Source organism: Cutibacterium sp., from assembly GCF_030525615.1.
In the GTDB taxonomy this organism is placed as follows: domain Bacteria; phylum Actinomycetota; class Actinomycetes; order Propionibacteriales; family Propionibacteriaceae; genus Cutibacterium.
Genome location: NZ_JAUNEJ010000005.1, coordinates 15359 through 129972 on the forward strand (window position 1 = coordinate 15359; position 114614 = coordinate 129972).

115 protein-coding genes, 2 tRNA genes and 3 pseudogenes (1 of these 120 cut by a window edge) are annotated in these 114614 nt (G+C 59.7%); 57 read left to right on the plus strand and 63 right to left on the minus strand.

Annotated features, from left to right (window positions below; all coding sequences use genetic code 11):
• Positions 1-24: 24 nt before the first annotated feature.
• The 5 genes from Q4B98_RS08040 to dxr form a co-directional block, all read right to left on the minus strand.
• Entirely contained in the window at positions 25-864 is an 840-nt protein-coding gene (locus tag Q4B98_RS08040; RefSeq protein ID WP_303196632.1) for a GNAT family N-acetyltransferase, read from the minus strand.
• Position 865: 1 nt separating this feature from the next.
• The gene (gene ispG, locus Q4B98_RS08045; RefSeq protein ID WP_303196774.1) at positions 866-2047 is read right to left on the minus strand and encodes a flavodoxin-dependent (E)-4-hydroxy-3-methylbut-2-enyl-diphosphate synthase; all 1182 of its coding nucleotides are present in this window, start codon (positions 2045-2047) and stop codon (positions 866-868) included.
• 78 nt (positions 2048-2125) lie between these two features.
• The gene (locus Q4B98_RS08050) at positions 2126-4744 is read right to left on the minus strand and encodes an ExeM/NucH family extracellular endonuclease (RefSeq protein WP_303196633.1); all 2619 of its coding nucleotides are present in this window, start codon (positions 4742-4744) and stop codon (positions 2126-2128) included.
• Positions 4745-4899: 155 nt separating this feature from the next.
• Complete coding sequence (locus Q4B98_RS08055; protein ID WP_303196634.1) at positions 4900-6180, minus strand: RIP metalloprotease; 1281 nt, start codon at positions 6178-6180, stop codon at positions 4900-4902.
• Positions 6177-7400 (minus strand): 1-deoxy-D-xylulose-5-phosphate reductoisomerase, encoded by a 1224-nt coding sequence (dxr, locus tag Q4B98_RS08060; protein ID WP_303196635.1) that lies wholly within the window; start codon positions 7398-7400, stop codon positions 6177-6179. The genes Q4B98_RS08055 and dxr overlap by 4 nt, the downstream gene beginning before the upstream one ends.
• A gap of 84 nt (positions 7401-7484) precedes the next feature.
• Between dxr and Q4B98_RS08065 the strand changes: the two genes are divergently transcribed.
• Together Q4B98_RS08065 and Q4B98_RS08070 are read left to right on the plus strand one after the other, a co-directional pair.
• On the plus strand, positions 7485-8849 hold the full coding sequence (locus Q4B98_RS08065; RefSeq protein WP_303196637.1) for a serine hydrolase: 1365 nt from the start codon (positions 7485-7487) through the stop codon (positions 8847-8849).
• Positions 8846-9943, plus strand: a complete 1098-nt coding sequence (locus tag Q4B98_RS08070) for an LOG family protein (RefSeq protein ID WP_303196638.1) — start codon at positions 8846-8848, stop codon at positions 9941-9943. Before Q4B98_RS08065 ends, Q4B98_RS08070 begins: the two co-directional genes overlap by 4 nt.
• Here Q4B98_RS08070 and gdhA read toward each other — a convergent pair.
• The 8 genes from gdhA to Q4B98_RS08110 all read right to left on the minus strand — a co-directional run bounded on the left by gdhA (position 9921) and on the right by Q4B98_RS08110 (position 20377).
• Positions 9921-11258, minus strand: a complete 1338-nt coding sequence (gene gdhA, locus Q4B98_RS08075; RefSeq protein WP_303196639.1) for an NADP-specific glutamate dehydrogenase — start codon at positions 11256-11258, stop codon at positions 9921-9923. The genes Q4B98_RS08070 and gdhA overlap by 23 nt on opposite strands.
• 100 nt (positions 11259-11358) lie before the next feature.
• On the minus strand, positions 11359-12609 hold the full coding sequence (gene rlmN / locus Q4B98_RS08080; RefSeq protein ID WP_303196641.1) for a 23S rRNA (adenine(2503)-C(2))-methyltransferase RlmN: 1251 nt from the start codon (positions 12607-12609) through the stop codon (positions 11359-11361).
• A 38-nt stretch (positions 12610-12647) separates the two neighbouring features.
• Positions 12648-13502: a phosphatidate cytidylyltransferase gene (locus Q4B98_RS08085; RefSeq protein ID WP_303196642.1), complete on the minus strand. Its 855-nt coding sequence runs from the start codon at positions 13500-13502 to the stop codon at positions 12648-12650.
• Positions 13503-13513: 11 nt separating this feature from the next.
• Positions 13514-14068, minus strand: a complete 555-nt coding sequence (gene frr / locus Q4B98_RS08090) for a ribosome recycling factor (protein WP_303196643.1) — start codon at positions 14066-14068, stop codon at positions 13514-13516.
• 33 nt (positions 14069-14101) lie between these two features.
• Positions 14102-14818 carry a UMP kinase gene (gene pyrH / locus Q4B98_RS08095; RefSeq protein ID WP_303196644.1) on the minus strand — a complete coding sequence of 239 codons (717 nt, stop codon included), beginning with the start codon at positions 14816-14818 and terminating at the stop codon, positions 14102-14104.
• A gap of 231 nt (positions 14819-15049) precedes the next feature.
• Entirely contained in the window at positions 15050-15862 is an 813-nt protein-coding gene (tsf, locus tag Q4B98_RS08100; protein WP_303196646.1) for a translation elongation factor Ts, read from the minus strand.
• 35 nt (positions 15863-15897) lie between these two features.
• The gene (gene rpsB, locus Q4B98_RS08105) at positions 15898-16773 is read right to left on the minus strand and encodes a 30S ribosomal protein S2 (RefSeq protein WP_303196775.1); all 876 of its coding nucleotides are present in this window, start codon (positions 16771-16773) and stop codon (positions 15898-15900) included.
• Positions 16774-17089: 316 nt separating this feature from the next.
• Positions 17090-20377, minus strand: coding sequence for an endo-beta-N-acetylglucosaminidase (locus tag Q4B98_RS08110; RefSeq protein WP_303196647.1), 3288 nt, complete (start codon positions 20375-20377; stop codon positions 17090-17092).
• 185 nt (positions 20378-20562) lie between these two features.
• Between Q4B98_RS08110 and Q4B98_RS08115 the strand changes: the two genes are divergently transcribed.
• A complete protein-coding gene (locus tag Q4B98_RS08115; protein WP_303196776.1) occupies positions 20563-21495 on the plus strand; it encodes a tyrosine recombinase XerC in 933 nt (310 codons plus the stop codon).
• Here the strand turns inward: Q4B98_RS08115 and Q4B98_RS08120 are convergent.
• The gene (locus Q4B98_RS08120; protein ID WP_303196648.1) at positions 21480-22205 is read right to left on the minus strand and encodes a M23 family metallopeptidase; all 726 of its coding nucleotides are present in this window, start codon (positions 22203-22205) and stop codon (positions 21480-21482) included. The genes Q4B98_RS08115 and Q4B98_RS08120 overlap by 16 nt on opposite strands.
• A 148-nt stretch (positions 22206-22353) precedes the next feature.
• Between Q4B98_RS08120 and Q4B98_RS08125 the strand changes: the two genes are divergently transcribed.
• Together Q4B98_RS08125 and def are read left to right on the plus strand one after the other, a co-directional pair.
• Positions 22354-23466: a beta-propeller fold lactonase family protein gene (locus tag Q4B98_RS08125; protein ID WP_303196649.1), complete on the plus strand. Its 1113-nt coding sequence runs from the start codon at positions 22354-22356 to the stop codon at positions 23464-23466.
• 54 nt (positions 23467-23520) lie between these two features.
• Positions 23521-24123 (plus strand): peptide deformylase, encoded by a 603-nt coding sequence (gene def / locus Q4B98_RS08130; RefSeq protein WP_303196650.1) that lies wholly within the window; start codon positions 23521-23523, stop codon positions 24121-24123.
• On the opposite strand, the gene Q4B98_RS08135 is transcribed toward def, so the two are convergent.
• Positions 24107-24946 (minus strand): RNA methyltransferase, encoded by an 840-nt coding sequence (locus tag Q4B98_RS08135; RefSeq protein ID WP_303196651.1) that lies wholly within the window; start codon positions 24944-24946, stop codon positions 24107-24109. The two genes, def and Q4B98_RS08135, sit on opposite strands and share 17 nt — an antisense overlap.
• 32 nt (positions 24947-24978) lie before the next feature.
• Here Q4B98_RS08135 and Q4B98_RS08140 point away from each other — a divergent pair, with 32 nt between their 5' ends.
• Positions 24979-25971, plus strand: a complete 993-nt coding sequence (locus Q4B98_RS08140; RefSeq protein ID WP_303196652.1) for a bile acid:sodium symporter family protein — start codon at positions 24979-24981, stop codon at positions 25969-25971.
• 111 nt (positions 25972-26082) lie between these two features.
• Here the strand turns inward: Q4B98_RS08140 and Q4B98_RS08145 are convergent, their stop codons facing one another.
• The 3 genes from Q4B98_RS08145 to Q4B98_RS08155 form a co-directional block, all read right to left on the minus strand.
• Positions 26083-27315 carry an SPFH domain-containing protein gene (locus tag Q4B98_RS08145; protein ID WP_303196653.1) on the minus strand — a complete coding sequence of 411 codons (1233 nt, stop codon included), beginning with the start codon at positions 27313-27315 and terminating at the stop codon, positions 26083-26085.
• 84 nt (positions 27316-27399) lie between these two features.
• A complete protein-coding gene (locus Q4B98_RS08150; RefSeq protein ID WP_303196654.1) occupies positions 27400-27867 on the minus strand; it encodes an NfeD family protein in 468 nt (155 codons plus the stop codon).
• Between the two features lie 30 nt (positions 27868-27897).
• Positions 27898-28683: an ABC transporter ATP-binding protein gene (locus tag Q4B98_RS08155; RefSeq protein ID WP_303196655.1), complete on the minus strand. Its 786-nt coding sequence runs from the start codon at positions 28681-28683 to the stop codon at positions 27898-27900.
• 114 nt (positions 28684-28797) lie between these two features.
• On the opposite strand from Q4B98_RS08155, the gene Q4B98_RS08160 reads away from it, so the two are divergent.
• Complete coding sequence (locus Q4B98_RS08160) at positions 28798-29538, plus strand: hypothetical protein (RefSeq protein WP_303196656.1); 741 nt, start codon at positions 28798-28800, stop codon at positions 29536-29538.
• An 18-nt stretch (positions 29539-29556) separates the two neighbouring features.
• On the opposite strand, the gene fabI is transcribed toward Q4B98_RS08160, so the two are convergent.
• On the minus strand, positions 29557-30330 hold the full coding sequence (gene fabI, locus Q4B98_RS08165) for an enoyl-ACP reductase FabI (RefSeq protein ID WP_303196657.1): 774 nt from the start codon (positions 30328-30330) through the stop codon (positions 29557-29559).
• A gap of 41 nt (positions 30331-30371) precedes the next feature.
• A complete protein-coding gene (locus Q4B98_RS08170; protein WP_303196658.1) occupies positions 30372-31091 on the minus strand; it encodes a beta-ketoacyl-ACP reductase in 720 nt (239 codons plus the stop codon).
• Positions 31092-31227: 136 nt separating this feature from the next.
• Here Q4B98_RS08170 and Q4B98_RS08175 point away from each other — a divergent pair, with 136 nt between their 5' ends.
• From Q4B98_RS08175 to Q4B98_RS08185, 3 genes are all read left to right on the plus strand, one after another.
• Complete coding sequence (locus Q4B98_RS08175; protein WP_368492335.1) at positions 31228-31515, plus strand: DUF3099 domain-containing protein; 288 nt, start codon at positions 31228-31230, stop codon at positions 31513-31515.
• Between the two features lie 62 nt (positions 31516-31577).
• Positions 31578-32408: an SURF1 family protein gene (locus tag Q4B98_RS08180; protein ID WP_303196660.1), complete on the plus strand. Its 831-nt coding sequence runs from the start codon at positions 31578-31580 to the stop codon at positions 32406-32408.
• Positions 32409-32416: 8 nt separating this feature from the next.
• Complete coding sequence (locus Q4B98_RS08185; protein WP_368492330.1) at positions 32417-33244, plus strand: methyltransferase domain-containing protein; 828 nt, start codon at positions 32417-32419, stop codon at positions 33242-33244.
• Between the two features lie 29 nt (positions 33245-33273).
• Here the strand turns inward: Q4B98_RS08185 and Q4B98_RS08190 are convergent, their stop codons facing one another.
• The 3 genes from Q4B98_RS08190 to Q4B98_RS08200 all read right to left on the minus strand — a co-directional run bounded on the left by Q4B98_RS08190 (position 33274) and on the right by Q4B98_RS08200 (position 36020).
• On the minus strand, positions 33274-33798 hold the full coding sequence (locus Q4B98_RS08190; protein ID WP_303196661.1) for a helix-turn-helix domain-containing protein: 525 nt from the start codon (positions 33796-33798) through the stop codon (positions 33274-33276).
• A gap of 68 nt (positions 33799-33866) precedes the next feature.
• Positions 33867-35465 (minus strand): ribosomal protection-like ABC-F family protein, encoded by a 1599-nt coding sequence (abc-f, locus tag Q4B98_RS08195; RefSeq protein WP_303196662.1) that lies wholly within the window; start codon positions 35463-35465, stop codon positions 33867-33869.
• Between the two features lie 54 nt (positions 35466-35519).
• Positions 35520-36020, minus strand: coding sequence for a GNAT family N-acetyltransferase (locus tag Q4B98_RS08200; protein ID WP_303196663.1), 501 nt, complete (start codon positions 36018-36020; stop codon positions 35520-35522).
• A gap of 27 nt (positions 36021-36047) precedes the next feature.
• Between Q4B98_RS08200 and Q4B98_RS08205 the strand changes: the two genes are divergently transcribed.
• Complete coding sequence (locus tag Q4B98_RS08205; protein WP_303196664.1) at positions 36048-36398, plus strand: hypothetical protein; 351 nt, start codon at positions 36048-36050, stop codon at positions 36396-36398.
• 206 nt (positions 36399-36604) lie between these two features.
• On the opposite strand, the gene Q4B98_RS08210 is transcribed toward Q4B98_RS08205, so the two are convergent.
• The 13 genes and pseudogenes from Q4B98_RS08210 to Q4B98_RS08270 form a co-directional block, all read right to left on the minus strand.
• Positions 36605-36961, minus strand: a complete 357-nt coding sequence (locus Q4B98_RS08210) for a metal-sulfur cluster assembly factor (RefSeq protein WP_303196665.1) — start codon at positions 36959-36961, stop codon at positions 36605-36607.
• Complete coding sequence (sufU, locus tag Q4B98_RS08215) at positions 36961-37464, minus strand: Fe-S cluster assembly sulfur transfer protein SufU (RefSeq protein ID WP_303196668.1); 504 nt, start codon at positions 37462-37464, stop codon at positions 36961-36963. The genes Q4B98_RS08210 and sufU overlap by 1 nt, the downstream gene beginning before the upstream one ends.
• Positions 37461-38702 (minus strand): aminotransferase class V-fold PLP-dependent enzyme, encoded by a 1242-nt coding sequence (locus Q4B98_RS08220; protein ID WP_303196670.1) that lies wholly within the window; start codon positions 38700-38702, stop codon positions 37461-37463. The genes sufU and Q4B98_RS08220 overlap by 4 nt, the downstream gene beginning before the upstream one ends.
• 2 nt (positions 38703-38704) lie before the next feature.
• Positions 38705-39466: a Fe-S cluster assembly ATPase SufC gene (gene sufC, locus Q4B98_RS08225; RefSeq protein ID WP_303196672.1), complete on the minus strand. Its 762-nt coding sequence runs from the start codon at positions 39464-39466 to the stop codon at positions 38705-38707.
• 6 nt (positions 39467-39472) lie between these two features.
• Entirely contained in the window at positions 39473-39796 is a 324-nt protein-coding gene (locus Q4B98_RS08230) for a non-heme iron oxygenase ferredoxin subunit (RefSeq protein WP_303196675.1), read from the minus strand.
• Positions 39796-40893 (minus strand): Fe-S cluster assembly protein SufD, encoded by a 1098-nt coding sequence (gene sufD, locus Q4B98_RS08235; RefSeq protein WP_303196779.1) that lies wholly within the window; start codon positions 40891-40893, stop codon positions 39796-39798. Before sufD ends, Q4B98_RS08230 begins: the two co-directional genes overlap by 1 nt.
• 160 nt (positions 40894-41053) lie before the next feature.
• Entirely contained in the window at positions 41054-42502 is a 1449-nt protein-coding gene (gene sufB, locus Q4B98_RS08240) for a Fe-S cluster assembly protein SufB (RefSeq protein WP_303196676.1), read from the minus strand.
• Complete coding sequence (locus tag Q4B98_RS08245; RefSeq protein WP_303196677.1) at positions 42499-43263, minus strand: metalloregulator ArsR/SmtB family transcription factor; 765 nt, start codon at positions 43261-43263, stop codon at positions 42499-42501. Before Q4B98_RS08245 ends, sufB begins: the two co-directional genes overlap by 4 nt.
• Positions 43264-43384: 121 nt before the next feature.
• Complete coding sequence (locus Q4B98_RS08250) at positions 43385-43810, minus strand: hypothetical protein (protein WP_303196678.1); 426 nt, start codon at positions 43808-43810, stop codon at positions 43385-43387.
• 124 nt (positions 43811-43934) lie between these two features.
• Positions 43935-45074 carry a hypothetical protein gene (locus Q4B98_RS08255; RefSeq protein ID WP_303196679.1) on the minus strand — a complete coding sequence of 380 codons (1140 nt, stop codon included), beginning with the start codon at positions 45072-45074 and terminating at the stop codon, positions 43935-43937.
• A 339-nt stretch (positions 45075-45413) separates the two neighbouring features.
• Positions 45414-45524 (minus strand): annotated as a pseudogene (locus Q4B98_RS08260) (transcriptional regulator); the annotation flags it as partial.
• Between the two features lie 149 nt (positions 45525-45673).
• On the minus strand, positions 45674-46114 hold the full coding sequence (locus Q4B98_RS08265; RefSeq protein ID WP_303196680.1) for a hypothetical protein: 441 nt from the start codon (positions 46112-46114) through the stop codon (positions 45674-45676).
• Complete coding sequence (locus tag Q4B98_RS08270) at positions 46108-47394, minus strand: hypothetical protein (RefSeq protein ID WP_303196681.1); 1287 nt, start codon at positions 47392-47394, stop codon at positions 46108-46110. The genes Q4B98_RS08265 and Q4B98_RS08270 overlap by 7 nt, the downstream gene beginning before the upstream one ends.
• A 528-nt stretch (positions 47395-47922) precedes the next feature.
• On the opposite strand from Q4B98_RS08270, the gene Q4B98_RS08275 reads away from it, so the two are divergent.
• From Q4B98_RS08275 to Q4B98_RS08310, 8 genes are all read left to right on the plus strand, one after another.
• On the plus strand, positions 47923-49176 hold the full coding sequence (locus tag Q4B98_RS08275; RefSeq protein WP_303196683.1) for a maltose ABC transporter substrate-binding protein: 1254 nt from the start codon (positions 47923-47925) through the stop codon (positions 49174-49176).
• Positions 49177-49274: 98 nt separating this feature from the next.
• Positions 49275-50879, plus strand: a complete 1605-nt coding sequence (locus tag Q4B98_RS08280; protein WP_303196684.1) for an ABC transporter permease subunit — start codon at positions 49275-49277, stop codon at positions 50877-50879.
• Entirely contained in the window at positions 50879-51784 is a 906-nt protein-coding gene (locus Q4B98_RS08285) for a sugar ABC transporter permease (RefSeq protein ID WP_303196685.1), read from the plus strand. Before Q4B98_RS08280 ends, Q4B98_RS08285 begins: the two co-directional genes overlap by 1 nt.
• A 25-nt stretch (positions 51785-51809) precedes the next feature.
• Positions 51810-52826, plus strand: a complete 1017-nt coding sequence (locus tag Q4B98_RS08290) for a LacI family DNA-binding transcriptional regulator (RefSeq protein ID WP_303196686.1) — start codon at positions 51810-51812, stop codon at positions 52824-52826.
• Positions 52827-53138: 312 nt separating this feature from the next.
• On the plus strand, positions 53139-55622 hold the full coding sequence (locus Q4B98_RS08295) for a sodium-translocating pyrophosphatase (protein WP_303196687.1): 2484 nt from the start codon (positions 53139-53141) through the stop codon (positions 55620-55622).
• A 28-nt stretch (positions 55623-55650) separates the two neighbouring features.
• On the plus strand, positions 55651-56406 hold the full coding sequence (locus Q4B98_RS08300) for an ABC transporter ATP-binding protein (protein ID WP_303196688.1): 756 nt from the start codon (positions 55651-55653) through the stop codon (positions 56404-56406).
• Positions 56381-57172: an ABC transporter permease gene (locus tag Q4B98_RS08305; RefSeq protein ID WP_303196689.1), complete on the plus strand. Its 792-nt coding sequence runs from the start codon at positions 56381-56383 to the stop codon at positions 57170-57172. The genes Q4B98_RS08300 and Q4B98_RS08305 overlap by 26 nt, the downstream gene beginning before the upstream one ends.
• Positions 57169-58050 (plus strand): heme A synthase, encoded by an 882-nt coding sequence (locus Q4B98_RS08310; RefSeq protein ID WP_303196690.1) that lies wholly within the window; start codon positions 57169-57171, stop codon positions 58048-58050. The genes Q4B98_RS08305 and Q4B98_RS08310 overlap by 4 nt, the downstream gene beginning before the upstream one ends.
• Before the next feature lie 131 nt (positions 58051-58181).
• Here the strand turns inward: Q4B98_RS08310 and Q4B98_RS08315 are convergent, their stop codons facing one another.
• Together Q4B98_RS08315 and Q4B98_RS08320 are read right to left on the minus strand one after the other, a co-directional pair.
• Complete coding sequence (locus Q4B98_RS08315) at positions 58182-59477, minus strand: cytochrome P450 (protein ID WP_303196691.1); 1296 nt, start codon at positions 59475-59477, stop codon at positions 58182-58184.
• A 527-nt stretch (positions 59478-60004) separates the two neighbouring features.
• Complete coding sequence (locus tag Q4B98_RS08320) at positions 60005-60991, minus strand: heme o synthase (RefSeq protein ID WP_303196692.1); 987 nt, start codon at positions 60989-60991, stop codon at positions 60005-60007.
• A gap of 392 nt (positions 60992-61383) precedes the next feature.
• Here Q4B98_RS08320 and pgl point away from each other — a divergent pair, with 392 nt between their 5' ends.
• The 4 genes from pgl (at position 61384) to valS (ending at position 66309) form a co-directional block, all read left to right on the plus strand.
• A complete protein-coding gene (gene pgl, locus Q4B98_RS08325) occupies positions 61384-62118 on the plus strand; it encodes a 6-phosphogluconolactonase (protein WP_303196693.1) in 735 nt (244 codons plus the stop codon).
• A gap of 91 nt (positions 62119-62209) precedes the next feature.
• Positions 62210-62713, plus strand: a complete 504-nt coding sequence (locus Q4B98_RS08330) for a DoxX family protein (RefSeq protein WP_303196694.1) — start codon at positions 62210-62212, stop codon at positions 62711-62713.
• A gap of 84 nt (positions 62714-62797) precedes the next feature.
• On the plus strand, positions 62798-63592 hold the full coding sequence (locus Q4B98_RS08335) for a thioredoxin domain-containing protein (protein ID WP_303196781.1): 795 nt from the start codon (positions 62798-62800) through the stop codon (positions 63590-63592).
• Between the two features lie 104 nt (positions 63593-63696).
• Positions 63697-66309, plus strand: a complete 2613-nt coding sequence (gene valS / locus Q4B98_RS08340) for a valine--tRNA ligase (RefSeq protein ID WP_303196695.1) — start codon at positions 63697-63699, stop codon at positions 66307-66309.
• A 74-nt stretch (positions 66310-66383) separates the two neighbouring features.
• Here valS and Q4B98_RS08345 read toward each other — a convergent pair whose 3' ends face one another.
• Complete coding sequence (locus Q4B98_RS08345) at positions 66384-69641, minus strand: S41 family peptidase (RefSeq protein ID WP_303196696.1); 3258 nt, start codon at positions 69639-69641, stop codon at positions 66384-66386.
• Positions 69642-69689: 48 nt separating this feature from the next.
• Between Q4B98_RS08345 and Q4B98_RS08350 the strand changes: the two genes are divergently transcribed.
• On the plus strand, positions 69690-70073 hold the full coding sequence (locus tag Q4B98_RS08350) for a hypothetical protein (RefSeq protein ID WP_303196797.1): 384 nt from the start codon (positions 69690-69692) through the stop codon (positions 70071-70073).
• A 2-nt stretch (positions 70074-70075) separates the two neighbouring features.
• Here Q4B98_RS08350 and clpX read toward each other — a convergent pair whose 3' ends face one another.
• The 5 genes from clpX to tig all read right to left on the minus strand — a co-directional run bounded on the left by clpX (position 70076) and on the right by tig (position 75985).
• A complete protein-coding gene (gene clpX / locus Q4B98_RS08355; protein WP_303196697.1) occupies positions 70076-71368 on the minus strand; it encodes an ATP-dependent Clp protease ATP-binding subunit ClpX in 1293 nt (430 codons plus the stop codon).
• A 206-nt stretch (positions 71369-71574) separates the two neighbouring features.
• Positions 71575-72264 (minus strand): ATP-dependent Clp protease proteolytic subunit, encoded by a 690-nt coding sequence (locus tag Q4B98_RS08360; RefSeq protein WP_303196784.1) that lies wholly within the window; start codon positions 72262-72264, stop codon positions 71575-71577.
• Positions 72265-72271: 7 nt separating this feature from the next.
• A complete protein-coding gene (locus Q4B98_RS08365; protein ID WP_002516946.1) occupies positions 72272-72877 on the minus strand; it encodes a ClpP family protease in 606 nt (201 codons plus the stop codon).
• Positions 72878-72958: 81 nt separating this feature from the next.
• The gene (locus Q4B98_RS08370; protein ID WP_303196787.1) at positions 72959-74212 is read right to left on the minus strand and encodes an AI-2E family transporter; all 1254 of its coding nucleotides are present in this window, start codon (positions 74210-74212) and stop codon (positions 72959-72961) included.
• Between the two features lie 186 nt (positions 74213-74398).
• Positions 74399-75985 (minus strand): trigger factor, encoded by a 1587-nt coding sequence (gene tig, locus Q4B98_RS08375; RefSeq protein ID WP_303196698.1) that lies wholly within the window; start codon positions 75983-75985, stop codon positions 74399-74401.
• Positions 75986-76266: 281 nt separating this feature from the next.
• Here tig and pepT point away from each other — a divergent pair, with 281 nt between their 5' ends.
• Complete coding sequence (gene pepT, locus Q4B98_RS08380; protein ID WP_303196699.1) at positions 76267-77514, plus strand: peptidase T; 1248 nt, start codon at positions 76267-76269, stop codon at positions 77512-77514.
• Positions 77515-77575: 61 nt separating this feature from the next.
• Here the strand turns inward: pepT and Q4B98_RS08385 are convergent.
• A tRNA-Gly gene (locus Q4B98_RS08385) sits at positions 77576-77646 on the minus strand.
• 159 nt (positions 77647-77805) lie between these two features.
• Between Q4B98_RS08385 and Q4B98_RS08390 the strand changes: the two genes are divergently transcribed.
• The 4 genes and pseudogenes from Q4B98_RS08390 to Q4B98_RS08400 form a co-directional block, all read left to right on the plus strand.
• Positions 77806-78267: a DUF2871 domain-containing protein gene (locus Q4B98_RS08390; RefSeq protein ID WP_303196700.1), complete on the plus strand. Its 462-nt coding sequence runs from the start codon at positions 77806-77808 to the stop codon at positions 78265-78267.
• A gap of 252 nt (positions 78268-78519) precedes the next feature.
• On the plus strand, positions 78520-78807 hold the full coding sequence (locus Q4B98_RS10600; protein ID WP_368492331.1) for a hypothetical protein: 288 nt from the start codon (positions 78520-78522) through the stop codon (positions 78805-78807).
• 136 nt (positions 78808-78943) lie between these two features.
• Positions 78944-79417, plus strand: a complete 474-nt coding sequence (locus Q4B98_RS10605) for an SNF2-related protein (RefSeq protein ID WP_368492332.1) — start codon at positions 78944-78946, stop codon at positions 79415-79417.
• 8 nt (positions 79418-79425) lie between these two features.
• A pseudogene (locus Q4B98_RS08400) lies at positions 79426-80338 on the plus strand (helicase-related protein); the annotation flags it as partial.
• A 20-nt stretch (positions 80339-80358) separates the two neighbouring features.
• Here Q4B98_RS08400 and Q4B98_RS08405 read toward each other — a convergent pair.
• Positions 80359-81336 (minus strand): annotated as a pseudogene (locus tag Q4B98_RS08405) (IS481 family transposase).
• 130 nt (positions 81337-81466) lie between these two features.
• On the opposite strand from Q4B98_RS08405, the gene Q4B98_RS08410 reads away from it, so the two are divergent.
• From Q4B98_RS08410 to Q4B98_RS08435, 6 genes are all read left to right on the plus strand, one after another.
• Positions 81467-82687 (plus strand): phage portal protein, encoded by a 1221-nt coding sequence (locus tag Q4B98_RS08410; RefSeq protein WP_303196701.1) that lies wholly within the window; start codon positions 81467-81469, stop codon positions 82685-82687.
• The gene (locus tag Q4B98_RS08415; protein WP_303196702.1) at positions 82687-84051 is read left to right on the plus strand and encodes a hypothetical protein; all 1365 of its coding nucleotides are present in this window, start codon (positions 82687-82689) and stop codon (positions 84049-84051) included. Before Q4B98_RS08410 ends, Q4B98_RS08415 begins: the two co-directional genes overlap by 1 nt.
• Before the next feature lie 9 nt (positions 84052-84060).
• Positions 84061-84330: a hypothetical protein gene (locus tag Q4B98_RS08420; RefSeq protein WP_303196704.1), complete on the plus strand. Its 270-nt coding sequence runs from the start codon at positions 84061-84063 to the stop codon at positions 84328-84330.
• A gap of 77 nt (positions 84331-84407) precedes the next feature.
• Positions 84408-84884, plus strand: a complete 477-nt coding sequence (locus Q4B98_RS08425) for a hypothetical protein (protein ID WP_303196705.1) — start codon at positions 84408-84410, stop codon at positions 84882-84884.
• 28 nt (positions 84885-84912) lie between these two features.
• Complete coding sequence (locus Q4B98_RS08430) at positions 84913-85860, plus strand: phage major capsid protein (RefSeq protein WP_303196706.1); 948 nt, start codon at positions 84913-84915, stop codon at positions 85858-85860.
• A 629-nt stretch (positions 85861-86489) separates the two neighbouring features.
• Positions 86490-87413 carry a phage antirepressor KilAC domain-containing protein gene (locus tag Q4B98_RS08435; RefSeq protein WP_303196707.1) on the plus strand — a complete coding sequence of 308 codons (924 nt, stop codon included), beginning with the start codon at positions 86490-86492 and terminating at the stop codon, positions 87411-87413.
• Here Q4B98_RS08435 and Q4B98_RS08440 read toward each other — a convergent pair.
• The 3 genes from Q4B98_RS08440 to Q4B98_RS08450 form a co-directional block, all read right to left on the minus strand.
• Complete coding sequence (locus tag Q4B98_RS08440) at positions 87319-87639, minus strand: ribbon-helix-helix domain-containing protein (protein WP_303196708.1); 321 nt, start codon at positions 87637-87639, stop codon at positions 87319-87321. The two genes, Q4B98_RS08435 and Q4B98_RS08440, sit on opposite strands and share 95 nt — an antisense overlap.
• On the minus strand, positions 87636-87875 hold the full coding sequence (locus tag Q4B98_RS08445) for a ribbon-helix-helix protein, CopG family (RefSeq protein ID WP_303196788.1): 240 nt from the start codon (positions 87873-87875) through the stop codon (positions 87636-87638). The genes Q4B98_RS08440 and Q4B98_RS08445 overlap by 4 nt, the downstream gene beginning before the upstream one ends.
• A 70-nt stretch (positions 87876-87945) precedes the next feature.
• Entirely contained in the window at positions 87946-88170 is a 225-nt protein-coding gene (locus tag Q4B98_RS08450) for a hypothetical protein (protein WP_303196709.1), read from the minus strand.
• A 179-nt stretch (positions 88171-88349) separates the two neighbouring features.
• On the opposite strand from Q4B98_RS08450, the gene Q4B98_RS08455 reads away from it, so the two are divergent.
• A complete protein-coding gene (locus Q4B98_RS08455) occupies positions 88350-88727 on the plus strand; it encodes a hypothetical protein (protein WP_303196710.1) in 378 nt (125 codons plus the stop codon).
• A gap of 104 nt (positions 88728-88831) precedes the next feature.
• Here the strand turns inward: Q4B98_RS08455 and Q4B98_RS08460 are convergent, their stop codons facing one another.
• Both Q4B98_RS08460 and Q4B98_RS08465 read right to left on the minus strand, forming a co-directional pair.
• Positions 88832-89203, minus strand: coding sequence for a hypothetical protein (locus Q4B98_RS08460; RefSeq protein ID WP_303196712.1), 372 nt, complete (start codon positions 89201-89203; stop codon positions 88832-88834).
• Complete coding sequence (locus Q4B98_RS08465; protein WP_303196714.1) at positions 89200-89409, minus strand: ribonuclease PH; 210 nt, start codon at positions 89407-89409, stop codon at positions 89200-89202. The genes Q4B98_RS08460 and Q4B98_RS08465 overlap by 4 nt, the downstream gene beginning before the upstream one ends.
• A gap of 210 nt (positions 89410-89619) precedes the next feature.
• Here Q4B98_RS08465 and Q4B98_RS08470 point away from each other — a divergent pair, with 210 nt between their 5' ends.
• A complete protein-coding gene (locus Q4B98_RS08470) occupies positions 89620-89811 on the plus strand; it encodes a hypothetical protein (protein ID WP_303196715.1) in 192 nt (63 codons plus the stop codon).
• A 57-nt stretch (positions 89812-89868) separates the two neighbouring features.
• Here the strand turns inward: Q4B98_RS08470 and Q4B98_RS08475 are convergent, their stop codons facing one another.
• Positions 89869-90057 (minus strand): hypothetical protein, encoded by a 189-nt coding sequence (locus tag Q4B98_RS08475; protein WP_303196716.1) that lies wholly within the window; start codon positions 90055-90057, stop codon positions 89869-89871.
• Complete coding sequence (locus Q4B98_RS08480) at positions 90054-90203, minus strand: hypothetical protein (protein WP_303196717.1); 150 nt, start codon at positions 90201-90203, stop codon at positions 90054-90056. Before Q4B98_RS08480 ends, Q4B98_RS08475 begins: the two co-directional genes overlap by 4 nt.
• Before the next feature lie 367 nt (positions 90204-90570).
• Between Q4B98_RS08480 and Q4B98_RS10610 the strand changes: the two genes are divergently transcribed.
• The 14 genes from Q4B98_RS10610 to Q4B98_RS08540 all read left to right on the plus strand — a co-directional run bounded on the left by Q4B98_RS10610 (position 90571) and on the right by Q4B98_RS08540 (position 98784).
• Positions 90571-90876, plus strand: coding sequence for an HNH endonuclease (locus Q4B98_RS10610; RefSeq protein ID WP_368492333.1), 306 nt, complete (start codon positions 90571-90573; stop codon positions 90874-90876).
• A gap of 154 nt (positions 90877-91030) precedes the next feature.
• The gene (locus Q4B98_RS08485; protein ID WP_303196718.1) at positions 91031-91336 is read left to right on the plus strand and encodes a hypothetical protein; all 306 of its coding nucleotides are present in this window, start codon (positions 91031-91033) and stop codon (positions 91334-91336) included.
• The gene (locus Q4B98_RS08490) at positions 91329-92765 is read left to right on the plus strand and encodes a hypothetical protein (protein ID WP_303196720.1); all 1437 of its coding nucleotides are present in this window, start codon (positions 91329-91331) and stop codon (positions 92763-92765) included. The genes Q4B98_RS08485 and Q4B98_RS08490 overlap by 8 nt, the downstream gene beginning before the upstream one ends.
• The gene (locus tag Q4B98_RS08495) at positions 92762-94204 is read left to right on the plus strand and encodes a phage portal protein (RefSeq protein ID WP_303196721.1); all 1443 of its coding nucleotides are present in this window, start codon (positions 92762-92764) and stop codon (positions 94202-94204) included. The genes Q4B98_RS08490 and Q4B98_RS08495 overlap by 4 nt, the downstream gene beginning before the upstream one ends.
• Entirely contained in the window at positions 94201-95139 is a 939-nt protein-coding gene (locus Q4B98_RS08500) for a hypothetical protein (RefSeq protein WP_303196722.1), read from the plus strand. Before Q4B98_RS08495 ends, Q4B98_RS08500 begins: the two co-directional genes overlap by 4 nt.
• A gap of 6 nt (positions 95140-95145) precedes the next feature.
• The gene (locus Q4B98_RS10615; RefSeq protein ID WP_368492336.1) at positions 95146-95505 is read left to right on the plus strand and encodes a hypothetical protein; all 360 of its coding nucleotides are present in this window, start codon (positions 95146-95148) and stop codon (positions 95503-95505) included.
• 2 nt (positions 95506-95507) lie between these two features.
• Complete coding sequence (locus tag Q4B98_RS08505) at positions 95508-95795, plus strand: hypothetical protein (protein ID WP_303196723.1); 288 nt, start codon at positions 95508-95510, stop codon at positions 95793-95795.
• Positions 95796-95841: 46 nt separating this feature from the next.
• Positions 95842-96045 (plus strand): EndoU domain-containing protein, encoded by a 204-nt coding sequence (locus Q4B98_RS08510; RefSeq protein ID WP_303196724.1) that lies wholly within the window; start codon positions 95842-95844, stop codon positions 96043-96045.
• Between the two features lie 8 nt (positions 96046-96053).
• Positions 96054-96362 carry a hypothetical protein gene (locus Q4B98_RS08515; RefSeq protein ID WP_303196725.1) on the plus strand — a complete coding sequence of 103 codons (309 nt, stop codon included), beginning with the start codon at positions 96054-96056 and terminating at the stop codon, positions 96360-96362.
• Positions 96363-96506: 144 nt separating this feature from the next.
• Positions 96507-96962 (plus strand): hypothetical protein, encoded by a 456-nt coding sequence (locus Q4B98_RS08520; protein WP_303196726.1) that lies wholly within the window; start codon positions 96507-96509, stop codon positions 96960-96962.
• 21 nt (positions 96963-96983) lie between these two features.
• Positions 96984-97940 (plus strand): phage major capsid protein, encoded by a 957-nt coding sequence (locus Q4B98_RS08525; protein ID WP_303196728.1) that lies wholly within the window; start codon positions 96984-96986, stop codon positions 97938-97940.
• Positions 97941-97952: 12 nt separating this feature from the next.
• Positions 97953-98090: a hypothetical protein gene (locus Q4B98_RS08530; RefSeq protein WP_303196729.1), complete on the plus strand. Its 138-nt coding sequence runs from the start codon at positions 97953-97955 to the stop codon at positions 98088-98090.
• Positions 98087-98461, plus strand: coding sequence for a Gp19/Gp15/Gp42 family protein (locus Q4B98_RS08535; protein ID WP_303196731.1), 375 nt, complete (start codon positions 98087-98089; stop codon positions 98459-98461). The genes Q4B98_RS08530 and Q4B98_RS08535 overlap by 4 nt, the downstream gene beginning before the upstream one ends.
• A complete protein-coding gene (locus Q4B98_RS08540) occupies positions 98458-98784 on the plus strand; it encodes a hypothetical protein (RefSeq protein WP_303196732.1) in 327 nt (108 codons plus the stop codon). The genes Q4B98_RS08535 and Q4B98_RS08540 overlap by 4 nt, the downstream gene beginning before the upstream one ends.
• A gap of 348 nt (positions 98785-99132) precedes the next feature.
• Here Q4B98_RS08540 and Q4B98_RS08545 read toward each other — a convergent pair whose 3' ends face one another.
• Complete coding sequence (locus Q4B98_RS08545; protein WP_303196733.1) at positions 99133-99372, minus strand: hypothetical protein; 240 nt, start codon at positions 99370-99372, stop codon at positions 99133-99135.
• 391 nt (positions 99373-99763) lie between these two features.
• Here Q4B98_RS08545 and Q4B98_RS08550 point away from each other — a divergent pair, with 391 nt between their 5' ends.
• Together Q4B98_RS08550 and Q4B98_RS08555 are read left to right on the plus strand one after the other, a co-directional pair.
• Positions 99764-99922, plus strand: coding sequence for a hypothetical protein (locus tag Q4B98_RS08550; RefSeq protein WP_303196735.1), 159 nt, complete (start codon positions 99764-99766; stop codon positions 99920-99922).
• Positions 99919-100098 carry a hypothetical protein gene (locus tag Q4B98_RS08555; RefSeq protein ID WP_303196736.1) on the plus strand — a complete coding sequence of 60 codons (180 nt, stop codon included), beginning with the start codon at positions 99919-99921 and terminating at the stop codon, positions 100096-100098. Before Q4B98_RS08550 ends, Q4B98_RS08555 begins: the two co-directional genes overlap by 4 nt.
• A gap of 362 nt (positions 100099-100460) precedes the next feature.
• Here Q4B98_RS08555 and Q4B98_RS08560 read toward each other — a convergent pair.
• From Q4B98_RS08560 to Q4B98_RS08570, 3 genes are all read right to left on the minus strand, one after another.
• Positions 100461-100533: transfer RNA gene (locus Q4B98_RS08560), tRNA-Pro, on the minus strand.
• A 1114-nt stretch (positions 100534-101647) separates the two neighbouring features.
• On the minus strand, positions 101648-102991 hold the full coding sequence (locus tag Q4B98_RS08565; RefSeq protein WP_303196738.1) for a hypothetical protein: 1344 nt from the start codon (positions 102989-102991) through the stop codon (positions 101648-101650).
• Between the two features lie 26 nt (positions 102992-103017).
• A complete protein-coding gene (locus Q4B98_RS08570; protein WP_303196740.1) occupies positions 103018-103836 on the minus strand; it encodes an Fpg/Nei family DNA glycosylase in 819 nt (272 codons plus the stop codon).
• 97 nt (positions 103837-103933) lie between these two features.
• On the opposite strand from Q4B98_RS08570, the gene Q4B98_RS08575 reads away from it, so the two are divergent.
• Entirely contained in the window at positions 103934-104173 is a 240-nt protein-coding gene (locus tag Q4B98_RS08575) for a hypothetical protein (RefSeq protein ID WP_303196742.1), read from the plus strand.
• On the opposite strand, the gene Q4B98_RS08580 is transcribed toward Q4B98_RS08575, so the two are convergent.
• Complete coding sequence (locus Q4B98_RS08580; protein WP_303196744.1) at positions 104162-104635, minus strand: ribose-5-phosphate isomerase; 474 nt, start codon at positions 104633-104635, stop codon at positions 104162-104164. The genes Q4B98_RS08575 and Q4B98_RS08580 overlap by 12 nt on opposite strands.
• A 71-nt stretch (positions 104636-104706) precedes the next feature.
• On the opposite strand from Q4B98_RS08580, the gene Q4B98_RS08585 reads away from it, so the two are divergent.
• Entirely contained in the window at positions 104707-105996 is a 1290-nt protein-coding gene (locus Q4B98_RS08585) for a GNAT family N-acetyltransferase (RefSeq protein WP_303196745.1), read from the plus strand.
• A gap of 100 nt (positions 105997-106096) precedes the next feature.
• On the opposite strand, the gene ligA is transcribed toward Q4B98_RS08585, so the two are convergent.
• From ligA to Q4B98_RS08605, 4 genes are all read right to left on the minus strand, one after another.
• A complete protein-coding gene (ligA, locus tag Q4B98_RS08590) occupies positions 106097-108319 on the minus strand; it encodes an NAD-dependent DNA ligase LigA (RefSeq protein WP_303196747.1) in 2223 nt (740 codons plus the stop codon).
• A gap of 115 nt (positions 108320-108434) precedes the next feature.
• Positions 108435-109697 (minus strand): histidine-type phosphatase, encoded by a 1263-nt coding sequence (locus Q4B98_RS08595; RefSeq protein ID WP_303196748.1) that lies wholly within the window; start codon positions 109695-109697, stop codon positions 108435-108437.
• 3 nt (positions 109698-109700) lie between these two features.
• Entirely contained in the window at positions 109701-110003 is a 303-nt protein-coding gene (locus tag Q4B98_RS08600; RefSeq protein WP_303196750.1) for a hypothetical protein, read from the minus strand.
• A gap of 126 nt (positions 110004-110129) precedes the next feature.
• A complete protein-coding gene (locus Q4B98_RS08605; RefSeq protein ID WP_303196752.1) occupies positions 110130-110732 on the minus strand; it encodes a DsbA family protein in 603 nt (200 codons plus the stop codon).
• Between the two features lie 171 nt (positions 110733-110903).
• Here Q4B98_RS08605 and pepN point away from each other — a divergent pair, with 171 nt between their 5' ends.
• Positions 110904-113516: an aminopeptidase N gene (gene pepN, locus Q4B98_RS08610; RefSeq protein WP_303196754.1), complete on the plus strand. Its 2613-nt coding sequence runs from the start codon at positions 110904-110906 to the stop codon at positions 113514-113516.
• 86 nt (positions 113517-113602) lie between these two features.
• Here the strand turns inward: pepN and Q4B98_RS08615 are convergent, their stop codons facing one another.
• The gene (locus Q4B98_RS08615) at positions 113603-113785 is read right to left on the minus strand and encodes a hypothetical protein (protein WP_303196756.1); all 183 of its coding nucleotides are present in this window, start codon (positions 113783-113785) and stop codon (positions 113603-113605) included.
• Positions 113786-114133: 348 nt separating this feature from the next.
• Between Q4B98_RS08615 and Q4B98_RS08620 the strand changes: the two genes are divergently transcribed.
• Positions 114134-114614, plus strand: the 5' portion of a protein-coding gene (locus Q4B98_RS08620) for a hypothetical protein (protein ID WP_303196758.1). It continues 467 nt past the right edge of the window; only the first 481 of its 948 coding nucleotides appear in the window; its start codon is at positions 114134-114136; its stop codon lies off the right edge, out of view.

Genomic DNA, 114614 nt, shown 5'->3' on the forward strand with positions numbered 1-114614 from the left:
GGGCGCTATGGCGTACCTCGCCCGTCAGTACAAGACGGTGGCCATTTCTCCGACTTGCCGAAATCCAACAGTGTCGTACATCGCTAACGCTGGAGCATTAAAGTCATTGACGTAGAGGGATACCGATGAGTATCGACGCCGGCACAGCTCGGCCACAGCAGTCATCGCAGCATCGGCTAGTCCTTGACCGCGCCACGTCGGATCCATCCAGACCCCTTGAATCTGACAGTGGTCACGCCAGGCAACGCCAATATCTGACTTCCATCGCACCGTTCCACCCTCATCAACGATGCCAAAACAATGCCCCCGATCGACGAGCACACGCATATGGCTCATATAACCACCGGAGCTTTCGATCGGGCTGACACCAACTTCCTCGGTGTACATCGCCACCGCAGCTTGAAAATAGGCATGAAAGTGCTCCATCGTCACCCTGGCGACACGCCGATCTGGGCTGACTCTCGACGGTTCTTGCAACTCCAGTAACGGCTGGTGGGCTCGTATCTCACGAGGACTCCCCCATGCCCGCGGATACCGCTGAGACAGGACACGGTGCAACGTCAAAACTGGTTCGGCTCGTCCCATCATTGACGCCGATGAGCGCCAAGGCCCAACCCTGGAGGCCAGCTCCTCAATTGTCGAGTCGTCAGGTGCCACGGGTACGACGTTGGCACCCAAGTGAAGCACCCCCTGCAATTCATGGGACCGAATCAGACCGACGACGGGGCACCCGAGTCTGCCACGGTCTAGACCATTGGCCTGAATCCGGGACAGCAGAAACAGATTGCCCAAGGGGTCCTGTTGGAGAAATTCGGTGACTTGGGCCACGTCGGCGTCGTCAAGGACTCTGACCCTGGTGAACACGTCAGGAAACCGCGACTTCCGGTTCCCCGGCCTCATTCATCTTCTCGGCCATCCGATTCGCCTCATCGACGAGGGTGGCGACAATCTCATTCTCGGGGACGGTACGAACGACCTCGCCGTGCTTGAAGATCTTGCCCTTGCCGTTACCGGCGGCCACGCCAAGATCAGCCTCGCGACCCTCTCCAAGCCCGTTGACAACGCATCCCATCACGGCAACGCGTAGTGGCACGTCAATGCCTTCCAAGGCGTTGGACACGTCATTTGCCAACGACAGAACATCGACCTGGCACCGTCCACACGACGGGCAGGAGACGATCTCCATGCCACGGGGACGCAAGTTGAGCGACTCCAAGATCTTGATACCGACTTTGACTTCCTCAACCGGATCAGCCGACAGGGAAACGCGGATCGTGTCGCCGATCCCTTCGGAGAGCAGGTGTCCGAAAGCCACCGCAGACTTAATCGTGCCCTGGAAAGCCGGTCCGGCCTCGGTTACTCCCAAATGGAGTGGGTAGTCGCACCGTTCGGCGAGCTGCTCGTAGGCGCGGATCATGACAACAGGGTCATGGTGTTTGACCGAGATCTTGAAATCTCGGAAACCATACTGCTCGAAAAGGCTCGCCTCCCACAGCGCCGACTCCACCATAGCCTCGGCGGTCGGAGCGCCGTATTTCTCGAGCAGACGCTTATCGAGGGAACCAGCATTGACGCCAATGCGAATGCTGGTGCCGTGCTCCGTGGCGCACTGACAGATTGCCTCGATCTGGTCGTCAAATTTGCGGATATTACCGGGATTGACGCGCACTGCGCCACACCCGGCCTCGATCGCCTGAAAGACGTACTTTGGCTGGAAGTGAATATCAGCAATCACCGGGATTTGGGACTGCTTGGCGATGACCGGCAAGGCCTCGGCGTCCTTGTCCGTCGGGCAGGCGACGCGCACAATGTCACAGCCGGCGGCGGTCAGCGCGGCGATCTGCTGCAAGGTAGCCCCCACATCGTGGGTCTTGGTCGTCGTCATGGACTGCACCGAAATGGGCGCATCACCACCGACCAACACATCTCCCACCTTGATCTGGCGCGTCTTGCGACGCGGTGCCAGGGTCGGAATGGGAGGGGTGGGCATACCCAGATTCACGGTCATTGACGTGTCACTCCTGAAATCGCGGATCCTCACTTCTATTGTGTCACCTCCCTACGCCGGTGTGGTGACGCTGACAGCGAGCACCCAGAGGTAACAGGGTGGGTGCGGCGACGGTTTTCACACGCCGGTGCTGGGCAAACCGAGCCGAGTTCCAGGCACATACCCAGACGTTGGCGAAATCGTTGAGCTGGCGGATGTCGTTGCCGTCGAGAGTGAAGCGGACGTCGTTGATGCCGGGCTGGTCACCGGGGACGGACTCGATGTCGAGCTGGGGGTCGTCGTCGGGGATAGGGTCGGGGCCTGCATGGAGAAACCGACCACAGCCGGGGAGTGATCCGAGGCACCAAACTGGCTAGTGGTGTAGAAATCGGTCACGTTGTAATTGCGGCGCGAGTACTGCATGGCCACCGACTCAGACCCGTTGATGTCCCAGATACCAGCCCCGGAGACCAGCTCACGGGCGTTGGGATTGGCGAAGATGTGGTCCAGGGAACCAACACGCCCGGAATACTGGTAGCTGGCAGCACCCGGATTGTGCTCCTCGACGACCTCGCTGAACCCGGCGTCCTTGATAGCGCGGATCGGATCCTCCATGGCGTAAGCGTTGAAGTCGCCCAGCAGGAAGACCGGGTCGTCCTTGAAGTTGGTCTTCACCCACCCCGTCAACGCTGTGGCCTGGGCAACGCGACTGGGATTCGAATTGCCCTGACCAGTGCCGTCATCCTCGCCCGATCCCTTGGACTTGAAGTGGTTGACGACCGCCACGAAGGTGCGCTTGGACCCCACCGGCTGGAAGCGTTGGGCCAGCGGCTGACGGGCATTGGCGAAGACAGGGTCCGACAGAATCTGCGAGGCACCCACCGGGGAGACTTTGCCGACCTTGTAGATGAAGGCCGAGCGGATGACGTCCTCGTTCGGGGGAACGACGCTCGGGCTGGGAACGTAGGACCAAGTCTTCGTGCCAGCAGCCTTGTTGAGAGCGTCAACGAGATGAGCCAGCGAGGCGTCGCGGGACTGTCCCGGGTGCCACGTGATCCGGGCGGAATTCTCAATTTCCTCCAGAGAAACGACGTCGGCACCCAGCCCATTGATAGCGGTGACGATCTTGGCCTGCTGATCGGCGAAGGCTTCCGGAGTGTAGGCACCCCTGACCTGGCAGTAGTCGGTCGCGACAGGGTTGCCGTCACGATCGACATAGGCTTTGCAATCCGGTTCGTCTTGGCCCAGATCAGTGAAGTAGCTCAACACGTTGAAGCTGGCGAGCTTGACGTCACCGCCAACGGCAGGTGGGGTGGCCGGACGGTTATTTTCAGCCGTAATCGGCGACAGCGCGGAATCTGAGCCGACAACCTGGCCGGTGGGCTGGAAATTCCAGCCGAACCGCTGGTCCATGATGACCGGCGAAGTGAAGTCAACGTGGCTGCCGGTACGCATCGGAGTGTCCTGGGACAGGTATGGCAAGGGCGAGTTCTTAGCCTCAGCGTTCGTCATGAAGTTCCACGACGCACCGTCGTCAAGATTGATGTATTTGACCTTGTTGGCTGCCTCGACGGCCTCGGCGTCCTTACCCGGGAGCGCAACCTCGGTGCCCTGGTACAGCGGCTTGTCACCGTCAGCCAGACCAATCTGGCCGTACTGGTTGAGGTCATAGTTGTTGGTAATGGTGTAGCCGCTGACCGGTTTGACGAGCATGCCCTCGTAGGCCTCGCGCTCGGCGTCGGTGCGCGGCAGGGATGTCAGCTCGGTGGCTTTGACCGGGACACAACCATGCTTTCGATTCACCCGGGTACTGCCAGCGATCTCGGTGAGGTCGTGGTACTCCGTAACGGTGCCCGTGACGCTCACACAATCACCGACTTTGACGTTGGCCGCAGCCCACGATGAGTACACGAAGACACCATCGGACGCGTCGGTGGCCTTCTTCGCGGTGCCACCACTGCCTGGAGTCTGAATGTATATCCCGTTGAATCCACCAGTTGGATAAGCAGCGGTGACCACTCCCACCGTGGTGACGGTCTTGTCGACCAACGGACTAGTCGGCCCCTCACCCTGGATTGTGGCGATCGGGACCTCAACCGGATTCTCGGACGGGCGTGGGTTCTCAGTCGGGCCAGGATTCGGTGTCGCGCTAGAGATCGGTGTCGGAGTGGGGACGGAACCAGAATTGGTCGGGGTGGGATCTCCGACCTCGAAGTCCGCCGAATTGTCGTCAGTATCGACCCCGTTGCGACGCTCAATCGAGGTGGTGTTGGACAAGCCGGGAGCAGATGCCTTTTCGACCGCCGTTGCGGCACCGTAACCGACCAGATCAACGACAGCACCCGCTGCGTCACTGATCCGCACCGAACCCTTGGTGGCACTCATAAATGCAGTACACGTAGCGTCCGGCGTCGGCAGTGCCTTGCTGCCACCATCCCCTTTAGCTTCCTGAATCAGGAAATGGCCGCCAGCCTTGACGGTCCCGCTCAGCGCGCACGTGTTGGCCACCTTGCCCTTGGCACTCAAATACTCCAGCGTCCAGCCGGTGACGGACACATCCGAGGAGGTGGGATTGAGTAATTCGACGAAATCGTGAGTCCAGGTGGCCCCAGAGTTACCGCCACCTCCATAGACCTCGTTAATGACAACGTGGCTCGCCGTTTCCGAATCAGCATGAGCCGGCTGGGTCGCGATAATCATGGCGACGCATGACAGGGCAGATAACCCCGCCAGGACACGTCTGGGAATGGTGGTCATGGGGAATCCCATCTCGTAGCAGGGAGCGTTCGCGGGTCAGCTTGCCACAATCGGCACCACGACGTGACCGGATGTCACCGACAATTCACCGTACTGTCCCCTACCATGCCGCGTCATCGCAACAACGATTCCCGCTATTACCTCAAAAGATCGCGTCAAAAGATTCTGACTGGGGAGACAACGTCGGCGACGATCAGGACGAGCCCCATCACGAGCATAAGAATCCCGATGAACCACGCGACCGGCAACATCATTGCGGTGTCGGCTGGGCCCGGATCAGGTTTGCCAGCGAGCCGGAAGATCCCCCGCTTGCATGACTCCCACACCGCGCCGGCAATGTGTCCGCCATCCATCGGCGGCAACGGCACCACGTTGAACCAGAACAGAAACAGGTTGAGACCGCCAAGCAAGCTTGCTCCGGACGCGATCTTGTCAGCGAGAGTCAGGTGACCGTTGCCGGCAATGTCACCAGCAACTCGCGACGCCCCCACAATGCTCATCGGGCTGTTAACGTCACGAGTCTTACCGGTAACCATGTCGGAGGCAACATTCCAGGTGAGCACAGGAAGTCTGGCCAAGGCGCTTAGGGACTGCTTCGACATCATCCACATCTGCGCGATGGTGTCCCCCGGACCCGAATGGACGATCACCATCGTCGGGCTGAATCCCAGGTATCCAACTGTGACGGTGCGGCCGGGGTTATTGATGTCGGGCATCTCATTGACGATGGTGCGAGTCGGCTTGAGGTTCATCGCGTGGCCATCTCGTTCAACTTCCAGACGTACCGGCCCGTCTCCGTTGTCGCGAATGAGTTCTTGTAGTTGGGACCATGACTCGATGTGCTCACCGTTAAAAGAGACGATGTGGTCCCCGGGCTGAAGCCCCGTCTTCGCTGCCGGCGTTGGCGGGTCCTGCGCCGAACACTCCGGCTGGTTCTGGTTCATGGGTACGCATGCAGTTACGGCGGCTACCGTGGTCGTCTCGATTGATTGACCGTAAATGCCGAACACTGCCCAGAACAGCAGAAAAGCCAGCAGCAGGTTAGTAAGGATGCCGCCACTCATGATGATGAGCCGCACCCAGACCGGCTTGTCGCTGAAGAGACGTCCACCGTCCGCGTCGGTGATGTCTTGAGCCTCAGCCGCCCGGGCCTCGTCGGCCAGTTGTGTCAGATTGTTGACGCGACGGTGATGTACCTCTGCGGGATACATCCCAACCAGACGCACATAGCCGCCTAGTGGAATCCACTTGAACCCGTACTCGGTCTCGCCACGCTTGAAGGACCAGATCTTGGGTCCAAATCCAGCAAAGAACTCGGTGACCTTGACGCCAAAGATCTTGGCCGGGATGAAGTGACCACACTCGTGCAGCAGAACCGAGACGATGATGAGGGCGAAAAAGACGATCCCCGCCAACACCTGGACCACAACGATCACTGGCGGCGTTCCTGGGCACACAGCTGCGCGGCACGGCGACGACCCCAGGAATCGGCGGCCAACACAGCGTCAAGGCTGAGCGCCTCATCACCGACGTGACGGGCACCAGGCTCGCTGTCACCATCTCTCATCAGGTGCTCCTCGAGGACGGCGGCGATAGTGTCGGTGATGTCGAGGAATCCGATACTCCCCTGGCAGAAGGCGTCGACGCACGACTCATTGGCGGCATTGAACACAGCTGGAGCGGTACCGGCAGCCTTGCCCGCACGCCGGGCCAGCTCCACTGCCCCGAAAGTCTCGTTGTCCAACGGCTCGAAAGTCCACTGGGTGGCCGTCGACCAGTCACAGCCAGCTGCGGCGTCGGGAATGCGATCAGGCCACGACAACCCCAGGGCGATCGGCAGTTTCATGTCGGGTGGGGAGGCCTGGGCGATGGTGGCACCATCCCAAAACTCCACCATGGAATGCACGATGGACTGCGGATGGACAACGACGGTGATGTCATCCAGGTCGACGTCGTAGAGCAAGGCGGCCTCGAGCAACTCCAACCCCTTATTGACCAGCGTCGAGGAGTTGATCGTAATCACCCGGCCCATATTCCACGTCGGGTGCTTCATGGCGTCGGCGGCGGTGACGTCAGCCAGGGATTGCCTGTCGCGGCCACGGAACGGGCCGCCAGATGCCGTCAGAACGAGACGACGCACCTCATTGCGCCCTCCCCCACGCAAGCACTGGGCGAAGGCGGAGTGCTCGGAGTCCACGGCGACGATCTGTCCGGGGGCGGCGGCCTGGGTGACGAGCCTGCCACCGATGACCAAGGATTCCTTATTCGCCAAGGCCAGGGTTGTGCCGGCGGCCAGGGTGGCCAGGGTCGGACGCAGGCCCGCAGCACCGGTGATGGCATTGCACACCACATCGGCAGGCATTTCCGCCAGCTGAGTCGACGCATCCGGGCCGGTCAGAATCTGAAGGTCAGGCACCGGGACATCACGTGAGCCAGCTTGTACAGCCAATGCTCGCATGAATTCTTCTGCAACGTCTTCCCGCGCGATGGCCACCACGGGGATGGAGAAATCGAGAATCTGCTGAGCCAGCAAGCCAACATCCGAACCACCTGCCGATATGCCGACGACCTCGAATTGGTCGCGACGCGACGCAATGACCTCCAAGGTCTGTGTTCCGATCGATCCAGTGGAGCCGAGAATGATGACCTTCTTCACCCCGCCAGTTTGTCACGTCGGTTCCTGACAGACTGATTCAACACAGAATCTGTTTCACCAAACCAGCACCTTTAGAGTGGATTCATGACCGAGAGTGTTCTCGACATCACTGCCAATGCCCTTGAGAAGGCTGGAGTTCACCCGCACCGACTTATCGTGCGTCAGCACGGACACGTCGTCGGGCGACGCCGCTGGGCCCCGTGGAGTTCCGAGGTCGCCAGCCTCGTCTATTCCTGCTCCAAAACTTTCACCTCTGCCGCCGTCGGCATCGCTGTCGATCGTGGTGCCTTCGGCTACGACGACACTCTGGCCGAACTGCTGCCAGCCTCATGTACCGAGCAGACCGGCCCGGTAGCTAGATCCATCACCGTTCGCGACGTCCTGGCAATGGCGAGTGGACACTCGCCCGAGCAACTGAGCCAGCCTCCCTTAGCCCTGTCAAGGATTCCTAACGCCCAGACCGCGAAACTGTGGCTGGGCACCGAACCTGCCGGACGCCCCGGGGTCGACTTCGCCTACAACAATCTCGGTACGTGGATGTTGTCTCGAATCGTTCGCCGCCATACCGGGGTCGACATCGACACCATCATCACCAGGGAGGTTCTGGAACCACTGGGCTGCGGTCCGCACAGCTGGGTCCGCGACGCCGACGGCATTCCGTTGGGATTTAGCGGCCTACACATCGACGCGGAAGATATCGGTCGGTTTGCCCAGCTTCTCCTCGACAACGGTATTCACGACGGCAGACGTCTGCTGCCCCGAGAATGGGTCGAGCAGCACCGCGTCAAGCACGTCGAATCTGACGGGCTCACCGGCCCGGAGTGGGGACTCGGCTACGGGTGGCAAACCTGGATCTCCAGCCACGGCTACCGTCTCGACGGTGCCTTCGGCCAGTTCGCACTCATCATCCCTGAGGTCGACGCTGTCGTCGTGACAACCAATGAGGTCGGAGAGGGGCCTGGAGACAAGCAGACGGTTTTGCAGATCATCTGGGACCATCTTCTGCCGGCCCTGTCAGAGGGAATCACACCCGAACCTGAGGAGGTCGTGCGCACCGTACCGACGGTTTCCGGCACGTTCGACTCAGCCCGCTCGATACAGGGCATTGTCGACGACACTCACATCATCGTCGCGCCCTGTGCTGACGGCTGGGCCATGTCGTGGCGGTCCACTCAGTCTCACGACGAGACCGTCGAGACCAGCTTGGACGTCGCCATCGGACACAACAGGTGGCTGACGTCCCACTGTCGTGTCGGGGACGGCTCCTTGGACATCGCGGCCAGCGGCGGTTGGCAGGCCAACACCTTCGTCGCCAAACTCAACATCATTTCCAGCCCCCATGGCCTCACGATCCAGATAGCCCCGAATGCCACGACAATCCGGTGGAATTGTGATCCGCTTGATCCGCGTGGCCTGTTTGGTCTGATTCACCCGGAGCCGCGTCAATGATTCCGTCACACATCGAAATCGAGACACTCGATCAGTTGAAGCAGGCTGCACCAGATCTGTCTGGACGCGTGGTACAGGGGGTAGATCTGACCGACTGCGCCGATTTGCTGCACACCTGCGACGTCTCCACGACAATTTTCCTGGGATGCCCCAGTCCTATCGTCCTGACAACGTGGTTGCGGGCCAGGGGCGCTCTCATCTTCCCGAGTATCCCGGGAGTTCCTTTCGATCCGTACCATCCCGGGGCCTATACCGCACAGGAGTTGTACAACGACATCGACCAGGGCTACCCCGCAACCCTCGACGCGGCTGTGGACCGGTGGCGACGCGGGTTGTCCACCCCGCCAGGGCTGCGCGATACCCTTGCCACCGCGCTGCACGACGATTCCATGACTGACGCCATGGATGATCTGCTTCTTGGCACAGATCCCACCATGACCGTCGGCGTCATGGGTGGCCATTCTGTTACCAGGGATTCGGACGGGTACCGCATGGCGGCCGACCTAGGTGCCGCACTTGCTGACGCCGGCCACTTGGTCGTCACTGGAGGCGGTCCGGGCGCGATGGAGGCCGCCAATCTGGGAGCCGCCTGCCCACCCGAGCTGCTCGACAAGTCGATTCGCCGGCTGCGAGAAGTGGTTGGCACCAGCGATGTCACCGCCTGGGTGCAGGCAGGACTCAGCGTCGTCGCCTCGTGGCCAGATGGTCCGGCCCACCACACCATCGGCATTCCGACCTGGTTCTACGGGCACGAACCGCCCAATGTCTTTGCCACGAGCATCATCAAGTACTTCTCGAATGCGTTGCGTGAAGACATTCTGCTCAACCGGTGCCGTGGCGGAATCATCTACCTACCCGGCCAGGCAGGCACCGTTCAGGAACTCTTTCAGGCGATGACCGGCAATTACTACGCCACTCATGAGGACGAGGTGACCCCGCTCATCATGCTCGGCAGCCAGTACTGGAGCCAGACCATGCCGGCCTGGCCGCTGCTTCACAAGATGTCGCGAGATCACCTCGTCGCTGGTCATATTTGCCTCGTCAACACCGTTGAGGAGGCAGTGGAGGCACTCAGACGACGCCCATCGCAATAACGGCGTCGGCTACCTTGGTGAATCCGGCGATGTTGGCGCCCATGACGTAATCGCCTGGGTGACCGTAGGACTCAGCGGTATCAATACACCGATCGTGAATATCAGCCATGATCTGCTGTAGTCGGGCCTCGGTGGTGTCGAAATCCCAAGAGTCGCGACCGGCATTCTGCTGCATCTCCAGAGCCGAGGTGGCCACACCGCCGGCGTTGGAGGCTTTACCGGGGGCAAAGAGCACACTTGCGTCGTGGAAGGCATGCACCGCTTCAGGAGTACTCGGCATATTGGCACCTTCGGCCACAGCTACCACGCCATTGCGGATGAGCGTGGCGGCCGCCTGACCGTCGAGCTCGTTCTGGGTAGCACAGGGCAGGGCGACATCAACCGGGATGTTCCAGATGGACCCCTCGGTATGGAAGGTGGCGGAATCGCGGCGGGCTGCGTACGCGCTAATGCGAGCCCGCTCGACCTCCTTGACCTGCTTGAGCAGGGCGACGTCAATTCCCTTCTCATCAATGACATATCCGCTGGAATCCGAGCAGGCGACGACAGTAGCGCCGAGGTCTTGAGCTTTCTCAACGGCATAAATAGCGACATTGCCCGACCCGGAGACAGTGACTCGCAGGCCGTCCAGAGACTTTCCGTTGGTCGCCAACATACGCTGGACAAAGAAGACCGTGCCGTAGCCGGTGGCCTCAGTACGCACCATGGAACCACCCCAGGTGAGTCCTTTACCGGTGAGAACCCCGGACTCATGACGGTTGGTAATTCGCTTGTACTGGCCGAAGAGGTAACCGATCTCGCGTCCGCCGACACCGATATCACCAGCCGGGACGTCGGTGTTCTCACCGAGATGGCGGTAGAGCTCCGTCATGAATGACTGGCAGAACCTCATGACCTCACCTTCGGAGGCCTCGTGAGGATCGAAGTCAGAGCCGCCCTTGGCACCACCAATCGGCATACCGGTCAGCGCATTCTTAAAGATCTGTTCGAACCCAAGGAACTTGATCGTCCCCAGGTACACGGAGGGATGGAATCGCAGTCCGCCCTTGTACGGCCCGAGCACCGAGGAGTACTCGACGCGGAATCCACGGTTAATGCGTACCTTGCCCTCGTCATCAATCCACGGCACACGGAAGATAATCTGACGCTCTGGTTCGCAGATACGCGACAGAACTGCAGCTTCAACGTACTGTGGGTTTTTCTTGAGCACCGGACCGAGGGATTCAAAGATCTCCCGCACGGCCTGATGGAACTCGGCCTCCCCTGGATTGCGCTTCAGCACCGCCTGGTAGGCATTCTCGAGCTGGCTGTCCATCCGGCGACCTCCTTCATGTAGGTGGGTATTACTCGGATGATTTTCGCACTACCTCACCCGGAACCATGTCACTGGGTCGATCAGTGGACTCACCTTGGACTCAGTTGCCCAATCCTTCCACGCGTCCCACAGCAGCCAATTGACCACACGCGCCATCAATTTCTGAGCCTCTCGTGTCGCGCACCGTCACCGGAATCTTCCAGCGCTGCAAGGTTTCAACGAAGGCGTCTTGGTCCTGTGGACGCGAAGCCGTCCAGCGTGAGCCTGGAGTCGGATTAAGCGGAATAAGGTTTACGTGAGCCCAAGTCCAGTCGCCGCGACGGCGGATCTGACGGGCCAGCACCCCAGCACGGTCGGCCTGGTCATTGATGTCTTTCATGAGGGCATACTCGATCGAGACTCGACGCTTGGTCTTCTCGGCGTAGTGCCACGCAGCGTCAAGGAGTTCATCGACCTTCCAACGACGGTTGACCGGGATGAGTTCGTCTCGCAACTCGTCATCGGGGGCGTGCAAGGAGACGGCCAAGGTAACCGGAATCCCCTCCTCAGTCAGCGCTTTAATACGAGGCACCAAACCGACCGTCGAGACAGTCATGGCACGAGCGCTCATGCCAACTCCATCGGGGCCTTCGGCAATGAGGGTGCGAATGGCGGTGAGCACCGAGCGGTAATTGGCCATGGGTTCACCCATGCCCATGAACACGATGTTGTGGACACGACCGCTGGCCCCGGGAACCTCGCCGGCCTCAATAAGGCGGTTGGCTGCCAGCACCTGACTGACGATCTCAGCGGTGGACATATTGCGCTGAATACCGCCCTGACCGGTGGCGCAGAACGGGCACGCCATGCCGCAACCGGCCTGGGAGGAGATACACAAGGTGGTGCGAGCGACAGAATGGCGGGTCGGTGGGTAATACATGAGAACCGACTCCACCAAGGCTCCACCGTGGAGTCGCCACAAGGTCTTCACAGTTGTGCCACGGTCACACGATTGTCGAGAGACCTCGGTCAGCAGCGTCGGGAACCAAGCGTCAGCGATTTGCTGGCGAGCCGAGGTGGGCAGATCAGTCCACTCGGTGGGGTCAACCTCCCAGCGGTCAAAGACGTGGGTAGAAATCTGGCGAGCACGGAAAGCTGGCAGACCAAGGTCCTTGACGGCCTGCACCCTCTCCTCAACGCTCAGATCTATCCAGTGGCGAGGAGGTTTGGTACGCTTCGGGGTCCGCACCACAACCGGAATCTCCTTGTCAGCCAGCGGAGTGGTGGGCAACACCAGTCCCGACGGCGACACGTTTGGACGCTCGGATTGTGCGTCAGTCACAGCATTCCTCTCACGATTGCGATCAGCCATGGATGGTCCCGGCGGCTGCGAAATCCTCAGCTACGATGTCACAGCACCAAGGACATGACCAGCCAGGCGAAGGGTGCGGAGAACAGCACCGAGTCCAGCCGGTCCATGACGCCACCGTGGCCGGGCAGGAAGTTCGACATGTCCTTGATACCGGCATCGCGTTTAATCATCGACTCGACGAGATCTCCCGCAGTTCCAGTGAACGCAAGAACCACGCCGAGGAGCAAACCGGCCCAAGCCGGGGCCGACAGCAGACCGCTCAAACACGCCCACCCCACGAGGGCCGCAGTGATGACGGACCCGGCGAAACCCTCCCAGCTTTTCTTGGGGCTGATCTGCGGCGCCATCTTGTGCTTGCCAAACAGCACCCCAATGGCGTAGCCGCCGGTGTCAGAAGCGACGACACTCAGAATCCAGGTGGCAATGCGGCGACTACCTCCGTCGTCTCCCATCATCAGAGGGACGAAGCACCCCAGCAACGGTAGGTAAGCGATCGTGAGCAGACTTGCCGCGACGTCCTTGACGAAGCCGGCAGAACCGCGCGGAAGACGCCACGCCATCGCCGCAACCGTCGTCGCCCCCAACGTCGCGACAAGGAACGTGTTAGGCAGGATGCGAAGATTCATCGTCGCCGCCGCATAGGCTCCGATGACCATCACCACCGTGCCAATACAGATGGGGACAACCGCAGAGTTCATACCCAACCGAGCCATCGCCCGGTGAAGCTCAATAGCCCCGGCCACCAAAGCCAGGGCCATCAACAGGACGAACCCCCAGTGCCACCACCCGACCGTGCCAATGACGGCTCCACACAACACCACCCCAGTGGCAATGGCGGCAGGAAGATCACGGCCAGCCCGTGTGGCAGCAGCCTTCTGCTGAGAGTTGCCCATCCTGAATCCGATCAGACTTCGAGGAGCTCGTTCTCCTTGGATTTCAGAAGCTCGTCGATCTGCTCAACGTATCTGCGAGTGACCTGGTCGAGCTCCTTCTCCAGACGAGTCATATCGTCCTCGGAGATCTCTTTGTCCTTCTCTTGCTTCTTGACGATGTCGTTGCTGGCGCGACGAACATTACGGACCGCGATACGACCTTCCTCAGCCTTGGCCTTGGCCATCTTGATGTACTCCTTGCGCCGCTCCTCGGTAAGGGCGGGAAGGACACACCGCACGACGTTGCCGTCATTGGAAGGGTTGACGCCCAGGTCAGAATCGCGAACGGCCTTCTCGACCTCGTTGACGCAGCTCTTGTCAAACGGCGCAATCAGAACAGTACGAGCCTCCGGAACCTGGAAACTGGCCAGCTGCTGCAGCGGCGTAGGAGTGCCGTAATACTCGACCATGATCTTGTTAAACATGGCAGGGTTAGCACGCCCGGTGCGAATGGCCGCGAACTCCTCGCGGGCATGATCGACCGCTGACCCCATCTTCTTCTCAGCGTCCTTGATGATGTCGCTCACTGTGTTGTCCTTCCTTGGTGTGTCTTCGATGGTTCAGCGATGGACGGTAGTGCCGATGTCCTCACCATTGACGACACGAGCGATGTTGCCCGGGGTCTCGAGGTTGAAGAAAATCATCGTCAGGTTGTTGTCCCTGGCCATGGCGACGGCGGTGGCGTCGGCGACCTTGAGGTCACGTGACAGGAACTCATCGTAGGTCAGTTCGTCGAACTTATGGGCATTCGCGTTGGTCTTGGGGTCGCTGTCATAGACACCGTCCACTCCCTGCTTGCCCATCAGAAGAGCGTCAGCACCAATTTCGAGGGCACGCTGCGCAGCAACGGTATCGGTTGAGAAGTACGGCATACCGGAACCGGCACCAAAGATGACGACCCGTCCCTTCTCCATGTGACGCTCAGCCTTGCGAGGAATATAGGGTTCGGCGACCTGGCCCATGGTGATGGCGGTCTGGACTCGAGTGTCCACCCCAGCCTTTTCGCAGAAATCCTGGAGTGCGAGGCAGTTCATGACAGTGCCAAGCATGCCCATGTAATCGGCTCGGTCGCGTTGCATACCGCGCTGCTGAAGCTCCGCTCCGCGGAAGAAGTTCCCTCCGCCCACGACGACGGCTACCTGAACCCCGCTATTGGCGATATCGGCGATCTCGCGGGCCTTGGCGGCCACGACATCGGCGTCGACACCGATTCCTCCCCCTCCGAAAACCTCTCCGGACAATTTGAGAAGAACTCGGTTGTAGCGCTGTGGCATCATCTCTCCTGGTCGGCGGACATTGACGCGGAATGCGTCACTCCAGCTTAGCCTGAGGACAGCTAGGACCGCAGGCCACCACGGGGGCGATCGGCTTTCATTGTCCCGAATGGCCTGAAACCGCTGCTTTCCCGCACCCCTGGGAGTGTCCAACCCCTACGAGACGACGAACGGCCCCACCATGCGGTGGGACCGTTCGCGGTTTATCATCCCCCGGTTGATACCGGGAACAAGTCACTCCCCAGCGGAGAAACGCACGAAACGCTTGATGGTAATACCAGCGGCCTTAGTGGTCTGGGCGACAGACTTCTTGTCGTCAGAGATAGCCGCCTGGTCAAGCAGGCAATTCTCCTTGTAGAAGCCGTTGAGTCGGCCCTCGACGATCCGATCGATGATCTTCTCAGGCTTGCCCTCCTCGAGGGCAATGTCGCGGGCGACAGTGCGCTCGTGCTCAACGACGTCAGCGGGGACATCGTCGCGGGACAACCAGCGCGGGCTCATGGCAGCGATCTGCAGGCAGACGCCGTGCACGGCCTCCTTATCGTCACCTTCGTATTCCACCATCACGCCGACCTGCGGAGGCAGGTCCTGGGAACGACGGTGCAGGTAGACGTGAGCGTCGCCGCTGAAATGGGCGACATTGGCAAGCTCGATCTTCTCACCAATCTTGGCGGCGAGCTGACCGAGCTTGTCGGCGACGGTGGTGCCGTCAGCAAGGGCGACGGCGGACGCGGCGTCCTTGGAGTCAGCTCCAGCCTTGTCGACGGCCTCGGCAATCTCCTTGGCAGCGGCAATGAACTCCTCGTTCTTAGCAACGAAGTCGGTCTCCGAGCCGATGTGCACCAGGGAAGTGCCGGAAGCGGCGACCAGCCCGTTGCTAGCCTCGCGATCGGAGCGCTTGGCAGCCTTGGCGGCACCAGAGACGCGCAGGATGTCAACGGCCTTGTCGAAGTCGCCCTCAGCCTCAGTGAGGGCCTTCTTGGCGTCCATCATGCCGGCGCCGGTGGCGTCGCGCAGCTTCTTGACCTCAGCAGCAGTGATAGCCATGGATAATCTCAGTCCTGTCTAGACGTGGGCGAACTTCAGTTGGACTTCTTGGCCTCGTCAGCCGTGGCGGCATCAGGGGCATCGGTCTTCGGCTCCTCGGCCTTGTTATCAGCCTTGGCCTCGGTCTTGTTATCAGCCTGGGCGTCTCCGCCCTCAAGGAGCTCGCGCTCCCAATCAGGCATCGGCTCGGCCTCGGCAGCCTGGTCACCGGACTTACCGGCGGAACGAGCCATGAGGCCCTCAGCGACGGCGTCGGCGATAATGCGAGTCAACAGGGACACCGAACGGATAGCGTCATCATTGCCCGGGATCGGGTAATCGACCTCGTCGGGGTCACAGTTGGTGTCGAGGATTGCAACAACCGGGATCTTGAGCTTGCGGGCCTCGTCAATGGCGAGGTGCTCTTTCTTCGTGTCGACGACCCAGACGGCCTGGGGAACCTTCGGCATATCACGAATACCGCCCAGGTCCTTGGCCAGCTTGTCCTTCTCACGCGAAAGCATAAGCAGTTCTTTCTTCGTGAGACCGGAGCCGGAGACCTTCTCGAAGTCCATGGCCTCGAGCTCCTTGAGTCGAGCAATGCGCTTCGAGATGGTCTGGAAGTTGGTGAGCATTCCGCCGAGCCAACGCTGGTTGACGTACGGCATACCAACACGGCTGGCCTGCTCAATGATGGACTCTTGAGCCTGCTTCTTGGTGCCGACGAAGAGAATCTGCCCGCCCTTGGCGACCGTTTCCTTGACGAAGGCATAGGCCTTGTCGATGTAGGTCAGCGACTGGTGCAGATCGATGATGTAGATACCGTTGCGCTCGGTGAAGATGAAACGCTTCATCTTCGGATTCCAGCGACGAGTCTGGTGCCCAAAGTGAACGCCGCTCTCGAGGAGCTGGCGAGTGGTGACCACGGCCATGACCGTGTCCTTCCTCATCAGGGCACACCACAGGTGTGCCAAACGGTTGTGCGGTGGCGCGGGATTACGTCACCTCCTGATGCATCACCGTTCGCCCGCCTGCCGTAACAGGACCGAGGACGTCCGGTTGTCAATGACACTGATGCATGCGAAGTCAGTCCAAACTAGTCCAGACTGCACCGCTAGTTTATGCCGCAGACCACGGATCGGGCGAATTCGCGACGGTCCCACCACCCCCAGGGATAAGTGGTGCTGGGTTTATCGGTCGTTCTAGCCGCAGCACCACGGGTCGAGCGATCCTCGCTCAAGGCGCAGGTCAATTACCCGTGCGAGGCATCAAGCTGGGACGCCACCGGATGGCGTCAACTTCTGGCACAGGCGATGCTCCCGCTGACGAACTACGCGCAGCTGTCACACCACCAGAAGCAGTGGGAGTCGGAGTTTTAGGAACAGCTGAGGCCGATAAAGTAGGCACCGCAGGCGAAGACATTGAACCTTTAACACCCTCCACAACAAGTGTTTGCCGCGCCGTGTTCCCATACAGGTCTGTAACATCAATGATGATCTTGTGGACACTTGGGGTCATCGGGCTACCCGACAAGGTTCCCCGTAGAGGGGTCAACCCATCGCCGGAGATGTCATTGCGCCACGACAATCCGACAGGTAGCGCCTCGCGTATCCGCCACGACAATGGCGCGGCTCCACTAACCGTCACGCTCACCGGTTCAATCGGCTCTCCCACAGGGACTTTCTGAGTGCTGTTGCCCCCGACTGTGAAGGACGGTTTATCGGTAGAAGCCAGCAGGTCGTTATCCTTGATCGCGAACTTTTGGACCGTTTCATTTCCGGCATAGTCAGTCACTGTCGTGACAAGCGTGCCATTAGGTTCCGGGAATCGGTGGAAAGCCGTTGGATCGTCCGTGGTGGGCTTGGCTCCCGAAACACTACGCACCGACCCTCCGCGCCGTATCTTGCTAATCGGCGACGATTTACCATCTCTTCCTTGCCAGGTGAGATCGAGCAGGTACCAGTCAGGTGAGGTGAGGTTGCGCATGTGGAACCCGGAGCGATCCTTCTGGATGATGATGTCGCAGAGAGTCACTGGGGCGGCCCACGAGTCGTGAGTACGGCCTCGATATGACAGCCCCTGACCGTCACCGGAGCTGATCGTCAGATCGTAGGAGTATCCCTCGCGCACCGGGACCGGAACAGTAGCTGATTCCTTCGAACACGCAATATCTAATCCATACGGCTGGTTGTCGATATCTCCGGCGGCGACGTCGACCAGTCGGACATCAATATGGCAGCTCCCGCTCAGGCCCTCTGCCTCCCACGACACGTCAAGCTTGCCCGGTTTTGCCGCCTCAATAAGCAACTTCGAAGAAGTCACACTCTCGGCCACCTTGATCTGACGCGGCTGAGCTGAGTAATCGTAAGTCACAGTCGCAGGCTCGGAAATCTGACCGTCGTGTCCCACAGCACGCACCGCGAAAGTCACCTTGCCGCTGGCGTTGGGAACATTTTTGATATAGGATAAATCGGAGTATTCCGATGCCACATGGAAGGTCTTGCCGTCAGCGCCAGAGACCTCCACAACATACTGCGACACCTCGCTGAACGGTTTTGACTGCCACGATAAGATAGCCTGTCCATCATCATATATCTTTTCCAGCTTGACCTGTTGAGGAGCCTCCGGTGCGTTGACACCATCGCGCACGGATATCGAACCGACATTGATCTGGTAATCCGCTGCGGGACTAAATTGAAGACCGATCGTCGTGATAGTTCGCCCGGCGAACTCTCCTAGATCAATTACGGACGTTTTCCACTGGCCGCGTATCTCGCTGTCTGGAACGTCAATGGTAACGACCTTTCCAGGATCGTCAGCGAAAATAAGAGCAACTTTCATGACGCCACCGCTCGCCGAACTCTTCCGGAAAGTAATTGGCATACTGGTCGTCGACTTCACCGACAACCTGGTCTTGAACAACCTCAATGTTGCAGTGTCACTTATATCACCATGCACAACAAGGGATGATCCTCCTTGCCAGCCCCCCACCTGTCGATATGGGACCCTGGCTAAGTCGCCATTAACGTCTGTACGCCGCTCAGCAGGACCGTAATCGAAATCCACTGACGGTCGAGATCCCTTTGTATCTATCCACCACTGCCAACTAGGCAGGATTGACTGCGAATCCATATTGGTCCATGCCTCTGGATTGGAGACCTCGCCACCTTGGTACCACTGCATACCATGACCAGTATTGAAATCTGTGTAGAAACGTGATCCCGCTATGACCGATCGAGCAGGAATGAAGTCGGCGACACCTACCCACGAAGATGAGTCTTTAACCCCGACGTCGGGGCGAGAATGCCCCGGGTGTGCTCCGGTATCCTGCGGGTTCGATGTCACCCCCGAGAAGTACATTCGCTCCCTTTCGGCGACCATCCACTGATAAGATTCCTGCTGAAAAACCGGCACGTCGATCTTGGCACCTTGAGGTTTAACATCATCAGCCAGCCCACGCTGGTACATATCGCTAGGTGTGAACAGAGCAATAGACGCCTTAGGACTGTGATCCTTAGTCGAGACATAGAGATTGGGGAGTTTGGAGGCCGATTCATGTTTTCCACTAAACCCAGATTGATTGGCCTCCACACCGAAAAACAATGCCTCGTATGGGTCATATCCGCTGGCCTTAGCTTTGGCTACTGATTCGTCTTCACTCCCCGGCCATGTGTAATTCAAGAATACCGAATTCATAATTTTGCCATGGTCAAGCAAGGCCGCCTTCGAGTCTGAGAAGTTCCCGGAGGAGTTGGTATACCACTGGGTGTAGAGTCCCTTGGAGGTGAGATAACTCATGAAGGGCTTGAATCTGGAATCTTGTAGGCTGCCTTCCTCCTCGTTAAGAAAATACCCATCGAAGCCATAATACTTGGCCATCTGAACCAATTTATCGGCAATAACATAACCATCAGAATTTGGGTCTTTATCAAACGCTTCATTAAAAGTCAAACCCGGACGGAAGGACGGGTCAAAATAGATAGTGGCAATGGACTTTACTCCATTGCGATGAGCGGCATTGGTGTAGGCTGGGTTGGGGATGTCGACAATACCGAACTCAAAATTGCGAGTGCGCCAATCGCTGGTAGCCGGGTCATAGAAAGTTTCGGGGGTTCGCGCAGTCGCTGCACCATGCCACGGACTCCAATAGTCAGCATATTGCCAGAAGTTGAGCGTATTGTTAGCAAACCCGTTATTTGCGCGAAAGTTTCCGAAAAACGAGTTGCCATAATCCCCCTGCATGAGCATGACCTGAGCCTTACCATCCAGATCAGGACGAATCTGAGTATCAGGGTCGCGGGGAATTCGGGTCTGTAAGGGTACGTGGGCGCGCAAATATGGTGCATACGGGTCAGTCTGCGGGGTCCAGGCACGGATGTCTTGAAGACGCCAACCGGCATTACGTGGTTGGGCTGACGCTAATTCATAATCTCCGATAGGGGCGACGGAATCGGCAGCGTGCGCGGTTTGCCCTACCCCGAGAGCCGCCCCAAGCCCCACAGCAAAAGCAAGAACAGCCGCTAGCGGTCGTTTCATGGTGAGCCTTTCGACGATGAAAGCACCGCTAAGCTAAACCGTATTAGTGTTGTGTGTCAAGAGGTCCGGCCACGACATACCTAACGTCACACCGCGTGTTGAACCTCGCACCCTCATCCCCTCGGTCCACAGTAGAAGGGATGACTGATCGTTCTGAGTCTGCAAATAGTCACGCCCCGCGTTGGATGCCACCCCATCACGTCTCCGGGCTATCGATGTCGCTCTCGGTGCCTGTCGAGGACTTCTGCGACCATCTAGCCGCACTGGACCGCTCCCCCAACACCATTCGCGGCTATCGGGCCGACCTCGTCGACCTCATGGAGCACGTTCACGACCATGGCGTCGACTCCATCGGAACCATCGATACGCGACGAGTGCGGGCATGGCTGGCCGATACCCGGCTCGCTGGCGCGACACCTGCCACCATGCAGCGCCGGTGGTCCGCAGCCCGGGTCTTCTTTCGGTGGGCAGTCATCGAAGGATTCGTCGACACCGACCCGACAGCCGGACTGTCGTCAGCCAAGGTTCCAAAACGACTGCCTGCCACCCTCGGCGTCGAGCAGGCCCGTCATATCCTCGACGATGCCGTCGCCCAGGCCCACAGGGATGAATCACCCCAAGGGGCACGCGACGCTGCCATCCTCGAGGTGCTCTATGGCGGCGGACTGCGCGTCGGCGAACTGTGCGGCTTGGACATGGGGGATGTCGACCGCTCCCGCCAGACGGTCCGGGTGACTGGCAAGGGAAATAAACAACGCACCGTGCCCATGGGCCAACCCGCACTTCGTGCTATCGACGAATGGGTGGACCGTCGCCACGAATGGGTTACTCCAGTATCCGGGCAGGCGCTCTTCTTGGGTACCCGTGGTGGTCGTATCGACCAGCGAGTGGTCAGACGCATTGTCCACACCCATCTACAAGCCGAGCCGGATTCCCCCGATCTTGGCCCCCACGGATTGCGTCACGCCATGGCCACCCATCTCCTGGAGGGCGGAGCCGACCTGCGCACTGTCCAAGACATACTCGGCCATGAATCCCTGGCAACCACACAGATCTATACCCACGTGTCCACCGAAAGGTTGCGGAAGGCCTTTCGTCAGGCTCATCCGAGAGCGTGATCGCTGCGAGCCACGGCCCGAGTCACCTGATCGTCGATGAGGGCCTCAGCGTCACGGCCAGCTCCCACCCACGGCGGCATCAACGTTCCGGTGGACCCCACCTGACGTTTTGCACCCGGCAGGTCCACCGGATGGTGAACACCGCGCCTCCCTGCCGCACGTGCTCGTCCTTCTGAGGGCAACAGACGAACCGTCGTCTCCAACAAGCTCATCGGATTGCGATACTCGTTTCCTTTCTTCAGACCCCAGTGCAAACAGGTTTGGGTACACGGCGGCCCCGTCCCAACCAGCCCAATGACCTGATGGGGGACGACCACGTCCCCTACGCCCACAACGGGAATGACCGGCATATGGGTGGTTCGCCAGCCGTCAGGCAACATGATGCTCACCACACCGGCACCGGCGACTTGGCCAGCAAAAACTACGACTCCTGCGGTGACAGACCTCACGGGCTCACCCGGCAATGCCGCGAACTCGACCCCTCGGCTACCAGGCAACCACGGCTTAGCGGGCGGATCGAAATCCTTGACCACCGGGCCAGATACCGGCGGACGACTCTGCTCCGGCACACCACGATCGCCCGTCAGCCGCGCATGTGATGACAGAGTGTCGGCGAGCGGCACCGCAAAACTGCGAGTCGGAGCTGGCAGGACAAGCAAGCAGGTTCCGACAACGATGATTAACACACTGATAAAGACAGATCTCCTCACACCTTCAGTTATCGTCTGGACCTCTGAAATCGGTCACGATTTTTCTGGCTTGTGGATAACCCCCTGACATTGGACGTCACTGGTTGTGGATAACCCGTTCCGAATCATCTCGCCTTGCGAAACACTCGCCTTGAGTAGGCTGGCAATCATGGCCGTTACCCCTGTTCTTGCCTGTCATCGCACCACGGAAGCCTCAGCTGGCGGAATCACCGCGTGGCAGGTGACAGAGGATTCTGACGGACTACACACCGATGTCGTCGGCAGCTGCCACCTTGGAAATGCGTCATGGATGACACCGCTATACAACGTGATCGCGGTTCTGTGCGCACGTGACAACACCTTGTTTATCGTCCATCCCGGACACCAGTTCGAGGTCGTCGGAACCGTGAAGCTGGAAGGCCAGTGGCCCTGTCATGGGGCCGTTGATCCCACTGGTCGGGTCATGGCCATTGCCGATTATGCTTCCGGCGACGTCGAGTTCGTCGACCTATCAGACCTGGCTCGCCCCAAAGTCCGACACGTCCTGCATCTCGGTACGGACTACGTCTTCCCCGGCCCGGTGGCAAAGCGTCAGGAAAGCTCTCATGCCCACCAAGTGACGTGGCTGGATCGCGCCCACCTTGCCGTGACCGATCTGGGGGCCGACCGCGTCTGTTTCCTGCGCTGGAGTGAGGCCGGCTCAGAGGTCATCGACTCCCTTAAAACGCCAGCCGGCATGGGCCCCCGCCACCTCACCCTCACCGAAGACGGTCGCAAGCAGATCCTGACCGTCGCCGGGGAATTGTCCGGCACGGTGTGCACTTGGTCGCGTTCCACTGGACAAGAAACCTGGGCCCGAGACTGGCGATTCGTGGCCGAAACGCCCTCGTCGCGCCGGTCGACGGTTCTCACCTCGGGAGGTCGTCACTCCCAAGCCCCTGTGCAGCCATCTGCAATCGTGTCCTCCCCACATGGCCACCACTTCGTCGCTAACCGCTTGGTGGGAAGTATCGGGGTGTTGGAAGGCCGATTCGGACACCTCGAGTTAGTTGACGAATTCGACACCACCGGGGCAAATCCGCGCGACATCACAGTCACCACTCAGAACGGCACCCGAGTCTGGGCTGCTCTGCCTGAAGAAGGCCACATTGCGGTCCATCGGCACCAGGATCAAACCGGGGAGGATCACACCGATGAGGACAAAACTGGCGAATGGCAGGTTGAGACCATTATTAACCAGCCAGGAGCTATGAGAGTGCTCGTTGGCCCGACGATCGGGTGAGCACGGGCACCTTTCGTGAGACAATCGACATTCATCAACCTCAGGAGATCAGCTATGCGCAAGCACACCCCCAATGAAGACCCCCGTTGGGAAGACCTGTTCAAAGGTGGGTCCCTGCGCCGGGTCACCCGGTGGGGGGAACCTGTTCTCCACGCTCGAACCCGTCCGGTCACCACGTTCGATGACGACTTGACGACGCTTATTCGTGACATGTTCACCACCATGGACGCCGCCGACGGCGTGGGCCTTGCCGCCACCCAGGTCGGAATTGACCTCTCCCTTTTCGTCTACGTCTGCCCAGACGCCAACAACGTGGTCCACCATGGCGCTTTCTGTAACCCGGTCGTCACCCTGCCAGAAGGACGCGATCGTCACCTCGAGGCCGCTGATGAAGGCTGCTTGTCGTGGCCCGGCGGATTCCAATCGCTGGCTCGACCCGACCTGGCCACCTGCACCGGCCAGGACCCCTGGGGTAATGACATCACGGTCACCGGCACCGGCTTCTTCGCCCGCTGTCTGCAACACGAGACTGACCACTGCAACGGGATCGTCTTCGGCGATCGGCTCTCCAAGCGCGCTCGCCGCAAGCTCGACGAGCAACACGACAAGGTGGCCCATCTCTACGCCGACGACTGGCCGCTCACGCCGAAGGGCTGATCCGGGAAGGCGCGCATTCTCGCAACTCATAACAGGCCACTGCTGCTGCGGCCGCCACGTTGAGCGAATCGACTCCCCCTGCCATCGGAATGCGGACCACGACATCGGCCTGACTGATCCAGTGGGCTGACAGGCCCGCCCCCTCGGTCCCCATGAGCAGCGCCACCTTGCGTGGGTTGACTCGCAGGTCTGCGGAAAACTCGTCCAAGGTGACCGAATCGTCGCTCAGAGCCATCGCAGCCACAGTGAACCCGTGGTCACGCAGGTCTTCCAGACCACTCGACCAGTCCGCAAGCCTGGCCCAGGGTATCTGGAAGACCGTGCCCATCGACGTCTTGATGGCTCGGCGGTATAGCGGATCAGCCGCGCGAGGGGCCAGCAGTACGCCATCCCACCCAATGCCCGCAGCACATCTAATGATCGCGCCGACATTGGTGTGGTCGACGATGTCCTCACACACCACCAGACGACGGGCAGCCATGAGGTCGGCGGCACTCCAGCGGATTTGACGACACATTGACGCGAGGGCGCCACGATGAACATGGAACCCGGTCACCTGCTCAGCCAAGGCTTCGGAGACGACATAGACCTCCACGTCGAGGTCATCGAAAAGGTCGTGCAGACCGTCGATCCAGCGAGGAGCCAGCAGAAAAGATCGTGGCGGGTACCCTGCCTCACAAGCTCGCCGAATTACCTTGGCCCCCTCCGCGATGAACAGCCCTTGGTCAGCTTCCAACGACTTACGCAGATTGACGTCACGCAAGCTGACGTAATCGGCCAGGCGCGGGTCGGTCGGATCGTCGATGTCTATGAACCTTGCCACCGCTCCAACCTACCGGTGGCTATCGTGAACAGGTGAGTTCCGCCAAATCACGCCGCAAACTGCCCATCGACGGATTCGTCATGGCTATCGTCGTGACGGCCATCATCGGGTCGGTCTTTCCCGCCACCGGGGCTGCTGCACCCATCGCCGCTCATGGGGTGACCGTCCTCATCTTCATTCTGTTCTTTCTTTACGGCGCCCGGCTGGAACCTCGGGAGACCCTCGACGGCCTGAAAAACTGGAGATTGCAAGGGGCCATCTTGGCCTCCACCTTCATCATCTTCCCGACCATCGGGCTGGCGATGAAGGCCCTTGTGCCGTGGGCCATTCCCGAGACCCTTTACGTGGGAATGCTATGGATTTGCCTGGTGCCCTCGACGGTGCAGTCGTCGATCAACTTCACCTCAATTGCCCATGGCAATGTGGCAGGGGCAATTGTTGCGGCCACGACTTCCAATCTGCTGGGAACCTTCCTGACGCCGATACTCGCATTGTTGCTGATGTCGACCAGTGGCGGTCTCACAATTGAACCGTCGAGCTTCCTCGACGTCATTGTGCAGTTATTGCTCCCCTTCGCGCTTGGTCAGCTGTCACGTCGCTGGACCGCCGATTTCGTGCAAAAACACCGCAAACCGCTGAAGTTTGTCGACCAGGGCTCGATCATTCTCGTCGTCTACTCGGCCTTCTCCGAGGGAATGCGGGAACACATGTGGTCCCTGGCCTCCCCGACGTCGATGATCGTTCTGACCATCATCTGCTTGACCTTGTTGTTCTTCATGCTCTGGCTAACTTGGACCGGCTCAGGATGGCTCGGATTCAACCGTGATGACCGCATCGCCATCCAGTTCTGCGGTACCAAAAAATCGTTGGCCACGGGTCTGCCAATGGCGACGGTGCTCTTCGCCGGTCAGCCGGTCGGCCTCATCGTTCTGCCCCTCATGATCTTCCACCTCACCCAACTCATTGCCTGCGGTGCGTTAGCTGGCCGCTATGGCCGTCAGTGGGAGGCCTCCCAACCCTCGTGACGAGAGTTTCCTCAACAACCTCAGTACACAACAGCGGAGCCGAGACCCCTCAGGTCCCGGCTCCGCTGTGTCAGATCACTCGACTACTGCGAAGTCCTAGCTGCGGTCCCGCTAATCAGTCGTCTGATCGCCCGGCTTGTCGGCCTGCGGAGCACTCACCTGTCCCTGGCTGGTGATTGCCGATTCGTACTCGGACGGGGCTTCGACCTGGGCATGAGCCGGAGCCTGGGTCCCGGTCACCTGACCACGATCCTTGTGACGTTTACCGGCCACACCCGGATTTTCCAGTTTGGCTGCCTCCTGAATCGCCTGCTGAACAGTGGCCTCGGAAGCTTCCTTCTCTTCGGCCTTCTGAGCCTGGATCTCGGCGAAGACGTCAACCTTCTCCGGTGCGCTGAACTGATTCGGGTCAGCGACCGAGAATCCACCGTTGTCAGAATGCTGCGACCCGCCACCGGCCAGAGAACCCAGGCCCTTGAGGGCCTCGTTGAGTTCGGAGGGCACAACCCACACCTTGTTGGAGTCTCCACGGGCCAAGGTCGGCAACATCTGCATGTACTGGTAGGCCAGCAGACCTTGATCGGGCTGGCCGGCATGGATGGCATTGAAAACCGTCGTAATGGCCTGGGCCTCACCTTCGGCCCGCAACATCTGGGCCTGACGATCAGCCTGGGCGCGCAGCACGGCGGCCTCGCGATCGCCCTGGGCGCGCAGAATTGCCGACTCCCGATCGCCACCAGCCGACAGAATCTGGGATTGACGCTCGCCTTCGGCCAATAGAATGGCAGCTCGCTTGTCACGCTCGGCACGAGCGCCTTTCTCCATCGCGTCACGGATGGTGGGCGGCGGCTCGATAGCACGTAGCTCAACGCGGTTGACCTTAATGCCCCACTTGCCGGTAGCCTCGTCCAGAACCGCACGAAGCTTCTGGTTGATCTCCTCGCGGCTGGTGAGGGCGGCCTCCATGTCCATGCCACCGATGATATTTCGCAGCGTCGTCATGGTGAGCTGCTCAATGGCTGTCTTGTACGACTGTGCCTCGTAGGCGGCGCGCTCGGGGTCAACGATCTGGAAGTAGATCACTGAGTCGATGTTGACCATCAGGTTATCCTCGGTGATGACTCCCTGCGGCGGGAACGGAACAACCTGCTCACGCATATCGAGGTTGTACTGCACGCGGTCGATAATGGGAATGACCACGTGGGGACCAGGGGCGAGACGCCGGTTAAACTTTCCGAGCCGTTCGACCAAACCGATCTTCTGCTGGTGGATGATCTTGACGCTCGAAGCCAGGACTACGACGAGCAGCGCAATTATCACCACAACCACGATGGACTGGGACATGGATACTCCTGCGAGAGATTTCGGGCCGTGCCGGTCATTGCCCGACACCGCCTACATCATCCCATATGACAGCCTACATCCGCATCACGGCCCGAGACTCTTGAAAACCGGATAAACCACGAGGGTCGTGCCGTCCACCTCAAAAACCTCGATCTTCTCGCCGGAGGCAATCGTCATCCCCGGCTCGACAGCCCGTGCTGACCACTCCTCGCCGTTCACCTTGGCCTGCCCGTGACCATCAGTGATCTCACTGGTAGCAACCCCATTAGAGCCGACCAGTTTGTCCAAGGATGACCGGTATCCGGGAGCCTCCCTCACTCGTCGCAACAGGGTAGGACGCAGCACAGCCAACATGAGAATGGCGACCACGACGGCAACAATCGCTTGAACCAGAATCATGCCAGGTAGGAAGGCAGCCGTGATAGCACCAGCAGCGGCCCCGCCAGCGAGCATCAGCAGGGTGAAATCACCGGTGAGAATTTCAGCACAGGCCAACACTGCAGAACCGATCAACCAGCCCAGCCAGGGCCAGTCCTCGAAAAGCTCGATCACGGCACTCTCCCGTCCTCAGGTATTCATCAGTCAGTGGGCAGCGCGAGCATTCCACCGGCCATCGACGTGGCTGATGGTCAGCGGCATTCCGAAGGCACCCGAGAGAACCTCGGAGGTCAACGTCTGCTCGACCGGACCAGCGGCGACAATATGGCCATCAGCCATAATCAGGGCGTGAGTGACCCCTGCCGGAACCTCTTCCAGGTGATGGGTGACGAGAACAGACGCTGGGGCGTCAGGATCAGTGAAGATGGACGAGAGCACGTCCACCAGCTGCTCACGACCAGCCAAATCGAGGCCTGCGGCGGGTTCATCAAGCAGTAGCAGTTCCGGATCAGTCATGAGTGCGCGGGCGATCTCGACACGTTTACGCTCCCCCTCGCTGAGGGTTCCCCAGGTGCGATCGGCCATGCTGACCAGGCCCATGCGCTCGAGCAGCGCGTCAGCACGAGCAAGGTCCTGGGCGTCATAGTTTTCCTGCCACTGTCCGACGACTGCCCAGGCAGCCGAGACGACGATATTGCCAACCTTCTCATGAGCCGGAATGCGATGGGCCAAGGCGGAAGAGGCCATGCCAATGCGCGGACGCAGCTCGAAGACATCGACGGCACCGAGAATCTCATCGAGAATTTCGACCAGTCCCACGGTGGGATGAAGCTGAGCTCCCAAGACCTGCAGAAGGGTGGTCTTTCCCGCCCCATTGGGGCCAACCAGCACCCAACGCTGGCCTTCCTCGACGTCGAGGTCGACGTTGTCGAGGATCCAGCGATCCCCACGTCGGACTCCCACGCCTGCCAACTGCGCCACTGCACTCATGAAGATGAACTTACCGTGTAGCGGCGACATACCAGGCCGGGCGCGGCGAGGTTGGCGTGGCGTTACGGGAAACTATGGTCTCCGACGCCATCTCAGCACGTCTAGTCTGGGCAAGTGCTCCAGATCTGCTGCCGTCTCACCTGCCTGCTCAACGACCTGTGCGCCGGTCGCACCACGGCTCCTCACGCTGAGGCTGAACTGTTGAGAATGGCCGCTGCCCACCATGTCCATGACCCTGAAGAGATTCTCGGGCTGTCTGAGCACGATCCGCTGGCCTCGGTTCCGATTCGGATGGCTTTGGCTCGAATCTCCCACGTCCTCCACAACTCCCCGGTGCTGTGGGGACTCTTGCTGCCCGCCCCCGGCCAACTCGCTGGGCTACGAGGCCCGGTGCCGGTCAACCACGCTGCCATTGACGCTGGGGCCATCATCATTTGTCACCAGGGCTGCGCCACCTTACCGGCCGGGACTGCGTGGATCCCTCAACCTGTCGGTTCTGCCATGCAGTGGACGATCGTGCGTGCAGCAGCTCCGCTGCCCCCTCCCACAGCAGCTGACACCACAGTGTTACTACGTTCGGCCATCACGGCCACAGCCTCCCAGCTCAGCGATCTCGGCGTGGTTGCTGGGGAACGTCCCGAGGTTGTCGCACCTCATCTGACTGGTCACCGTCGCTCCGACCAGAAACTCCTCGACTCAGCATGGACCGCGTTGGTGGCATGTGACGCCGGATTGGAGTCGACCCATCAGATGATTACTGCCTACAGCGCTCATACCAGGGAAGCGGCGCTGCGCCAGTTGCGCAACGCCGCTTCCCAAGCAATCACGGCAGCCACCTCGTGGCCCCTGACCTGACCCAGGCTCTGACCAAAATCAGGCTCCGGTCGACCCCACCCCCCCATCGACGTGAATCATCTCGCCAGTGGTGGCAGGGAACCAGTCAGACAGCAGGGCAACGATTCCCTTGGCGGCCGGGGTGGCGTCCTTGGTGTCCCAGCCGAGCGGCGCACGCTCTCCCCACACGTTGTTGAAGGCGTCGGCACCTGGAATGGCCGTCTTGGCCATGGTGTCAAGCGGGCCAGCTGAGACGAGGTTGCAGCGAACCCCCTTCGGGCCCATGTACCGGGCCAGGTATCGGTTGGCCGACTCCAGCCCGGCCTTAGCGACGCCCATCCAGTCGTAAAAGGGCCACGAAACTGTGGCGTCAAAGGTCAGACCGACGACCGAAGCATGCTCGGCGAGTATCCCGTCAAGGGCAGTGACGAGGGAAACGTAGGAGTAGGTGGACGTGTGAACCGCCACCGAGACGTCGTCCCACCCCGTCTCGAGGAACTTGCCGCCCAGGGCCGTCTTCGGGTTGGCGAAGGCGATGGCGTGGACAACGCCGTCAAGGTTCTCCACCCCAAGGTCACGAATTTGCTGGGGCAAAGCAGCAAGTTGATCGGCGGCGGTGACATCAAGCTCCAGCACCTGCGGCACCGGATCAAGCTTGCGCACAGCGCGGCGGGTGACTCCGATCGCCCGTGGCAGATTGGAGACGATGACCCGCGCACCCTGCTCCTGGGCGATCTGGGCCACCTTAAATGCGATGGAAGTGTGCATCGTCACACCCGTGACGAGGATGGTGCGTCCGTCAAGAAGTCCCATGGTGATGTCTCTCCGATCGATGTGGATAGATATATATCGTCTCAGTGCCCCATACCGAGTCCACCATCAACGGGGATCACGGCACCGGAGATGTAGCCGGCGGAATCCGAAACCAGAAATCGGACGACAGCGGCGACGTCATCAACCGTTCCCAGCCGCTTAGCTGGGATACGTTCCAGATATCCCTCAACAACCTGCTCAGACAGTTCGTCGGTCATATCGGTAGAGATGAAACCGGGAGCGACGAGATTGCAGGTGATACCTCGCGACCCGAGCTCGCGGGTCACGGACCGGGCGATACCGATCATGCCAGCCTTCGAGGCGGCGTAATTGACCTGACCGGGGGAACCGAGCAGGCCGACCACCGACGAGGTGAGAACGATACGTCCGAACCGGACTCGGGTCATCGCCCTGACAGCACGGCGAATGACGCGGTAGGCACCAGTGAGGTTGGTGTCGATGACGTCGGCGAAGTCTTCCTCCTTCATGCGAGCGAGAAGGCCGTCGCGAGTAATTCCAGCATTAGCGACGAGTACCTCGACGGGACCCAATTCATGTTCCACCTGGCTGAAAGCTGCGTCGACCGAATCTGCGTCCGTGACGTCGCAGGCAACCGGTAACACTCCCTCGGGTGCGGTGGCCGAGCGACTTGTGGCGGCTACTCGGTAGCCCTGCGCGTGCAGATCCGCAGCAATCGCAGCACCGATACCGCGTGATCCACCGGTGACAAGGGCAACGCGGCCCGGGATATCTGAACTCATGTCATGAACCTATCGCAAGGTCTCGCCAAGAGCATGGAGGGGTTCGACCTTCTCGGTCTCGCAGACCTAGGCTGGTCGGGTGAGTGGCGCAGCGCGGGTTCGGTGGCACCGGAGACACCATGATTCCCGGCACTCGATTACGTCAGCTAAGAGATCTGCCAGCGAAGATCTGGAGATGCGTCAGCGACGGTACCTGTGGTCAATGCTGGTACGCACGTTATGTTTCATCGGCCTTGTTATTACCCCTAGCCCTTGGAGGTGGACCTTCCTGCTGGGAGCGGCTGTCATCCCTGCTATCGCCGTCGTGCTCGGTAACGCGGCGGATCGACGCACCGCCGACGCCCCGCCTTCCCAGCAGGATCAGCACGATCGCAAGGAGCTCAGCCCGACCGTGACGATTCACGGAGAGGTCGACGACGACTGAGAGCGAAGGCCTCGGGCCAGCCAGCAGCCAGTGTTGCGGCAAAACCAACTAGGCTCGAGGATGTGAAGAAGTTGTGGGTGCGATGGGTGGCTCTAGCCGTCCTCGTCATTGTGCTGGGCTTGGTGATGGTCCGGCTCGGTGAATGGCAACTACACCGATTATCAGGCCGTCGCGAGGCTAATGAGATCATCCGTACCAACCAGAGCAAGCCTCCGGTCGAGTGGTCGACTCTCATGGGTGAGCACCCGGTGACATCACAGCAGCAGTGGCGGCCCGTGACCATTACTGGCACATTCGACACGGCTCACGAGATTCAGGTGCGCTATCGCAGTAATGGCGACGATAAAGGCTCCGAAATTGTTACTCCCATCGTCACCAACGATGGCCAGCACGTTCTCGTCGATCGCGGTTTCCTGAAGCGATCGTCCAGCACCGGTGACGACCAGGCCTTGCCGCCAGCGCCGTCTGGGACCGTGACGGTGACTGGACGGGTCAAGGGTAATGAGCATGGAAAACCCACTGCGACTGACCCGGTGCAGGGCAAGGTTCGCCTCATCAACTCCGACGCTATCGGCAAAGCCCACGGCATTACTTACGTCAACGGTTACATCACGGCCACCTCGATGACCCCGGCCCAAAGCGGTCTGGTTCCCATGAGACTTCCAGAACTCGACGAAGGCCCCCACCTGTCCTATGCCATCCAATGGTTCTGCTTCACAGCCATCGCCGTGATCGGGCTGTTCGTACTCATTCGAGGCGACGTGAAGGACCGTCAGAAACGACGAGCCAAAGCAACCCGGTCCCCGACTCGCCGTGCAGCCAACGGGGACAAGACCCCCGATTCGGCAAACACATCGACGGACACATCGTCCGGGTCAGACGAGACGAGGTAGACCAACACGTGACTCCAACCCTCTGCCTGGCTTTACCGTGGCTGGTGTGTCCGACCTGTCAACGTCGTGGCCAGGAACGGACCATGGACCTCGATGGGCGCTCCCTGCGCTGCGAAGAAGGCCATTGTCTCGACATCGCCAAGCAAGGCTACGTGACGATGACGACCTCACTAGCCGGGGCGAATGCCGACACCCCCGCGATGGTCGCAGCCCGTCAGCGAGTACTCGACGCCGGTCTCTTCGGTGACCTTGACACTCGTCTAGCCGAGATTCTTGCCGATCGTGGGAACCTCGTCGAGGTTGGGGCTGGAACGGGACATCATTTGGCACAGGTGCTGCGAGCTCACGTGAATGCCACCGGTCTGGCCACCGATGTGTCGTCGGCTGCCATTCGCAAAGCGGCCAAGGCCCATCCTCGGATGGCGGCTGTCGTCGCCGACACCTGGGCCGGTCTGCCGATTCGCACTGGCTGTATGGATGCCGTACTGTGCGTTTTCGCTCCGCGCAACCGCGACGAGTTCGCACGCATTTTGCGTCCTGACGGCCGCCTCGTTGTCGTTACCCCGCTACCCGATCATCTGCACCAACTTCGCGAACTGGCCGGAATGATCGGTATCCAACCGCACAAGCACCAGGAACTTGTGGCCGGGTTGACGTCGCGATTCAACGTCATCGACGTTCAGCAGATCCGCGTAGTGGTCAATCTCGATGGACCTACAGCCTCAGATGTCATCGCGATGGGCCCCAGTGCCCACCACGTCCACGACACTCATGTCAATGTCAATGCTGTGGACGTCACCTCAGCGGTGGAGATCACGACGCTGGCTCCTCGGTAATCCCATTACGAGGGTGCGAGAAGATCCGCTCAGAACTGACGATGCTCGGCTGCATGTTGGGCCTCATTCAGGCGACGGCGAGCTTTGCGCACTTTACGATCGGCTTTTTCAGCCTTCGCCCGACGCTTGGTGAGGGTCGCCTTGGCCTCCTTACGCCGGGACTTCCCTGCCCCCTTGCGACGCAGTTTGCGCAACGCCTTTTCAGCCTTGCGCGCCTTGCGATCGGCCTTCTCAGCGCGAGCGACGGCGGTTTCGACGGCCAGCCGCAGAGCTTCAACATCGGGTTGGTCGTCTGTCTGTTGCGCTGTTGACTTGCCCGCCGGTGTCGTGACGGTGCCGCGCTCAGCTTTGGTCTCAGGAGATGCCGGATCAGCGCCACCTCGAGGACGGAACTCCACCCCAGCTTCCCGCAGGAGCTTCTGCACCAGCCCGTAGGACCGTCCGGACTCGCGTGCCAAGGACCTAATGGATGCACCTTGGCTGTAGCGGCCAGCTAATTCCTTGGCCATCGCTTGCCGGGCCTCCCCGACCAGTCTGGGCGCACGTGTGACCATCAGCCCTCCTTGACAACGTCTCGTGCGCTTTCATGCTACGGCATGGCAAGACCGTTAGGACGGCAATATCAAGCCAGACTGATGAGTTCGGCGTAGTCAGCGCTCCACATATCCTCAGTGCCGTCGGGCAGCACAAGCACTCGATCCGGGTCGAGGGCGTGGACAGCACCTTCGTCGTGAGTGACGAGAACGATCGCCCCGCCGAACTGGCCGATGGCGTCAAGGACCTGTTGCCGACTGGCCGGGTCAAGGTTGTTAGTTGGCTCATCGAGCAACAGCACGTTCGCCGACGAGACGACCAGGGTTGCCAGCGCTAAACGGGTCTTTTCTCCACCGGAAAGCACCCCGGCAGGTTTGTATACATCGTCACCAGTAAAGAGGAAGGAGCCCAATACCTTACGCATCTCGGTCTCGTTGAGATCGGCCGCTGCGCTGGCCATGTTTTCCAACACGGTGCGATCCATATCGAGTAGGTCATGTTCCTGAGCGAAATAGCCTAGTTTGAGTCCGTGCCCGGCGATCACCTCGCCAGTGTCGGGGGTCTCCAACCCGGCCAGAATCCGCAGCAGGGTTGTCTTACCAGCACCATTGAGTCCCAGGACAACGACTTGAGAACCTCGGTCGATGGCCAGATCAACCCCGGTAAAGACCTCCAAGGAGCCGTAGGTCTTGGTGAGGTTGCGGGCCATCAAGGGCGTCTTGCCGCAGGGGGCGGGATCGGGGAACCGGATGGCAGCCACCTTGTCGACGGCTCTCTCCCCCTCAATTCCGGCAAGCAGCTTCTCAGCACGCTTGGCCATCTGCTGGGCTGCAACAGCTTTGGTCGCCTTGGCATGAAGCTTGTCGGCCTGAGCCTGCAGGGCGGCTGCCTTGCGCTCAGCGTTGATCCTCTCCTTGTGACGACGTTTTTCGTCGGCAGCCCGCTGCTGGAGGTAGAGCTTCCACCCCATGGAATAGATATCCAGGGTGGCGCGATTGGCGTCCAGGTGAAAAACCTTGTTGACGGTAGCCTCCACCAACCCGGTGTCGTGGGAGATCATGAGAACGCCACCCGAGTAGGACTGCAGAAAGTTGCGCAGCCAGACGATGGAGTCGGCGTCCAAGTGGTTGGTTGGCTCGTCAAGAAGCAAAGTGTCGGCCCCGGAAAACAGGATCCGAGCCAGTTCGACTCGGCGACGCTGACCACCGGACAGATTCTTCAGCGGCTGGGAGAGTACGCGATCATCGAGGCCCAGGTTCGAGGCGATCCGGGCGGCCTCGGCAGAGGCTCCGTAGCCGCCGGCAGCGATGAGACGATCTTCGGCCTTGGAATACTTGTCCATCGCGACGGCCCGTTCCTCCTCAGAGCCGTGGGCCATCTGGTGCTCCAGAGTGCGCATCCGCTCCATCATGTGATCCAGACCTCTAGCCGAGAGGATCCGCGCCCGGGCGATAGTCTCCATGTCAGGATCGCGGGGGTCCTGAGGCAGATAGCCAAGTTCTCCGGTGCGCCTCACCGTTCCTGCAGCGGGCAGCCCCTCGCCAGCCAGGATGCGTGTCAGGGTCGTCTTGCCAGCACCATTTCGGCCCACCAAACCGATTTTGTCTCCAGGCGTCACCTGAAAACTCACCGGGTTCAGCAGGAGCCGAGCTCCAACCCGAACCTCCACATCTTTGACCTGCAGCACCGGCCCATCTTCCCCCGTTCTGCCGACGAGAACCAAATGGGGAACCGGTAAGAATCAGCGCGTCAAGGTCATCGGAACGTGGTCTATGCCAGCCTCAGTGAAGTGCGGCCCGGTGACGACGAAACCGAAAGCGCCATACCAGTTTTCCAGGTAGGACTGCGCGTGCAAGGTGATCTCCCTGCCGTCGGCGCGTGCAAGTTCAAGGGCCAACGTCATCATGCGCTGAGCAATATGGAGGCCGCGGTGATCGGCGTCCACGACGACCCTTCCAATGACAATGCGATCACCGTCGTCGAGGATGCGCAGAGTCCCAACCGGATGTCCGTCGACCGACGCCCACACCAGGACAGTGTTCGGTTCAAGTTCGCGTCCATCCAGATCCGGCTCAGTGCACTGTTGTTCCCCATTGAACACCAAGCTGCGCAGCCACAAGCATTTGTACAAGGTGGTGATGTCCATCCGCGTGGCGTGTTCGTGATGCAGGGTGATGGTGTCTCGCCCAGGATGTTCTTGGGTGCGGTTTGATTCATTTCCCCGTGTGAAAGGAGACATCATGCCTCATATCTTGACAGAATATGAGACATGAGCACGCCACGTCGAGCAGCACCAGAGGATGAGGACGATCTTGAAGATGTCGTTCGTTCATGGCGCCGATACCTGATTCTCGTCATCTGCGGCATCGTCGTTGCAGTGATTGGACTGGGCGTCTTCGGGTATCTCGCGTGGTGGTCCCTGTGCGATCAAGTCGTCGGCGTGTGCCGCCCTGGTGAACCCGTGACCTATTGGTATTCGGTGGCCGCTCTGGGCATCCTTGGCCTCATCATCGGCGTTCTGACACAGATCTGGTTGGAGAAACGATGGTGGCACCTGTTGGCCATCGTCATTCCGGTTGTCCTGATTGGGGCTGGCGTTATCTTCTGGTTTGCCGTCTGAGACGAGGTGTCCTAGTTTCCGAGACAGGTAGTGGTCCACAAGCGCGCGGGTACCTGGTCAGGCATAGTCCTTTATCCGAGGCTGGGTTTTCTGGCCCTTCCGCCTTGATGTAGACGTATCGGCAGTGTCTGCGTTATTGAACACGCATAGAAAAGGGTCCGAGTACCCGGAAATCCTGGACTCGGACCCTTAACTTATGTTCAATCTCAGACGTTGAACCCAATTGCTTGCAACTGGGCCCGACCATCGTCGGTAATACGCTCCAGACCCCACGGCGGCAGCCACACCCAGTTGATCGTCACCGACTTGACGATCCCCTCGAGCACCATCTGGGTGTCATATTCCAGGCGATCTGTCAGCGGGCAGGTGGGGCTGGTCAGCGTCATGTCGATGGTGACATTGCCCTCGTCATCAATATTGACCCCGTAGACGAGACCCAGATCAACGACATTGACCATGAGTTCGGGATCGATGACGTCTTTCATCGCCTCGATAACGTCGTCGACAGTCGGCATGGCATTCAACGTCACTTCCTGGGCGGGTACGGCGTTATCCTCGCTCATCAGCTCTCCTCCTTCGCGTCATTGTTATCCGCAGTCGTATCGTCATTGGCTGCGGCCTTCTCGGGAGAATCCTCGGTCACCTTCAGCAGGCCGTCTTCCAGGGCCGACCACCCAAGCATCGCGCACTTGACTCGCGCCATGAGCTTGGCGACCCCTTCGAAGGCGATCGCGTCCTCATAGGTGTCCTCGTCGAGCTTGACAGTCCCGCGAGAGCGCATCATCTCCTGAAAACCACGGTAGAGTTCTTGGGCCTCATCGATGGTCTTTCCAATGACGAGATCAGTCATAACCGAGGTCGACGCCTGCGAAATGGAGCAGCCCACCGCGTCATAGGAAACGTCAGTGATGACATCCCCATCCAAGTGAATCCGCAGCAGCAACTCATCGCCACAGGACGGGTTGACCTGACTCACCTCGGCGTCATAGCCCTCACGCAGACCACTGTGGTGTTTCTCCCGGTAATGGTCCAGGATGATCTGCTGGTACATCTCCTCGACGTTCATGCCACACCTCCGGCAAAGAAGCTCCGAGCGTACTCAACAGAATCGACGAGACGATCCACCTCGTCGTTGGTGGAGTACAGATATGACGACGCACGAAGGGACGACTGTATTCCCAGCCTCTCGTGTAACGGCCTGGCGCAGTGGTGACCGCCACGAACCGCGACACCATGACCGTCCATGAGACTCATGGCGTCGTGCGGATGTACCCCCTCAATGGTGAACGACACCGTGCCGGTACGAGCGGTGGCGTCGATCGGCCCAAGAATGCGCACACCTTTGACGGTCTGCAGGCCCTCCAGCATCCGGGCAGCGAGTTCGTGCTCGTGCTCAGCGATGGCCTCCATGCCGATGCCGTCCAGGTAGTCAGCGGCCACTCCAAGAGCAGCAAGTTGGGCAATCGGAGGGGTACCGGCCTCGAAGCGATGTGGGGGTTCGGCGTAGGTCGATCCTTCCATACGCACCACCTCAATCATCTCGCCGCCGCCCAGGAACGGCGGTAACTCGGCGAGCAGGTCATAACGTCCCCAGAGAATGCCAATACCCGTTGGACCGCACATCTTGTGGCCAGTAAAGGCCAGCAGGTCAGCTCCCAGAGTCGACACGTCGACTGGCATCTGCGGGACAGCCTGTGATGCGTCGACGACCATGACGGCACCAACAGCGTGGGCCTGTTCGGCAATCGTCGAAATCGGATTGATCGTACCCAGCACGTTGGAAGCCAGGGTCAAGGAAACAACCTTGGTGTGCTCATTGATGAGCCCCTCCGCCTCAGCCTTCTCGATGTCGAGACGACCATCGTCGGTGATGTCGAACCACCGCAGGGTAGCCCCAGTGCGCTGACAGGCAAGCTGCCACGGCACCAGATTGGAATGGTGCTCCATCACCGAGATGACAACCTCGTCGCCAGGTCCCAGACGCTCGCCCAGAGTGTATGCACACAGGTTGAGAGCCTCGGAGGCATTCGACAGAGCCACCACTTCCTCAGGGCGAGACGCTCCAAGGAACTGCGCAATACGCTCACGCCCACCTTCATATGCGCGGGTGGCTTCCAGCCCGAGCTTGTGCATAGCCCGGGCAACGTTGGCGTTGTGGTGGGCGTAGTGCTCGCTCAGGGCGTCAATGACGACCTGCGGTTTTTGTGAGGTGTTGGCCGAATCGAGGTAGGTCAGCGGGTACTCCCCCACCGTGGTGGTCAGAATGGGGAAATCTTTCCTAATCTTCTCAACGTCGTAACTCATAATCAGGCCTTGACGGCGGACACGTACTTCTCGTAGCCCTCAGCCTCGAGCTCCTCGCCCAACTCCGGACCACCAGTAGCTGCCACCCGACCATCGACATAGACGTGAACCTGGGTCGGCTTCACGTACCGCAGGATACGGGTGTAGTGAGTGATGAGCATGAGCCCGTGCTCCGGGTCGGTCATGTACCGGTTGACGGTGTTGGCGACGACCTTGAGGGCATCAATGTCAAGACCAGAGTCGGTCTCGTCGAGGATTGCGAGCTTTGGCCGGAGCAGCTCGAGCTGCGCCATCTCGGAGCGTTTCTTCTCGCCACCTGAGAATCCCTCGTTGACGGAACGTTCGGCAAAGTCGAGATCGAGCTCCTGGCGACTTAGTGCCTCGTTGACCTCCTTAACCCAGGTACGCAGTTTGGGAGCCTGGCCGTCAATGGCGGTGCGGGCAGTACGCAGGAAGTTCGCAACGGAAACGCCAGGCACCTCAACCGGATACTGCATCGACAAGAACAGACCGGCACGGGCGCGTTCATCGACGGTCATGGCCAGCAGGTCTTCACCGTCGAGGGTGACAGAACCACCGGTGACGGTGTACTTGGGGTGACCGGCCAGGGTGTAAGCCAGGGTCGATTTGCCCGAGCCGTTGGGTCCCATGATGGCGTGGACCTCTCCGGAGTTGATGGTCAGGTCGACTCCCTTGAGGATCTCCTTGGGACCTGCTTCGGTCTGGACGTCGACGTGAAGGTCATTGATCTGCAAGGTTGCCATGGTAATTCAGGACTCCTTCGTGGTGGGGTTGGCGACGTCGACGAGGACGTCATCGCCGTCGATGGTCACGGGATAGACGGGAAGCGGCTCGGTGGCCGGAAGGTTGCGTGGTTTACCGGTGCGAAGGTCGAAGACTGACCCATGCATGTAGCACTCAAGGCCACAGTTATCGACATCACCATCAGCCATCGGCACCTGGGCATGGGTGCAGAGGGCGCCGACGGCGTAAACCTCACCTTCGGTACGAACTAGGACGATCTCGGTACCGTCAACCTCGAACTCCTGCGGGGAGTTCTCCTTGAGCGCCGAGAGACTGGTGACGACGGACATCAGTCCTCCTCAGCCGGGGAAGCGCCGAGACTCTCGACAAGCTCGGCCTCGATACGCGCCACAAGCTCGTCGGAGATCTCGGGCACACCGATCTTGCGAACAATGTCAGTGAAGAAACCATGCACCACAAGACGACGAGCCTCAGCCTCCTCGACGCCACGCGACTGCAAGTAGAACAACTGCTCGGCATCGAATCGGCCGGTCGAAGCGGAGTGCCCGGCACCACGGATGTTGCCGGTCTGAATCTCCAGGTTCGGCACGGCGTCGGCGCGACACCCCTCGGTGAGCACGAGGTTCTTGTTCGACTCGTACGTCTCGATGTCCTCGGCGACCGGGCGGATGAGGACGTCACCAATCCACACTGAGTGAGCGTCTTTACCCTGCAGGCAGCCACGGAAGTCCACATGGGACTCCGTACTGGGTGCGTTGTGGTCGACAAACAGGCGGTGCTCGATGTGCTGACCGGCGTCGGCGAAGTACGCGCCCAGCTGGGTCAGGTTGCCGCCGGGGCCGTTGTAGGAGGCCGTCTGGGAGATACGCACGGCTTTGCCGCCAAAGCTGGCCTGGGCGGTGCGGATGGTAGCGTCGCGACCGATCTCGAAGGACACCTGGGCACCGTGAATGGCGGTGTCATCCCACTCCTGAACAAAGAGGACGGTCGCCTGGGCACCATCTCCGATACGAAAGGTCCAGTTCTCTCCGAGATGGGCTACGCCTCGGTGGCGCACAATCACGGTGGCTTGGGCGTGGTTGCCGATCTCGACGACCACATTGTGATGACAGGAGATCTGGTCGTTGTGGCCATTGATGGTGATCTCGACCGGAGCCTTCAGCTCAGCCTCGGCCGGGATGACCAGCCGACGGTTGACGGCGTGCGGGTCCGCTGCGGCGAGGGCGGAAAGACGATCCTGCGGGGTCTCTGCCAGGCTGGCGAGATCACTGGTGGCCAGGTCAGTAACGGTCATACCTTCGGCCCCTTTGATGTCGACGTCGATGACGCCGGCCTCCTGACTCGACTCGAGGTCAAGCTCGGAGAGAATCGGGGTAAAGGTCTTGATCGGGGTAAACCGCCAGATCTCCTCACGCCCGGTAGGCATGGGGTGGTCGGCGACCTCCCATGACGGGGTGGGGTGCAGATGGGATTCGACGTCGTTCTCGATGGCGACGTTGTGGCCCTTGTGGGGCGTGGCGACTGGTGCGCTCAACGCGATGTCTCTCTTTCTAGGAAAAGTAGGGTTCGTCAGGGGCGGGTCCGTATCAGCCGACCGCACCTTCCATCTGCAGCTCGATGAGCCGGTTAAGTTCCAGGGCGTATTCCATCGGAAGCTCCTTGGCGATTGGCTCCACGAATCCACGCACGATCATCCCCATGGCCTCCTCCTCGGTGAGACCACGCTGCATGAGGTAGAACAGCTGATCTTCGCTGACCTTGGAGACAGTGGCTTCGTGAGCCATGGACACCTCGTCGGTACGAATGTCGTTGTAGGGGTAGGTGTCCGAGCGGGAGATGTCGTCGACCAGCAGGGCGTCGCAGCGCACCGCCGAGGAGGAGTGGCGAGCGTCCTTGCCGACAGAGACCAGGCCGCGATAGGCCGAGCGCCCACCACCCTGGGAGATCGACTTGGAGACGATCGTCGACGACGTGTACGGGGCGTTGTGGATCATCTTGGCACCAGTGTCCTGGTGCTGGCCCTCGGCAGCGAAAGCGACCGAAAGAGCCTCGCCCTTGGCGTGCGGACCCATGAGATAGCAAGCCGGGTACTTCATGTTGGACTTGGAACCAATGTTGCCGTCAATCCACTCCATCGTGCCGCCTTCTTCGACGTATGCACGCTGGGTGACAAGGTTGTAGACGTTATTCGACCAGTTCTGAATGGTCGTGTACCGGCAACGGGCGTTCTTCTTGACGATAATCTCGACGACCGCCGCGTGCAGCGAATCCGACTTGTAGATCGGAGCGGTGCAGCCCTCGACGTAGTGAACGTAGGCACCTTCGTCGACGATAATCAGGGTCCGCTCAAATTGGCCGAGGTTCTCGGTATTCATGCGGAAGTAGGCCTGCAGCGGGATAGTGCAGTGGACTCCCTTGGGCACGTAAATGAAGGAGCCACCAGACCACACAGCCGAGTTCAACGCAGAGAACTTATTGTCACCAAGCGGGACGGCGCTGGCGAAATATTCACGGAAGAGTTCCGGCTGCTCCTTGAGGGCAGTATCGGTGTCGAGGAAGATCACTCCTTGCTTGCCGAGTTCCTCATTGATCTTGTGGTAGACAACTTCGGATTCGTACTGGGCAGCCACACCGGCAACCAGACGGTCCTTTTCAGCCTCCGGGATACCCAGCCGGTCGTAGGTGTTCTTGATGTCGGTTGGAAGATCTTCCCAGGACTGGGCCTGACGTTCCTGAGCTCGCACGAAGTACTTGATCTGGTCAAAATCGATCGTGCTGATGTCGACACCCCAGGTCGGCATCGGCTTGCGTTCAAAGAGCTTGAGGGCCTTGAGCCGCATATCAAGCATCCACTGCGGCTCATGTTTCATAGCTGAAATACCGCGCACGACATCCTCGGACAATCCGCGCTGGGACGCTGCGGCGTAGGCATCGGAATCGTGCCAACCGTATTTGTAGCCGCTGAGAGCAGCCAGGTGTTCGTCCTGACTAGCGCCGGTGCCCGGGAGGCTCGTGGAGGTGTCAACCTGGGTCATGAATGATCCTTTCGGATGGATAGACGCGTGGACGGCTCGGAAAGTGCCCGGCGGGTGATCTCGACGTCGATAGGAACGTGAGTAGTACACACCCCGTCCCCATGGGCGATCGTTGCCAGCCGCTGGACGTGCGACCCAAGAAGTTCAGAAAACAGCTGGGTCTCGGCCTCACACAGTTGCGGGAAGACCTTGGCTACCTCGGCCACCGGGCAGTTGTGCTGGCAGATCTGCTGCCCAGCACCTGCCGGCTGAATGGTGGCGACGTATCCGTCTGCAGACAAGGCCTCAGCGAGCAACTGGGCCGGGACTGCATCAGGATGTTGTTCCCGCAAAGCGCGGTAGCGCGACTCAATGTCGTCAACTCGGGCTTTGGCCACCGCGTTGAGAGCTGACGGTCCAACAGCGTCGGCCAGTTGCCGAAGAGCCGAAATCGCCAGATCGTCATATGCGGTGTAGTAACCGGCTCGCCCGTTATCAGTGAGGAAGAAGACGCGGGAGGGACGACCCCTGCCACGGGCTCCAAAAACCCTCTTCTCGCGAGAATCGACGAGGCCTTCGTTGACGAGCGAACTGAGATGACGGCGCACCGCCGCTGGCGTCAGACCGAGGCGCTCCGCCAGCTCACTGGCCGTCGACGGGCCATTGTGCAGGATCGACGACATCACACGCTCTCTGGTGGGGCTGTCTGTACTCCCCTGCTTGTGCTCGCCGACGACGTCGCGACCTTCAACGGCCACCTCGGTGTCGGTCGAATTTTTCACAACTCCATTGTTGCCTAATAGATACCCGGTGCAAGTAAGGATTACCTAACTACCCGTGACAGCACGGCAGGTGCCACGACGGCAGAAGGGACACTGACATCAGACGCAGCCCAGGAGACAGTCACTTCTCAGCAAGATAGGTACACTCGACCACCCGATGCTGGAACACACGACCGTTATCGACAAAGATGACCGTCACAGCACCTGTGATCTCACAATCGGATCCCGTGGGCAGAGAGACGTCAGCCATCATGGGATCTTTCTTCATCGAGTCGACGTCAGCCTGAGTGAGTGGCTCCGTGTAGAAAACATCACCATTGTCCTCTCCACCAACCACACAAGCCCACGCCTTGTGTCCTTTAAGGGAATCAACATTCGAAGTAGTGAGTTTCTCCGCCTGAGAAATAATGTTGGCATCGCGACACGCGGCCTGGGCAGCTGCGGACGAGGTCACCTTCACCTGCAAAGAAGGAGAAACCTCACTATGAGAATCACCACATCCCCATAAGCCAGCAACCACAACCGCCGCGATTGAAACCAAAGCCACCTTTCTCACCACTTCACCGACTTCTTCCATGCTCGAAGGCCGCTCAACTGGGTCACGTAATAATTGCACCGATATTGTGTGAAGCGTTTTCCCTTCGAATTTCCAGTAACAACGCCAGCATAAATCATCTTCCCAGACCCATTATTGTAATAAGCTGCCCCCCAGAATCTCCCCCTTTAAAGCCATTACAGCCATGCGTGTTGATACGACCTTCTTTCTTTGTGAGTTTCATAATGTGGCCAGTCGATACGTTATCGATTTTTACTTTCGCATACGTCGCCCGGATCACAAACCCACAAATCTGTCCAGTTGTCCTGCCGGAAGTACACAGTTGGCGACCGCGTGGCAAGGATTCAAAATTCGCACCTGCGCCGCGATGTCGAGACGAGGATGACGATCCAGAATTATAGACGTTAGCAGAATATGACTTTCCTGATAACATCTTCCAATCACCATATATTTTCGCATTCCCCGGATAGGATGTGGTGTATTGATTACCCACGCTTCTCCCCTGCGGGGTATAGTGAGTTCCACCCGGACAGTGCCCAGCAGTAAGCATCACATAACGGCCATTATAGTAAACCCTCGGGCCCAACGAACACATCAAGCCTTCAGCCCTGATATCGCCCCCGGAGGTAAAAGGGGATGCATCATTCCCTCGTGTAGCGGCATATGCATTTTGGATATTATGCCCTATATATTCTACAGGCACAACGACACGTGTGGCAGCAGAACGATATGCCCCTTTACCAGAAGAAATGCTGACCTCTGTCAAATTCCCGCTCGAAGCGCCCGTTTCAACAAGAATTCTTTCATACTCTGGGTCAGCCTCAGTGGACAGAGTCTGCGACGAATCCTTCTGCATGACCTCACTTTGAGCCTGCTCCAGATCCAACGACGAAAACTTCACCTTCACGAAATAGATGGGAATATCCGGATGCTTCCGCTTCACTGAATCAGCCAATGACACGCTCGACGGATCCTTGACGTAAACCCTCAGGCCAGAATAGTCACGACAGAATTCGACACCGCCCCACAGGTCACGATTCTGGTCAAAAACGCTCGCCAATTCATCACCGACATCATTGACTTCCTTAGAGGAAGAACCATCAAATGAATAATCCCCATCAGCAGACCGAGGACTCTCACAGATAGCACGCACCGGTTCTCGTCTCTCCTGTGCAGCCTGAGACATCCCCGCCTGCAGCGCACCACAACAAAGGACTCCTCCAAGCATGAGAGCCAACCACGAACTTCTTTTCATGACCGTCCCCTTCCCGCGCCGATACAGATAGTTTTACAGGTTGGAGCAAAGATGTACGATGCTCAAGAGCGCTGCCCCTTTGCACATAATCAGTGTGCCACTTAAGAGCACTTCACATCAAGGCTGCCGCCTATTTCATTCGAAACACATATGATATACGCCAAGGCACATGGTATTACCTCTTTACTTATAGCAGCAAAAACAATCAAAAGTATTGTCCCTCAGCTTACGTCGCTGTGAGATTCAGCCCATCTACAACGGGCCGTTACTCACCGATCCGGCTATATAGACAGTACGAAAAGATCAAACTCGTAAGCTGTCGACGTTCCAATAACATGCCACCGACAACATCACACGCTCTCTGGTGGGGCCGTCTGTACTACCCTGCTTGTGCTCGCCGACGACATCGCGACCTTCAACGGCCACCTCGGCGTCGGTCGAATCTTTCACAACTCCATTGTTTCCTAATAGATACCCGGCGTACGTAAGGATTACCTAACTACCCGTAATGGCACGGCGGGCATCGCGAAGACACGATGGAGACCCCAGAACACAGCTCACCAGAACAGCGCACCGGAGGAGTAGCAACGGGCCGACTCTCACGATCCTGCATTGTCGGCACATTCGACGATCCGGTGGCGAAACCCAAGACCATCTTCGGTGAAGATATAGACGTTGCCGTCCACGACATGACAATCCGCACCCTCAGGGATGGGGACATCTGACAACGTGTAAGCGTCGCGCATGGAGGCGATATCAGAATCAGACATTGGGCCTTGTTCCATGACCTCCCACGCGTCATCCGAGGACGCGCCCGGGCACACCCACACCTTCTTGCCCTTGAGCTGACCAATATTCGACGTGGTCAAGTCTTCCGCTTCTGATAGTCGAGCTGAATCCTCGCAAAACGCACGTGCCTCAGCCGACGACGCAACAGAACGCGGAGCCTCATTGCGGCGATCAGAGTCTGGCGAACAGGCGACCAACGACAGTCCAACCATGACAAGTAAGAGGTATTCCAGACCGTGCTTTGTTACCATGACACAGCTCCAGCCCATTTACGTACGCCACTTAATTGCGTAACGTAATATGTACACCGTTTTTGCGAACCAGCTTTCCACCAAGTTGTGCCCTTGACAAGGCCGGCATAAATCATCTTCCCGGAACCATTGTTATAGTACGCCGGACCTCCTGAATCACCGCCACGAAATCCATTACACCCATGAGAATTTATACGCCCCTCCCGCTTTGAAATTTTGGTCTGATGGTTCGCTGAAACACCATCAATGCGAACTGACGCGTACGTAGAGTTGACAACAAATCCACATAATTGCCCTGTCGTCCTCCCAGATGTACACAACCCCCTCCCTTTGGCAAGACCACCAAGGTTTAAACCCACCCCAACATGGCGCGAGGACGATGCATTTCCCGAATTATAGACGTTTCCCGAATACGATTTCCCTGAAATCAGCTTCCAATCACCATACTTATTTGCATTTCCCGGATATGCTGTCGTATATTGATTTCCAACAGATTTCTTAAAGGGCGTATAGTGAGTTCCACCTGGACAGTGCCCTGCAGTAAGCATCATATGTTTACCCTTTACTTTCACTCTCGGGCCAAGAGAACACATCAACCCCTCTGAACGAATATCAGCACCAGCTGTGAATGGTGCCGTATCATTCCCTCGCGTAGCAGCATCCTGTCCGTTTAATTCACCCCGAACATACAGCACAGGAACCTCAGGCTTCGGAACCTTCTCTACCGATCTTGCTCGACTCATAGAGGGAATTTTCACTGATCGAACACGAGCCGCGCCAGAATCGACCGTGTTAACGCTACCTTCAACTAAAACACGACCGCGCTGCGGATCAGGCGAGACAACAAGAGTAGGAGAAGAATCACGTTCCAACAGAGCTTCCTGCGCAGCTTCTAGCTGGAGGGAAGAATATTTCACTCTGACAACATGAATCTTGACATCCGGATACTTCTTAGCGATGGAGTCAATCAGCCCGACAGATGGATCATTAACATCTACAACATAAACGAGAATTCCAGAATAGTCTCGACAGAACGATACTCCAGCCCATGAGTCACGGTGAGAACCGAATACTTCCGACAACTCATCACTCGCAGCTTCTGCAGATTTACTGGGAGAACCAACAAAATCAGAATCTCCATAAACATTGTCCGGACTCTCACACACGAGAGCCTTTTGTGGCCGAGTATCATCAGCTGATGCAACAGGCCCGGAAGAACTTCCGACTGCGAAAAAGACCGACAATCCTAGAAAAAGCACAATACTTTTAGACAGCTTCATGACGTCACCACAACTCACACTCCGAGCCTAATAATTACACTCAGCACTGAGTGTAATTTAACTTGTGGAATATTTTATCACATCTGAGCCATACTTGGCAACTCAGCGATCGAACCACTGCTAACCTTATCTGCAGCAACACGGCGTCCAACCTTGAGAGTCCTCCTGCGACAGATGCTAATTGAGCCAAGCCTCCCAAGCACGGCAACGTGTTACCCAGTAGTACGCCACTTTTCGCGAAACCGCCGTCACCCTGAGCGACGGTCATGCGACCCAGCTTTCACCCAGCGCGGCAACAACACCAGTAAAACTCTGCAGATGCAACCCGCCGACAATGCCCCATGCAGGTCGACGATTCCTGACACACCCGAAGCGCTGTGAGCAAGTTAACGCCTTCAACACTGGACAGTTTTGCAAAACCTTGCAAGAATTGCAGAAACCTGCAAGGAGATGACAAGGAGATGTCCTCCCGTTGCAGAACCGTTGCTCGACGATGAGCGTCGAGCTGCCTCGAAAGGTGTGACCTCTATGTCAGACATCACCCGTCGCTCAATGCTCCTCGGAAGTCTCGGTGCTGCCGCCGTCGGCCTGCTGTCCGCATGCGGTGGCAACGACGAACCTGCGGCGAACTCTTCGGCTTCGAGTCAGGCCCCCGCTGCCGCCGGCTCCATCCTGGTATGGACTGACTCCAACCGTGAACCCGTCCTTCGCACAGTCGCCGAGCAGTTTAAGAAAGATACCGGCGTCACCGTCAAACTCGCCGTCAAAGACTTCGCCAAGATTCCCGATGATTTCATCACCCAGGTTCCGACTGGCAAAGGACCTGACGCCGTTATCACTGCCCATGACAGCACCGGTCGCATGGTCCAGAACGGTGTTGTCGCCCCGTTGGAGCTCGGCGACACCTCTGCCTATCAGGATGTCGCCATCGAGGCCTTCACCGTCGATGGCAAGATCTACGGCGTCCCCTACGCCACCGAGAACATCGCCTTGGTCCGCAATACCAAGTTCGTCAAGGACGCTCCGAAAACCTTCGACGAAATGATCGACATGGGCAAGAAGTCTGGCGCAAAGTACCCCTTCCTCGTCGGGCTGGACCCCAAGCAGTCCGACCCGTACCATCTATACCCATTTCAAGCGTCTTTTGGTGCCCCAGTCTTTGAGCTCACGGACAACGGTTTTGACTCCAGCAAGGTTGCCATGGGAGGCACCAATGGTGAGAAGTTCGCTGTCTGGTTGGCCGAACAGGGCAAAGCCAAGAACCTCAACCTCAACGTCTCTCAGGACATCTCTAAGGACTTGTTTGGCAAGGGACAGGCTGCCTTCATTCTCACCGGGCCGTGGAGCCTCGACGGCTTCAAGAAAGCAGGTATCACGTACGAGATCAGCGAAGTACCTTCTGCCGGTGGCCAGCCCGCTACCCCGCTCGTCGGAGTCCAAGGATTCTGGATGAGTGCCAAGACCAAGAATGCCGTGGCCACCCAGAAGTTCCTCGTCGAGTACATCGGCAACCCCGATGTGCAGACCGAGCTGTACAAGGTGGGCAACCGCCCACCGGCCAACAAGGAGGCCTTCGAGAAGGCTAAGTCCGATAAGGATGTCGCTGCATTCGGCGCTGTTGGCCAGAAGGCCATCCCGATGCCAAATATCCCTGCTATGGGCTCAGTGTGGACTGATTGGGGTGTTGCCCAAGCCGAAATCATCAACGGCAAGGCCTCCGATCCCAAGGCGACTTGGAATAAAGCTGTGAACTCCATCAACGACAAGATCAAGAAAGGCTGATTGCGACCTCTCGGTGGGGTGCACGACGTCCAGCACCCCACTTCCTAACGCCGCCGACGTTTCCTTCAAGTCCTCATTGAACCGGAGAGCCTCACACCATGTCGTCATCGTCAACCACCGACCACGAGGCACGAGACAAGCGTGTCGCCGCAGCCAGCGGAAAGTACTCCGGGTCATTGTGGGCCTGGATCATCAAGATCGCACTTCTTGGTGTCCTCGACGCGATCGCCGTCTACGGCGTTATGACCGCCATCGCCCATGGATCTACCATGATGGCCATCGGAATCGGTGCCATCGCCGTCATCATCACCCTCATCTATCTGCCGCCCAACCGGATGTTACCGGGTAAGTACCTGACTCCGGGTATCGTCTTCATGCTCATCTTCTCGGTGGGAGTGATGGCCTACACAATCTACGTCGGCTTCACTAACTACGGTGACGGCCATAACGGCAGCCGAAGCGACGCCATCGCAGCCATCCAGCGCAGCAACCAGGAACGCGTCCCCAACGCCCCGGTCTACGACTCTGCTGTCGCGGAAAAGGACGGCATACTTGCCCTTATCGTCATCGATCCGGAGACTAAAAAGGTACAGGCTGGCACCTCCGAAAAGGCCCTGGAATCGGTCGCGGGAGCCGAGCTCACCTCTTTGGGTAAAATCAAGACTCTTCCCGGCTACCGCATTCTCCCCTTCTCAGAAGTCTCTCAACGCAGCGATGAAATCTCCTCACTGCAGATCCCTGTTTCCGAGGATTCGTCCGCCGAATTCATTCGCACTACAACCGGCTCCCAAGCCTTCAAGTTCACCTCAACAATGACCTACGACAAGAAGACCGACACGATGACCGACAAGAAAGGCACGGTCTACAAAGACAACGGTCATGGCAATTTCGTCTCAGCTTCAGGAAAGGCTTTGGAACCCGGCTGGAAGGTCACCGTCGGATTCGAGAACTTCAAGAAGGCCCTCACCGACCACGACGTCCGGGGACCGTTTCTAAGAGTAACAGCATGGACTTTCATCTTCGCAGTGTTGTCGGTCCTCACAACCTTCGCCCTTGGACTGGCACTAGCCCTATTGTTCAATGACACCTCCATGAAAGGCCAAAAAGTCTACCGAATACTTATGCTCCTGCCGTACGCATTCCCAGGGTTCCTTTCAGCCCTGGTGTGGTCAGGAATGTTCAACCAGGAATTCGGATTCATCAACCAGGTGTTGCTGGGCGGGGCGGCTATACCTTGGCTGACAGACCCTTGGGTCGCGAAAGCAGCCGTCCTCATCGTCAATCTATGGCTGGGCTTCCCCTATATGTTCATCGTCTCGACGGGCGCTCTGCAGTCCATCCCCAGCGACATTCTGGAGGCCTCCCGAATCGACGGCGCAGGAACTTGGAAAACCTTCACCAAGATTAAATTGCCGCTGCTCATGGTGCCGCTGGCACCACTGCTCATCAGCTCCTTCGCCTTCAACTTCAATAACTTCACTCTCATCTACATGCTGACTCTCGGTGGTCCTCGCTTCACCGACACCAGTCTCGATGTCGGTGCCACCGACATCCTCATCTCGATGGTTTACAAAGTCGCTTTCTCCGGTGCCGGACGTGATTACGGTCTGGCGAGCGCCTTCTCCGTCATTATCTTCATCATCGTCGGAGTGATCTCCTGGCTCGGATTCCGCCAGACCAAGGCCCTCGAGGAGGTCAACTAATGAGCACCGCAACAGTGTCCTCTGCCATCAAGGACGGCAACCGCCGCACTCTCTTCTCCAAACGATTCAAGTCGCAATGGTGGCGTCATCTACTAGGCATCATATCGGTCGTCTTTGCCGCTTTCCCGCTGGTCTACGTCCTTTCGGCCTCGCTGTCTCCGGGCGGCACACTGACTGGATCTAACCAGTTGTTCTCAAAGATCGACTTCTCGAACTATGCCAAGCTTATGAGCGACCCAGTGCGTCCATACGGCCAGTGGTATCTCAACACCATCGTCATCGCCGCACTCACCGCCATCTTCACCGTGTTCTTGGGGGCGTTGGCTGCCTATACCTTTTCGCGGATGCGTTTCAAAGGACGTCGCGGGGGATTGCTGTCCCTCATGCTGGTCCAAATGTTCCCGCAGTTGTTGACCGTGGTCGCTATCTTTCTGTTGCTCACCTGGCTCGGCGACGTCTACCCCGTTCTGGGCATTGGATCCCGGTTGGCTCTCATCATGGTCTACCTGGGCGGGGCCCTGGGATCGAACACGTACCTGATGTACGGCTTCTTCAATACCGTGCCGCAGTCTCTCGACGAATCCGCCATGGTGGACGGTGCCGGTCACGCTCGTATCTTTTTCACCATCATCCTGCCGCTGGTTGCCCCGATCCTCGCGGTCGTCGGTCTATTGAGCTTCATCACCTCGTTCACCGAGTATGTGGTGGCCTCGGTCGTCCTCGGTGCTGACCCGCACACGTCGACCCTAGCCATTGGGTTGTACCAGTATGTCTCAACGGAGACCAGCTCCAACTGGGGAGTTTTCGCGGCTGGCGCCGTCCTTGCCGCACTTCCTCCGATGGTGCTGTTCCTCTGGCTGCAAAAGTACATTGTCTCAGGTCTGACCGGCGGCGCAATCAAGTGACGTGCCTCACTGCCGGGAGGAGAAAATGAACGGACCAACCCTTGCCGAGATCGCCGACCAGGCCGGTGTCAGCCAAGCCACCGTCTCCCGCGTTCTCAATGACAAACCAGGGGTCTCGGACTCCACCCGACAATGCGTGCTCACCGCACTCGACGTTCTGGGCTATGAACGCCCCACCCATCTCAAACCCGTGACGAGCGGACTCGTCGGACTCATCGTCCCCGAACTCACCAATCCAGTCTTCGCCAGCCATGCGCAGGCTATTGAGACCCTGTTGTCCAAGGACGGCTACGCGACCGCTGTGTGTACTCAGGCCCCCGGCGGCATGCGCGAAGACGATTACATCCGGGTACTTAGGTCGCGTCAGGTCTCTGGAATTATCGTTATTTCCGGATCTCACGCCGATACCACAGCAGACCGGTCAACTTATCGAGAGTTGGTCGAGATTGGGCTGCCTCTGGTTCTGGTCAATGGGTGCGCCCCCGACATCAACACCCCCCAAATCAGTGACGACGACATATCAGCCATGGACCAGGCCGTCGCTCACCTTGCTGGACTAGGGCACAAACACATTGGACTCGCAGTGGGGCCACGTCGATACGTTCCGGTTCAGCGCAAGGAACGAGGCTTGCGCGAAGCCATGAACCGTCATCTTCACGGGCGTGGCACGGTCACCATCAGCAACACTGTCTTCTCTGTCGATGGCGGGGTCCGCGCTGCGGTAGATCTGCTCAGTCAGGGGGTCAGCGCCATCATCTGTGGTTCTGATCTGATGGCCTTGGGAGCGATCAGCGCCGCCCGGGCGCAGGGTTTGTCAGTCCCCCACGACGTCTCTGTGGTTGGTAGCGACGATTCGGCTCTCATGCGCTACACCGATCCCCCACTGACCAGTCTGCGTCAGAATGTCAGTCTCATCTCGACGATGGCCGTGCAATCCCTCTTAGGACAGGTTCGAGGTGACGCCGCTTTCCTCGGCGAGAGACTGGTGCGCCCCGAACTAGTGATTCGTGGAACGACGGGTCCGGCTAGCACAGTTTCCTAGGGCACCCGCGAACTGCACGACACCACCGAAGCTGACAACCTCTCGGCTCGGACGTTCACACACGGTCAACGATGGCTTTTGAGGAGCCGTTGAGGAAGTCCGCGCTGTCGCGTTCAATCGTGCCGAACCGCGCTCTATATCCATGAGCGATAGCAGTCTGACAAGGTGAACTTCTGCACATCGTGCCCCGGACCGCTGACAATGAGACCAACAAGTCATATCTTAGAAACGAGTCCTGCACTGAAGCAGGTGCACGAGAGTTCTCGAGGAAGAGACAGGATCGTGAGCACGATAACCAAGGGGATATCCCCCATGAAGCGCCTAGTTGGCTGCATATTGCCCGTACTTCTCGCCACCCTCGCTCTCGCCGGATGTGGCTCCGGCGGGGAAACGACGGGAGGAGGCGGCGGTGAGGCCAATCTGAAACTGCCCCCTCTCAATGAGCAAGTAGGGAATGTCTCCGGAACCGCGCTGTTATGGACCGGGCTGGTGATCTGTCTGTTCGGCCTGGTGTTCGGTCTGGTGACGTACTCCAAACTGCAGAAATTGCCCGTCCACGAGGCAATGCACGAAGTCTCCGAACTCATCTACGAAACCTGCAAGACCTACCTCAAGCAACAAGCCAAGTTCCTCATGCTGCTATGGGCCTTTATCGCAGCCGTGATCGTCGTGTACTTCCTGTTCCTGGAACACATGGGTTCCAAAGTGCTCATCATCTTGCTGTTCAGCCTGATCGGCATGGCGGGGTCCTTCGGAGTCGCCTGGTACGGCATTCGGGTCAACACATTCGCCAACTCCCGTACCGCCCATGCCTCGCTGCGTGGCTCCCCGTGGGAAACCTTCGACATTCCCATGCGCTCCGGCATGAGTATCGGCATGGTTCTCATCAGCGTCGAGCTGACCCTCATGCTCTTCATCATGCTGGTTCTGCCCGGTGATTTGGCCGGCCCGTGCTTCATCGGATTCGCCATCGGCGAGTCCCTCGGCGCGGCCTGCCTGCGTATCGCCGGCGGTATCTTCACCAAGATCGCCGACGTCGGCGCCGACCTCATGAAGATCGCCTTCCATATCAAGGAGGACGACGCCCGTAACCCTGGCGTCATCGCTGACTGCACCGGCGACAACGCTGGTGACTCGGTCGGTCCGTCCGCTGATGGATTTGAAACCTACGGCGTCACCGGCGTCGCCCTCATCACCTTTGTGCTGGGAGCTGTCCCAGACCAGACCGAGCAAGTTCAACTGCTGGTGTGGATCTTCGTGGTACGTGTCGTCATGCTGATCGCCTCCTTCATCTCGTACCTCATCAACAATGCGGTTGCCAAGGCCCGCTATGGCAAGGTCACCGAGATGGACTTCGAGAAGCCGCTGAGCTCTCTGGTCTGGATCACCTCGGTGATGTCCATCCTGCTGACCGTCCTGACGACCTGGTGGATGCTCGGCTCGATGGGAGACGGGACGATGTGGTGGAAGCTGTCCATCATCATCTCGTGTGGCACTCTGGCAGGCGCGCTCATCCCAGAACTCGTCAAGGCTTTTACGTCAACGAATTCCCGACACGTCCGCGAAGTGGTCACGAGCGCCCGCGAAGGCGGTGCCTCCCTGGACATCCTGTCTGGTCTGGTTGCCGGTAACTTCTCGGGATTCTGGCTGGGCATCATCATCGTCGCCCTCATGGGGGTTTCTTTCCTCGTCTCGGGCACCGGTTCCGGTCTGGGTGACATGGGAGCCATGAGCGAGGTGAAATGGGCTGTCTTCGCCTTCGGCCTAGTGGCCTTCGGTTTCCTCGGCATGGGCGCAGTGACGATCGCCGTCGACTCCTACGGTCCCGTCACCGACAACGCCCAGAGTGTCTACGAGCTGTCGACCATCGAGGAAATCCCGAATATCTCTGACGACATTGCCAAGCAGTACGGATTCGCTCCGAGGTGGGACGTCGCCAAACACATCCTGGAAGCCCAGGATGGAGCTGGTAACACCTTCAAAGCAACAGCCAAGCCAGTTCTCATCGGTACTGCCGTCGTCGGTGCTACCACGATGATTTTCTCGATCATCATGATGCTCACTGACGGACTGTCGAATGCCGCTGAGGTCAACAAGCTCGGCCTGACCCACGCTCCGTTCCTGCTCGGCATGATCGCCGGCGGTGCCGTCATCTACTGGTTCTCTGGAGCCTCAATGCAGGCCGTCACGACCGGTGCCTACCGAGCCGTCGAGTTCATCAAGCAGAACATGCAGCTTGATGCGAACGCCACGAAGGCTTCAACTGAGGATTCCAAGAAGGTCGTGCAGATCTGCACCGAATACGCCCAAAAAGGTATGCTCAATATCTTCTTGGGTGTGTTCTTCGCAGCCTTGGGATTCGCCTTCGTCGATCCGTACTTCTTCATCGGATACCTGATCTCGATCGCCGTCTTCGGGCTGTATCAAGCTATTTTCATGGCCAACGCCGGTGGTGCCTGGGATAACGCGAAGAAGATCGTCGAGGTGGACTTGGACGCCAAGGGCACCGAATTGCATGACGCCTCGGTGGTTGGTGACACTGTCGGTGACCCATTCAAGGACACCTCTTCGGTTGCCCTGAACCCGGTTATTAAGTTCACCACCCTGTTCGGTCTGTTGGCTGTCGAGCTGGCGGTCTCAATTGGGGCCGGACCACTCACCTACATCCTCGCTGCAGTGTTTTTCCTTGTCGCCTGCTTCTTCGTCTACCGCTCCTTCTATGGCATGCGGATCGACTCCAGCAGCAGTAACAGCGAGTACGGCATTGTCGCCAAGGAAGCTGGCAGCAAACGGTGATTGGTACCAGGGTTCTACACTGGCCGTCGTGTCGGGAACCCCTTTGACTCCACATGGTGACCCTCACGCTCCATCAGAAGCTCTGTCTCTCCAGGACGTGAGGGTCACCTTTGGCCACCTCACCGCCCTTGACGGGCTGAGTCTGTCTGCCGCCACTAGTGCGATTACCGCTGTGTTGGGGCCCAACGGCGCGGGCAAAACAACGATGATGCGCTGCTGTACCGCTCTCGTCTCCCCCGATTCCGGGCGTATTGACGTCCTCGGTCATGCTCCGGGTAGCCCACAGGCCGCTGCTGCCACTGGTCTCATGCCACAGAGTGCGGGGGCCTGGAGTGGTATTCGAGCAGGTGAGCTGCTGCACTACATGGCAGGTTTGCACGCCAACCCCATTGACCCAGATCTCCTCATCGACGCCTTGGCGATCGCGCCATTCGCGCACACGACTTATCGACATCTCTCCGGCGGCCAACAGCAAGCCGTCAACCTGGCTGCCGCACTGATAGGCCGTCCGCAGCTGGTCTTCCTCGACGAACCGACGTCGGGAATGGATCCTCACGCCCGTCATCACACCTGGGACATCATCGAACAGATGCGCCACGATGGGGTATCCGTCGTCCTCACCACTCATGCCATGGACGAAGCCCAGCACTTGGCCGATCATGTCTGGATCGTTGACCAAGGAAAGGTCGCTGTCCACGGCACCGTTGCAGACCTCACCGCCGAGGCCAGCTTGGAAGATGTCTTCCTGACACATACCAGTGACCGCGCAGCCAGGGAGAACTGACGTGACGACACTCGATCTTCATCCCGCTCCGCAGCCGGCACCCGCCGCTGCACGTATTCGCAACCATGCCCGCACCGAGATTCGTCTCCTCCTGCGCAACGGTGAACAGCTGCTGCTAGCTCTCGTTATCCCGATGGGGATTCTCGTTGCCGGGCGCTTTCTCGGCGACCGGGTGGGACTGACGATGGACCTGCTGGCCCCGTCGATTGTGGCCCTCGCCATCTGGTCAACCTGCTTCACATCTCAGGCCATCATGACGGGTTTCGAACGCAGATACGGCGTGCTGGAACGTTTGTCGGCCACTCCCTTGGGACGATCGGGCCTGCTGTCGGGCAAGGCGATGGCCTACTCCGTCACCAGCCTTGGTCAGGTCATCCTGCTCGTCATCGTTTGCTTGGCATTGGGATGGAAACCCCACGGTTCAGCTCTGGCCTGGGTGCCTGGCCTCGTGAGCGTCCTCATTGCCATGCTGGCGTTCGGTTTTCTGGCCTTGGCGATGGCTGGTTCCCTCAAAGCCGAAGTCACTCTCGGGATGGCCAATCTGGTGTACATCGTCGGTTTAGTCGCCGGTGCGATTCTATGGCCGCTGGCCGATTATCCGAAGGCCATTCGCCCCATCATCGCCGTCCTTCCAACCACCGCTCTCGGGGAATCTTTGCGGGCGTGGGGCCTGGGACAGACTCTCTGGTGGCCGTTGGTAAGTCTGCTGATCTGGGCGCTCCTGCTCGGACTACTGGCACGAAAGGTGTTCAAGTGGATCTCATGACCTCTCGAGATCGCCGTTTATACGGCTGGTGCATTGCTGCCCTCGTCGCGAATATGACCATCATCGTCACCGGTGCGGTGGTGCGCCTCACTGGGTCCGGGCTGGGGTGTGACACCTGGCCCCATTGCACTTCCGGATCATTCACCCCACACGGCGCGATGGGAATTCACTCCTACGTCGAGTTCGGTAATCGGCTGCTGACTTTTGTCCTCGTCGCAGTGGGGATTGGCCTGCTCATCCGCTGCTACCGCGTGCATGTCGCAGCTCAGCTGATGGCCTTGGCATGGATCAACCTGGTGTCCATCGCTGTACAAGCAGTCATTGGCGGGATCTCCGTACTACTGGAACTCAACCCATTTGTTGTGGCCCTGCACCTGCTGTTGTCCGTGGCGATCATCCTGGTCGATGTCAAGATGATCTGGCTGTCTGGACCTCATTCCAGCGAGGCCGTCGACGGGCTGACAATGGGGTTGGTACGTGCCACCGTTGCGATGATGTGTGTCGTGATGTGGTTGGGAACGGTGGTGACCGGTTCTGGACCCAACGCGGGAGACTCCGGCTCGGCACGTACTGGGTTCGACATTGAAACTGTGTCTCGACTGCATGGCATTTCGGTGTGGATCACCGTTGCTCTGACGATCGCCTGCCTGGCCATCGCCACCTCTCGCCACTTCGCCATGATGCGGCGCTGGAGCATTGCCTTGGTCGCCGTCGAGATTTACCAGGCCATCATCGGATATTCGCAGTACTTCACCCACCTCAACCCGTGGCTGGTCATCTGGCACATGGTTGGCGTCTCCTTGGCGGCTGCGGCGGTCGGGGCATTGTGGTGCAGCGTTCGTCCCGCCCCTTCCCCAGTGGCCAATAGACAGTCCTAACTGACGTTCCACATAGTTGCGCGCGGACCGTCGCAGCCGTCTCGTGCGTCCGACGACATAGTTATGGGCGGGTCAGAAAAGCATTTCCTGACCCGCCCTTGCCATGTCGACGCTGTCTGCGCGTGTCGACGTCAATCCTTCTGCACGCGGCCACCACTGCGCGGCCTGGTCGGCATTTCCGTCGGGTCGTAGTCCAGATCGCCCGGGTCGATACTGATTCCCGGCTGGCACAGGGCCGAGATGGTGGCAGCCAGCTCGGTGACGGCAATCTTCTCCCCTGGACAGCGATGGCCGGTGGCGACATCTCCACCACCCTGCGGGATGAAAGCCTTGATGGTCTCGGCGTTCTCGACGCCCAGGAAACGCTCCGGCTTAAAGCGCAGCGGCTCGTCCCATTCACTCGGATCGGTGTTCGTTCCGAGAATGTCGATCATGACGCGCTGGCCCTTTTGAATCCGGTGGCCTTCCCATTCGAAGTCCTCGCGAGCGAAGGCCGGCAACATCGGCACGAAGGGGCTGAGTCGGCGCACTTCCTGAGCAAACGCAACGGCGTGCTCATTGTCGACGAGAGTTCCCGAGGTTGCCACATCGCGAGCGATGTCTTCGCGGTACTGGGGATACAGGACGAGGAATCGGGCCGCGAAAGCGGCAAACCGGCTCACAGCAATGGCAGGACGGGTGGAATTCTGCAACTCGATACCGGCCAGCTTGGCGTCAAGCAGTTTGCCGTCGGTGCCACGGAAACGGGCCCACTCATACAGAGCTGACCCTTGCGGCGCGTTGATCTGGCCGCTGCGCTGCTTCGCAATGAGACCGGCAGCCCACTTGTCACAACGGACACGGTTTACCCAGGCCAACGTGTGGCCGGTAGGTATGTGACCAAAACCCTCGACGATCTGGCCGAGGCGCTTGGCCCACGGGTCAAGGTCGGCGTAGCTGCCAGGGACTCCGGCCCACCTGAGGATGGCACGACCGTAAGCCACCACGGTGTCGTCGTAGACATTGCCTTCGCGACGGCCCCAGGTCTGGACCATCTTGCGCAGCTCGTCTTCGATCATCGGCTTGAAGCGCTCGACCTGCGCATCCTCGTAGATCACTGCGACAAAGTTAGCCTTGCGGGCCAGGTGTACCTCGTCATCGGTGCCGTGAACAGCTCCAGCTCCGAAGAGCGGTCCGCGCACGGGAAGGGGCATGGCCCCCTCGCGCTTCATGCGTTTGGTGTCGTAAAAGAGGTCAACTCCCTTGCTGCCACGGACCAGGGTGGCCGGTTTACCCATGAAGGTGAAGTCGATGGGACAACCGTCCCCAGCCTTACGACCCCTCGATGCCCGCAACCTTTCCTGAAACAGGTATCCGTCGGCAAGCACCTTGGCAGCCTGGTCGACCTTCGTGCCCAGGGCCGATCGAATAGTTGACATGGTGGTCATAAATGCTCCTCGGGTCTTGACGCGCTGTCGCAGCGACGTTCTTTCATGTGACGTTACCGGAGGCAGCGGCGTGGATGTGCCGAAATATCCCCTCTCGGGGTAGTCAGAAGCAGATTAAGACTATAGGTGGATGTCATTACGCCGCTATGGCACACCACAGCCTGACGGTCCGGCGCAACACCGGCCAAATATTCCACGTGGAGAGCTGATAGCACGAGGAGAACTGATAACTGGGCGCCGTGTGTATGGAGATTCCGCAAGAAAGCTCGATGACTGTGTTTTCGCCCATCATCAGGGCGGCGGTCTTCCCTACTTACCACGCAAGCCCGTGTAGGCACATCCGTAGTAGGTACCGTGTTTAGATTCGGCCTGGCTTTGTTTGACCTGTTGCCGGGGCCGCATGACCGACCTATGCGCCACGAACCCCTGACACAAACTGCGGAGACCTCGGTGCCACAAAGCACCTCGTCGTGGCAACCGCGCGAGTCTCGACTCCTACCGACTCAACAACCTGCGTGGCCTGGCCGTTACAGGTGAATGAGCGGATCGATCGCGACAGCCAGGAACAGCAGAGACAGGTAGGTGTTCGACCAGTGGAACAGCCGCATGGGTTTTAGCAAGGCGTCCCGCAGACCACCGTTGGCGCGACGCAGTAACTGGATCGCCTCGACGATGAACACCGCACCGGCCAGCACCGCCACGATTCCGTAAATCCACCCCATCTGGGCCACCGGCCACAGCACCAGAGAGGTAGCCACGGTAGCGACGCTGTAGACAAGGATCTGGACAGCGACCTCGGGGGCCTCCTTCACCACCGGAAGCATGGGTACACCGGCGGCCTGGTAATCCTCGCGGTAGCGGAAAGACAGCGCCCAGGTGTGGGGCGGAGTCCAAAAGAAAATGATGAGGAAGAGCACCAGGGGTTCCCAGCCCACGTGCCCGGTGACGGCAGTCCAACCGATGAGGGGCGGGAAACACCCCGCGATACCCCCCCATATGGTGTTTTGCCAGGTACGACGCTTGAGCAACATCGAGTAGACGAAGACGTAAAACAGGTTGGCGACCACGGCCAGGACGGTTGACAGCCAGTTCGTGCCGAAACCCAGCACGAGGGTAGCCAAGACTCCAAGTACCACTCCGTAGATCAAGGCGCTTCGACGCGGAACCTGGTGGCGCGGCAGCGGACGACGCCGGGTACGACGCATCTTTTCGTCGATGTCGACGTCGATGACGCAGTTGAACACGTTTGCGCTGGCAGCAGCAAGCAGACCACCAATCATGGTCGCGACAACCAAACCGAGCTTGGGTAAACCGCGAGAGGCCAAGAACATGACTGGCAGAGTCGTCACCAGAAGCAACTCGATAATGCGCGGCTTCGTCAAGGAGATGTAGGCGCCCACAATGTCGCGGGCCGACAGTCGGTTGAGTTCTTGCGTCTGCTCCACCTTCGTCTCAACGGGGTCGGGACGCTGCGAGGCTGGCGCCGTCGCCACGTGCGTCGTCTGGTTGGTCACGGTGTCCTTCGAAATCGGAAGATGTGCTGGGACCGCCTCTGAGCGTGGTACATCCGTGAAGATGGTGTACCGCGAAGGGTCGTCCGTGCAATTTTAGGCTTTCGGGTCCAGGATGTCCTCATTGTCGATCGCGCCAACCTCAGATATCCGTCCGCCTGCCGCTGAACACAACGGCTTGACCGGTCACCGCTGGACTGGTGGAATCTTTCGTGGTGGGGTCTCGACTCACGCCAGGACAACGGGAGGACGGGTGCGGAGTAGGTCAAAATGCTTCAAGAGGCACCATCCGGGCAACTAGGTATGCAGTTGCCGTCAGGTTTAAGACAGCTGGGAATGGGCGGCATTCCCAACGAGACCGGCCGTATCTGGTCGACAAGTGATGGGAATCAGTGATGACGAACCGACGACTCATCAGATACGAGTCTGCTCAAGGGCTGGCTAAAGGTGTTGCCCACCGTCTTGTCCAGGCCATCGTGAAGGTGCAGGCCGAGCAGGAGCGTATCGACCTATGCCTCACCGGCGGCAGAATCGCAAACGCTGTCTATGCCGCCTTGAGCAATGTTCCCGAGTGCGCTCATATTCGCCCGGACCAGTTGCATGTGTGGTGGAGCGACGACCGGTTCGTTCCCGCCGGCCACCCCGAACGCAATTCTCTGCAAGCCCTTCCGCTGTTGTCGGCAGCTATTCGGCTGGACCCATCCAAAACTCACGTCATGCCCACAGCTGACGGCAAGGCTGACCCTGACGAGGCCGCCTATTCCTACGCCCAGGATCTCGCCGACGTGGTCTTCGACATCTCTCTGCTCGGAATGGGGCTTGACGGTCACGTCGCCTCCCTCTTCCCGAACCATCCTTCCTTCAATCCCACAACGACCGCACTAGCTGTGGGCGTCACGGATGCCCCCAAGCCTCCGCCAGATCGGATCTCGGTCACGCTGCCTGTCATCAACCGCTCAAAGCGGGTCTGGTTCTTGGTCAGCGGATCGGAGAAGGCCGCCACCGTGGAGAAGGTCTTCCGCGACGACGATTCCCTGCCAGCGACATGGGTCGCCGGAACACTTGAGACGAGTTGGATGGTGGACCACGACGCGTCGGCCGGGCTGCCGCGTTACAACTGCTCGCTGTGATACCGACACGTCGGCCACATGACCGCAGCTGCGACCACCTAGCAGTCCACCGTGGATGACGCGCACGTTACTATCTGGAGACCCAATTAGGATGGCTGTCATGGACACTCAGCTGTCGTCGCGATCCGCCACTGTGCGCGACTGGGTGGGATTTGTGGCCCGAATCATCCTCGGTGGCACTCTCTTGGTGGCAGGGATCACCAAAGCGACCGACATCGACGCAACGATCTGGTCCGTGCGCACCTACCAGATCGTTCCGTGGGACTTCGCGGCTGTTATCGGTTGGGCAATGCCAATTCTGGAGATCATTGTTGGTTTCTTGCTGGTATTTGGCATTGCGACGAGGTGGTCCGGTCTGCTCGGAGCCTTGGCCATGATCGTCTTCATCATCGGGATCTCATCAGTGTGGGTCCGCCACATCTCCTTGGACTGCGGCTGTTTTGGTACCGGCGGAGCTGTCAAGGACACCTGGGCTGATGTCCAGCGCAGCTATGCCCTGGACATCCTGCGTGATCTCGGCCTTGCGCTGTGCGGAGTCTGGCTGGTGGTGCGACCTCGTACTGCCCTGTCCGTGGACCGCTGGATTACTAGCTAAAACGCGACGAAATAGGGAGCTGGTTGGGCAACCGGCTACCATGATGGTCGACACATCATCGATTGCATGAGGGGACCCCAACCGATGGCTGACAAGAAGTCGACCGCCAGCACCTCGAAACGCGCTGCGCTGCGAGCCCAGCAAGAGGCCCAGGAATCAGCGAAGAAACGGCGCCGGATCATCGGCGTCATTGCTGGAGTCGTCATTGTGGCGGCTATCGTCGTCGCCGTGGTTCTTGGGCTCAACCACAAGTCCAGTGACGTGCCGGCGACTGGCCAAATCACCCCTCCCTCGGCCACCAAGGATGGCGTCTACACGCTGAACAAAGACAAGGCGAAGGACGGCGCGCCCACCGTGACGGTCTTCCAGGACTACCAGTGCCCGGCATGCAAGGGAGCCGAGGATAAGTTCGGCAAACCTCTCAAGAACCTGTCATCCAAGGGTGAGATCAAGCTGGAATACCACACCCTGACCTTCCTGGATCTCAACCTGAGCAACGACTCCTCGACGCGCGCTGCGATGGCTGCGGCAGCTGCCGACGTCATCGGTAAGTACGACGCTTACCACGATGTCGTCTATTCCCATCAGCCCGCAGAAGAAGGCACTGGTTACACCGACAACCAGCTGCGCAAGGAATTCGCCTCCGAGGCTGGTATTACCGGTGACGACTTGACGACCTTCCAACGGATCTACGACAACAAGCAGACCGAGGAGTTCGTCAAAAATGCCAATGAGCAAGGTCTGAAGAAACTGCAAAAGCTTGACAGCCCCAGCACCCCAACCTTCCTTATCAACGGCAAGACGTGGAATGGCTGGGCAGACTTCCAGACTGCCCCCTCTTCCGACGATCTGCTCAATGCCATCAAGAAAGCCAAGTGACCGTATCAAGCCGCTAGTCTCCAGCGACCTCTGTTATCTATCTCGAACCAGGCGAACACCGCTCGTCTGGCAACCGGTCCGAGTCGAACACTAGAGTTTGGAACATGACTTCACAGACCTCTACGCCCTCATCCGCTACGTCCCCGACGCGCGGCGTCGTACCTGACAAGCCGGCCCTCGAGGGTCTCGAAGCCAAGTGGGGTCACATCTGGGAAGACCAGCAGCTGTACGCCTTTGACGCCACTGCGGTCGACTCCCGCGACCAGGTGTTCTCGATAGACACCCCGCCGCCCACCGTCTCCGGACACCTACATCCGGGCCACGTCTTCTCCTACACCCACACCGACACCATCGCTCGCTACCAGCGAATGCGCGGTAAAAAGGTCTTTTATCCCATGGGTTGGGACGACAACGGCCTGCCGACCGAGCGCCGCGTGCAGAACTACTACGGTGTGCGCTGCGACCCGTCACTCCCCTACGACCCGGATTTCACTCCGCCGGCCAAGCCCGACCGCAAGCACCAGGTCGCGGTCAGTCGCCGCAACTTCGTCGAGCTGTGCGTCAAGTTGACCGCCGTCGATGAGAAGACTTTCCAAGACCTGTGGCGTTCGGTCGGTTTGTCAGTGGACTGGAACCAGCTCTACACGACGATCTCGCCCGAGTCCCAGCGAATCGCCCAGCTTGCTTTCCTGCGCAACCTCGCCCGTGGCGAGGCCTATATGTCCGACGCCCCGACGCTGTGGGACGTCACTTTCTCCACCGCCGTGGCCCAGGCTGAGCTCGAGGCCCGCGATTACCCCGGCGCCTACCACCGTCTTCGCTTCCACCGCCCCAATGGCGAGGATGTTTTCATCGAGACAACTCGTCCGGAGCTGCTGGCGGCCTGCTGCGCCCTCATCGCCCATCCAGATGACCAGCGCTACCAGCACCTCTTCGGCACCACCGTCACCTCCCCGCTGTATGGAGTTGAGGTACCGGTGCTTGCCCACCCTGCCGCCGAGATGGACAAGGGTGCCGGCATCGCGATGTGCTGTACTTTCGGTGACCTCACTGACGTCGCCTGGTGGCGCGAACTCCAGCTGCCAACTCGCACCATCATTGGTCGCGACGGACGTATCCTCCGCGAGACCCCGCAGTGGATCCTCGACGCTGGTTCCGCCGACAAGTACCAGGCCATTGCCGGTAAGACCACCTTCACTGCCCGCAAGCTCGTCGTCGAAGCTCTCGCTGCCGCCGGCGAGATGGACGGCGATCCCAAGCCCACCCAGCGCAAGGCCAACTTCTATGAGAAGGGCGACAAGCCGCTGGAGATCATCGGCACCCGCCAGTGGTACATCCGCAACGGTGGACGTGATGCCGACCTGCGCGCGGCTCTGCTGGAACGTGGTCGAGAACTCGAGTGGGTGCCTGACCACATGAGGCACCGCTACGAGAACTGGGTCGAGGGCCTCAACGGTGACTGGCTTATCAGCCGTCAACGCTTCTTTGGTGTTCCCTTCCCCGTCTGGTACCCGCTGGACGATGATGGCCAGCCCGACTACGACCACCCGCTGCTGCCCGAGGAATCGGCTCTCCCGGTCGACCCGGCGTCCCAGGCCCCGGTCGGCTACGAAGAGTCCCAGCGCGGCGTTCCCGGCGGATTCATTGGCGATCCTGACGTCATGGACACCTGGGCGACGTCCTCCCTGACCCCTCAAATCGTCACTGGCTGGGAGCGCGACGCCGACTTATTCGCCAAAACCTTCCCGATGGACTTCGCCCCCGAAGCCCACGACATCATCCGCACCTGGGTGTTCTCCCGTGTGGTACGGGCGCACCTGGAGAATGGTGTGCTGCCGTGGAAGCGGGCTGCGATCTCCGGGTTCGTCACTGACCCCGACCGCAAGAAGATGTCGAAGTCGAAGGGTAACACCGTTGTCCCGACCGAGATTATCGAGGAATTCGGTGCTGACGCCGTGCGGTGGCGTGCCGCCATGGCTCGTCCAGGGATGGACTCCCCCTTCGACAAGGCTCAGATGAAGGTTGGTCGCCGTCTGGCGATGAAGATCCTCAACGCCTCGAAATTCGTCCTCGGTTTTGGTGAGGGGGGCGAGGTCGCTGACATCACCAACCCGGCGGATTTGTCGATGCTCGCCGGGCTGCGTCAGCTGGTCGTCGAGGCCACCGAGGCCTTCGAGAAGTTCAACTACACCGCCGCCCTTGAGGGCTGCGAGCAGTTCTTCTGGACGTTCTGCGACGACTATCTCGAGTTGGTCAAGGAGCGCGCCTACAACTCCGAGGGGGCCGACGACGCCGGGGCTCTGAGTGCCCGGACCGCGTTGCGTCTGGCCCTCGACGTCATGTTGCGCTTGTTCGCTCCCTTCCTGCCTTTTGTGACCGAGGAAGTATGGAGTTGGTGGAAGGACGGGTCGGTACACACCTCATCGTGGCCCACTGCTGACGAAGTGCCCGCTGACGGTGACGCCGATCTCATGGCTGATGTCTCGGCGGCTCTCGTCGAGCTGCGCGGGGTGAAGTCCACTCATAAGGTGCCTATGCGCACCCCGATTCTCTCGGCTCGTATCAGCGCCCCGGAGTCGGTCATCGCCAACCTCACAGCGGTCGAGTCTGACTTGGCCAAGGTGTCGAAGACCGAGTCCTTTACCTTCGTCGCAGGCGGCGAGGAACTGAGCCTTGACGCCGAGCTGGGAGAACCCCCGGCCAAGCGCAAGAAGTAATCCAGAAGAAGTAATCCCATGAACGATCGCCGGTGCTCCACGGCACCGACGATCATTCATGGCGACCCGAAGTCTCAGCCGAAGAGCGGCCCAGGAATTTCCGGCGGGGTGGAGGCCGGTTTCTGGTCAAGCTGACGCAGACACTCGCAGATAGCTGCGTCAAGCTGAACGTCCTTATCGGATTCCCAATCTTCCGGGGCGACCGTCACCACAATGTCCGGATCGACTCCGTGGTTCTCCACACCCCAGCCATACTTGCCATACCAGCCGGCATATCTGGGCTGAGTGACGCTGGTGCCGTCGACAAGATCGAAGCGGCCGTCAATACCGATGACGCCACCCCATGACCTCTCACCGATAACCTTGGCGTACCCCATGGTCTGAGTGGCCGCAGACACGATGTCTCCGTCAGAACCCGCCCACTGGTTGGTGACCATGACGATTGGTCCACGCACCGCGTTCTCCGGGTAGGGGATGGGACTGTCGTACCAGCGGCAGAAATCCCACCCAACGACCTTGCGAGCCAGCCTCTCGACGACCAGCTGTGAGGTGTGGCCGCCGTGGTTGAATCGCACGTCGGCGATAACACCCTCATGGCTGGTGGCCTCATTGATCTGACGGTGCAGCTCGGCCCACCCGTCGGACACCATGTCCGGCACGTGCAGGTAGCCGAGTCGTCCACCCGAGTGTTCCTCGACGTAGCGGCGTCGAGACGCCACCCAGTCGTGGTAACGCAGCGGGGCTTCGTCAGCCATCGGCACGACGGCTACCCGACGCTCATTCTCGCCCCGGCGCACCGTCAACTCGACGACACGCCCAGCAGATCCCACCAGCAGCTCGCCGAGAGTCCCGTCGACGCCGACTTTCCGACCGTCGACCGCTACAACGACGTCACCGTCTGCGACCGCGACACCAGCTGCCCGCAGCGGAGACCACGCTCGCGGATCTGAGGATTCACCGGGAATGACACGAGTAATTGTGGTCCCATCGGATCGGCTGCTGATGTCCGCACCGAGCAAACCGGCGCGCATCTCGGGGTCGCCGGAAGCTGCCGGAGCAGAGACGTAGGAATGTGAGGTGTTGAGTTCCGCAACGGTCTCCCACAAGATGTCGTGGAGGTCGTCGACGGTGTGGCACAGGTCGACCAGCGGGCGGTAACGATTCAGCACACCATCCCAGTCGACACCATTCATATCAGCGCGCCAGTAGTGGCTGGCCATCAGGCGGCCGTTCTCGTCGAACATCTGACGCCACTCGGCGCGCGGATCGATGGTGCGACGCAGCCGCGACAGGTCGACGCGAATGCACGCCGGGTCGTCGTCATCGACCTTGTGAGAGGAAGGCACCACAAGAACATCATCGTTGTAGCGGACCACCAGACGCTCACCGTCACCGGACACCGAGTAAGAGTCAACGCGCTCGCACAGCTTGTCAAGGTGTCGATTGGCAAGGTTGTAATGCCACAGCACGTCGGCAGGGGCTTCCCCACTGACACCCGCACGAGTAGCACCAAGTTCACCGCCACGGTCGGCGACCTCAATCCAAACCAGCCCGTCCTTGACCACAGCCAGTCCGCGATAGGAACCCGAGGGTACCGGGAAGGGCACCATCCTTTCCTCAAAACCGTCAGCGTCGAGGTGACAGACCACCCCCGGGGTCTGGTCGTCGTTGCCGGCTTCGGCAGTGGCCTTGGCCTTCGCGTCTTGGACCTCGCTAATCCGCCATCCTTGGGAAGAGGGACCGAACGGTGAGATCTCGGTGGCACTCAGCGGAACCAGCCACGGGCGCTGAGTATGCCCGAACGAAAGGTCAAAGGTCTGGCCGTCGTAATTCGGATCGAAGGTACGAGCCGAAAGCATGACGAGGTACTTGCCGTCGGCAGTGAACACCGGACATGAGTCGTCAAATGTGCCACGGGTGAGTGCGAAGGACTCCCCCATCCCCTGCTCATCCCAGCACCGAATCTGACCGATCATGGCCTCACTCAAGGCCACCGGGGAACGCCATACCAGGTAACGGGAATCCGGGGACCATGCCAGCCCGCTGGCCTCACCCTCCGGAGAAGCCGCGATCTGACGCACGGCCCCGTCAGCGATGGTAACGATGAGGATACGACCGTCGTGGCTAACGAGGGCAACCTTCGTGCCGTCGGGGGCTGGCGAGATGTGTAGCACCCGACCAATCCGGCCCTGCGCCAGGCGACGAATCTCGCCGGTGCCGTCGAGATTTGCGACCTCAAGGCAGTCCTCCCCCTCGACATCGCTGGCCCATACTCCCTGTCCAGTCTGGCCCAGAACGCGCGGCTCACGGATACGCACCCCGTCAGCTGCCGACAGCGCCCGAGCCGGACCGGAACGGTGGGTCAAGAAGTAGGCAGCCCCCCGCCATTCAAGTAAGGACCCATCGCCGCCGTGATCGGAGACGACTGCTTCCAGCCGATCTGTGGGGTCCAGCGACACGCGCTGGGGCGCCCCAATACCAAGGTCGATCTCGAGGCGTTGGGGTTCGTCGTCGAGGCCGTTCATCGTCCAGATCGCCCCGTGAGCGTGATACACGATCGTCATCCCGTCGGTGCGCGGGTCCCGCACGTAACCCTCGGTCTCACCGTGGTGGGTGTGCTGGCGCAGGTCATGGCCCTCACCGTCAACCGACCAGATCTGCGCCTGGGCGCGCGGGGAATCGTCTTCACTCATGTCGGAGCTGAAGATGAGCCGGTCACCGACCCAACCAACCCCGTAGCGACCAGCGGCGGCGTAGCGACCATCGTGGTCATCGTTACCGTCACGCAGCACGCGCAGGAAGTGATCCGACCCGGCAGGACGCAGCCAAATCTGGGCGGCAGTGCCACCTCGGTAGCGCTTCCACCGCGAACAGTCTCCAGAGTTCGGGGTAACGACCGCTACCGCCCCATCCGAATTAACGGCCAGGTCCATTCCCGGTCCGTATCCGAGGCGCTCGACGTGGCCATCGAGGGAGACCGTGTACAGCCAGGCCAAACCGATGTCATTGGTCTGATGAGGAGACGAAAACACCACGTGCTCGTCATCCTGCCATCCCACAACGAGGTTGCGATCAGCTCCGAGCCAGGTCAGCCGACGCTGATCGCCGGTAGCCAGATCAATGACGAAAACTTCAGGCCGCTGCCCCAGATACGAGGTCCATGCAATCTTCGTGCCATTCGGGCTAAAACGAGGGTTTCGGACCATGGCATGATCGCTGGTGAGCCGACTTGCCCGTCCTCCCGTGACGGGAACCAACCACAAATCGTTGTCGGCGGTGAAAACCACCAGATCGCCATGGACATCGGGGTATCGCAGATATCCAGTTGCCATGGTTGTCAGGGTACCGTCTTGTACACAGACCAACAGGAGGATGACCCCATGGCAGGTACGCGAAAATCCGCGAAGTCAAAGCTCGTCAAAACGGCCATAGCCGCCGGAACACCACTGGCCAAGGATTTGTGGGATGCCATCAACACTGACGGGCGTGCCGAGGCATGGGCGAAGTCTCACTATGCCAAGGCCCGCAAATCGGCAGCCGCGAAAACCGCGCTGGGGCGAGTCCAACTCACTGTAGATCGGGTACGGGAATACGCCGACCACTCCTCCAGCCCCAATGCCCACCAATGGCGTGACGAGGCCAACAACATCGCGTCGCGTATCCCGCTGGTCAAAGTGCAGCGTGGCAAGGAGCGCCGCAAGTCGGTCTCAGAACTACAAAGACGAGCTGACAAACTCCTCGCCGACGTTCTCGACGAGCACTGAGGTCAGGCCGACAACCGTCCTCGGCCATGGACCATGCTCGGCGAGGACAGGTACTGACACTTCCCTTCCCCGGTGATGGCCTCCCGGGTCACCACGACACGAGCGACGTCATCGCGGGAAGGAACGTCGAACATGACATCCATGAGGGTTTCCTCGATGATGGCACGCAACCCACGCGCGCCGGTCCCCCGAGATACGGCTTTGTCAGCGATGGCCTCCAAAGCGCTCCCAGTGAAGGTCAATTCGACCCCATCGAGTTCGAAGAGTTTCTCGAACTGTCGGGTCAGGGCGTTGCGTGGTTCGGTGAGAATACGCACCAGGGCATGACGATCAAGGGGATGCACAGCAGTCACCATCGGCAGACGCCCGATGAACTCGGGGATGAGCCCGAATTCGTGAAGGTCCTCGGGGCGCACCAGCTTCAAGACCTCCGGTCCTTCGAGCGTGTCGCGAATACCGGGATCGTTGTTGAATCCGAGCGGACGGGTACCGATTCGCTTCGTGATGATGTCTTCCAGACCGGCAAAAGCCCCACCGACGATGAAAAGAATGTTGGTGGTGTCGATCTGGATGAAATCCTGCTGGGGGTGTTTTCGACCACCCTGCGGAGGCACCGAGGCGACCGTCCCTTCAAGGATCTTCAACAGTGCCTGCTGGACTCCCTCGCCGGAGACGTCACGGGTGATCGACGGGTTCTCTGACTTGCGGGCTACTTTGTCGATCTCATCGATGTAGATAATTCCCCGTTCGGCGCGCTTGACGTCAAAATCTGCCGCCTGAAGCAGTTTGAGCAGGATGTTCTCGACGTCTTCACCGACATAGCCGGCTTCGGTGAGAGCCGTCGCGTCAGCCATCGCGAAGGGGACGTTGAGCTGACGGGCCATCGTCTGGGCTAGGTAGGTTTTGCCGCAACCCGTCGGCCCGAGCATGAGGATGTTGGACTTGCCGAGTTCTACCCCATCATCCTCGGCCCGACGGGCGTGCGGCACGTCAACTTCAGACTGAATACGTTTGTAGTGGTTATAGACCGCCACCGAGAGGGTGCGTTTGGCCTCCTCCTGGCCGATCACCCAAGCGTCCAGGAATTCGCACAGTTCGCGGGGACTGGGCAGTTCGTCGAGGCCACCGACCTCCTCCGGGGAGGAAAATTCCTCCTCGAGGATTTCATTACACAGGTCAATGCACTCGTCACAGATGTAAACCCCGGGGCCAGCGATGAGCTTCTTGACCTGCTTCTGGCTCTTTCCGCAGAAAGAACACTTAAAGAGATCTCCGCTCTCACCAATCCGCGCCATCCGGCTTTCCTCCTTGTCGGCAAGCCACCATCGTTACGTCCAGTTGGACATTCGTCCCCGAGCTGTGCGCCGTCCACCTTAGCCGTAGACGGTATCCGCACTATGGCAGTCGCCGCCCGTGTTCGGGTGACGACGTTCAACCCTGTAGTGGCCCTCGAGACTCGAGGGCCACCATTCACCGGACAAGAACTCACCCGGTGAAGACCTCACACGGTGGTGAGGATGTCGTCGATGAGGCCGTATTCCTTGGCACCCTGGGCCGTCAGGTACTTGTCGCGGTCGATGTCCTTGGACACCTGTTCGACGCTCTGGCCGGTCGCGTCAGCCAACATCGACTCCATGAGCTTGCGGATTCGCTGGATCTCGTCGTCCAAAATCTCGATGTCGGTTGCCTGACCATAGGTGGCCTGGCCCATCGCCGGCTGGTGAATGAGGATCGTCGAGTTCGGCAGGGACAAACGCTGCCCCTTCGCTCCAGCCGCCAACAGCACTGCCGCCGCCGAGGCCGCCATACCCAGACAGATCGTCTGAACGTCAGGACGCACATAGTTCATGGTGTCGTAGATGGCCGTCATAGCAGTAAAGGAGCCACCGGGTGAGTTGATGTACATACTAATCTGACGATCAGCTTCCATCGACTGCAGACACAACAGCTGAGCCATCACGGCGTTGGCAATGTCGTCAGTTACCGGGGTGCCGAGGAAGATAATGCGATCCTCGAACAACTTTGTGTAGGGGTCGACCCGGCGCACCCCATAAGAGGTGCGCTCCTCCCACTGCGGGATGTAGTAGTCGTTGCGCGGACCTGCGGGGGCCAGCCCACCGGGAGCAGCCTGCTCGGCCTGCTCGGCGTTGAAGGCGGCCAACCGATTCTTGTCGAAGGCGTTGAATCCCATGGTCACCTCACTGATTCGGGGCGTCGCCGCGAAGCTGCGACGCGTTGCTGTAGACGTGGTCGATAAGCCCGTACTCCAAGGCCTCCTGAGCGGTGAACCAGTGGTCCCGATCGGAGTCCTCAAGGATCTGCTCGAGGGTGTGACCGGAGTGGTCAGCGTTGAGCTGGGACAGTTCCCGCTTGGTGTCCTTGAGCATTTTGGCATTGATGGCGATTTCGGTAGCCGTACCGCCAACTCCGCCCAAAGGTTGGTGCATGAGGATCTTGGCGTGTGGCAGCGCGTACCTCTTGCCGGGGGTACCGGCGGTCAGCAGGAACTGGCCCATCGAGGCGGCCATACCCATGGTCACCGTCGCAACATCGTTGGAAATCCACTGCATGGTGTCGTAGATCGCCATTCCGCCGGTGACTGAGCCACCTGGCGAGTTGATGTACAAGTAAATGTCAGCCTCGGGGTCCTCGGCATTGAGCAACAACATCTGGGCGCACAGTGCGTTGGCGTTCTCGTCCTTAACCTCGGACCCGAGAAAGACGATTCGGTTACGCAGCAGCGACTGATAGACGTTGTCGGTCATCCCGGCACCGCCGGTCTCGGGGCCGGCCATCGCGGGCATGCCCTGGGAAGTGATCGAAGTGTTGTGGTTCACGACTCTGAACCTACCGTGCGGGGACGACACTTCTAGGGTCGTTCGCGTTTAGCGGTCCGCAACGATGTCGGAATACTCCTCATCCGGGTTGTCCTCGAGACCTTCAGTGGGTCGGGATGAGATGAGGGCATTAATCCATCGGGCCCCCGGATCGTGGTCAATAAGGGTGGACTTGACGAGCAAGGAACATGGCAGAGCGATGAGGGTTCCCAGCGCACCGAAAACCCACCCCCACAACAGCAGGGAAACGAAGGACATCGTCGGCGTCAGACCCACGGCGTCACCAGCGAATTTCGGCTGAATGATCGACTGGATGACGAAATTGAGCACCGAGTAGGCCGCGATAACTGCCACCGCAGACACCCAGCCGTTCTCGAAGAGAGCCAGCAGCGCCGGTGGAATAACGCCGATGATGAAACCGACGTTAGGAATGTAGTTCGTCAGGAAGCTGAACAATGCCCACACTCCGGCCAGCGGAACACCGATGATGAGCAGGGCTGCCCAGTCGCAAAGGGCGACGACAAGGCCGAACAGCGTGGTGACGAGCCAGTACTTGCGAATGCCGCTGGCGAATGATTCAAGAGCGACGACGACGTCCGGCTTGCGCTTGCCGGCTATCCTGAGACGATCATGCATCTGCGGGGTGTCCATGACCATGAAGATCATGCCCGTCAAGATGACGATTATCATCGTCACTACGCTCGACGTGTCAGAGGCCACCGATGTCACGACCGACATCACCTGTTGGGGATCGATCTTCTTGAGTTTCTCGGTTATAACGTCTTGGGAATAGCCCAGCTGCGTCAACCATTCAATGAGCTGGGTATAGATCTTCTCCATCTGCGGGATGTATGTCTGCAGCTGGTTAATCATGGCCGCAACCGACCAGACCATTGCCGCCATGCCCGCAGCCAACACGATGATGACGACGGTGCCGGCCGTCGTGGCGGAAATCCACCGAGGGCACTTGTGCTTCACAAGCCAGGTGTGAAGTGGATAGGCCGTGATGAGCAGGTTGAGGGCGAAGAACAGCGGGGCGATGACGCTAGAGAGTTCGTGGAGAAAGCTGAGCGCCAGCCAGGCAGCAGCCAAGGTGAGCAGGACGATCATCACCCTGGGTAAGCCGTGCGTGCCAGGAACTTCCCCGACTTCGTCTATGGCTTGGGGCGAAAGTCCAGACTCCGCCGCCGTCGTCGCGCTTGTCGCACCGTGGGTCGGCTGCTCCTCGGCCGCTATTTCATCTCCACTGTCAATCTCTCCACGCTCAACGGCACGAGCTACCGCAATATCCTCAGCCACCATTTGACGCACATTGCGCAATTGACGGGTAGCGGGGACAACAGAAATCCGGCGACCAGGTCGCGGGGTACGTGAGGGGCGTTTGCTCATCGGGCTTCCTCAGGGTGACGCGGAGGCGGCGCCGCACGGAAAACCGCACGACGCCGGTCATTAGCGGTCGATCCTACGAGACTTGACAGTCCCTGATCGTCATTCCTCCTTGGCACCAGTCTTCTTCTTGGCGCCCGACTTCTTGGCCGAGGCCTTCTTGGTAGCAGGCTTCTTTGCTGCAGACTTCTTGGCAGCGGGCTTCTTTTCGGCCTCGTTTTCCACAGCAGGAGCTTCCTCCGTGGCCTCATCAGCAGGAGCCTCAGCCTTGCCGTCGGCCTTGGCGGTCTCTTCTGCGGACTCCTCAGCGTCGGCTGGCTCGTCGGACTCCTCGGCTCCATCGGACTCGTCGGCGATGGTGCCGTCAGGCTGAATACGGTCCAGCTCGATGATCTCGCCGTTGGAATCCTTGACGGTGGCAGAACCCACCATGGAGGCCAGCGCCTTACCCCGACGGATCTCCTGCATCCATTCGGCCATGTGGTTGTGCTCCATCATGTGCTGAGCCTGCTCTTGGGGAGACGTTCCGTACTGCTGAGCCTTGCGGAAGAGCAACTCGGTCAGCTCATCCTGTTCCACGCCGATCTCGTCGTCATCAGCCATCTTGTCGAGGACGATCTGGGCCTTGAGAGCGTCCAAGGAGCGCTTTTCAATCTCGGCCCAGAAGTCGTCGGCGTTGTCGGCCTCCTCCTCGGAGTCCTCGAGGTATTGCTCGACAGTCAGCCCAGCCTGGGCCAGCTGCTGGTTGACCTGCTGTCGGCGAGCCTCGAGTTCGGCGTCGACGAGTTTGGCCGGCAGCTCGATGTCGATCTTGGAGATGACCTCTTCAAGAACCTTGTCACGAGCGTCGGCAGCCTGGTCTAGACGGGCCATGTTCTCAAGGGCGGTGCGCAGATCGGCACGCATCTCATCGACAGTGTCGAACTGACTTACGAGCTGGGCAAAGTCGTCGTCAACGGCCGGGAGCTCCTGCTCGCACACCTTGGTCACGGTGACCTTGATGTCGGCTTCCTCGCCGCGCAGCGGGCCACCAACGAGGGTGGAGTGGAAATCGGTGGATTCGCCGGCCTTCAGCCCAGTGACGGCTTCGTCGAGTCCCTCAAGCATGCCCTCGGAGCCAACCTTGTAGGTGACACCGGAAGCGGTGGCGTCTTCCAGGGCCTCGCCGTCGCGAGTGCCAAGAAGGTCGATCGTGACGAGGTCATCCTTGGCGGCGGCGCGCTCGACCTCGGTGTTGGTGGCGAAGCGCTGACGCAGGGTTTCAATGCGGTCATCGACATCCTCATCGGGCACGTCAACGGCGGGCACCTCAACGGAGATGGCGGAGACATCCGGCAGGTCGAAGTCGGGACGGACATCCACCTCAGCAGTGAACTCGACGACCTCGCCATCCTCCAGCTTGGTCACCTCGATCTCAGGCTGACCGAGGGGAACAACCTTATTCTCCTCGACGGCCTTGCCATAGGCATCAGGCAGCGCGTCGTTGATGGCCTCCTGAAGGACGACTCCGCGACCGAAACGCTGGTCGATGACCGGAGCCGGCACCTTCCCCTTGCGGAAGCCGGGGACATTCACCTGAGCGGCAATGTCCTTGTACGCCTTGTCAAGGCTGGGCTTCAATTCATCAAAGGGCATCTCGATTGTGAGCTTCACACGGTTGGTGCTGAGCTTCTCAAGGGTGCTGGGCACGAAGTTTCTCCTGTGGTTCCGATTCTGTCGTCCCCGTTTCAGGGAACACACATGCCATTCGAGTTTAGCGACGTGGTGGCATACGGGCCAACAAGAGGCCTCAGAAGGTGATCTCATGGCACGTGGTCCACATTTTCCCGTCATCGCCACAGCCTCGCCGACCATTCCTCCGCCACGACCATTCCTCCGCTCCGTGCAGGTCCCTCCGCCGCTCCGTACAGGTTCTGCGATGATCCCGATGATGATTCGTTCGCGAATCCGTTCGTGAGAGGGAAACCACCGTGACCACTACATCCACCGAGCTCCAGGACCGCCTCGCGACCCGTTTCTTGCGCTACAGCGCGATTTCCACTCAGAGCGACTCCGCCGCCACCGTTGTCCCCTCTTGCCAGGGACAGTGGGAGTTCGCACGGTTGCTCGCCGTGGAACTTGAGGAAGCTGGGGTACGCGACATCCACCTGAGCGACACCTGCGTCCTGACAGCGCGGATTCCATCCACCCTTCCTGACGATGTAAGAGCACCGGTCATCGGCTTCTGCACTCACCTCGACACCGCCGATTCCGGTCTGAGCCCCATCGTGAACGCCCGAATCATCGAACACACCGGCGGGGACATCCATCTGGGCGAGGACCAGTGGATTCGCCGTAAGGAACACCCCGAGATTGACGCGTACGTGGGTCAGCGGATTCTTGTTACCGACGGAACCAGCGTTCTCGGAGCTGATGACAAGGCCGGCGTGGCTTCGGTGATGGAGGCTGCCGTTCGGTTGATGGCCGATCCAATGGCGCACCCGGAGGTATACCTCGCCTTCGTGCCCGACGAGGAGATTGGGTTGCGCGGGGTGCGGACGATGGACCTCGCACGGTTCCCGGTCGACTGGGCATACACCTTGGACTGCTGCGAACGTGGTGAGGTGGTCGAGGCGACCTTCAACGCCGCGTACGCGACGGTGGTAATCGAGGGAGTTGCGGCCCATCCAATGAGCGCGTTTGGCGTTTTGGTCAATCCCATCCTCGTTGCCCACGACCTGATCGGAAGATTCGACCCAACCCAGACCCCCGAGTGCACCCAAGGCCGGGAGGGATACATCTGGGTGGATGCCATGCACGCAGACCAGTCCGTTGCAACCGTCGACCTCAATATCCGCGATTTTGACCGAACCCGTTTCGAGGAGCGCAAGGAACAGATCCGCCAGATTGTTGACCAGGTTCGCGCAGCTCATCCCCGGGCGCGGATTGATGTCACCTTCGAGGACGTCTACGCCAATCTGGAGGACTCTAAGACTCCTACTAACGCGATCGCCACCCGCCGGCTCCTTGACGCCATGGCAGCTGTAGGAGTCGAACCCATTCACCGATCCATGCGTGGTGGGACTGATGGTTCTTGGCTGTCGGCCCAAGGCATCTTCACACCGAACTTCTTCACCGGTGCCCACAATTTCCATTCCCGGTGTGAGTTCCTGCCCTTGCCAAGCCTGGAGTGCAGTCACCGAGTCGTCATGGAATTGATGCGAGGAGCTTCGTCTTGACAAAGCAACTCGTCTCGACAAAGGAATTCGCCCCGAACCAGATGGCTCAGGGCGATCAGCGAGCGGATGACGGGAATCGAACCCGCGTAGCCAGTTTGGAAGACTGGGGCTCTACCATTGAGCTACATCCGCATGGTGTCCAACAGACCTCGACAGAATACATGGATTAGCCGTCGGCGTCACATTCGTGGCGAAACGGTGAGTCCGGGCGGCCTGCGCTCGTCCAGCCGGAACTCGCATATCGACCTTCCAGACCATCCTCACGGTTGCCTGCCATGATGTGATGGCTTTATGACACCTTTGAAGAAACTTGCCACCTGCGCGACAACCTGGTTGGTCATTGGCCTAGCCGGCGGGGTGTTCTACCGCGAGTTCACCAAGGCCAACGACTTCACCGGCTGGACCCAGCTCAAGGTGGTACACACTCACTGCCTGGCACTGGGATTCATGCTGACCCTTATCGTGCTGGTCTTGGAGCGAGTATTCACCCTGTCGGCACATCGGGGTGCGTTCGCAACCTATTTCTGGGGATTCAACCTCGGTCTTTTACTGACGATCACCATGCTCGTCATTCACGGCGTCATGCAGGTTCATGGCAACATCGACGTCTCCCCCGCAATCTCAGGTATCGCCGGCCTCGGTCATATTGGCCTGTCTGTCGGACTCGTGGGACTCATGGTCGCTCTGTTCACATCACTACCCGCGACCACGCCACGGCCCACGCCAGAGGATCAGCTCACGACCCATCGATGATCCTTCGCCATGCAGCGAACGCAGGTCGTATATCGTTCACAAGCAGATACCGTCCCGACGGCGGCCACCAGCGTCATGGGTGGCAAGCTCCACCCGACGAGCAACGGATACGTTGTCATCAGCGCCGAAACATACGGTGCAGCCACACGGGACGGTTCAGCCACAAGAGCAGCTACAAGGGTCACAAGGACCGCGCAGCCAGCACGACCGCGCAGCCACTAGAACCGTGCAGCTACCAGGATGGAGTTGACTATGCCGATTACCGTTGCACCGGGTTCTGTGGTGCAGGTGCGTGATGAAGAGTGGCTCGTCAGCACTGTTGACCACACCGACGACGGGCAGCTGCTAACAGTTCAGGGTTTGTCGGGCCTCGTCCGTGGCACCACGGCGACGTTCTACGAGAACCTCGACACCATCATTCCGCTCGATCCGCATGACGCGACCCCGGTAACTGACGGTTCCCCCACTATCGGGACGCGCGGCTGTGGTTGGAGGCGGCGCTACGCAAGACCCCAATTCCCCTCGAAGAACCCACACTGACCGCCAGCCAATATGCCCTGGCTGACCGCCTGAAGTACCAGTATTCGGCGGTACTGCAGGCCCTCGATCCGAACAACCTTCAACCGCGCATTCTTCTGACAGACGCGGTAGGCCTGGGAAAACGATCGAGATCGGGATGATTCTGTCCGAACTCATCCGTAGGGGCCGCGACGAACGCATACTTATCGTCTGCCCCCGTCACGTGTTGGAGCAAATGCAAAACGAGATGTGGAGCCGTTTTGCGATTCCCTTCGTTCGTCTGGACTCGGTAGGTCCGCAGCGCGTCAAGCAGAAGATCCCCGCCAACCGCAACCCGTTCAGCTGGTACAAACGGGTCATCATCTCCATGGACACCCTCAAACAGGACCGCTTCTCCCACGATCTCCATCGTCGCGAATGGGACGCCGTTGTCATTGACGAATCCCACAATGTCACCGGCGACACCACTCAGAACAACCGTCTTCCCGAACCCTGGCACCCCATACTGACGCTCTCATTCTGGCGTCCGCGACCCCGCATAGTGGCAACCGGAAATCCTTCGCTGAACTCATCAGGCTGCTGGAACCTACTGCTGTCAGCCCCCATGGCGATCTCGACAAGAACGACCTGAAGCGCCTGGTGAAGCGACGCCACCGAAACGACCCCGAGGTCTCCAGCATCGCCGGGGGCGACTGGGCTGAGCGCAAGCCGCCGCAGAACCTCCTTGTCCAGGCCACCCCAGCCGAGAACGCCGTCGCCGAGGAGCTGGATCGAATTTGGCTGCATCCGGCGGAATCATCCCCGTACAGCGGCGCCGCCTCTGCTCTATTCCCATGGACCCTTGCCACGGCTTTCTTGTCATCCCCCGCGGCCCTGCGCCAGACCATCAGCGAACGGCGTCGACGTGTCAGTGCGCACTCGCCGACACCGGAACAGCAACGTGAAATAGCGGCACTCGATCGACTGAACGACTTAAATGACGCCGCGTTCGATTCCTCGGCTACATATGACAAGTTAGTGCGTTACCTGAGAAAGATCAGTATCGACCGACGTCAGCGGGCCGTCGTCTTTGCAGAGCGAGTCGATACGTTGCACTGGCTCCGTAAGCGTATCGTCAAGGATCTCTGCCCCGCCGAAAACGAGGTCGCGGTGCTACACGGCGGCCTGAGCGACGCCGAGCAGCAGCAGATCGTCGAGTCTTTCAAACAGTCCACTTCCCCCCATCCGCGTGCTGGTCACCGGCGATGTCGCCAGTGAAGGTGTCAACCTGCATCAGCAATGCCACGAACTGATCCACTTCGACATCCCTTGGAGTCTTATTCGCATTGAACAACGCAATGGCCGAACCGATCGATACGGCCAGCGTCATTCTCCCCAAATCACCACCTTGTTGTTGGAACCGTCGAGTCCATCTTTCCGGGGCGATCTGCGAGTTCTGTCGCGTCTGATTAAGCGAGAGCAGGAGGCACATGAGGCACTCGGTGATGCCGGCAGTCTCATGGGCGACTACAACGTCGGTGCCGAAGAGGAAGACATCAAGAATGTCCTAGCTGTACTGACCGGGGAGGTTGGTTAACCGGGGAGGTTGGTTAAGCGGGTGATGGGTGGTTGGTTGTTGCAGGCTGAGTGGGGTCGGTGGTGATTGTAGTAGTGGATCTAACTGGCCAGGGCGTCGCGACGTTCTTGTTCGCAGGTGTAACAGCGGGCGTAGGCCCAGCCGTCAGCCAGAGTGCGATGGAACCGTTCGATCTTGCCATTCGTTTGAGGCCTGTAGGGGCGGGTCTTGTTCACCGTGATGGACAGCTGATTACAAACCTGGGCCCACAGGTGCGACGTGTAGGCCGACCCATTGTCAGACAAGACTCGTTCGATCCGTACACCTCGATCAGCGAACCAGTTGACCGCCCGGACCAGCACGGCTGTGGCAGTCAGGGCGGTTTCGTCGTCGCGGACTTCGGAGTAGACCGGTCGGGAGTGATCATCGATCACGGAGTGGACGAACGCGTAGCCCATCTTCGGGTTGTGGTGTCTGTTCTTCGGTTTGCCGGGGGTTGCGGCGCGGTTGCGGTCGCCTTTACGGCGCCCAACCAACCGCCATCCACCACCATCAGGAATGGTGCCCAGCTTCTTGACGTCGACGTGGACCAGGCTGCCGGGATGGTCGTGCTCGTAGCGGCGGACAGGTTCCCCAGTGGCCCGATCGACATGAGAAAGCCGGTTCAGCTGACAGGCTGTGAGGATACGGCTCACTGTTGAGGGGGCGATACCGAGTCGGGCAGCGAGCTGGACGAGTCCTTCCCGCAGCCGAAGACGCAGACTCACACAGCGTTTCACCACTGGCAGTGGTGTCGCGTTCGGGCTGTGATGGGGCCGAGAAGAACGATCCTGCGTCGACTCGCCAGCGCGATAACGATCCACCCAGCGTTTGACGGTCGGCCACGAACACTGGAACCGGGCAGCGACCTGGGCAATCGGGACTCCGTTGTCAACGACGAGCTGAGCAACCCGCAAACGAGCGCGTGGAGTCAGAGCTGCGTTAGCGTGGGACACGAGAGGGCCTTTCTGGCAGTGGATATCTTCACAAGTCTCACTCAACCAGCAAGGCCCTCCCCTACCTCACACGTCCGGATCACAATCCTTCAACCAACCTCCCCGGTCAGTACAGCTAGCCAAAGCACAGTTGGAGGGCAACTGTCGCCTTCTGGAGGACTACTACGAGGGCGCAACCCACCTTGACGCGTTGGGGGTGTCCTTGCCGCCGAATGTGCGGCTGCTGGAGATGGTGGCACCGTTTCCTAAATTCGCCGTTGATGTGCTCACTGAGGCCCTTAACCCGGAAGGGTTTCTGCTCGCCGGAGATAAAGACATTCCGGCCCTGCTGCGCCGCTGGTGGCAGGCCAATAATCTTGATACCGCGATCAAGCTGGCTATCACCGAAGCGCTGGTTCAAGGTCAAGCGTTTCTTATTATCGGCTACGGCACCGAATCCACACCACGTATTACCGTGCACACGAAACGTGGCATGGCTGTCCACCGCGACCACATGGGGAATGTTGATGAGGCGCTGCGGGTCTACACCGTCGACGACATCACCTATGCGGCCCATTATCTGCCTGGCGAAACCCTTTACTATCGCCAAGACTCGGGGCTATGGAAACCCGTCGATGTGCAAACCCACCCCGGCCTAGACCGCCCCTTGGTGGTGCCCATCACCAACCGGCTTCGAATCGACGACGTGGACGGCCGCTCTGAGATTCTCGATGTGGTCACCATCTCTGACGCCGCCTCACGCACCCTGACCAATATGCAGGTCGCCCAAGAACTTCTTGCGATGCCGGTGCGCTACATTTTCAGCGACGGTATCGAATCACCGGCCACTTTAGAAGAGTCCCTCAAATCGTATTTCGGCCATTTCATTGCCGGACCTGACGGCGGGTCGGCAGGCCAAATACCGGGGGCCTCGCTGCAATCCTTTATTGACGCCTACAAACTGTATGCCCAAATCATTTCCTCGATTACCGGCATCCCGCCGTCCATGTTGGGTATCGCCACCGACAATCCGGCATCGGCTGAGGCTATGCGTGTTGCTAAGGACCGGCTGATAGGCCGCGCCGAGGTGAAGCAGGATATGTTTGGTGACGCCATCGAAGACGCCGCGCGGCTGGCACTCGCCCTGTACGGACATGATGTGTCGGGGTTGGAAACGTTGGAGTTGTCGTGGCGTGACCCGGCGCTCACCTCGGCTTCAGCGAAGACCGCCTCGATGTTGCAGGCCCAGGCCCAGGGTGTGGTCTCTGCTGAGACAGCCCGCGACTATCTACAACTCACCCCGGAGCAGAAGGCCCGCGAGAACGCCGCCGCCGACGAATTGGCTGCTTTCCGCGCCCAGTTGGGGGCGTGATGGGTCTTGCCGCGCTCGTGTCGACGCTCAGCCAGATTATCGCCGCTCTCACCCCTCGTGTTGCCCGCCTCGTGTTGACCGCTTTCGCCCACCGCGACCCTGAGGGGGCATGGAAGGCGGTGGCCTCACAGGCCCTGACCGAGCAGGTGCGCCAAGCCCGCACCCAGGCATACCAGGCCGCCCGCGAGTTCATCATCACAGAATTCGCAGCATCCGACCCCGCCCCGGGGGCTATGCCCTACATTCCGTCGGCGGCAGGCTATCCGCAACAGTCAGTGGATACCCTGCTTGAGGCTCACGCCACGAAAACACCCGAGGACGCCGCCGCCGCTATATCGGCAGCGCTAGCCTCCCATGTGCGCGACGCGGCCCGTCAAACCATCGAGCGCACCGCCGAAGACGGCCTCACCCCCGACCCGGGCGAACAGGCCGCCCGAACCCACCTCGACACCGACCAGTACACCTCACTAGTCGACCAGGTGGATTGGCAGGCCCTAGCCGACGAGATCGACCACATCGACGCCGAAGCAGCCACACGGGCCGCCGAAGACACCCCCCACCTGGTGCGCGCCGCCTCATGGGCGCGAGTGTTGACCGGCCCCAACAACTGCCCCTTTTGTATCGTGGTGGCCTCGCGTGGCCCGGTCTATGGTTCAGCCGAAAAAGCCGGGGCGTTGACCGCCACGCCGAAACCGCCCGGGGTAGACACCCCGTCGAACCGGTTCCACACCGGCTGCGACTGCGCCGTAGTCCCCATCTACAACACCGCAACCTCGCCGTACCGGCAGCAGTGGGAAACCCTGGAGCGCTGGTACCGTGACCAAATCGACGCCGCCGACCTCGACCGCATCCGATCCGACAATATCCCGATCGCCTCGGTGCGCCAGGCTCTCCAAGACGGACGCCGCCCCGACATCCCCGACATCCGCGCCACCGACTACAACCTGCCCGACTTCACCGACAACAACCTGCACCACGTCCTCGATGGGGAACCGGACGGTCGTCGTGGCGGGCACCGCAGCGGAACAGGGCGGCCATATAAAACAGAGTTTCCGTCCGAATGGTCTGATGAGGATATCCGCGACGCCATCTCTCAAACCATGGCGGCACCATCCAAGGTGGCCACCAAAGATGCCATGGTGTATTTCTACCGCGAGGTTAATGGCGTCATTGTTTGTTATCAGGCTAGACGGCATCAACGGACCGGCGAGCTGAGTTTCTACGCTGCCTACCCGTTCAACGGTAACGGTGTCGTTCGCAACGACAGAGACAAGGACACCCCAGGGGGCACCAAGCAAACCCCTATACCGCTAAACTGGAACGATGTCGACAAGAAACATAAACCCGCGAAGAAGAACAGCTAGAATACCGGTATGGCAGTAGCAGAGACGTGGGAATGGGTCGACGAAGCCGAGGCGCTCTTCTATGCCTTCAACGAGAAGCTCCCCGAAGAGAAGCAGATGGAGGATGTGCTCATAGATGTCGGTGAGGAATCCCTCGCGTTAGGCGGCGTGGCCTACTCGTACGAGGATCTTGCTATGACCCCTGATGCGGCCTTGATGGCCCGTCTCCATGCTCTCAACGAGAAGTACCCGTTTACCGACATGGTTGCTGTCGAGGAGCGATTGGCGGCGATCAGCTAGCCCGCCTCGACAACCCGACCCGAGACCAACCCCGTGGGAAGTTCCTGCGGGGTTTTGTTATGCCCAGGAGGCACTCCATGACTGACACCACAACTCATGACGCCCCGCCGTGGGGTTCTGATGACCAGTTCACCCCGCAACGGGCGTGGGACCTCATCCAAAACTTACGCGCCGACAACATGAAACTACGCGCCGCCCGTGACGAGGCCACCGCCCGCGCCGAAACCCTATCCCAGCAGTGGGAGTCTAAATATGACACGCTAGCCAAGCAGGCCAAGGTCGCCGATGACATGGTTGCCGAACTTGAAGGCAAATACTCCGACCTCGCGGCGCTGCGCGGTAAAGAAACCCTGCTTGCTGAGGCGGGGCTACCCCGAGACCTTGCCGCCAACATCACCGGCGATGACGAAGACGCATGGAAAACCTCTGTGGAGCGTTTCGCCGCGCTTCGCACCCAGGCGGGCCAGGAGCGCCGCCCCGATCCGGCCCAGGCGGCCACCACCCCCACCCCCTCGCCCGACGACATGGCTAGGGACTTCTTCGGCCTGCACTAACAGGCCCCCATAGAAAGGAACAGCCGCCATGGCTATTACCCTCGACGGACTCGACGTCACTTCGAAACTGCCCACTGATTGGGCCGATACTATGCTGCGCCAAGCCTTCCAAAACTCGGTTGTTGGCCAGCTGTCAGCAGCTGAGCCTATCCCCACCAACGGCAAAATCATCCCCATCTATGAGGGCGGCTTCGAGGTGGGCTACACCAAGGAGCTGGGCCGTAAACCGGTATCTGATGTGAAGGTGAGCACCAAAGCCATCACCCCGCACAAGTTCGCCGGAATCATCGTCGTCTCCAAAGAAGCAGCACGAGCCAACCCGGGCCGTCTACTCGAGATCATGCAAGCCGACATGCGTAACGCGGTCCAACGCCAGCTGGATTTAGCAGTGTTGCATGGTATTTCCGCCACCGGCGGCGCCACCATCCCCGACGCCACCTACATCAACCAAACCACCAACACCGTCAAACTCGACGCGTCCAAGGATTTGGTGCCCCAATTCTTGGCAGGCTACGACCTGGTGGCCTCCGGTGACGGGGAGTATGACCCCAACGGGTACGCCTTCGATTCACGAATGCGCACCCGCGTCGCGTTGGCCTCCCAGCAAATGCTGACGATCCCCGGAGCCTCCACCCCGATGCCGAATCTGGCTGTGACCACGGGCACGCTGGGTGGGTTGCCGGTGGCCTACGGGCGCACGGTGGGACGTCGTTTCGCCGGTGACGCCAAAGGCAACGGGGTCGTCGGTGTTGTTGGTGACTGGTCAAAGCTGCGCTGGGGCTATTCATCAAATCTGGAGCTGACCCGCTCCGATCAGGCATCCATTGTCGACGCGAAGGGCCAGACGATCAACACCTTCCAGGACAACGCGATCGCCTACCGGGTGGAGTTCGAGGCCGGTTGGTATGTCGACCCCTCAGCGTTCGCCACCTTCACGAACACCACCCAGCCCGCCGGGGATGAGGGTGACCAGTGAGGTTTCGACATGTGGTCACCGGGGTTGTGGTGTGTACCGACCATGACCCCGGCGGCCTGGCCGAGCCTGTTGATGATCCGGCCACTGAAGAGACAGCGAGCGAGGATCAGCCCCGCGTCATGCCCAGGCCTAGCCGCCTCCGCCCCTGGGACCCCCTGCCACCTGGCAGGGGGTACTTTTTTCATGCCCACCTACCTTGACCGCACATTGTCCCAGACCGTCCCGCGGTGGCTACAAGCCCTCGGTTAGTTCTCACGACTTCTCACGGAATCTCTCACGATTTCTCACACGACTGTGAGTCTGTTAGTTCGCGACTGTCCGCACTATGGCGATCAGCAGAGAACGGCATGAACGTCATTGAAGCCACTCTCTCTTGTAAGGCGGATCTCAGTACATTTTCAGTACAGTCCCCAGCAGACAGGCCGACTGAAACACGTAGCCAAAAACCATACCCGGTATAGTAACTTAGCGTTACTTGAGACCGCTTAAATCCATTTTCGATTACTTAGATCCGCAATCACAACAGCCTCCTGGCCAGGCCTAACGACGCCAAAACGGCTCTGAGGAGGCAGTCGGGGCGACAGGACTCGAACGTGCGGTCTCCTGCTCCACACCCAGGAGGTAGCGGCATGAAAGGCATTGCCCAATTCCACAACAGCCAGTTCGGCACGATCCGCACCATCGAGCAGGACGGGCGTGTCCTGTTCTGCGGCCGCGACGTTGCCACCGCCCTCGGCTATGAGAATCCAGCCAAGGCAGTCCGCGACCATGCTCGTCAGGATGGGGGTCCGATTCGTTACCCCATCGTCGACTCCCTCGGCCGTACCCAACAGGCCATCTTCATCACCGAGGGCGATCTGTACCGCTTGATCGCCTCATCGAAGCTTCCGGCGGCCCAGGCCTTCGAGTCGTGGATTTTCGACGAGGTCCTCCCTTTGATCCGCAAGCATGGCGGCTACCTCACACCCGATATGACCGAGCGGGTGTTGTCTGACCCGGACACGATTATTCGGCTGGCCACCGATTTAAAGGCGGCCCGCGCTCAGGCTGCCGAGCTGGAAGCCCAGGGTGAAGCAGACCGCCCGAAGGTGCTGTTTGCTGATTCTGTTGCCGCATCTCAAACCTCGATCCTCGTGGGGGACCTGGCGAAGATTCTGCGCGGCAACGGCGTTCAGATTGGCGGGCAGCGCCTGTTTGCGTGGCTGCGAGACAACGGCTTCCTGATCCGCCAAAAAGGGACGGCGTGGAATATGCCCACCCAAAAAGCCATGGAGTTGCGGCTGTTTGAGGTCAAAGAAACCGCTGTGACTCATTCGGATGGCCACGTCACCATCTCAAAAACACCGAAAGTCACCGGCAAGGGGCAGGCTACTTCGTGGACCGGTTCTTGTCGGGCCGTTTCAACGCAGCTGAGGAGGTGTCGGCATGAGTATTGCCACGTATTGCACGTCGCTGAGCTCAGGCCGAGGCCAAGTACTGCGCGAGCGCGGCGCGGAGCACGTCGGAGCGACGGAGCCCTTGCCGAGCGGCCAGCGCGTCGACTTGGTTGCTGACGTCTTCGGGTACACAGAATGCAAGCCTTACCGACGGGTCTCCAGCAGGGTCGAGGCTGGGGCGTCCACCACGGCCTTCGAGTTCCTCACCCCATTCGTGTACGAGCTCGTTGGTGACGCGGGTGCCGCCAGGCAGGCGCACATCCTCGATGTCAAGGTCAATGTCCCCGCCGTCGATAACCTCGACGCGCCTGTCTCCCAGGTTGATGGTCACAGTCTTGCTCATGATGAGAGGGCAGCCTCGAGAGCTTCGCGCACAATCACAGAGCGCCGCTTCCCAGTGCGCGCAGCTTCGCAGTCGAGCTTGGCATTGAGTTCTTGGGGGAGCCGCACGGTTACCGACGGGGAATGTACGCCGGGGCCACTGAGCGACGGTCTGCCTGCACGGCGGACTTCAGCGGCTGCCTCGACAAGCTCGTTGACTACGGTGTCGGTAAGACGCCGTCCAGTGCTGGTACGCACATCGTCGGCTTCAAGGTCAACGTCGGCTCCGATTGGCGTATCTACGGTGATTGCGGGTACAGCTCGCATGTCAGCGTCCTCTCAGCGCGGTTGGCATGGCGTGGATGACCAGAAGTCCGTAGGGGATTTCGACGGCGATGATCTCAAGTTCGAGGCTGCGGTCGTCGGCTCCGATGTACAACCATCCTTGATCTCCACGTGCGGTGACAATCGGGGTGGGTTCAGTAGTGGCGACAACGTAGCGCACGTGAGCCTTACCGACCCGGTGTTTGCGTGCCGCCTGCGTGAACCTCAACTCGACGACTTAATTGTGTCACACACATCACGTGTTGTGCAAGACACAATTGCGGGTGGCGATGACTCCACCACAGGCAGTGGCCGCATGACTTGTAAACTCAGGAGTAATGAACGTGTCCGAGAAACAGGCTCGCGAACTACTGGCAGCGGTCAAGAAGGTCAGCGAGAAACCACGCCATGATCCTCATCGAAACCGTCTACCTGATCCGCTTACTGCGGTCGCTGTGTCCAGCCCAAGCCATCGACGAGCACACCGCAGAAGCCTGGCAGCCAGTCCTGGATGACATCGACCCCGTAGACGCCATCAAAGCCGTCTACGCCATCGCTAAAAACCACGACTCCAGGCCGCTATTTATCGACCCCCGACAAATCCTCAACCAAGTACGCGCCACAAAAGCCGACTACTACGAACGCCACCCGCCCGAAACACCACCACCCGAAGGCCCGAAACAATACCTAGAATGGGTCAGGGGAAACAGGATGAAAAAGAACACGGGAACTGGTAATGTTCTACCTAGAAAACACCACGGCTACAACGCCATCGATAGGCGATAGGGGGACGTTGTGAAAACTCTGCCAATGCTATTTCCGCATTTCGGCGCGAAACACAAAACGGCACCACTGGCATGGCAGGCACTAGCCGGAGCTTGATGGCTGCACTATTGAACGAGCTGTGCGACCCGCTGGTAGGAGACCCCCATGATCCGGGCGGCGTCCCGGTACGAAATCCCCGCGCCCACCAGGGACTTGGCCGCACGGCGAAGCGCCGCCGCCGAGGCAGCATTCGCTCGGTCAGCCTCGGCCCGGAATCGCTCAGCCTCCCTCATCGCCTGGTCGTAACTGGCTGGAGTGACCACGTGAAGCTCCATCGTCACCTGGTCCTCATCCACCCCAGCCAGGTAAGCCACAGCCTCGCGCATCTCGTCATCGACAGCAGCCAGGGTCCGCACTTGGCTCACTGCCCCGTTTTCAGACTCAAGGACCCATACCCCATTGCCGCGCTCTGCGGTCACCGTGACGGTTATCATCACCACCACCCCTTCCCGCCGAATTCGTCGTCAAACTGGTCGAAAAACTTGCGCGCAGTCTTGTCATCGACCTCCGCATGTCGACCTAGCGTGCGGCTGGTGCGACCGACTCGCACCGCTGTGTGCCGCGTGAGTTCGGTCAGTTCAACGGCAAGTCCGCAAGACCGGGCCTGCTTGCGGAGTGTGTCGAGGACTGCCGTGCGCTTCATGACCATAAGTCATGACCACACTAGACACTCCGTCAAGGCGACACTAGACACACTGGGAAAGGCGTGCAGCGATGAATGACCCTCCCGCTTGGATTCCTGCCGTCGACCCACTCGCCCGCCTAGCATCCATGCCTGCCCTGGTGAGAGAGCCACCGCCACGAGTACCCTGGCCCGGCCCGCCTAGAGCGGCAGTGGCGATTCGCCCCACCTATGACCGCAGCCCAGCTGAGTAAGCGGCTGGGTATCAACGCCAACACCATCAGCCAGTGGGCGCGGCGGCGCCGGATCAAGGCGGCCCCCGGCGCCTCCGGTCCGTGCTACCGGCCCTGGGATGTTATCGCGCAAGCATGGCCTGGCATTGTCGAGGCCATTGAGGCCCGTGATATGCCTGACGCCGCCTAAGCCCCCGGTTATGTCAGCAGAACCAGCGGGGGTGGCATAACACCACCCCCTGCCGCGTCATGAGCGCTTACGGTTTGGTGTGGATTTCCCAGTCCAGCGGCGCACAGTCTCGGCGGTCACCCCGGCGGCCCGGGCTATTGCCGCGTCTGGTACGCCGTTGGCTTGAGCGAGGCGTACTTGCTCGCGTAGGCGCTGATAGGCCGCCTGCCGTTCGGTGGCTGCTTGTTCGACGCTGTGGATACTCATGCCCGCCCCTGATGTGCGCGGCGTACGTCCAGTCCTGCGCAGACGGCGACCCCGACGGCTGGGATCATCCACAACCTCGGGGAGTCATCGGCGAGGGCTAGTCCCAACAGGGCCAGGGACATCCACGTTGGCCATGTGATCTTCATTGCTCATCCTTCCTGATGATGGGGGGTATCCTTGGGGAGGGTTCCAGCTAAGCTGCTGTTAGCTGGAACCCTCATCATCTCAGCGGTTGCGCCTGCGGTTCCGACGCGACTGTCGCCGCTCTTGTCGGAGTGCGCAGATGATTGCGGTTGTGGTTCCCGCGATCTCAGCAATCGTCTTGATGATCTCCAAGGCGTCCTTCATGGATTCTCACCCCCTCTGTGTTGTTGTACCCCCAATCATACAACCGATCATGCTAAACAGCAACATAATCATACGATATGCCATGGTGAAAATGTGCTACTAAGACAGGTGACGGGACAAGTGCGTCCCGTGAGCCGTTGAGGTTTCTGTGGGTGACAAGTTCCTATGACGACATCGAGGACAGGAACGGCGAACTGGATACGCAACGCCACCACAGCGAAACGTCGAGCGCGAGCCGACGGGCTGACGTGTTGCCCATGCTGTGGAGTCCAGCTGCGCTGGGATGTCAGCCGCACACCAGCAAGTCCTGAGGCAGACCATATTATTCCGTATTCACGAGGCGGTTCAGACCGGCTCGACAACATCAGGGTTATTTGCAGACGGTGTAACCAGTCGCGAGGCAACGGGGTGCCACGTAAGGGGCGTCGATTTCGCCGGGTGGAATCCATCGACCGGCGCGCCGTCTGGTAACCGGGGGGGTATACCCCTCCCCACCCCTGGTGGTCACTTCACCACGGCATAGCGAGATCTCTCCCCGGGCTGTTCCACGGGCGCGCGAGAGGCTGCACGAACGTGCATAAAACTTTTTCCACGTCTTTGAATACTCATGTCAAGGGGGTGCACTGTGACTCTCAAGCTCGTTACCGACGATACGCCAACGCCGCGTCGGCGGGTGAAGAATGAAAAGATCAAGACCGCCTACCGTTCGGGCGACAAGCTGCGCATTCTGGACGCTATGTTTTGCACGGCAGCCGCTATTGCCGAGGATCCGGCTCAGGCGGCCCGTGATCGCACAGCGGCGTTGAAGTCGCTGGAATCGCTGCTCGACAAAGCCGAGAAGGCGGGGGCGCTGCACGAGGTGCCACAGGCCACCTCGCCGACCCCGGCATTGCGTCAGGCTGCTGGGGGCGAGGGCTGGTCTGGTGTGTGATCCGCACCTGTCACAGATCGCCAAGCACCTGGTATACCCGGAGGGTATCGCTTCGACGTTGTGGCCGGTGGCCCGGCGAGTGTGTGAGGCTGCCGGGCTGGGGTTTGATCGGTGGCAAGACGACCTAGCCCGCCTTATCCTCGCCCGGGACGCCAGCGGCGAATTCGTGAACAAGGTTGATGGTGTCGAGGTGTCGATTCCACGCCAGGTTGGCAAAACATACACGGTGGGTGCGCTGGTATTCGGGCTGGCCGCGATGCTGTCTGACGGGACGATGATTTGGACTGCCCACCATACCCGCACCTCGGATGAGACGTTTCTCGCTTTGCAAAACCTTGCGAACCGTCCCGGCTTGTCGCAGTACGTGTCGAAGGTGCGGGCCGGTAACGGTAAGCAGGCGTTGGAGTTCACCTCCGGGTCTCGAATCCTGTTTGGTGCCCGTGAGGCCGGGTTTGGTCGGGGTATCCCCGGTGTGGATCTCATCGTGTTCGACGAGGCGCAGATCTTGTCGCAGAAGGCCCTTGACGCCATGGTGCCGACATTAAACACCTCCGACCTTGGCTTGGCGATCCGTATCGGCACCCCGCCGAGGCCTACCGACCCGGCAGAGGCGTTTATTGAATTCCGCCGAGCCGCCCTGAAAGGTGACATGGTCGGTGGCACCTATGTTGAGATTGGCGCCCCCGATGATGCTGACCTGTCAGACCGGAAAGTGTGGGCTAGGGCGAACCCGTCGTTTCCTCGCCGCACCTCGGAGGCAGCCATTTTGAGGATGCGCCGTCAATTAGGTGAAGAGTCATTTCGCCGCGAGGGGCTGGGGATATGGGATGACGACTCGGTGAAAACCGCCATCGACCGCACCTTGTGGGGTGACGCCCTTATCGGCCAGGTCGGTGATGGGCCGCGCTGCTGGGCGGTGAAGTTCTCCGCAGACGGGGCGGCGGTGGGATTAGGGGTGGCAGTCAAGGAAAACCCTAAACGGATCGTCGTTGACGGTGTGCGTCAAGCGTCGACCGGGGAAGGTACGGGCTGGCTGGTGGAGTTCCTCACCAACCCTGACCGCCTAGCCCACACATCCCAGATCGTTGTGGACGGCAAGGCCGGTTCGGCGTGGCTGGTAGACCAGCTGCGGTCAGCCAAGATCCCCGCGCGTGTCATCTGGACCCCGACGGTCGATCAGGTGGTAGCGGCCCATTCGGGGTTTCTTGCCGGTCTGCATGACGGCACACTGCGCCATTGCGACAACGAACTTCTTGACCGGCAGGCTGCCACAGTGACACGACGCAAGATTGGCACCCGGGGAGGGTTCGGCTGGGCTAGCCCTCCAGGATCAGATTCAAGCTTGCTGGACGCGGTAACCCTCGCCCATTGGGGCGCTGCCACAACGAAACGCAAACCGGGACCTCGGGGAGGTGTGACTATTCTATGATCGCGTCGACGCCACCAACAGTGGCAGGACTCACCGGCCAAGAGCAGGCCATGTTGTCGTCCTTGTGGGCGAGGCTGGCGCGCACCACGCCAAAGAATCTTCTACTCAATAGCTACTATGACGGCCATCGAGCCTTGCAAGATCTCGGCATCTCGATGCCCCCTCAAATGGCCCGCACTCGCGCCGCTCTAGGCTGGCCTGCTAAGGCGGTACAGGCCCTGGCACGTAAACATGTGTGGGAAGGCTACACCCTCAACGGGCAGATAGACCCGTTCGACATTGACGGTATTCTCCACCGCAACGATTTCACCTTGACACTCATGCAAGCGATCACAGCGGCCTATAAGCACGCTGTTGCTTTTCTCACGGTGGCCCCCGGCGACCAGTCCGCCGGTGAGCCGCCGGTGGTGATTAAAGCCCGCGATGGACTGTGGACAACAGCGCACTGGAACGCCCGGGCGTCCATGATCGACGCCGCCTTAGAGATCACCGACACCACCACGCACGAAAACGGCACCTCGGGTTTGGTTTCGTGTGAGCCGTCCCGGTTCATCTTGCACACCATGGACGCCACGATCATTGCCACCGCCGACAAGCACGCATGGACGGTGGAGCGTCTCAACAACCCCTCGCGACGCATCATGGTCGAGCCGCTGGTCTACAACCCCGAGATTTCTCGCCCCTTCGGCCATTCCCGTATCTCCCGGGAGGTGCGATACCTCACCGACGCGGCAGTACGCACGCTGGTGCGCGCTGAAACATCCGCCGAATTCTTCGCCTCGCCTCAACGCTACGTGCTAGGCGTATCAGCTGACCAAATGGAGGCAATGCGTGACCGGTGGCGCGCCATCACAGGGCGCGTGCTGGCCCTGTCCACCAACGATGAGGGCGAAACACCAACAATCGGCCAGTTTGCGCAAATGTCGATGGACCCGCACCTGTCAATGTGCCGTCAACTGGCCCAAAACTTTTGCGCCGCAACAGGACTCCCCCAATCATCGGTGGGCCTGTTCGCCGACAACCCCGCCTCAGCTGAAGCCATGCAGGCCGCCGAAGTGGCCCTCTCCGATGAGGCCGAGTACCAGTGGCGAGTCTTCAACGGTCCACTACTACGCATCCTTCAAGACGTGCTCATGGTCGCCGAAAACCTAGACACCCCACCTGCCGAATCATGGAGCGTTCACCTGTCGTGGACACCGGCACGCTACGTCTCACCGCAGGCATCCAGCGACTTCATCGTCAAAACAGTCTCAGCCCTACCAAAAGTCGCCGACACAACGATAGCCCTACAACGCGCCGGATTCACCACATCAGAAATCGAGCAAATGCGCGCCGAATGGTCACGCACCGGACTCATAGACCGGTTGGGGAACGTCGACACGGTCCCACCCGACCATGACATCACCCGACAATCAGTCGACAACGGCGCGCCGCGATGAGCGACATCACCGCCGCTGATCTAGCCCGACTGCGCTCCGCCCATGGCAAGCTTGCCGCCCAGACACGCCGTGATTTGTCGAAGGCGTGGGCGGCTATAGACCTAGCCAACCCTCAACAAGCCCGCGATGACCTACTGCAGATTGTTGACGCGCTAGAGTCTCGCGCCGATACTGACGCCCGGATCCTGGCGATGGAATGGTACGAGGACATTCGCGAAAAAGTAGGCGGGCTACCCCGCTACACTGCCCGGGCAGGCGGGTCACCCAACCATGACCAAATGATCGCGACGACCCGCTGGGCTGCAGGCGGCCTATGGGGCGACAGCCCCGACCAGGTCAAACAGCTCATAGAACAAGCCATAGACCGCTGGCAATGGGCTGCAGCTAACGACACCATCGTGTTCAACGCAACCAACGACAAGTCATGCCGACACTGGGCCAGAGTGCCCTCAGGGGCGAAAACGTGCGCGTTTTGTACAATGCTGGCCTCGCGGGGATGGATATACGCCACCGCTCGCAGCGCCGGAGACGATGCGGGCCACCAGTTTCATACCGGCTGCGATTGCCTAATAGTGCCAAATTTCGAGTCAACGATCCGCTCGGCGTATCTCGAAGGCTACGACCCCCACCGGTACCTACACCTGTATAAACGCGGCATCGAGCAGGCCGACGACGGATCACCAGAAGCGATCGTGGCTGGCATGCGTCGAGCCGACCCCGACCAATACACCGACGGCGTATGGCCGAAGTTGCCAAGTGCTCTGAAGGAGACAGGCGGGCTGAACCTGAGGAACTGGGAAAAATACCGCCGCGACCTCGCCTTCCGGCTACCCCCGAATGCTGACACCACCCGGTTCAAGATACCGCCGAAAAACCCGGCCATCCCCGACAACTGGGACAATCCCGGCGGCATTCAGTTGCGGGTCAAGGAATGAAACCACATCCTCTACGGCGATGTTTCTCGGGGCGGCAAGCAGGAGTGGCGAGATCACCACCGGGTGCAGAACTCCTCCCCCTCTAACACGGCAGGCACCGGGTACGACCGCAAACCAGACATGATGTATCGGGGCGGCCACATGTGGGGCCACAACTGGATGAGCGGGGGCGACACGTTCCCCCAAGACTGGGGACCCGACCAGATCCAACAGGCTATCGCAGACGTCATCAAGACAGGAGTTGCACACTCCCCGCGCCCTGGTGAGAGAAGCATTATTGGAACAAGTCAAGGCGTTACACTTGTGGTGCGGGTACGAACTACAACGAATGAAATCGTTACGGCTTATCCGTCTAAAGGAGTGTAGCCATGGGTGCCGTTGATGAGGTCACAGAATATGATTTGTCCATGGAACTCCTCGATGAGGTCGCACGCCGTGGCGGTCATGAGTGTGTCCAGTCATACATGGATCTTTTGGACCATGACGGGATCCTTCCGCTTCCGTGCGTGATGTATGCAGCCGACAGCTATGACATCCCCATTCCGGCTCACTTTGAAGCCGATGTAACCAGGCTCGTCTCCGAATACGAATTGGAGCAGCGTGATCTCATCGAGTTACGTGAACTCATGGCGTCTCAGCACGCCCGTGGTTTGTAGGCAAGACTGGCAATACCGGGGCGGTCACCTGTCCGGGTACGGCTGGATGAGCGGGGGCGACACGTTCCCCCAAGACTGGGGACCCGACCAGATCCAACAGGCTATCGCAGACGTCATCAAGGATGGCCAGTACACCTACGAGAAGCCGGGTCGGGCGTTCTATACTGGGAACAAGGACGGCATAACAATTCGCGTTAATGTCAATCCAGACGAGAAGCTGGTCCTGTCAGCGTATCCAGTGGGGTCATAGGAGGTCACATGGCATCGTCGTCACCATACGAGGATGACGTCTATGAGGACGCCATGGTTTGGGAACTGGTAGATGCCCTCAAGGACCGGTTCGGTGATGACGATATCGCGTGGGAAATGAACCTATACGAGCATGATGGGTATGTTCCGCTTTGCTGCGTTCTTCGCCATGCTGACGGGCGTGATATTCCGATTCCGGCCCATTTCGAAGCTGATGTAGCTCATCTTGTGGCTGAGCATGAGATGGAGCAACAAGACCTCGACCTGCTGCGCGAAATTTTGGCCGACCAGCGTGAACGCGGCCTGATCTCGTATTGATACCTGCTCTAGTGCTCGTTTCGTAGTTTTTAGTTTTCGACTAGCCCTTGCACCGTGTGGTGTGAGGGCTTATTGCTATGCCCTGCCGCACGGTGGGGTTTGTTGCCGCACGGCACCTATCAACCCTGAGGAGGGGTGACGATCATGCCTGAAACCACCGAGACCGCCGAGGTGCAACCCCAGACGGACACCGCGCCACAGCCCACACAGTCCAAGCCCGCCGCCACCGACTGGAAAGCGGAGGCTCGCAAATGGGAATCACGAGCCAAAGCCAACCATGATGCCGCACGGCAGCTGGCCGAGCTGCAGGACGCCCAACGCTCTGACGCCGAGAAGCTGGCTGACGCCCAGTCCACAATCAAACGACTCAAAGCCGCTGAGCAGCGGCGTGGTTGGGCTGACCAAGTGTCCTCTGACACTGGCGTGCCCGCACGCCTGCTAACAGGCGAGACACTACAGGAGTTACAGGCTTCCGCTGAGGCGTTGACCGCCTGGGCACACGAAACCCGCAAGGCGCACCCGATCATCGATCACACCCGCACCCCCACTACCTCTGACTCAACATCGACGTTTATGCGTCAACTGTTTAGCCAAGAATGATGATGAAAGAGAGCATCCACGATGTCTGTGTTTACGACGACGAGCGCTAAGCCGCTGCTGCCCCGCGAAATTTCTGCCGGGTTGATTAAAGACACTCAGGCCGCCTCGGTGGTGTCCCGCCTGTCGGGGGCTGAGCCTATGCGGTTCGGTAGTGTCGATTATTTGGTTTTTAACGATATTCCCAAGGCCGAGTTTGTGGAAGAGGGCGGCGAGAAATCGGCGACGAAGGCCGGGTTTACCTCGGTGTCTGCTACCCCGCATAAGGCGCAGGTGACGATGCGGTTTTCTGAAGAGGTCCAATGGGCCGATGAGGATTACCAGCTGGGGATTTTGGAGACGTTGTCTAGCGCTGGAGCTGAGGCGTTGGCCCGTGCTCTCGATTTTGGGGTTATTCACGCTATTAACCCGCTGTCGGGGGCCAAGGTTGGGTCGTGGACGAACTATATTGGGGCGTCGACGAAGATTGTGGAGCATAAGGCCACCGGTGGCGCTGACGCCGACGATGATTTCCGCGCTGCTGTGGGCCTGCTGGTTAACCAGACCAAACCGGTGGCCGTTGACGGTGCCGCGCTAGACCCGGCATTCGCGTGGGATTTGGCAAGCCTGAAAGTCAAGGACGGGGCGGGGGCGACGTCACAGCCGCGCTACCCGAATCTGGGGCTAGGAACCGACATCACCTCTTTTATGGGGCTGGCGTGCGCCCAGTCGAATACGGTGTCTGGTCGCCCGGAGGCCGCCGACACGAAGGTGCGCGCGGTTGTCGGTGACTGGGCAGGCGGTCTGCGCTGGGGCATCCAGCGTGATATTCCTGTGACTCTCATAGATCGTGGCGACCCTGACGGCCAAGGCGATTTGGCGCGCAAAAACCAGATCGCGCTGCGTCTAGAGATCGTCTACGGCTGGTATGTGTTCACCGACAAGTTCGCACTCGTCAAAGACGCTACCGCCAATGCTGAGCCAGGCTCAGAAGAAGCCTGAGGGCGAGTAGTGATGATCCGCCTAACCAACATTAAAACGGGGGTGGTGGTGGTCGTCGATGAGGCGACCGCCACCCGTCTTGGCCCCGACTGGCGGCCTGCCCCGGTCAGCAAGTCGGCTCGACGAGCTAAGGCCAAGGTGCGCCGGTGAGTGCGGCACCATTCGCCACAGTGGGGGATTTGGAGGCCCGCTGGCGGGGCCTATCGCAGGCCGAGCAGTCCCGTGCCGCAGTGCTCATCGATGACGCCTCGGCCCTCATCCGGGATACGGTTCCCGGCTGGGAGGGCGTCAGCGAGGAGACGTTGCGGGCGATCTGTTGTGCGGTGGTGCGCCGAGCAATGGGCGTCGGGGTTGATATGCCGGCGGGGATATCGAGTGTCTGCGAGACAGGCGGACCGTTTTCTCAGCAGGTCTCGTTCGCCAACCCGACCGGCGATTTGTACCTCACCCGGGCCGAAAAAGCCCGGATGGGTGTAAGCGTGGCCACGGCGGCCAGCATCGACCTTCTGGGGCAGCCGTGATCGCCCGACATGCGGTCGTTCATATCGCCCGCCACATGGGCGACCGTGACGCCCACGGCAACCCTGTCATCACCTGGGCTGAACCGGTGAGGCGCCCAGTGTTTAGCTGGCACCAGCTGACCGCCGAAGAGTTGACCGCCCAAGGGATCAACCGCTCTATGCGACGCCTAGCGGTGCTAGCCGACTGGACCCCGGCAATCGGGGACCGCATCACAGTGCTTGGTGAAACATTCGAAGTCGACGGCGAACCCGAGGACTGGAACCACGGCCCGTTCGCTTTCACCCCAGGCTACCGGTTCTATCTGAAGGTATGGCATGGCTAACGTCCCCCTGAAGATCAACCATCAAGGATTCAAAACGGTATTAAAAGGTGCCGAGGCGCAGGCTGTGACACTGGAGATGGCGACACTGGCCCGGGATGCCGCTAACAGGTGGGCCCGGGGCTAAGCACCACCAGCTGCTGGCCGCGCTGAAGCTATCAGCCGGGGCACCAACGACCACCCCTGAGGTGCTCGATAAAAGCTGCTGGACCTCCACAGTAGCCCTCGCCCACGATGTGGGGGCCGTAGTCAACCCGTCACAAGCTGTCCCAAAGTCTCACGAAACCTCACGCCGCAGCGTCCATGACAACTCGCAACCCCCGGCGTCATCTCCAGCCCTAACCGACGACCTCAAACCTCCAAGCCAAGGATGCGCTCCGCATCATCCAAGCTCACCGTTGCCAGCTTCCCTGCCCTGTAATCTTCGGCCTGCTGTCTGAGGCCGTACTCATACTCGAGCCGGTCAATCGACTGCACCAGAGCCTCCACGATGTAGCAGCTACGGGTACGCCCAGTCTGCTTGGCCAGTCTCGTGTATCTCTGCCCGATGTCATCGGGCACTCTCACCGGCATCGTCATCGTGCCGCCCATAGGTCCTCCCTTTCCAGCCGTGCGTATTCACCGCATCACACTCAATACGGAGCCGGTCGCCCACCCCATGTAGGGGGTGGGTAGTTTTTCTTTGGTTGATATCATATCGCGGTAGAATGGATCAGTAATACTGTGCTACGATAAGAGCACAACAACACAGGGAGGAGGTGAAAGCGTGAAGTTCATCCATGAAGCACTCGACATCATCGCCCAGATCCTCGCAATCGGTACGACAAGCGTGACGATTTGGGCGACGATTAGAAGCGAGAGGCGTGAAAGCCAACGGGGGGAGCGAAACCCACCACGGCGAACCAAGTGAAGAAGGGGTTCCCGACTACCAGAACTAGCCGGGAACCCTGCCCCAGCCTACCTCCACCGAAAGGAGAAAACGATGACCATCAAACCCCCCACTGTGGCCATGGCGGCTCTCACGCTCGCGGCGCTGACGCTGGACTGGCACCCTGCAGTTACAGCGTTCTGTGCGGTAGGACTCGGGGTGCGAGTCTGGGCCGAGCGGCGACACGCCAGCAGGCAGGAGAACGTATCGTGAGCGTTCAAGCGATTGAGCAGGCCCGCAAGGAGGCCGACGAGGCCCAACAGCGCCTCAAGGACACCATCGCCCAGGCTGTCGCGGCAGGCGTCCCCAAAGCTAAGGCAGCCAGGGCCGCCGGGGTAGCAACCACTACCGTGTTCCGTTGGCTAGCTGAAGGTGAACACCGCGACTGATCCACTCCGAATACCCCCGAACCCGCAGGTTGAACTGCTCCCCATTAGTTGGACTGAGAAATCAGACACCTACTAGTGGGGAGTAGTTCACCCTGGCAGGGGGTCCTTTTTCGTCTCTACAGCTAGGAGCGCCCCCTGTCGTGGCCATGGTGCGACCATACCCCGCGCCCGTATAGCCGCCGGTACAGTCTGGGTACAGATCACTCCGACCCCCACATGCTCATCCTCTAGTCAGCGCCGTACCCGGTACAGACACATAGCGTCACCCAGGGGCACACTATGCCACTGTGTGCCACATGAACAGGCATGAAAAAGGGCCACCTGACTAGGCATAACGCTGTCAAAGTGACCCTGGCTAGGAGTCGGGGCGACAGGACTCGAACCTGCGGTCTCCTGCTCCCAAAGCAGGCGCGCTAGCCACTACGCTACGCCCCGTCTCGTCACTTCTACCGCAACGAGAACATCGACAGCTTAGTAGAAGACCCCGGCGCACCGCCAATGGAACCGTTTTGCCGGACTGCCGCGCCACCCGACTAAGGAAGACCCCGAGCGCTGTGACAATGGGGTGGTCACCGCTCGCCAGGCGGTGAAGATGGTGGGAAGACCCCCGAGCGCTGTGACAATGGGACATACCATCACGGGAAACCCCTCACCTCAGAATCGATTAAACAGCGTTAACAACGGTTGCGGCGGTCCACCTTGCACACACCGCCGTCGACACACCGACTGTTACCTGCACGATCAAGCGTTCCGGCTGTCCAAGGACGAAGGCACCGCAGCTCTACGTCATCGGGGCCGTCCCTGTCCGAAACTGACGTTCCAGGACAACCCGTCATTACCCGACAGCGCCGAGGTTGTCTACCCGACGCCGTGGAGGGATGGCAGCCCCGCTCATTGCCAGGTAACGCCCTTGTAGTTGCACATGAGCACATGACCTCATGCCATCCACGTCCCGCGCAGCGCGATGCCATGTGACGCACTCCCGTCAGCGGAGCTGATGACGGCGGAACCCCAGTGTGGCCCACGCTGAGGAACACCCGCGCAGAGCGGGCCATGGTCCAGCCAGCGGGATCTCCCGGTCCAGGTTCCGCGTAGAACCAAACCGCCGCGTGACCCCCCACCAAACCGCCGCGTGGCCATCGCGCAAGAAACCGACAACCCTGCCACCATGAGAGACACGTACCCGCACAAATCCCCGACTCTCCTTCACCGGCTACCGAAGGAGGACTACTTTTCAAGCGTCGCTAACACCGCAGATGGGTTCGTCGAACAAGATCATCCTGGTGGCATTGCGCCCCGATCATGGCGTGCCAACGAGAGCGGAGTGATTCATCTGACGAACCACCGATTTCGAGTCGAATGAAGACCGGACCGCATCACAGCCACCGCGCGTCGCACGCACATAATGGGCAACCCGACGACTCCCTACGCCAATGTCACCTACCGCGACCCCTCTCACCGCAGACCATTCTTGCCTCATGAAAACAAACTGGGACACAACGAGATACTTCAACGCATTCATATTCTGGCGAAACCTGTTGGGACGGCATTACCACGTTAAGAGAGCTAATTCCTCATCGTCGAGATGCTCACTGACAAGAAACCGACGCAAGGTACGTTGCCGCAACTCGCCCACTGGTGTCGAGCCGAACGAACTCGTCAATTCCTCTGGCCACGCCGTCGTGATGGCGCACGCAAGCGCCGCGCGGCGTCTGGAAACTCGGTGGCCCCGCGCATAAAGAGGCCCGCCGGGGACCGCAGGAAGGAAAGCTCCCAGTTCCCACACGGCTTCGTTGGCGTCCTGGCTCTCGCACCTGCCGGTCCAGATGGCCCTTTCGGCACGGGCCAGAGGATCATTTCCCTCGCCCGGGACAAAATCGTCCCACACGTGTCCTGACTTCACCTCCGCCAGCTCAACCGAGGCAATACAGCGAGACATGAAGGTTCCTGGTTTGTCGACTGGCAATTCCCACAACCTGCGCATTCCTTCCTCACGCAGCTCGGGGTCGCTCATACGATCACCCAACCGAAAAGCTGCGCAGCAGGTAAGGAGTCGAGCAACATAATCATCAACAGCATCAAATGGCCGTGACAACACATTCTCTAAGCCTTCGGCAGCCATCTCCAGGGCGGAAAATGGTCCGACCCTCATATCGACAGCGCTCATGAGGAGCCACATCTGTGGTCCAGTGACAGCACGCGGGTCAAAACCGGAAAGAATCTCGTCAACTCGAGCGCCTACGGCTGTGGCTAAATCGGGAGACCAGCCGATCAGCACTCGGGTAGCTCCCCTGGACTCATGAATTGTCAGATCGTGTGCCCCTGGCGGTAGTGGGCCGATTATCTCACTGGTGTGTTCGGCCCCGTCGACAAGAATGCCCGCGTCGGGGGTATGACACATCATCTCTTCTGACTGATCGACAATGGTTTCGGCGGGCAACCACACCGGAAGGCACCTCACAGCCTCCTCGATATCGTCAGTTTGCCGACCATGCCACAGGGCCATCCGAGCGTTCCCTGGGGCCAGCACAATGTCGCTGCCCAGCAGGCTGACTCCCTCATCGACCGGGGCACAATCGCCCATGTCTTGCCGCCACACCATGAGGGTCGGATGCTGGTGTGTTCTGGTGACGACGATCCCATGAGCGCCAGCCACCCACACTTCTGCAGAGTCAGGATCATCGAGGATCCAGATCGGGCCGGGAACCTTCACTTCCGCCGTGTCGACGCCGGGAGGCATCGTGATTCCGGCCACAAGCTCGATCTCATCGGATTGGCGCAGTTGAGCAGATAGCACCGCCCCACAAGGGTGGGTCCACGTCCACGAAGATTCGTCGGCGTGCTCTTGTGATGACACCAGGGTCCATGGCTGACCAACACTGATGTGACTCATCCTGACCTCCAGCTCTGACTCAACGATCAGTGGTGTCGACGTTGGCAACGCGGGCACCAGAACAGGTGCCGCCCTCCCTGCAGAGCCATCTTCACCGGTGTACCACACACCAGACATGGCTGGTTCTCGCGCCGATAAACGTAAACCTCGCCCCCGTGACGATCGACTCGCGGCGGTCGTCCCATCGCTTCCGGAGTGTGCTGTGGCTGAACGGTATCGATACGTCCTGTCTTGACCCCAGCGCGCATAAGGATAACCAAATCGTTCCATATCGCCACCCACGTCGAATGGGAAACCTGCTTGCCAGGGGTCTCCGGATCGATCCGATGCCGGAAGAGCACCTCAGCGCGGTAGATATTGCCGACCCCGGCCGCGATCGTCTGGTCCAGCAGCAAATCGCTGATTCTGCGGGAAGATCGACGCACCTTCTGCCATCCAATCTCAGGGTCTGCGTCTCCACGAATAGGGTCGGGGCCGATATCGGCCATAATCTCCACCCATTCATCGTCATTGATAAGTGTGCAAGTCTGGGGCCCACGCAGATCTGCCGCCTTCACACCGTCGGTAATGCGCAATCTGACCTGCCCGACCACCGGAACTGCCAGACCCACCACAAGCTTGCCGATTAACCCCAGATGAATGTGGAGCAGGTGCTCGTCATGATGATTGTCAAAACTGATTACAAGGTGCTTCCCCCATGCCTGGGCCGATGTCAGCACTGTCCCATCGAGCATGGCCGCTGACTCGGCGAACCGGCCTTGCGGCGAGGTAACTTCGACCGGTTCTCCGGCGAAAGCAGCACCAATCGCGTCGGCGAGACGATGAATCACGTGGCCTTCGGGCACAGGCGGTTGTCCTCTCAGAGTTGATGAGATCGTGCGGTAATCACGCAAGCCAAGGATCGATGCGTACGCGAACGCGTATATGGGGCAAGATGGTCGTATGAATGCCACTGGTCACGGCAAACACCGGCACCCCCACGATCAGGGACGTGGCCGCGGGCCGATTCTCGATACGGACCGCGCCATGAGAGCGCGCGAACTCGCGGAGCAATCGGAACCCACTGCCAGGTCCCATATGCCCGAACCAGGCCGGGAATGGTCGACCGTGCTGGCAGATCTTCGTCGTCGAGTCACCGCCACCACGGCCGATGAGTCTGATGCGGACAGCTCAGCCCAGTAAGCCCTGATCCTCCCAGCGGGTCAACTTGTCGATACGTCGCTGATGACGGTCCTCATGAGAGAAATCCGTCGTCAGGAAGGTCTCAACAATCGTCCATGCCTCCTCGTGAGTCTGCATCCGACCCCCCAGGGACACGACGTTGGCGTCATTGTGAAGACGAGCCAACTCGGCAATCTCGACGGTGTATGCCAGTGCAGCCCGAATTCCCTTGACCTTGTTGGCTGCAATCTGCTCGCCATTGCCCGAACCACCGAGCACAATGCCCAATGAACCAGGTTCAGCCACCACAGCCTGGGCACACGGAATACAGTAATCGGGGTAGTCATCGAGGGAATCGTAGGTCGACGCGCCATGGTCGACAACCTGGTATCCGGCCTCGTTCAGCTTACCGACGAGGTACTCCTTGAGCTCGAAAGCGGCATGATCGGTACCGATATGTACATGTGATGGCTTGAACGTCATGGTTCCATCATGTCACTACCCTGCAGAGGGTCAGCCCCGCAAGAGGAACCATCTCCGATAGCGTGGCAGGTATGGCTGAAAACATCGCATCTGTTCAGGCCCCTGCCCCGTACCGTTTGGAGCTCGTCGAGAGTGATGGTTCTCGCTGCGAAGCTGTCGACAATGTGCTGCGCGCCGTGGCACTCGGTTTCCACCTGGCACAGCCATCTGACGCCGAGTTCGAGCACTACGCCTCCTGTGTCAAAGGCGAACGGTTGTGGACAATTCGACAGCCTGATCCTGATCCTGAGTTTCCAGGCCTCCCCGTGGCGACAATGGCCGCATACCCCAGCACTATCAACACCGGACATGGTCACCTTGAGCCGGCTACCTTCATCACCGACGTCACCGTGCGTGCTAGCCACCGCCGCCGCGGGCTGTTGCGCACCCTCATGAACAACGCTCTCACGCGCTCCAAAGAAGAAGGCCTGCCCTTCGCTGCACTAACGGCTACCGAGGGAAGTATCTACGGACGCTTTGGCTACGGCATTTCCACCCGTTCCCAGGACGTTGAGATCGTCGCCGACGGCCGGTTTACGCTCAACCACGAACCAAGCGGAACCGTGTCGATGGTCGACCCGCTGGCCATCGATGACCTGAGACTCAAAGTGTTCTCCGAGTTTCATCGGGCCCATCGAGGTTCCCACGATCGTCAGCCCTGGCACGTTGATTTTGCCTCTGGCCGCTGGGACTCCCACAAGGGCGGCCCCAATCGTCGAGTCCGTTCGATCGTCCACCACAATGACGAAGGCGAGCCTGACGGCGTTGTGTCTTACCAGATTGACAAGGACTTTGGCTCCCAGATCACCGTTCTCGACATGGTGGCCACTACCCCGGATGCCGAGGTCGCTCTGTGGGAGTTCCTGGCTTCGGTCGACCTCGTCGAGACGATCAAGGCACACCAGGTCGACCCAGCCACGCCGCTGCCGTGGGCAGTCGAAGACCCGCGAGTGGTCAAGTTCACCCGCCACACCGATCTCGGGTGGCTTCGTATTCTCGACGTCGACCGCGCGATGGCAGCGCGAGGTTGGGATCACCAGGGGTCGGTGACTCTCCACATCACCGACCCGATGGGCTACGCGGAGGGTACGTGGCGAGTCGACGTGGATACCCCGGGAGCGCCAGCCGCAGTTACCCAGGTCGACGATTCTACCGACGCTGCCACCCTCGACGTGGCTGCCCTAGGCTCGCTGTACTTTGGCATGGGCCGTGGGTTCTCCCTCGCCGCAGCTCACCGGATTACCGGTACTGACGAGCAGATTGCGGCGGTCGACCGAATGTTCTCCACCGTCGACGTGGCTCACAACATCTCGGAATTCTGAGGGCTTATCGCAACGATGTGGGTCGGGTGCTCGTACCCGACCCACACTCACGTCGTGTCGTCTGGGTCTGGTTGGCGTGGTAATCACGGACGATCGACCTTCACGCCGTGGTTGGAACTCCTTGTGGCCCTCTATCGAGCAGGTATCGAAATCCTTCCTCATTGAGAATCGGACGCCCTAGTTCGCGCGCCTTGGTTTCCTTGGATCCGGCATTCTCCCCTACAACCACGTAGTCAGTTTTCTTCGAAACAGATCCTGCAGCCTTGCCACCTCGCGAAACAATGGCCTCCTTGGCCTCGTCACGGGTAAATCCCTCCAAACTTCCCGTGACAACCACGGTTAGCCCTTCCAAGGTCTGCTCAGGAGTCTCATCGTGGTCATCGGCCATACGGACTCCGGCGGCGGACCACCGATTGACGATCTCCTGGTGCCAATCGACCTCAAACCACTGCTTCACGGATTCCGCGATGATTCCGCCCACTCCGTCGACCCCGGCAAGTTCCTCCACGGATGCCTCCCGGATAGCCGGCAGCGAACCAAAGTGACCGGCCAAAGCTCGCGCCGCCGTCGGACCAACGTGACGAATCGACAGCGCTACCAAGACCCGCCACAAGGGCTGCGATTTGGCCTTGGCTAATTCGTCGAACATTTTCTTCGTCGTCGCGGTCGGAACAGAAGGCTTCTTCGCAGTTGGCTTCGTGAAGAAGTACGGCTCGCGCTGCCAAGGTCCCAGTTCGCCACGGATCTTGCGGCGACGCCACACCTTGACACCAGCCAAATCATCGGGCTGAAGATCAAAGAGCCCTGCCTCTGAAGTGAGAACTGGGGTTTGACGCTCGGGAAGTCCTTCCGCGACATCTCCGTCGTCTGGACGCTGGTTTTCCGGGTCGGTCAGAGCGATGGAGGCCTCCCAGCCGAGCGCCTCGATGTCAAAAGCACCACGTGACGCCAAACCGAATACCCTCTCTCGCAGTTGGGAGGGGCATTCCTTCGCATTTGGACAGCGAAGATCCTTGTCACCGTCCTTTTCATAGGCCAGTTCAGCCCCACAACTGGGACAGTGATCGGGCATGACAAACTCTCGCTCAGAACCGTCCCGCAGTTCGACTACTGGCCCCAGAATCTCAGGAATGACATCTCCGGCTTTGCGTAGCACCACCGTGTCTCCGATAAGTACGCCCTTGCGCTTGACTTCGAAAGCGTTGTGAAGGGTCGCCATCTCGACCGTCGATCCCGCAACGGTCACCGGCTTCATGACCCCGTAAGGAGTAACGCGCCCCGTCCTTCCGACATTGACACGGATGTCGAGCAGCTCGGTGTTGACCTCCTCAGGCGGGTATTTATATGCGATGGCCCATCGGGGTGCTCGAGAGGTGGCGCCAAGTTTCCGTTGCAGATGGATGTCGTCGACCTTGACCACCACGCCGTCAATCTGATGTGCGGCCTCGTCACGCGACTGTCCCCAGTGGGTGACGAACTCGTGCACCTGCGTGGCATCCTCGACAAGTTTGAAATACGGTGACACTGGCAAGCCCCATTCGGCGAGCTTGTCGTATGCGTGCCCCTGACTAGGGAATTCATGACCCTCAACGGCGCCGATCCCGTGAACAATCATCGACAGCGGCCGCGACGCCGTTACCCGGGGGTTCTTCTGTCGAAGGGACCCCGCAGCCGCATTACGCGGATTAGCGAAAGGACTCTTGCCCGCCTCGATCAGAGCGGCGTTGAGGCCAGCAAAGTCAGCCACCGGGAAAAACACCTCACCTCGTACCTCAAGCAGGCTTGGGATGTCCTCACCACTCAATTTGTGCGGTATCGCCTTGATGGTACGAACGTTTGCAGTGACATCCTCACCAACGCGACCGTCGCCTCGAGTGGCCCCCGAGACGAGTTCACCATCGCGGTACACAAGATCAACGGCAAGACCATCGATCTTGAGCTCGCACAGAAAGCTCGGCACTCTTCCGACCGCCGTGGCGACCCTGTTCATCCACTCCGAAAGCTCATCGCGAGTGAAGACGTTGTCCAAACTCAACAGGCGTTCCACATGCTCCACCGGGGCGAAGTCGGTAACCCGCTGTGGAGCCCCGACCTGCTGAGTAGGCGAATTTGGGGTTCTCAACCCCGGGTGATCGTTCTCGATCTTGGCGAGCTCGATCATGAGCTGGTCGTATTCGGCGTCGGAGATCGTTGGAGCGTCGTTGGCATAATAGGCGTCCTGGGCGTCCAGGATACGCTTGGTCAGTTCAGTCCAGCGATGGCGCGCCGCGGACTCCGACTCGCTAGCCTCCAACTCGTCGCCTCTGGTGGGATCGTCAACCATGGTCCCATCCTTGCGCAGTTCACACGCCTCTGCACTCAGCTGTGGCCCCACGTGCCCCTGGGGCGACCGTGGTAACCACGGAAGCTCCGCAGCTACCCGACGTCACTGCGGTTCGTCACGCTCCCGTGGCCGGAAGCGCCACAGCGAAGTCTCCACGCTTGCTCGAAGTTGCGGTGCCAGCGGTGGCGGAGGGGGCTGGCGCACTCGACGGCTCTCCCCCGTCCGGCTTCACCAACCAACCACCATCAGTGATCGATGTACCTGTAAGACCGTGCTTGAGCTCGTCAACGGTGTAAAAGAACGAGTTTGCCGAGACAGGGCGGCAGCCGCGCCCAAAAGTGGCCTGCTGCTCGTTAAGAAGCATCCCGACGACCTTCTGACCTGACCGTGACTCGAAGACATCCCATTGCACGTTGGCGGCCAGCGACGCAACTGCAGCACCCCGCCTGTCGGTGGCCTGCCAGAAGTTGGTATCGTCGGAGCTGATCTGACTACGAGAGCCGGGGGCGCCAATGAGCGCCTCGAAAGGAATGAGCGTCTCAGCGTGGGCAAACCGCAAGATAGCTGATCTCTTGGGGTGATCCTTCGTCTGCTGGTCAATCTGGGCCAGGAAATCCCCAAGAAGAGGACGAGCATTGCGATAGGCGATATCCGACCCATTGAATCCAGGTCCCTTCTCGGCGAAATCCTCGGCGTCCAAGGACATCGCGAACACATTCGCCTGCTCTGTCGTGAAGTACTTGGCGAAGTTGACCTTGGTCTCAGCTGCCATCGACGGGGCAATGATGTACAGGTTGTACAGGTTCAGTGCCGCGTCGACCTCGTTCTTGGCCTGCTTTCCCTCGGGAGTCTTGAAGGTCCACTCTCCTGCCGCCAACCGGTCGACGAAGCCCTTCGTATAGATCTTTTCCAGAACCTCACGGGCAGCCTCACGAACCTCCGGACGCGAGTTCACGGCACCGACGTAATCAGAGAGTTTCTCGCTGTCCTGGTACTCCTGGTAGGCCTTGTAGTCCGGACTGGACTTGTCCTTGTGGAAGTACAACGTTGTGGTATCAGCCTTGATGGCGCGCGTCGTATGTCCCCTGAGCTGCGGGGTGCCGTGGAGCAATCCGGTGACGAAGTGATATCCGGACTCCGCAGCACGCGGTTCTCCCGAAGATTTCACCACGACCGAGGTGCCATCCGCATTGAAGATCTCGGGCATACGGCGCGCCAGACGCTCACCCAATTGACGATGCTGCTCAGTCCCCAATTCCGTGAGGTTGCCGTACCCCTTCTCGAACTCGTTGCCCTTGCTGAGTTCCACTCCGTCAGCCTCCATCTGCGCCCAGGTGTCCTCGTTACCGAGATCCTCATTGGCCTCATGGAGCCTCATGGCTTACGCGTAAACATCGCGACCGAAGGGAGCCACGGCTCCCAACTCGTTGGCTTTTTCCCAGATCGCCATCGTCAAGGCGTCGTACTTGAAACTCGATAAACCACGGGAACCATGACGGGCAATGACCTGCGTATTGACAGGGTGGAATCCAGCCGGCGGGGCTTGCAACTCTCCACCGGGATAGCGGTACGGAGTCTTTGTCGACAGCGAGTTCTCGGTAGCGGCATGAGCAATCGGCGCACAAGTAAAAGCCAGGCACCCGACAGTCACGGCGCTAAGAACGCGGATCGGCGTGGAGTTCATGGTTGGCTCCCGAGACGATCGATCGGTTTAACCAGACCCTTGTCGATGAGAACGTCACTTCCACGTCCGACAGGTAACACCCCATCGACATCCCGATGAACTTACAAAGCCAGTCCGTGGCGCAGATCAGTCCACGATCGGTCCGACAGCGCGGGTCCGCTTCAGCTCAAAGAACCCCGGGTAGGCCGTCATCTTTTCGAACCCGTCAAAGAGCTGCCCGGCCTCTTCACCCCTGGGAGCCGGAGAAATCACCGGGCCGAACAGGGCCATCCCGTTGATGTGGAGAACAGGAGTACCGACGTCTTGACCGACCGGGTCCATACCCTCGTGATGTGAAGCACGCATAGCCTCGTCGAAACCGCCCTTGTCGGCACGCTTGGCAATGGACTCGTCGAATCCACATTCAGCCAGGGCAGCCTTAACGGTCTCGATACTGCGCTCCTCCTTGCGAAGGTGATAGCGACTTCCAAGAGCGGTGTAGAAGCTACGGACAGGTTCCTGGCCATAGACCTCCGCAACCCCAGTGGCAGCCCGGGCACCAATCCACGCTTTCTCCATCTCGGCGCGGTAGTCGTCGGGGAGATCACGTCCCTCATTGAGGACAGCCAAACTCATAGCGTGAAAAATAGTGTGAACATTACGCACTTTCTCCACCTCAAGCATCCATCGCGACGTGATCCATGCCCACGGACAGGACGGATCAAACCAAAAATCAACTGCAGTGCTCATGCCACCAGTGCAACTGACGCGCACCTGCACGCAAAGACCTACCTCATCATTGTTCGCGCAACGCGCATTACCACTACGACATACACTCTGCGCTTAACGAGACACCGAAAGGCCAGAACGATAGAGTCTCATGAGAATTGTTGGGTGCTTTTGTGCTCCCATACCTAACGCATGTTCCACGGAGGCATGATGAGTTCGGTGAACATCACTCGTGAGGAGGCGCAGCGGCGCTCCCAGGTCATCACGGCGCACAGCTCAAAGGTGCTGGTTGATCTTTCTGGGCGTGACCCCAACGGCGATCGGCTAGCCGAGCCGACCGAAACCTTCGTCTCCTCGTCGACTATCAAGTTCTCGTCGACCGGCGGTGAAAGCCATCTCGATCTCATTGCTGACGGTGTGTACGCCGCAGATCTCGACGGCACCCCGCTGGATCCGGCCACATTCTCGAATAATCGTTTCCCATTCACCACAGAATCGGGAACTCACGAAATCACAGTTACGGCACTGTGTCGATACTCACATTCAGGTGAAGGCTTGCACCGCTTCGTCGATCCCGCCGACGGCAAGGTTTACCTCTATACCCAGTTTGAGATTGCTGATGCCAGGCGTATGTACGCTAATTTTGAACAGCCAGATCAAAAGATGACTTTCGAGCTACACGTCATTGCTCCGACTGGTTGGACCGTCGTTTCAAACGCCCCCACCCCCGAGCCTACGGAAGGCCCCTGGGAAGGAATGTCACGATGGTCTTTTGAGCCGACTCTTCCGATTTCGACCTACCTGACGGCCCTCGTTGCCGGCGAATACCACGTTAATCACGGAACCATTCACGCGTCATCGGGCGACATGGACGCTGACATCCTGTGCCGTCAGTCGATGAAGAAGTATCTAGACGCCGACCGCATCCGCACCACGACCCAGCGCGGGTTTGACGTTTACGAGTCTGAATTCGGTTACCCGTACCCATTCGGCAAATACACCCAGTCCTTCGTACCGGAATTTAACGCCGGTGCCATGGAGAACGCCGCGTGCGTCACCCACCGTGACGACCTGTTGTTCCGGTCGCGAGTCACCGCGGCTGCCTACGAGAACCGCGACAACACCATCCTTCACGAGCTCGCCCATATGTGGTTTGGCGATCTTGTCACGATGAAGTGGTGGGACGACATCTGGCTCAACGAATCCTTCGCCGAGTGGGCTTCCCACCACTGCCAGGAGAAAATCGTCGAGAAGCACGGTGGCATTGACCCGTGGGTGTCCTTCGCGAACCAGCGTAAGACGTGGGGTTATACTCAAGATCAGTTGCCGACAACTCACCCAATTGCCGCCGACATGGTTGATCTCGACACCGTTGAGCAGAACTTTGACGGCATCACCTATGCCAAGGGTGCCTCGGCTTTGAAGCAGCTGGTGGCCTTCGTCGGAGAGGCGCAATTCCTGGCCGGAGTGCGCACGTACTTCGCTGAGAACGCGTTCTCCAACACCGAGCTCAAGGACCTCCTCCACCAGCTCCAGGTGGCGTCGGGACGAGACCTGTCCTCATTCACAGAACAGTGGCTGCGCACTCCTGGGGTCAATACCGTCTGCCCAGATTACGACGTCGATAACAACGGCAAGTTTACCCGTTTCGACATCGTGCAAACGGCCACCGAAAAGTACCCCACGCTGCGCACCCATCGTCTGGGCATCGGCATTTACACGCTGACGGACGGAAAGCTAGTCCGTTCAGAACGCCTCGACGTCGACATCCACGACGAGCGCACCCCCATCGCTGCTCTGGTGGGGCATTCCTGCGGTGATCTGGTCCTGCTGAACGACGCCGATCTGACCTACGCGAAGGTTCGCCTGACTCATCGCTCAATGGCCACCCTCATCGAGCACATTGACGCCCTGTCTGATCCGCTGGCCCGCGCTCTGTGCTGGGGTTCCGCGTGGGATATGTGCCGCGACGCCGAGATGAAGGCCCAGGACTACGTCACCCTGGTTGGCAAGGGACTCCCCAGCGAGACCGACCTGACCGCAGTCACCTCCCTCATCCGCCAGGCGACCACCGCCGCGATCTCGTACACCAGCCCGGAGAACCGTCAAGACGTACGCAGTAACCTCGTAGCGATCTTGGCGAAGGGATTGCGTGACGCCAAGCCCGGTTCAGACCACCAGGTGGCCTACGCGAATGGTCTGGCTGCTGCTGCCACGATAGATGCCACTGCTTTGCTTCTGGGATGGCTTAACGGTGAGGAAGTGCCCGAGGGCCTCGACATCGACCAAGGAATGCGGTGGCGTCTCCTCATTGCCTTGGCTCGAATGGGCCAAGTGGGCGAACCCGAAATCACTGCCGAGTTGCAGCGAGACAACACCATCTCCGGGTCGGAGCAGGCTACTGGCGCCCGAGCCGCGATACCCACGGCCGAGGCGAAACAGGCTACTTGGCAGCGCGCCACAAGCGATGACTCCGTACCCAATGAAACCTACCGCCAGCTCGTCAGCCAGTTCATTCAGCCTAATCAGGCCGAGGTGCTCTCGAAGTACGTCGACCCTTATCTCGACCTGTGCAGGGCCATCGATTCCCGCGAAGGACAATGGGCCAATGCCGGTCACGCCCAGATCCAGAACGCCTTGACATGGCTGTTCCCGAGCACCGAGACCATTGACGGGGCCTGGCTCGACAAACTCGACGGTTGGATTCGTCAGAACAATCCGGGCAGCACTGTACGTCGTGTTCTTGCCGAACGCGCCGATAATGCTCGCCGCGCCCTACGTTGCCAAGCCGCCAGTCGTCACTGAGCTGTTGACACATGGATGTGGCCCCGAACCCAAATGGTTCGGGGCCACCACTGTTATCTGTCCGCGCTTACGCTGCGCGACGAAGATCAGTCAGAGTCCTTGTTGCCGCGCTCCTTGGCGAAATGGATTCCCCAACCGACAAGGACGAACAGGATAGCCGTCGCGATCGGCCACACAACACACAACATGAGCAGGTGTACGGAGCTGAAGTCGGCTTCCGGCCAGCCGGGCAGAGTTTTCATGGGCACAAGGGCCAGCACATCGATCATGGCCTCAGCGTAGCGTCTTCGGGCTTCTTTTGAATCGTCCTTGACAGCCTTCACAGGAATGCGCCGCGGCCAGTAGGGGAAGATGACGCCTCTCGGACTCTTCTCGGTAATAGAGAGGGCATCTTCCCTGATCTACCACGCTCGACCAGGGCGACCCAATCCCAGAGATTCCTCTGAGCGGCCTCAGGGACACTGGGCGCCCTCGGTGGCTAAGTCGTGAAGTTCTTGTCAGGGTCCGGGACAACGTTCCTGGAAGTTATCCACACCTTTCTCAGCGAGGCTCGGCGACGTTATCCACAGATCCAAAAAAGCTGACGGATTCTCGGAGCTGCGACGATAACTGTTTGCATGAAGGAACTTGAACTAGATATGAGGGACAACGGCGGTGTCGTGCGGATACATCGCTTCAGTAAGACGCGCGGACAGGCAGACCGAGCTGTGAAAGCAGGTCGCGCGATACGTGTACTCCCAGGAATCGTCGCGGATGCCGGCCTGGCTGATGACCCCAAAATGAAGATACAGGCCATCCACATGTGGCATCGCGACGCCGTCATCATCGGCAAGGCCGCACTCGTCGCGCAGGGACTAATTCCACCAGGGAGGCGAACAAGAGATTTCAGCGTCGTCCGAGAGGTAGAAGCATTTTCACGGACACGAGGTATCAAGCGAGAAGGAATCCGCGTACACCGATGGCGAGTCCCAGGCCGCTACATCACTCAATACCGGGATGTTCCCATGGCGATTCCCGAAGCATCCGTCCTGTTACTGGCAGTTCGGGGAGAATGGGACTGGGTCTGTGAGGCTCTCCGACAAAAACTCGTCACTCCAC

Bases quoted from the DNA above. Each gene is read 5' to 3' on its own strand.
- Q4B98_RS08580 (WP_303196744.1), bottom strand. From the start codon at position 104,635: ATGACGTTCAAGCCATCACATGTACATATCGGTACCGATCATGCCGCT.
- Q4B98_RS10610 (WP_368492333.1), top strand. From the start codon at position 90,571: ATGACGACATCGAGGACAGGAACGGCGAACTGGATACGCAACGCCACC.
- Q4B98_RS08295 (WP_303196687.1), top strand. From the start codon at position 53,139: ATGAAGCGCCTAGTTGGCTGCATATTGCCCGTACTTCTCGCCACCCTC.
- rpsB (WP_303196775.1), bottom strand. From the start codon at position 16,773: ATGGCCGTGGTCACCACTCGCCAGCTCCTCGAGAGCGGCGTTCACTTT.
- Q4B98_RS08345 (WP_303196696.1), bottom strand. From the start codon at position 69,641: ATGGCAACTGGATATCTGCGATACCCCGATGTCCATGGCGATCTGGTG.
- Q4B98_RS08190 (WP_303196661.1), bottom strand. From the start codon at position 33,798: ATGGTCACACGTGCGCCCAGACTGGTCGGGGAGGCCCGGCAAGCGATG.
- Q4B98_RS08510 (WP_303196724.1), top strand. From the start codon at position 95,842: ATGAGCGGGGGCGACACGTTCCCCCAAGACTGGGGACCCGACCAGATC.
- Q4B98_RS08565 (WP_303196738.1), bottom strand. From the start codon at position 102,991: ATGAGTCACATCAGTGTTGGTCAGCCATGGACCCTGGTGTCATCACAA.
- Q4B98_RS08525 (WP_303196728.1), top strand. From the start codon at position 96,984: ATGTCTGTGTTTACGACGACGAGCGCTAAGCCGCTGCTGCCCCGCGAA.
- Q4B98_RS08575 (WP_303196742.1), top strand. From the start codon at position 103,934: ATGAATGCCACTGGTCACGGCAAACACCGGCACCCCCACGATCAGGGA.
- sufC (WP_303196672.1), bottom strand. From the start codon at position 39,466: ATGGCAACCTTGCAGATCAATGACCTTCACGTCGACGTCCAGACCGAA.
- Q4B98_RS08330 (WP_303196694.1), top strand. From the start codon at position 62,210: ATGGCTGTCATGGACACTCAGCTGTCGTCGCGATCCGCCACTGTGCGC.
- Q4B98_RS08520 (WP_303196726.1), top strand. From the start codon at position 96,507: ATGCCTGAAACCACCGAGACCGCCGAGGTGCAACCCCAGACGGACACC.
- Q4B98_RS08220 (WP_303196670.1), bottom strand. From the start codon at position 38,702: ATGAGTTACGACGTTGAGAAGATTAGGAAAGATTTCCCCATTCTGACC.
- Q4B98_RS08455 (WP_303196710.1), top strand. From the start codon at position 88,350: ATGATCCTCATCGAAACCGTCTACCTGATCCGCTTACTGCGGTCGCTG.
- Q4B98_RS08310 (WP_303196690.1), top strand. From the start codon at position 57,169: ATGACCTCTCGAGATCGCCGTTTATACGGCTGGTGCATTGCTGCCCTC.
- Q4B98_RS08430 (WP_303196706.1), top strand. From the start codon at position 84,913: ATGGCTATTACCCTCGACGGACTCGACGTCACTTCGAAACTGCCCACT.
- Q4B98_RS08065 (WP_303196637.1), top strand. From the start codon at position 7,485: ATGACCGAGAGTGTTCTCGACATCACTGCCAATGCCCTTGAGAAGGCT.
- gdhA (WP_303196639.1), bottom strand. From the start codon at position 11,258: ATGGACAGCCAGCTCGAGAATGCCTACCAGGCGGTGCTGAAGCGCAAT.
- Q4B98_RS08495 (WP_303196721.1), top strand. From the start codon at position 92,762: ATGATCGCGTCGACGCCACCAACAGTGGCAGGACTCACCGGCCAAGAG.
- Q4B98_RS08475 (WP_303196716.1), bottom strand. From the start codon at position 90,057: ATGAGTATCCACAGCGTCGAACAAGCAGCCACCGAACGGCAGGCGGCC.
- Q4B98_RS08205 (WP_303196664.1), top strand. From the start codon at position 36,048: ATGAGCACGCCACGTCGAGCAGCACCAGAGGATGAGGACGATCTTGAA.
- Q4B98_RS08200 (WP_303196663.1), bottom strand. From the start codon at position 36,020: ATGATGTCTCCTTTCACACGGGGAAATGAATCAAACCGCACCCAAGAA.
- Q4B98_RS08365 (WP_002516946.1), bottom strand. From the start codon at position 72,877: ATGCCCGCGATGGCCGGCCCCGAGACCGGCGGTGCCGGGATGACCGAC.
- Q4B98_RS08500 (WP_303196722.1), top strand. From the start codon at position 94,201: ATGAGCGACATCACCGCCGCTGATCTAGCCCGACTGCGCTCCGCCCAT.
- tsf (WP_303196646.1), bottom strand. From the start codon at position 15,862: ATGGCTATCACTGCTGCTGAGGTCAAGAAGCTGCGCGACGCCACCGGC.
- Q4B98_RS08110 (WP_303196647.1), bottom strand. From the start codon at position 20,377: ATGAAACGACCGCTAGCGGCTGTTCTTGCTTTTGCTGTGGGGCTTGGG.
- Q4B98_RS08255 (WP_303196679.1), bottom strand. From the start codon at position 45,074: ATGAAAAGAAGTTCGTGGTTGGCTCTCATGCTTGGAGGAGTCCTTTGT.
- Q4B98_RS08170 (WP_303196658.1), bottom strand. From the start codon at position 31,091: ATGAGTTCAGATATCCCGGGCCGCGTTGCCCTTGTCACCGGTGGATCA.
- fabI (WP_303196657.1), bottom strand. From the start codon at position 30,330: ATGGGACTTCTTGACGGACGCACCATCCTCGTCACGGGTGTGACGATG.
- sufD (WP_303196779.1), bottom strand. From the start codon at position 40,893: ATGCCTACCGGGCGTGAGGAGATCTGGCGGTTTACCCCGATCAAGACC.
- Q4B98_RS08315 (WP_303196691.1), bottom strand. From the start codon at position 59,477: ATGACCACCATGTCAACTATTCGATCGGCCCTGGGCACGAAGGTCGAC.
- Q4B98_RS08545 (WP_303196733.1), bottom strand. From the start codon at position 99,372: ATGGGCGGCACGATGACGATGCCGGTGAGAGTGCCCGATGACATCGGG.
- Q4B98_RS08390 (WP_303196700.1), top strand. From the start codon at position 77,806: ATGACACCTTTGAAGAAACTTGCCACCTGCGCGACAACCTGGTTGGTC.
- Q4B98_RS08370 (WP_303196787.1), bottom strand. From the start codon at position 74,212: ATGGTGGCTGAGGATATTGCGGTAGCTCGTGCCGTTGAGCGTGGAGAG.
- Q4B98_RS08465 (WP_303196714.1), bottom strand. From the start codon at position 89,409: ATGAAGCGCACGGCAGTCCTCGACACACTCCGCAAGCAGGCCCGGTCT.
- Q4B98_RS08265 (WP_303196680.1), bottom strand. From the start codon at position 46,114: ATGGTAACAAAGCACGGTCTGGAATACCTCTTACTTGTCATGGTTGGA.
- Q4B98_RS08275 (WP_303196683.1), top strand. From the start codon at position 47,923: ATGTCAGACATCACCCGTCGCTCAATGCTCCTCGGAAGTCTCGGTGCT.
- Q4B98_RS08505 (WP_303196723.1), top strand. From the start codon at position 95,508: ATGGGTGCCGTTGATGAGGTCACAGAATATGATTTGTCCATGGAACTC.
- Q4B98_RS08530 (WP_303196729.1), top strand. From the start codon at position 97,953: ATGATCCGCCTAACCAACATTAAAACGGGGGTGGTGGTGGTCGTCGAT.
- Q4B98_RS08470 (WP_303196715.1), top strand. From the start codon at position 89,620: ATGACCGCAGCCCAGCTGAGTAAGCGGCTGGGTATCAACGCCAACACC.
- Q4B98_RS08595 (WP_303196748.1), bottom strand. From the start codon at position 109,697: ATGAGGCTCCATGAGGCCAATGAGGATCTCGGTAACGAGGACACCTGG.
- def (WP_303196650.1), top strand. From the start codon at position 23,521: ATGCGCAAGCACACCCCCAATGAAGACCCCCGTTGGGAAGACCTGTTC.
- Q4B98_RS08440 (WP_303196708.1), bottom strand. From the start codon at position 87,639: ATGAGCAAGACTGTGACCATCAACCTGGGAGACAGGCGCGTCGAGGTT.
- pgl (WP_303196693.1), top strand. From the start codon at position 61,384: ATGACGAACCGACGACTCATCAGATACGAGTCTGCTCAAGGGCTGGCT.
- clpX (WP_303196697.1), bottom strand. From the start codon at position 71,368: ATGGCGCGGATTGGTGAGAGCGGAGATCTCTTTAAGTGTTCTTTCTGC.
- pyrH (WP_303196644.1), bottom strand. From the start codon at position 14,818: ATGATGCCACAGCGCTACAACCGAGTTCTTCTCAAATTGTCCGGAGAG.
- Q4B98_RS08350 (WP_303196797.1), top strand. From the start codon at position 69,690: ATGGCAGGTACGCGAAAATCCGCGAAGTCAAAGCTCGTCAAAACGGCC.
- Q4B98_RS08435 (WP_303196707.1), top strand. From the start codon at position 86,490: ATGAAAGGCATTGCCCAATTCCACAACAGCCAGTTCGGCACGATCCGC.
- Q4B98_RS08050 (WP_303196633.1), bottom strand. From the start codon at position 4,744: ATGACCACCATTCCCAGACGTGTCCTGGCGGGGTTATCTGCCCTGTCA.
- Q4B98_RS10600 (WP_368492331.1), top strand. From the start codon at position 78,520: ATGCCGATTACCGTTGCACCGGGTTCTGTGGTGCAGGTGCGTGATGAA.
- ligA (WP_303196747.1), bottom strand. From the start codon at position 108,319: ATGGTTGACGATCCCACCAGAGGCGACGAGTTGGAGGCTAGCGAGTCG.
- Q4B98_RS08125 (WP_303196649.1), top strand. From the start codon at position 22,354: ATGGCCGTTACCCCTGTTCTTGCCTGTCATCGCACCACGGAAGCCTCA.
- Q4B98_RS08270 (WP_303196681.1), bottom strand. From the start codon at position 47,394: ATGAAGCTGTCTAAAAGTATTGTGCTTTTTCTAGGATTGTCGGTCTTT.
- Q4B98_RS08600 (WP_303196750.1), bottom strand. From the start codon at position 110,003: ATGAACTCCACGCCGATCCGCGTTCTTAGCGCCGTGACTGTCGGGTGC.
- rlmN (WP_303196641.1), bottom strand. From the start codon at position 12,609: ATGGCTGATCGCAATCGTGAGAGGAATGCTGTGACTGACGCACAATCC.
- sufU (WP_303196668.1), bottom strand. From the start codon at position 37,464: ATGAACGTCGAGGAGATGTACCAGCAGATCATCCTGGACCATTACCGG.
- Q4B98_RS08425 (WP_303196705.1), top strand. From the start codon at position 84,408: ATGACTGACACCACAACTCATGACGCCCCGCCGTGGGGTTCTGATGAC.
- Q4B98_RS08230 (WP_303196675.1), bottom strand. From the start codon at position 39,796: ATGTCCGTCGTCACCAGTCTCTCGGCGCTCAAGGAGAACTCCCCGCAG.
- Q4B98_RS08285 (WP_303196685.1), top strand. From the start codon at position 50,879: ATGAGCACCGCAACAGTGTCCTCTGCCATCAAGGACGGCAACCGCCGC.
- Q4B98_RS08415 (WP_303196702.1), top strand. From the start codon at position 82,687: ATGGGTCTTGCCGCGCTCGTGTCGACGCTCAGCCAGATTATCGCCGCT.
- Q4B98_RS08480 (WP_303196717.1), bottom strand. From the start codon at position 90,203: ATGAAGATCACATGGCCAACGTGGATGTCCCTGGCCCTGTTGGGACTA.
- Q4B98_RS10605 (WP_368492332.1), top strand. From the start codon at position 78,944: ATGATTCTGTCCGAACTCATCCGTAGGGGCCGCGACGAACGCATACTT.
- Q4B98_RS08420 (WP_303196704.1), top strand. From the start codon at position 84,061: ATGGCAGTAGCAGAGACGTGGGAATGGGTCGACGAAGCCGAGGCGCTC.
- Q4B98_RS08115 (WP_303196776.1), top strand. From the start codon at position 20,563: ATGCCACCCCATCACGTCTCCGGGCTATCGATGTCGCTCTCGGTGCCT.
- Q4B98_RS08550 (WP_303196735.1), top strand. From the start codon at position 99,764: ATGACCATCAAACCCCCCACTGTGGCCATGGCGGCTCTCACGCTCGCG.
- Q4B98_RS08515 (WP_303196725.1), top strand. From the start codon at position 96,054: ATGGCATCGTCGTCACCATACGAGGATGACGTCTATGAGGACGCCATG.
- Q4B98_RS08155 (WP_303196655.1), bottom strand. From the start codon at position 28,683: ATGAGTGCAGTGGCGCAGTTGGCAGGCGTGGGAGTCCGACGTGGGGAT.
- Q4B98_RS08070 (WP_303196638.1), top strand. From the start codon at position 8,846: ATGATTCCGTCACACATCGAAATCGAGACACTCGATCAGTTGAAGCAG.
- Q4B98_RS08335 (WP_303196781.1), top strand. From the start codon at position 62,798: ATGGCTGACAAGAAGTCGACCGCCAGCACCTCGAAACGCGCTGCGCTG.
- sufB (WP_303196676.1), bottom strand. From the start codon at position 42,502: ATGACCCAGGTTGACACCTCCACGAGCCTCCCGGGCACCGGCGCTAGT.
- Q4B98_RS08085 (WP_303196642.1), bottom strand. From the start codon at position 13,502: ATGGGCAACTCTCAGCAGAAGGCTGCTGCCACACGGGCTGGCCGTGAT.
- Q4B98_RS08360 (WP_303196784.1), bottom strand. From the start codon at position 72,264: ATGGGATTCAACGCCTTCGACAAGAATCGGTTGGCCGCCTTCAACGCC.
- Q4B98_RS08145 (WP_303196653.1), bottom strand. From the start codon at position 27,315: ATGTCCCAGTCCATCGTGGTTGTGGTGATAATTGCGCTGCTCGTCGTA.
- Q4B98_RS08585 (WP_303196745.1), top strand. From the start codon at position 104,707: ATGGCTGAAAACATCGCATCTGTTCAGGCCCCTGCCCCGTACCGTTTG.
- Q4B98_RS08280 (WP_303196684.1), top strand. From the start codon at position 49,275: ATGTCGTCATCGTCAACCACCGACCACGAGGCACGAGACAAGCGTGTC.
- Q4B98_RS08290 (WP_303196686.1), top strand. From the start codon at position 51,810: ATGAACGGACCAACCCTTGCCGAGATCGCCGACCAGGCCGGTGTCAGC.
- pepN (WP_303196754.1), top strand. From the start codon at position 110,904: ATGTTCCACGGAGGCATGATGAGTTCGGTGAACATCACTCGTGAGGAG.
- Q4B98_RS08605 (WP_303196752.1), bottom strand. From the start codon at position 110,732: ATGAGCACTGCAGTTGATTTTTGGTTTGATCCGTCCTGTCCGTGGGCA.
- Q4B98_RS08210 (WP_303196665.1), bottom strand. From the start codon at position 36,961: ATGAGCGAGGATAACGCCGTACCCGCCCAGGAAGTGACGTTGAATGCC.
- Q4B98_RS08615 (WP_303196756.1), bottom strand. From the start codon at position 113,785: ATGATCGATGTGCTGGCCCTTGTGCCCATGAAAACTCTGCCCGGCTGG.
- valS (WP_303196695.1), top strand. From the start codon at position 63,697: ATGACTTCACAGACCTCTACGCCCTCATCCGCTACGTCCCCGACGCGC.